105 protein-coding genes, 2 tRNA genes, 2 pseudogenes and 1 riboswitch (1 of these 110 only partly in view) are annotated in these 114102 nt (G+C 71.8%); of the genes and pseudogenes, 74 read left to right on the forward strand and 35 right to left on the reverse strand.

Annotation, left to right across the window (positions count from 1 at the left end):
* A pseudogene (locus tag IQ251_RS08445) lies at nt 1–246 on the reverse strand (hypothetical protein); the annotation flags it as partial.
* Nucleotides 247–688: 442 nt separating this feature from the next.
* Between IQ251_RS08445 and ctaJ the strand changes: the two are divergent.
* Both ctaJ and IQ251_RS08455 read left to right on the forward strand, forming a co-directional pair.
* The gene (gene ctaJ, locus IQ251_RS08450) at nt 689–955 is read left to right on the forward strand and encodes an aa3-type cytochrome oxidase subunit CtaJ (protein WP_193927933.1); all 267 of its coding nucleotides are present in this window, start codon (nt 689–691) and stop codon (nt 953–955) included.
* Nucleotides 942–1409, forward strand: a complete 468-nt coding sequence (locus tag IQ251_RS08455; RefSeq protein ID WP_193927934.1) for a DUF5130 family protein — start codon at nt 942–944, stop codon at nt 1407–1409. Before ctaJ ends, IQ251_RS08455 begins: the two co-directional genes overlap by 14 nt.
* A gap of 80 nt (nt 1410–1489) precedes the next feature.
* On the opposite strand, the gene pepN is transcribed toward IQ251_RS08455, so the two are convergent.
* The gene (gene pepN / locus IQ251_RS08460; protein WP_193927935.1) at nt 1490–4066 is read right to left on the reverse strand and encodes an aminopeptidase N; all 2577 of its coding nucleotides are present in this window, start codon (nt 4064–4066) and stop codon (nt 1490–1492) included.
* 223 nt (nt 4067–4289) lie between these two features.
* Between pepN and IQ251_RS08465 the strand changes: the two genes are divergently transcribed.
* Nucleotides 4290–4904: a mycothiol-dependent nitroreductase Rv2466c family protein gene (locus tag IQ251_RS08465; RefSeq protein WP_193927936.1), complete on the forward strand. Its 615-nt coding sequence runs from the start codon at nt 4290–4292 to the stop codon at nt 4902–4904.
* Nucleotides 4905–5053: 149 nt separating this feature from the next.
* Entirely contained in the window at nt 5054–6463 is a 1410-nt protein-coding gene (locus IQ251_RS08470; protein WP_193927937.1) for an aldehyde dehydrogenase family protein, read from the forward strand.
* 75 nt (nt 6464–6538) lie between these two features.
* On the opposite strand, the gene IQ251_RS08475 is transcribed toward IQ251_RS08470, so the two are convergent.
* Nucleotides 6539–7330, reverse strand: coding sequence for an MBL fold metallo-hydrolase (locus IQ251_RS08475; RefSeq protein WP_193927938.1), 792 nt, complete (start codon nt 7328–7330; stop codon nt 6539–6541).
* A 73-nt stretch (nt 7331–7403) separates the two neighbouring features.
* On the opposite strand from IQ251_RS08475, the gene IQ251_RS08480 reads away from it, so the two are divergent.
* From IQ251_RS08480 to IQ251_RS08490, 3 genes are read left to right on the forward strand one after another with little or no spacing between them, the layout of a single operon-like run.
* Nucleotides 7404–7874, forward strand: coding sequence for a ribose-5-phosphate isomerase (locus IQ251_RS08480; RefSeq protein ID WP_193927939.1), 471 nt, complete (start codon nt 7404–7406; stop codon nt 7872–7874).
* A 4-nt stretch (nt 7875–7878) separates the two neighbouring features.
* Nucleotides 7879–8220 carry a hypothetical protein gene (locus tag IQ251_RS08485; protein ID WP_193927940.1) on the forward strand — a complete coding sequence of 114 codons (342 nt, stop codon included), beginning with the start codon at nt 7879–7881 and terminating at the stop codon, nt 8218–8220.
* A 40-nt stretch (nt 8221–8260) separates the two neighbouring features.
* Entirely contained in the window at nt 8261–9067 is an 807-nt protein-coding gene (locus IQ251_RS08490) for an Fpg/Nei family DNA glycosylase (protein ID WP_193927941.1), read from the forward strand.
* Nucleotides 9068–9083: 16 nt separating this feature from the next.
* On the opposite strand, the gene IQ251_RS08495 is transcribed toward IQ251_RS08490, so the two are convergent.
* From IQ251_RS08495 to IQ251_RS08510, 4 genes are all read right to left on the reverse strand, one after another.
* Complete coding sequence (locus IQ251_RS08495) at nt 9084–9833, reverse strand: hypothetical protein (RefSeq protein ID WP_193927942.1); 750 nt, start codon at nt 9831–9833, stop codon at nt 9084–9086.
* An 87-nt stretch (nt 9834–9920) separates the two neighbouring features.
* Nucleotides 9921–10556, reverse strand: coding sequence for a 2'-5' RNA ligase family protein (locus IQ251_RS08500; protein WP_370591278.1), 636 nt, complete (start codon nt 10554–10556; stop codon nt 9921–9923).
* A 46-nt stretch (nt 10557–10602) separates the two neighbouring features.
* Complete coding sequence (locus IQ251_RS08505) at nt 10603–12042, reverse strand: MDR family MFS transporter (protein WP_193927944.1); 1440 nt, start codon at nt 12040–12042, stop codon at nt 10603–10605.
* Between the two features lie 116 nt (nt 12043–12158).
* Nucleotides 12159–12229 (reverse strand) — tRNA-Gly (locus IQ251_RS08510).
* Between the two features lie 191 nt (nt 12230–12420).
* On the opposite strand from IQ251_RS08510, the gene IQ251_RS08515 reads away from it, so the two are divergent.
* Together IQ251_RS08515 and IQ251_RS19960 are read left to right on the forward strand one after the other, a co-directional pair.
* A tRNA-Pro gene (locus IQ251_RS08515) sits at nt 12421–12494 on the forward strand.
* A gap of 147 nt (nt 12495–12641) precedes the next feature.
* Nucleotides 12642–12773, forward strand: coding sequence for a hypothetical protein (locus IQ251_RS19960; RefSeq protein ID WP_255526570.1), 132 nt, complete (start codon nt 12642–12644; stop codon nt 12771–12773).
* A 13-nt stretch (nt 12774–12786) separates the two neighbouring features.
* Here the strand turns inward: IQ251_RS19960 and IQ251_RS08520 are convergent, their stop codons facing one another.
* A complete protein-coding gene (locus IQ251_RS08520; RefSeq protein ID WP_193927945.1) occupies nt 12787–13677 on the reverse strand; it encodes a ferredoxin family protein in 891 nt (296 codons plus the stop codon).
* Nucleotides 13678–13913: 236 nt separating this feature from the next.
* Between IQ251_RS08520 and tig the strand changes: the two genes are divergently transcribed.
* From tig to clpX, 4 genes are all read left to right on the forward strand, one after another.
* Nucleotides 13914–15377 carry a trigger factor gene (tig, locus tag IQ251_RS08525; protein WP_193927946.1) on the forward strand — a complete coding sequence of 488 codons (1464 nt, stop codon included), beginning with the start codon at nt 13914–13916 and terminating at the stop codon, nt 15375–15377.
* Nucleotides 15378–15683: 306 nt separating this feature from the next.
* Complete coding sequence (locus IQ251_RS08530) at nt 15684–16262, forward strand: ATP-dependent Clp protease proteolytic subunit (RefSeq protein WP_193928105.1); 579 nt, start codon at nt 15684–15686, stop codon at nt 16260–16262.
* Nucleotides 16263–16300: 38 nt separating this feature from the next.
* Nucleotides 16301–16933 carry an ATP-dependent Clp protease proteolytic subunit gene (locus IQ251_RS08535; RefSeq protein ID WP_370591279.1) on the forward strand — a complete coding sequence of 211 codons (633 nt, stop codon included), beginning with the start codon at nt 16301–16303 and terminating at the stop codon, nt 16931–16933.
* 326 nt (nt 16934–17259) lie between these two features.
* Complete coding sequence (gene clpX, locus IQ251_RS08540) at nt 17260–18540, forward strand: ATP-dependent Clp protease ATP-binding subunit ClpX (protein ID WP_193927948.1); 1281 nt, start codon at nt 17260–17262, stop codon at nt 18538–18540.
* A gap of 117 nt (nt 18541–18657) precedes the next feature.
* Here clpX and IQ251_RS08545 read toward each other — a convergent pair whose 3' ends face one another.
* Complete coding sequence (locus IQ251_RS08545; RefSeq protein ID WP_193927949.1) at nt 18658–19539, reverse strand: alpha/beta hydrolase; 882 nt, start codon at nt 19537–19539, stop codon at nt 18658–18660.
* A gap of 125 nt (nt 19540–19664) precedes the next feature.
* On the opposite strand from IQ251_RS08545, the gene IQ251_RS08550 reads away from it, so the two are divergent.
* Nucleotides 19665–20258: an RBBP9/YdeN family alpha/beta hydrolase gene (locus IQ251_RS08550; protein WP_193927950.1), complete on the forward strand. Its 594-nt coding sequence runs from the start codon at nt 19665–19667 to the stop codon at nt 20256–20258.
* 22 nt (nt 20259–20280) lie between these two features.
* Here the strand turns inward: IQ251_RS08550 and IQ251_RS08555 are convergent, their stop codons facing one another.
* Both IQ251_RS08555 and fdhD read right to left on the reverse strand, forming a co-directional pair.
* Nucleotides 20281–21186 (reverse strand): alpha/beta hydrolase, encoded by a 906-nt coding sequence (locus IQ251_RS08555; protein ID WP_193927951.1) that lies wholly within the window; start codon nt 21184–21186, stop codon nt 20281–20283.
* Nucleotides 21187–21308: 122 nt separating this feature from the next.
* Nucleotides 21309–22142, reverse strand: coding sequence for a formate dehydrogenase accessory sulfurtransferase FdhD (gene fdhD / locus IQ251_RS08560; protein WP_193927952.1), 834 nt, complete (start codon nt 22140–22142; stop codon nt 21309–21311).
* A gap of 118 nt (nt 22143–22260) precedes the next feature.
* Between fdhD and IQ251_RS08565 the strand changes: the two genes are divergently transcribed.
* The 4 genes from IQ251_RS08565 (at nt 22261) to IQ251_RS08575 (ending at nt 24648) form a co-directional block, all read left to right on the forward strand.
* Nucleotides 22261–23598 carry an OFA family MFS transporter gene (locus IQ251_RS08565; RefSeq protein ID WP_370591300.1) on the forward strand — a complete coding sequence of 446 codons (1338 nt, stop codon included), beginning with the start codon at nt 22261–22263 and terminating at the stop codon, nt 23596–23598.
* Nucleotides 23595–23702, forward strand: coding sequence for an MFS transporter small subunit (locus tag IQ251_RS20370; protein ID WP_441007485.1), 108 nt, complete (start codon nt 23595–23597; stop codon nt 23700–23702). Before IQ251_RS08565 ends, IQ251_RS20370 begins: the two co-directional genes overlap by 4 nt.
* A 90-nt stretch (nt 23703–23792) precedes the next feature.
* Nucleotides 23793–24008 (forward strand): hypothetical protein, encoded by a 216-nt coding sequence (locus IQ251_RS08570; RefSeq protein ID WP_193927953.1) that lies wholly within the window; start codon nt 23793–23795, stop codon nt 24006–24008.
* Between the two features lie 115 nt (nt 24009–24123).
* Nucleotides 24124–24648: a hypothetical protein gene (locus IQ251_RS08575; RefSeq protein WP_193927954.1), complete on the forward strand. Its 525-nt coding sequence runs from the start codon at nt 24124–24126 to the stop codon at nt 24646–24648.
* Nucleotides 24649–24651: 3 nt separating this feature from the next.
* Here the strand turns inward: IQ251_RS08575 and IQ251_RS08580 are convergent, their stop codons facing one another.
* Nucleotides 24652–26949, reverse strand: a complete 2298-nt coding sequence (locus IQ251_RS08580) for an FdhF/YdeP family oxidoreductase (RefSeq protein WP_193927955.1) — start codon at nt 26947–26949, stop codon at nt 24652–24654.
* Nucleotides 26950–27126: 177 nt separating this feature from the next.
* Between IQ251_RS08580 and IQ251_RS08585 the strand changes: the two genes are divergently transcribed.
* Nucleotides 27127–29778: a valine--tRNA ligase gene (locus IQ251_RS08585; protein WP_193927956.1), complete on the forward strand. Its 2652-nt coding sequence runs from the start codon at nt 27127–27129 to the stop codon at nt 29776–29778.
* A gap of 62 nt (nt 29779–29840) precedes the next feature.
* Here IQ251_RS08585 and IQ251_RS08590 read toward each other — a convergent pair whose 3' ends face one another.
* Nucleotides 29841–30302, reverse strand: a complete 462-nt coding sequence (locus tag IQ251_RS08590; protein WP_193927957.1) for a nuclear transport factor 2 family protein — start codon at nt 30300–30302, stop codon at nt 29841–29843.
* 131 nt (nt 30303–30433) lie between these two features.
* Between IQ251_RS08590 and folC the strand changes: the two genes are divergently transcribed.
* Both folC and IQ251_RS08600 read left to right on the forward strand, forming a co-directional pair.
* Entirely contained in the window at nt 30434–31801 is a 1368-nt protein-coding gene (folC, locus tag IQ251_RS08595) for a bifunctional tetrahydrofolate synthase/dihydrofolate synthase (protein ID WP_193927958.1), read from the forward strand.
* Entirely contained in the window at nt 31798–32256 is a 459-nt protein-coding gene (locus IQ251_RS08600) for a DUF4233 domain-containing protein (protein ID WP_193927959.1), read from the forward strand. Before folC ends, IQ251_RS08600 begins: the two co-directional genes overlap by 4 nt.
* Nucleotides 32257–32263: 7 nt before the next feature.
* Here the strand turns inward: IQ251_RS08600 and IQ251_RS08605 are convergent, their stop codons facing one another.
* Nucleotides 32264–33367, reverse strand: coding sequence for a zinc-binding dehydrogenase (locus tag IQ251_RS08605; RefSeq protein ID WP_193927960.1), 1104 nt, complete (start codon nt 33365–33367; stop codon nt 32264–32266).
* 197 nt (nt 33368–33564) lie between these two features.
* Here IQ251_RS08605 and ndk point away from each other — a divergent pair, with 197 nt between their 5' ends.
* From ndk to IQ251_RS08625, 4 genes are all read left to right on the forward strand, one after another.
* Entirely contained in the window at nt 33565–33975 is a 411-nt protein-coding gene (ndk, locus tag IQ251_RS08610) for a nucleoside-diphosphate kinase (RefSeq protein ID WP_193927961.1), read from the forward strand.
* A gap of 88 nt (nt 33976–34063) precedes the next feature.
* Complete coding sequence (locus tag IQ251_RS08615; RefSeq protein ID WP_193927962.1) at nt 34064–36028, forward strand: TIGR03960 family B12-binding radical SAM protein; 1965 nt, start codon at nt 34064–34066, stop codon at nt 36026–36028.
* Nucleotides 36029–36262: 234 nt separating this feature from the next.
* On the forward strand, nt 36263–37057 hold the full coding sequence (locus IQ251_RS08620) for a TIGR03936 family radical SAM-associated protein (RefSeq protein WP_193927963.1): 795 nt from the start codon (nt 36263–36265) through the stop codon (nt 37055–37057).
* 170 nt (nt 37058–37227) lie between these two features.
* On the forward strand, nt 37228–40419 hold the full coding sequence (locus IQ251_RS08625; RefSeq protein WP_193927964.1) for a translation initiation factor IF-2 N-terminal domain-containing protein: 3192 nt from the start codon (nt 37228–37230) through the stop codon (nt 40417–40419).
* A 143-nt stretch (nt 40420–40562) separates the two neighbouring features.
* Here the strand turns inward: IQ251_RS08625 and IQ251_RS08630 are convergent, their stop codons facing one another.
* Entirely contained in the window at nt 40563–43808 is a 3246-nt protein-coding gene (locus tag IQ251_RS08630) for an arabinosyltransferase domain-containing protein (protein ID WP_370591280.1), read from the reverse strand.
* 417 nt (nt 43809–44225) lie between these two features.
* On the opposite strand from IQ251_RS08630, the gene rplU reads away from it, so the two are divergent.
* From rplU to proB, 4 genes are all read left to right on the forward strand, one after another.
* Nucleotides 44226–44534 (forward strand): 50S ribosomal protein L21, encoded by a 309-nt coding sequence (gene rplU / locus IQ251_RS08635; RefSeq protein ID WP_193927965.1) that lies wholly within the window; start codon nt 44226–44228, stop codon nt 44532–44534.
* 14 nt (nt 44535–44548) lie between these two features.
* Nucleotides 44549–44806, forward strand: coding sequence for a 50S ribosomal protein L27 (gene rpmA, locus IQ251_RS08640; protein WP_193927966.1), 258 nt, complete (start codon nt 44549–44551; stop codon nt 44804–44806).
* 163 nt (nt 44807–44969) lie between these two features.
* Entirely contained in the window at nt 44970–46466 is a 1497-nt protein-coding gene (gene obgE / locus IQ251_RS08645; protein ID WP_193928108.1) for a GTPase ObgE, read from the forward strand.
* A complete protein-coding gene (proB, locus tag IQ251_RS08650) occupies nt 46463–47602 on the forward strand; it encodes a glutamate 5-kinase (protein WP_193927967.1) in 1140 nt (379 codons plus the stop codon). Before obgE ends, proB begins: the two co-directional genes overlap by 4 nt.
* A 10-nt stretch (nt 47603–47612) precedes the next feature.
* Here proB and IQ251_RS08655 read toward each other — a convergent pair whose 3' ends face one another.
* On the reverse strand, nt 47613–49730 hold the full coding sequence (locus IQ251_RS08655) for a RecQ family ATP-dependent DNA helicase (RefSeq protein WP_193927968.1): 2118 nt from the start codon (nt 49728–49730) through the stop codon (nt 47613–47615).
* Between the two features lie 92 nt (nt 49731–49822).
* Here IQ251_RS08655 and IQ251_RS08660 point away from each other — a divergent pair, with 92 nt between their 5' ends.
* The 6 genes from IQ251_RS08660 (at nt 49823) to IQ251_RS08685 (ending at nt 55415) form a co-directional block, all read left to right on the forward strand.
* A complete protein-coding gene (locus IQ251_RS08660; protein WP_370591281.1) occupies nt 49823–51133 on the forward strand; it encodes a glutamate-5-semialdehyde dehydrogenase in 1311 nt (436 codons plus the stop codon).
* 2 nt (nt 51134–51135) lie between these two features.
* Nucleotides 51136–51714 carry a TetR/AcrR family transcriptional regulator gene (locus IQ251_RS08665; protein WP_370591282.1) on the forward strand — a complete coding sequence of 193 codons (579 nt, stop codon included), beginning with the start codon at nt 51136–51138 and terminating at the stop codon, nt 51712–51714.
* A gap of 79 nt (nt 51715–51793) precedes the next feature.
* Nucleotides 51794–52987 (forward strand): cytochrome P450, encoded by a 1194-nt coding sequence (locus IQ251_RS08670; protein WP_193927969.1) that lies wholly within the window; start codon nt 51794–51796, stop codon nt 52985–52987.
* A gap of 29 nt (nt 52988–53016) precedes the next feature.
* Nucleotides 53017–53238 carry a ferredoxin gene (locus IQ251_RS08675; protein ID WP_193927970.1) on the forward strand — a complete coding sequence of 74 codons (222 nt, stop codon included), beginning with the start codon at nt 53017–53019 and terminating at the stop codon, nt 53236–53238.
* A 215-nt stretch (nt 53239–53453) separates the two neighbouring features.
* The gene (nadD, locus tag IQ251_RS08680) at nt 53454–54077 is read left to right on the forward strand and encodes a nicotinate-nucleotide adenylyltransferase (RefSeq protein ID WP_193927971.1); all 624 of its coding nucleotides are present in this window, start codon (nt 53454–53456) and stop codon (nt 54075–54077) included.
* A 513-nt stretch (nt 54078–54590) separates the two neighbouring features.
* Nucleotides 54591–55415 (forward strand): class I SAM-dependent methyltransferase, encoded by an 825-nt coding sequence (locus tag IQ251_RS08685; RefSeq protein ID WP_193927972.1) that lies wholly within the window; start codon nt 54591–54593, stop codon nt 55413–55415.
* A gap of 287 nt (nt 55416–55702) precedes the next feature.
* On the opposite strand, the pseudogene IQ251_RS08690 reads toward IQ251_RS08685, so the two are convergent.
* A pseudogene (locus IQ251_RS08690) lies at nt 55703–56395 on the reverse strand (alpha/beta fold hydrolase); the annotation flags it as partial.
* Between the two features lie 272 nt (nt 56396–56667).
* Between IQ251_RS08690 and rsfS the strand changes: the two are divergent.
* The 5 genes from rsfS to IQ251_RS08715 all read left to right on the forward strand — a co-directional run bounded on the left by rsfS (nt 56668) and on the right by IQ251_RS08715 (nt 61832).
* A complete protein-coding gene (gene rsfS / locus IQ251_RS08695) occupies nt 56668–57069 on the forward strand; it encodes a ribosome silencing factor (RefSeq protein ID WP_193927973.1) in 402 nt (133 codons plus the stop codon).
* On the forward strand, nt 57066–57686 hold the full coding sequence (locus IQ251_RS08700; protein WP_193927974.1) for a histidine phosphatase family protein: 621 nt from the start codon (nt 57066–57068) through the stop codon (nt 57684–57686). Before rsfS ends, IQ251_RS08700 begins: the two co-directional genes overlap by 4 nt.
* A 55-nt stretch (nt 57687–57741) precedes the next feature.
* Nucleotides 57742–58608: a DegV family protein gene (locus tag IQ251_RS08705; protein ID WP_193927975.1), complete on the forward strand. Its 867-nt coding sequence runs from the start codon at nt 57742–57744 to the stop codon at nt 58606–58608.
* A 96-nt stretch (nt 58609–58704) separates the two neighbouring features.
* Complete coding sequence (locus tag IQ251_RS08710) at nt 58705–59496, forward strand: ComEA family DNA-binding protein (RefSeq protein ID WP_193927976.1); 792 nt, start codon at nt 58705–58707, stop codon at nt 59494–59496.
* Entirely contained in the window at nt 59493–61832 is a 2340-nt protein-coding gene (locus IQ251_RS08715) for a DNA internalization-related competence protein ComEC/Rec2 (RefSeq protein ID WP_193927977.1), read from the forward strand. Before IQ251_RS08710 ends, IQ251_RS08715 begins: the two co-directional genes overlap by 4 nt.
* A 135-nt stretch (nt 61833–61967) precedes the next feature.
* Here IQ251_RS08715 and thrC read toward each other — a convergent pair whose 3' ends face one another.
* Nucleotides 61968–63236 carry a threonine synthase gene (gene thrC, locus IQ251_RS08720; RefSeq protein ID WP_193927978.1) on the reverse strand — a complete coding sequence of 423 codons (1269 nt, stop codon included), beginning with the start codon at nt 63234–63236 and terminating at the stop codon, nt 61968–61970.
* A 12-nt stretch (nt 63237–63248) separates the two neighbouring features.
* Nucleotides 63249–63378, reverse strand: a riboswitch (SAM riboswitch).
* An 85-nt stretch (nt 63379–63463) separates the two neighbouring features.
* On the opposite strand from thrC, the gene holA reads away from it, so the two are divergent.
* The gene (gene holA, locus IQ251_RS08725) at nt 63464–64444 is read left to right on the forward strand and encodes a DNA polymerase III subunit delta (protein WP_193927979.1); all 981 of its coding nucleotides are present in this window, start codon (nt 63464–63466) and stop codon (nt 64442–64444) included.
* Between the two features lie 92 nt (nt 64445–64536).
* Here holA and rpsT read toward each other — a convergent pair whose 3' ends face one another.
* Nucleotides 64537–64797 carry a 30S ribosomal protein S20 gene (rpsT, locus tag IQ251_RS08730; protein WP_193927980.1) on the reverse strand — a complete coding sequence of 87 codons (261 nt, stop codon included), beginning with the start codon at nt 64795–64797 and terminating at the stop codon, nt 64537–64539.
* A 285-nt stretch (nt 64798–65082) separates the two neighbouring features.
* Here rpsT and IQ251_RS08735 point away from each other — a divergent pair, with 285 nt between their 5' ends.
* From IQ251_RS08735 to lepA, 4 genes are all read left to right on the forward strand, one after another.
* Complete coding sequence (locus IQ251_RS08735) at nt 65083–65889, forward strand: sulfite exporter TauE/SafE family protein (protein WP_370591283.1); 807 nt, start codon at nt 65083–65085, stop codon at nt 65887–65889.
* Nucleotides 65890–65977: 88 nt separating this feature from the next.
* Entirely contained in the window at nt 65978–66835 is an 858-nt protein-coding gene (locus IQ251_RS08740; RefSeq protein ID WP_193927982.1) for an EamA family transporter, read from the forward strand.
* A gap of 43 nt (nt 66836–66878) precedes the next feature.
* Complete coding sequence (locus IQ251_RS08745) at nt 66879–67259, forward strand: VOC family protein (RefSeq protein WP_193927983.1); 381 nt, start codon at nt 66879–66881, stop codon at nt 67257–67259.
* A 94-nt stretch (nt 67260–67353) separates the two neighbouring features.
* Nucleotides 67354–69207, forward strand: coding sequence for a translation elongation factor 4 (lepA, locus tag IQ251_RS08750; protein WP_370591284.1), 1854 nt, complete (start codon nt 67354–67356; stop codon nt 69205–69207).
* Between the two features lie 43 nt (nt 69208–69250).
* Here lepA and IQ251_RS08755 read toward each other — a convergent pair whose 3' ends face one another.
* Nucleotides 69251–70717: a helix-turn-helix domain-containing protein gene (locus tag IQ251_RS08755; RefSeq protein ID WP_193927985.1), complete on the reverse strand. Its 1467-nt coding sequence runs from the start codon at nt 70715–70717 to the stop codon at nt 69251–69253.
* 119 nt (nt 70718–70836) lie between these two features.
* Between IQ251_RS08755 and aceA the strand changes: the two genes are divergently transcribed.
* From aceA to IQ251_RS08770, 3 genes are all read left to right on the forward strand, one after another.
* Nucleotides 70837–72147: an isocitrate lyase gene (gene aceA / locus IQ251_RS08760; protein WP_193927986.1), complete on the forward strand. Its 1311-nt coding sequence runs from the start codon at nt 70837–70839 to the stop codon at nt 72145–72147.
* A 490-nt stretch (nt 72148–72637) separates the two neighbouring features.
* The gene (locus IQ251_RS08765) at nt 72638–73684 is read left to right on the forward strand and encodes an NAD(P)H-dependent flavin oxidoreductase (protein WP_193927987.1); all 1047 of its coding nucleotides are present in this window, start codon (nt 72638–72640) and stop codon (nt 73682–73684) included.
* 53 nt (nt 73685–73737) lie between these two features.
* Entirely contained in the window at nt 73738–74373 is a 636-nt protein-coding gene (locus tag IQ251_RS08770; RefSeq protein WP_370591285.1) for an MOSC domain-containing protein, read from the forward strand.
* Nucleotides 74374–74426: 53 nt separating this feature from the next.
* Here IQ251_RS08770 and IQ251_RS08775 read toward each other — a convergent pair whose 3' ends face one another.
* Nucleotides 74427–75449 carry a methyltransferase gene (locus IQ251_RS08775; protein WP_228046423.1) on the reverse strand — a complete coding sequence of 341 codons (1023 nt, stop codon included), beginning with the start codon at nt 75447–75449 and terminating at the stop codon, nt 74427–74429.
* 109 nt (nt 75450–75558) lie between these two features.
* Here IQ251_RS08775 and IQ251_RS08780 point away from each other — a divergent pair, with 109 nt between their 5' ends.
* From IQ251_RS08780 to IQ251_RS08815, 8 genes are all read left to right on the forward strand, one after another.
* Nucleotides 75559–75993 carry an NUDIX domain-containing protein gene (locus IQ251_RS08780; protein WP_193927988.1) on the forward strand — a complete coding sequence of 145 codons (435 nt, stop codon included), beginning with the start codon at nt 75559–75561 and terminating at the stop codon, nt 75991–75993.
* Between the two features lie 112 nt (nt 75994–76105).
* Entirely contained in the window at nt 76106–77605 is a 1500-nt protein-coding gene (locus tag IQ251_RS08785) for a CoA-acylating methylmalonate-semialdehyde dehydrogenase (RefSeq protein WP_193927989.1), read from the forward strand.
* Nucleotides 77606–77624: 19 nt separating this feature from the next.
* On the forward strand, nt 77625–78797 hold the full coding sequence (locus tag IQ251_RS08790) for an acyl-CoA dehydrogenase family protein (protein WP_193927990.1): 1173 nt from the start codon (nt 77625–77627) through the stop codon (nt 78795–78797).
* Between the two features lie 40 nt (nt 78798–78837).
* Nucleotides 78838–79887 (forward strand): enoyl-CoA hydratase/isomerase family protein, encoded by a 1050-nt coding sequence (locus tag IQ251_RS08795; protein ID WP_193927991.1) that lies wholly within the window; start codon nt 78838–78840, stop codon nt 79885–79887.
* Nucleotides 79888–79930: 43 nt separating this feature from the next.
* Entirely contained in the window at nt 79931–80821 is an 891-nt protein-coding gene (gene mmsB / locus IQ251_RS08800; RefSeq protein WP_193927992.1) for a 3-hydroxyisobutyrate dehydrogenase, read from the forward strand.
* A gap of 76 nt (nt 80822–80897) precedes the next feature.
* Nucleotides 80898–81131 (forward strand): hypothetical protein, encoded by a 234-nt coding sequence (locus IQ251_RS08805; RefSeq protein WP_193927993.1) that lies wholly within the window; start codon nt 80898–80900, stop codon nt 81129–81131.
* On the forward strand, nt 81128–81466 hold the full coding sequence (locus tag IQ251_RS08810; RefSeq protein ID WP_193927994.1) for a ribonuclease N: 339 nt from the start codon (nt 81128–81130) through the stop codon (nt 81464–81466). Before IQ251_RS08805 ends, IQ251_RS08810 begins: the two co-directional genes overlap by 4 nt.
* 47 nt (nt 81467–81513) lie before the next feature.
* Nucleotides 81514–81885 carry a barstar family protein gene (locus tag IQ251_RS08815; protein ID WP_228046424.1) on the forward strand — a complete coding sequence of 124 codons (372 nt, stop codon included), beginning with the start codon at nt 81514–81516 and terminating at the stop codon, nt 81883–81885.
* A 60-nt stretch (nt 81886–81945) separates the two neighbouring features.
* On the opposite strand, the gene IQ251_RS08820 is transcribed toward IQ251_RS08815, so the two are convergent.
* From IQ251_RS08820 to IQ251_RS20245, 11 genes are all read right to left on the reverse strand, one after another.
* Nucleotides 81946–82728: an enoyl-CoA hydratase-related protein gene (locus IQ251_RS08820; protein ID WP_193927996.1), complete on the reverse strand. Its 783-nt coding sequence runs from the start codon at nt 82726–82728 to the stop codon at nt 81946–81948.
* Nucleotides 82729–82794: 66 nt separating this feature from the next.
* Nucleotides 82795–85164 (reverse strand): ADP-ribosylglycohydrolase family protein, encoded by a 2370-nt coding sequence (locus tag IQ251_RS08825; RefSeq protein ID WP_370591286.1) that lies wholly within the window; start codon nt 85162–85164, stop codon nt 82795–82797.
* A 7-nt stretch (nt 85165–85171) separates the two neighbouring features.
* Entirely contained in the window at nt 85172–89932 is a 4761-nt protein-coding gene (locus IQ251_RS08830) for a type VII secretion system-associated protein (protein WP_193927998.1), read from the reverse strand.
* Nucleotides 89933–90173: 241 nt separating this feature from the next.
* The gene (locus tag IQ251_RS08835) at nt 90174–90407 is read right to left on the reverse strand and encodes a hypothetical protein (protein WP_193927999.1); all 234 of its coding nucleotides are present in this window, start codon (nt 90405–90407) and stop codon (nt 90174–90176) included.
* 210 nt (nt 90408–90617) lie between these two features.
* Nucleotides 90618–91382, reverse strand: a complete 765-nt coding sequence (locus tag IQ251_RS08840; RefSeq protein ID WP_193928000.1) for a sirohydrochlorin chelatase — start codon at nt 91380–91382, stop codon at nt 90618–90620.
* Nucleotides 91379–92737: a sulfate adenylyltransferase subunit 1 gene (locus tag IQ251_RS08845; protein ID WP_193928001.1), complete on the reverse strand. Its 1359-nt coding sequence runs from the start codon at nt 92735–92737 to the stop codon at nt 91379–91381. The genes IQ251_RS08840 and IQ251_RS08845 overlap by 4 nt, the downstream gene beginning before the upstream one ends.
* Before the next feature lie 54 nt (nt 92738–92791).
* Nucleotides 92792–93742 carry a sulfate adenylyltransferase subunit CysD gene (gene cysD / locus IQ251_RS08850; protein ID WP_193928002.1) on the reverse strand — a complete coding sequence of 317 codons (951 nt, stop codon included), beginning with the start codon at nt 93740–93742 and terminating at the stop codon, nt 92792–92794.
* Nucleotides 93743–93830: 88 nt separating this feature from the next.
* Nucleotides 93831–94559 (reverse strand): phosphoadenylyl-sulfate reductase, encoded by a 729-nt coding sequence (locus IQ251_RS08855; protein WP_193928003.1) that lies wholly within the window; start codon nt 94557–94559, stop codon nt 93831–93833.
* On the reverse strand, nt 94556–94723 hold the full coding sequence (locus tag IQ251_RS08860) for a hypothetical protein (RefSeq protein ID WP_193928004.1): 168 nt from the start codon (nt 94721–94723) through the stop codon (nt 94556–94558). Before IQ251_RS08860 ends, IQ251_RS08855 begins: the two co-directional genes overlap by 4 nt.
* A complete protein-coding gene (locus tag IQ251_RS08865; protein WP_193928005.1) occupies nt 94720–96417 on the reverse strand; it encodes a nitrite/sulfite reductase in 1698 nt (565 codons plus the stop codon). Before IQ251_RS08865 ends, IQ251_RS08860 begins: the two co-directional genes overlap by 4 nt.
* Before the next feature lie 120 nt (nt 96418–96537).
* A complete protein-coding gene (locus IQ251_RS20245; protein ID WP_370591287.1) occupies nt 96538–96630 on the reverse strand; it encodes a putative leader peptide in 93 nt (30 codons plus the stop codon).
* Between the two features lie 66 nt (nt 96631–96696).
* On the opposite strand from IQ251_RS20245, the gene hemW reads away from it, so the two are divergent.
* The 10 genes from hemW to era all read left to right on the forward strand — a co-directional run bounded on the left by hemW (nt 96697) and on the right by era (nt 106249).
* On the forward strand, nt 96697–97923 hold the full coding sequence (gene hemW / locus IQ251_RS08870; protein WP_193928006.1) for a radical SAM family heme chaperone HemW: 1227 nt from the start codon (nt 96697–96699) through the stop codon (nt 97921–97923).
* A gap of 135 nt (nt 97924–98058) precedes the next feature.
* Nucleotides 98059–99120, forward strand: coding sequence for a heat-inducible transcriptional repressor HrcA (gene hrcA / locus IQ251_RS08875; RefSeq protein ID WP_193928113.1), 1062 nt, complete (start codon nt 98059–98061; stop codon nt 99118–99120).
* Between the two features lie 57 nt (nt 99121–99177).
* The gene (dnaJ, locus tag IQ251_RS08880; protein ID WP_193928007.1) at nt 99178–100344 is read left to right on the forward strand and encodes a molecular chaperone DnaJ; all 1167 of its coding nucleotides are present in this window, start codon (nt 99178–99180) and stop codon (nt 100342–100344) included.
* Nucleotides 100345–100353: 9 nt separating this feature from the next.
* Nucleotides 100354–101106 carry a 16S rRNA (uracil(1498)-N(3))-methyltransferase gene (locus IQ251_RS08885; RefSeq protein ID WP_193928008.1) on the forward strand — a complete coding sequence of 251 codons (753 nt, stop codon included), beginning with the start codon at nt 100354–100356 and terminating at the stop codon, nt 101104–101106.
* Between the two features lie 329 nt (nt 101107–101435).
* Nucleotides 101436–101801 (forward strand): histidine triad nucleotide-binding protein, encoded by a 366-nt coding sequence (locus IQ251_RS08890; protein WP_193928009.1) that lies wholly within the window; start codon nt 101436–101438, stop codon nt 101799–101801.
* A 266-nt stretch (nt 101802–102067) separates the two neighbouring features.
* Nucleotides 102068–103045: a PhoH family protein gene (locus IQ251_RS08895; RefSeq protein ID WP_370591288.1), complete on the forward strand. Its 978-nt coding sequence runs from the start codon at nt 102068–102070 to the stop codon at nt 103043–103045.
* The gene (gene ybeY / locus IQ251_RS08900) at nt 103042–103596 is read left to right on the forward strand and encodes an rRNA maturation RNase YbeY (protein WP_193928011.1); all 555 of its coding nucleotides are present in this window, start codon (nt 103042–103044) and stop codon (nt 103594–103596) included. The genes IQ251_RS08895 and ybeY overlap by 4 nt, the downstream gene beginning before the upstream one ends.
* Before the next feature lie 13 nt (nt 103597–103609).
* A complete protein-coding gene (locus IQ251_RS08905; protein ID WP_193928012.1) occupies nt 103610–104932 on the forward strand; it encodes a hemolysin family protein in 1323 nt (440 codons plus the stop codon).
* Nucleotides 104925–105287 (forward strand): cytidine deaminase-like protein, encoded by a 363-nt coding sequence (locus IQ251_RS08910; protein WP_193928013.1) that lies wholly within the window; start codon nt 104925–104927, stop codon nt 105285–105287. Before IQ251_RS08905 ends, IQ251_RS08910 begins: the two co-directional genes overlap by 8 nt.
* 53 nt (nt 105288–105340) lie before the next feature.
* Nucleotides 105341–106249: a GTPase Era gene (era, locus tag IQ251_RS08915; RefSeq protein ID WP_193928014.1), complete on the forward strand. Its 909-nt coding sequence runs from the start codon at nt 105341–105343 to the stop codon at nt 106247–106249.
* Nucleotides 106250–106262: 13 nt separating this feature from the next.
* Here era and IQ251_RS08920 read toward each other — a convergent pair whose 3' ends face one another.
* Complete coding sequence (locus IQ251_RS08920; protein ID WP_370591289.1) at nt 106263–106715, reverse strand: DUF4190 domain-containing protein; 453 nt, start codon at nt 106713–106715, stop codon at nt 106263–106265.
* A gap of 211 nt (nt 106716–106926) precedes the next feature.
* Here IQ251_RS08920 and IQ251_RS08925 point away from each other — a divergent pair, with 211 nt between their 5' ends.
* The 3 genes from IQ251_RS08925 (at nt 106927) to IQ251_RS08935 (ending at nt 109300) form a co-directional block, all read left to right on the forward strand.
* Nucleotides 106927–107874: an RDD family protein gene (locus tag IQ251_RS08925; protein ID WP_370591290.1), complete on the forward strand. Its 948-nt coding sequence runs from the start codon at nt 106927–106929 to the stop codon at nt 107872–107874.
* 165 nt (nt 107875–108039) lie between these two features.
* Nucleotides 108040–108867: an RDD family protein gene (locus IQ251_RS08930; RefSeq protein WP_193928015.1), complete on the forward strand. Its 828-nt coding sequence runs from the start codon at nt 108040–108042 to the stop codon at nt 108865–108867.
* A gap of 22 nt (nt 108868–108889) precedes the next feature.
* On the forward strand, nt 108890–109300 hold the full coding sequence (locus IQ251_RS08935) for a DUF2752 domain-containing protein (RefSeq protein WP_370591291.1): 411 nt from the start codon (nt 108890–108892) through the stop codon (nt 109298–109300).
* Between the two features lie 59 nt (nt 109301–109359).
* Here the strand turns inward: IQ251_RS08935 and IQ251_RS08940 are convergent, their stop codons facing one another.
* Complete coding sequence (locus IQ251_RS08940; protein ID WP_193928016.1) at nt 109360–109497, reverse strand: hypothetical protein; 138 nt, start codon at nt 109495–109497, stop codon at nt 109360–109362.
* Nucleotides 109498–109565: 68 nt separating this feature from the next.
* On the opposite strand from IQ251_RS08940, the gene recO reads away from it, so the two are divergent.
* The 5 genes from recO (at nt 109566) to IQ251_RS08965 (ending at nt 113729) form a co-directional block, all read left to right on the forward strand.
* Nucleotides 109566–110408: a DNA repair protein RecO gene (gene recO / locus IQ251_RS08945; protein WP_193928017.1), complete on the forward strand. Its 843-nt coding sequence runs from the start codon at nt 109566–109568 to the stop codon at nt 110406–110408.
* A gap of 36 nt (nt 110409–110444) precedes the next feature.
* Nucleotides 110445–111287 carry an isoprenyl transferase gene (locus IQ251_RS08950; protein WP_193928018.1) on the forward strand — a complete coding sequence of 281 codons (843 nt, stop codon included), beginning with the start codon at nt 110445–110447 and terminating at the stop codon, nt 111285–111287.
* Entirely contained in the window at nt 111287–111715 is a 429-nt protein-coding gene (locus tag IQ251_RS08955; protein WP_193928019.1) for a YbjN domain-containing protein, read from the forward strand. The genes IQ251_RS08950 and IQ251_RS08955 overlap by 1 nt, the downstream gene beginning before the upstream one ends.
* Before the next feature lie 165 nt (nt 111716–111880).
* On the forward strand, nt 111881–112891 hold the full coding sequence (locus tag IQ251_RS08960) for a permease (protein ID WP_193928020.1): 1011 nt from the start codon (nt 111881–111883) through the stop codon (nt 112889–112891).
* Between the two features lie 34 nt (nt 112892–112925).
* Nucleotides 112926–113729, forward strand: coding sequence for a TIGR03943 family putative permease subunit (locus tag IQ251_RS08965; RefSeq protein ID WP_193928021.1), 804 nt, complete (start codon nt 112926–112928; stop codon nt 113727–113729).
* 4 nt (nt 113730–113733) lie between these two features.
* On the opposite strand, the gene IQ251_RS08970 is transcribed toward IQ251_RS08965, so the two are convergent.
* Nucleotides 113734–114102, reverse strand: partial view of a Fur family transcriptional regulator gene (locus IQ251_RS08970; protein ID WP_193928022.1) — the 3' portion only. Its footprint extends 45 nt past the window's final position; 369 of the gene's 414 nt are visible here — the last part of the coding sequence; its start codon lies off the right edge, out of view; it ends in the stop codon at nt 113734–113736.

The raw sequence follows: 114102 nt of genomic DNA on the forward strand, positions 1-114102 counted from the left end.
TTCGTCCCGTCCGCTGATGCGCACTCCGCTGCATCCGCTGATCCGGACACCGGTGTCCCCGCTGATGCGCACCCCGGTGCGGCCGCTGATCCGGACGCCGCGGTGGTTTCCGCTGATGCGCACGCCGGCGCTGCCGCTGATCCGGACTCCGGTGTCCCCGCTGATGCGCACCCCGGTGCGGCCGCTGATCCGGACGCCGCGATGCGCCGCCGCCTCGCTGTGTTCGTTGCGTGTCCACCCAGCCATCGGGCGAGTGAAAAGGCTGGGCTGAGTGGCGGTTTCGGTGCCGAACATGGTGTGCCTCCCGCAGGCGAGAAGATCGTTTGAACGTATGTGATCAAGTACGCAAGACCCATACAGGTGAAAAGCTAGGAGTAGAAATCCCCAGTAACAAGCCGCCAACTCGCCGCGCAGTGCAACCGTCTGGCTGGGCTCCATTCGGCTGCTGCGATTGCTCTGAACGAGTTATCTTGGGTGAGCTGAACCACTACGGTCCGTGTGATCGGACATCCCGGAACAGTGCAGCGCAAGCGCGCATAACGCGTGAGTCGGGCGAGTGGTGGCCGACCGCGGACCGCGGCGCGAACGCCGGTCCGGGCGGACCGCGCCGCCGGGGGTCGCGGCGCCTGCATGCCTGGTCTCGAAGGTCATGGCGCACGAACCGGACGACATCGGATACCGTACGACCGTGACTGTCGTGGAGACTGTGCTCGTCCTGGCGGTGATCCCCGCTGCCATCTACGGCGTGATCACGTTGATCGCGCTCTGGCCGCGGCTCATCCGCCCGCGCTACCGAGCCGGACAGGGGTGGGACTTCGCACCGGTCCTCTGGGTCGCCGACCCGGAAGCCGTGAACACCGCTGCTCCGGTGACCGGATCGGAATCCGGCTCCGAGGCCGCGGCCGACCCGGCCCGGCCCAGCACCGCTCGGGGAGGCGCACGTGGCAACTGGTGAGATCAGCAGGGAGACCGAAGACCCGGGCTCCGGCGAGGCGCTGACCGCGACCGGTCGGCTGTCCGTCGCCCGGCGCATCGAGCCGGACCGCCCCAGGCTGCCGTTCAGCCCGGGGCAATTGGCGCAGCTCGACGAGGCGCTGACCGTGTCCACTCGCAGCACCGGGCTGGAATTCGCCGTATACCTCGGAGATCTGGGCGAGGAGAGCCGGGAGCGCGCCGAGCAGCTGCACGCGGGTCTGGGTGCCCGCGCCGCGGGCGGTGTGCTGATCGCGGTATCGCCGGGTCAGCAGGTCTTCGAGATCATCACGGGCGAGCAGGCGCACCAGCGCATCCCGGACCGCAGCTGCCAGCTCGCGGCGATGAGCATGGTCGCCTCCTTCCGGGAGGGCGAACTGCTGGAGGGCGTGATCAGCGGGCTGCGCATGCTCTCCGATGCGGCGGGCTCGGCGTAGGCGACGCCGCGCGGTCCTGAAAACCACTGCGGGGCACCGACTTCCGGAATCATCCGGATGCCGGTGCCCCGCAGTTCGGGTCAGGAGCGGTCGAACTCCCGCGCCGCCAGGGCGCGCACGATACCGGCCCGGCCCTCGCTGACCAGCCTGCGCAGCGCCGGCGGGTGCTCACCGGCGAGCCACTCGTCGGCCGCTTCGACGGTCGAGGCCGACACGGCCCAGGACGGGAACAGGCCGATGACGGTCGGCTGGGCGCGTTCGCTGGAGCGGCGCTGCCAGACCTCGTCGATCTCGTCGAAGTACCGCTGCACGTACGGGGTCAGCAGCTCCCGCTGGGCCGGGTGCTGGAAGCCGGCGATGATCGCGTCGCTGACCGCGTTCGGCAGCTCGTCGTCGTGCACCGCCCGCTGCCACGCCTTCTCCTTGGATTCCGCCGTCGGCAGCAGCGCCCGGATCCGCTCGGCTCGGCGCCGGCCGGTGGCGGTCTGGTCGGTGGCCAGTTCCGCATCGATCTCTGCTTCGCTGGCGGCACCGTGCGCGACCAGGGACTGCAGCAGGTTCCAGCGCAGATCGGTGTCCACGACCAGGCCGTCCAGCGGTGCGGTGCCGTCCAGCCAGCCGCGCAGCGCGGAGGTCTGCTCCTCGGCCAGCACCGATCCGGCCAGCGAGTTCACGAACGCCAGCTGGTGGTCCGAGCCCGGTTCGGCGGCGCGGGCCAGTTCCAGCAGCCGAGCCGAGAAGCGGCGCCACCCCTCGTCCTGCCAAGACGGGTCCACATAGGACCCGAGCGCGGTCTGCGCCTGCATGAGCACCCGCTGCACCACCCCGATCTCGCTCTCCGCGCCGATGCCCGCGGACGCCGAGGTGCCCAGCACCAGGCTCACGAAATCCCGTGCCTTGAGCTCCGCCTCGCGGGTCATCTCCCACGCGGTCGACCAGCACAGCGCGCGTGGCAGCGAGTCCTCGATGTCGCCGATCCGGTCCACCAGCGTGCGCAGCGACTCCGGGTCGAAGCGCAGCGAGCAGTAGGTGAGGTCGTCGTCGTTGACCAGCACGAGGTCACCGCGGTGCACGCCGACGAGGTCGGGGACGTCGGTCTTCTCCCCGGTGACGTCCAGCTCCACCCGGTGCCTGCGGCGCAGCACGCCGTTCTCGTCGTCGTAGATGCCGATCGCCAGCCGGTGCGTGCGCAGTTCGCCCGCGCCGGGGCGCGCGCCGTTCTGCAGCACGGTGAACGAGGTGAACCGGCCCTCGTCGTCGACGGTGAACCGCGGCCGGATCATGTTCAGCCCGGTCGTCTCCAGCCATTCGGCGCTCCACCAGGACAGGTCCCGGCCGGAGGCGCCTTCCAGTGCCTGCAGCAGGTCCTGCAGCGTGGCGTTGCCCCACGCGTGCCGGTCGAAGTAGGTGCGCAGCCCGGCCAGGAAGTTCTCCAGGCCGACGTAGGCCACCAGCTGCTTGAGCACCGAAGCGCCCTTGGCGTAGGTGATGCCGTCGAAGTTGACCTCCACGGCCTGCAGGTCCGGGATGTCGGCGGCGACCGGGTGCGTGGAGGGGAGCTGGTCCTGGCGGTAGGCCCAGGACTTCTCCACGTTGGCGAACGTGGTCCAGCCGTGCGTGTACTGCGTGGCGCCGACCTGCGCGAGCACGCTGGCCCAGGTCGCGAAGGACTCGTTGAGCCACAGGTCGTTCCACCAGCGCATCGTCACGAGGTCGCCGAACCACATGTGCGCCATCTCGTGCAGCACCGTCTCGCAGCGGCGCTCGTAGAGGTAGGAGGTGACCCGGGAGCGGAAGACGTAATCCTCCAGGAACGTCACGCAGCCCGCGTTCTCCATGGCGCCCGCGTTGAACTCCGGCACGAAGCACTGGTCATACTTGCCGAACGGGTAGTCCACGCCGAACGCCTTCTGGTAGAAGGCGAACCCCTGCTTGGTCTCGGTGAACAGCCGCTCCGCGTCGAGGTGCTCGGCCAGCGAGGCGCGGCAGTACAGGCCCAGCGGGATGTCGTCCTGCCCGTCCTCGCCGATGTAGACGTCGCGCCATTCGGCGTAGGGCCCGGCCACCAGCGCGACGAGGTAGCTGGACAGCGGCCGGGTCGTGGCGAACACGTGCCGCTTGCCGCCGTCGGCGAGCTCGGTGATCTCGGCCGCGGCGTTCGACACCACCTTCCAGCTGCCCGGTGCGGTGACCGTCAGCTGGTAGACGGCTTTCAGGTCCGGCTGGTCGAAGCAGGTGAACATCCGCTTCGCGTCGGCGGTTTCGAACTGGCTGTAGAGGTAGACGCTGCCGTCGACGGGGTCGGTGAACCGGTGCAGCCCCTCGCCGGTGTTCGTGTACTCGCAGTCCGCGTGCACCACGAGTTCGTTGTCCGCGGCCAGATCCGGCAGCCGGATGCCGGTGGACTCGTCGTAGTCGGACACGTCCAGCGCGACCCCGTTGAGCTCGGCGCGGTGCACTCGCGCGGCGACCAGGTCGATCCAGGTGTCCGCCCCGACCCGGTCGCTGCGGAACCGGACGGTCGTGGTGGAACCGAACGTGGCCGCGTCCGGCCCGTCCGCACCCCGGGACAGGTCCAGGTCCACCGAGTAGGACTCGACCTCCAGCAGTGCCGCGCGCTGCTCGGCCTGTTCGCGGGTGAGGTTCGGCGGGGCCACGGATCACCTCGTTGTTCGTCGGGAATGACTTGGGCAGGTGGCCGATTCGGCGCCACCGGCGTGGGCATCCAATCACGCCGCAACTCCGGCCGCGCTGCCCGGCGCACCGCGCGTTGGGCGGACGTGGTCGGGCGGGCGGGAAGACAATCGGCGGCGACGAGGTTAGTACTCGACGTGGGGGCTCGCCGAGTGCCCGATGCGACCGCGCAACACAGGAGAGTTGATGACTGCAGCAGCGCGCCCGAAGGTCGACTTCTACTTCGACCCGGTCTGCCCGTTCGCCTGGCTGTCCTCCCGCTGGATCCTGGAGGTGGCCGAGGTCCGGGACATCGAACTGCACTTCCGGGTCATGAGCCTGGCGGTGCTCAACGAGGGGCGGGAGACGTCCGCGGACTACTCGGACCTGATGAGCAGGGCGTGGCGTCCGGTCCGGGTGGCGATCGCCGCGGCCGAGCAGCACGGCGAGCAGGTGCTGTCCCCGCTGTACACCGCGATGGGGGTGCGGCTGCACGAGCGCCGGATGACGGACTTCGACCAGGTGATCGCCGAATCGCTGGCGGAAGTCGGCCTGCCCGCCTCGCTCGCGGACGCCGCCGGCTCGACCGACCATGACGAGGCGCTCCGTGCCAGCCACCACGAGGGCATGGATCCGGTCGGCCACGAGGTCGGCACCCCGACGCTGCACGTGGACGGGGTGGCGTTCTTCGGGCCGGTGATCACCCGTGTCCCGGAGGGCGAGGACGCCGGGCGGATGTTCGACGGTGCCGTGGCGCTGGCGGGTTTCCCGTACTTCTTCGAGCTCAAGCGCTCGCGCACCGAAGCGCCGCAGTTGGGCTGAGTCGATTCAGCTTCGCGGGGCCGTACGCGGCTGTGACAGGCTCGTGGTGATCTCCGAGCGCGCGGCGTTGTGCGCCCGCGCGCCGATGGTCGACACCGCGCCGGGGCGTCCCGCGCGGTGCTGTTGGAGTGCGTCCGCGAGGAGGGTTCATGACGGCGAGCACCGGCCACGTGATCGGAGGTGCGCGCGCCGACGGTGGTGGGGCGCGCATCGAGGTGGTCAACCCGGCCACCGAAGCGGTGATCGGTTCCGTGCCCGCGGGCACGTCCGCGGACGCCGATGCCGCGGTCACCGCGGCCCGGGAGGCATTCGCGGACTGGGCCGCCACCCCGCTGGCCGAGCGGGTCGCCTGCATCCGGCGGATCTCGGACGGACTGGCCGCGCGGCGCGAGGAGATCGCCACCACGGTCACCGCGGAGATGGGCTCACCGATCAAGTTCGCGACCCAGGTGCACGCGAGCGTGCCGGTGGCCACCTCGGCCGGTTTCGCGGACGTGCTCGACGGCGGGTTCGCCTGGACCGAGGAGGTCGGCAACTCGCTGGTGGTGCGCGAGCCGATCGGGGTGGTCGCTGCGATCACGCCGTGGAACTACCCGCTGCACCAGGTGGTGGCCAAGGTGGTCCCGGCGCTGGCGGCAGGCTGCACCGTCGTGCTCAAGCCGAGCGAGATCGCGCCGCTGACCTCGGAGATCTTCGCCGAGGTCGTCGCGGAGGCGGGCGTTCCGGCCGGCGTGTTCAACATGGTGCACGGAACCGGACCGGAGGTCGGTGAGGCGCTGGCGGCGCACCCCGGGGTGGACATGGTGTCGTTCACCGGGTCGACCCGGGCGGGTCGCCGGGTTTCCGAGGTCGCCTCGGGCACGGTCAAGCGGGTGGCGCTGGAGCTGGGCGGCAAGTCGGCGACGGTGGTGCTCGATGACGCGGACCTGGAGAAGGCCGTCAAGCTCGGTGTGGCCGGCTGCTTCCCGAACGGCGGGCAGAGCTGCAACGCGCTGAGCCGGATGCTTGTCCCGGAGTCGCAGCACGACCGGGTCGTGGAGCTGGCCGCCGCCGCGGTCGGCAAGTACGCGCCGGGCGACCCGACCGATGAGGGGACGCGGATCGGCCCGATGGTCTCCGCCGCGCAGCGCGACCGGGTGGTGGACTACATCCGCACCGGCATCGACGAAGGCGCGCGGGCTGTCGTGGGCGGTCCGGACGCGCCGGTCGACAAGGGCTACTACGTGCAGCCGACGCTGTTCGACCAGGTCACCCCGGACATGACGATCGCCCGCGAGGAGATCTTCGGGCCGGTGCTGTCCATCCTGACCTACCGGGACGAGGAGGAGGCCGTGCGGTTGGCCAACGACACCGAGTACGGCCTGGCCGGCGCGGTGTTCGGTTCCGAGGAGCGGGCGCTGTCGGTGGCCAAGCAGCTGCGCGCCGGGCAGGTCGACGTCAACGGTGGCCGGTTCAACCCGAACGCGCCGTTCGGCGGCTACAAGCAGTCCGGCAACGGCCGCGAGTTCGGCAGGTTCGGCATCGAGGAGTTCCTCGAAGTCAAGTCCATCCAGCGATGACGCCGATCGGCTGCGGCGCCGGAACCGGGTGCCGCAGCCGGTGTCCGCTGTGGACGGAAGTGTCCACAGTGCCCGTCACGGTCGAGCCAGGGCGGCGCGGGTGGTCTCCGGTGGGAACGGGGAGTGCGGTACGGCCCGCTCGGTGGTCGTCTCCCCGCGGCGAACCCGGCGGTGCAGCTCGGCCAGCACCGCCAGTTCGTCGCGCTGGCGGGCGAGGTCCGCCGGGCCCGCGGGATCGCCGTGCCCGGGTACCACGACCCGCGGGCGCAGGTCGAGCAGCCGGCCGAGGCTGGCCGGCCAGCGCGCGGGATCCGCGTGCTCGAAGTCCGGTGGTGCGCCCTGCTCGAACAGGTCACCGGCGAACAGCACGCCCGCGTCCGGCACGTGCACGGCGAGGTCGTGCCCGGTGTGCCCCGGGCCCGGGTGCAGCAGGTGCACCGCGCGCCCGCCCAGATCGAGCTCCGCGCTCCCGGCCACCAGCCGATCCGGCATGATCAGCGGGGTCCCGGCCAGCGCTCGGGCGGTGTCCGGCGCACCCGAGGCGTCGTAGTGTCGCACCCACTCCGCGCGCTGCTGCTCGGCGGTCCGGTCCAGGAACTCCGGGCACCGCTCGTGCGCCCACACCGGAACCGGACCGAACGCGGCGGTGCCGAAGCAGTGGTCGAAGTGTCCGTGCGTGACGACGACCACGCAGGGCAGTCCGGTGATCCCGCGCACTGCGGTGTGCAGGTCCCGGCCCTGCGCCAGGTCGCCCCGGGTGTCCACGACGAGCGCGGCGCGCGAGCCCAGCACCAGACCCGTGGTCAGGTCCAGTTCCGCGTGTCGCCGGGCGTGCACACCGGCGCCGAGTTCCAGCAGGTCCGTCATCGGCCGATCGTCCCGCCCGTACCGGTCGACCAGGGTGCGCGGGGCGCCGGAACGGTTTGGCACACTGCCTCGCGTGCGCGTCTATCTAGGTTCCGACCATGCAGGCTTCGAACTGAAGAACCACCTCGTGAAGTGGCTGGCCGAGCGCGGCCACGAGGTCACCGACGTCGGCCCGGCCGTCTACGACGCCGAGGACGACTACCCGCCGTTCTGCGTGGAGGCGGCCCGCCGGGTCGTCGCCGACGAGGGCAGCCTCGGCCTGGTGATCGGTGGTTCCGGCAACGGCGAGCAGATCGCCGCGAACAAGGTGCCCGGTGCTCGCGCCGCCCTGGCGTGGAGCGTGCAGACCGCCGAGCTCGCCCGGCAGCACAACAACGCGCTGCTGGCCGGCATCGGCGCCCGGATGCACACCACCGAGGAGTCCGAGCGGATCGTCGAGGCGTTCCTGGGCACCGAGTTCGAGGGCGGCCGCCACCAGCGCCGCATCGACCTGCTCACCGAGTACGAGAACACCGGCACGCCGCCGGCGTTGCCCGAGGACTGAGTCCGTGCGCTCGGCACACCCGGCCAACGCGTTGCTCACACCGCTCATCGCGTTCGGGGCGACCGGGGCCGGGGTGCTGGCGCTGTTCTTCGCCCAGCGCGCCCTGGCCCCGTCGCTGGTGGGCGGGGAGTGGGCGATCTGCCGCACGCCCGATTGCCTGCTGGGCGTCGGGTTGTGGCTGGTCGCGGGCGGTTTCGCCCTGCTCTGCGCCTCGGTGATCGCCGGGGCGCTGGCTGGGTTCCGGGTGCGCGAGCGGGCAGCGTCGGTGCGCCGCGGGCTCATCGTGGCGGCCTGCTGCCTGGTCGTCTACCTCGCCGGGTCCGCGGTGTTCTGGATCCTCGTGTGACCGGGCACGTCCCGGCCTGAACACGAATCCGAGGACCGAGATGCCCGAAGGCCACACCCTGCACCGCTTGGCGCGGCTGCACCAGGATCGCTTCGCCGGTCACCGCGTGCGGGTGCTGAGCCCGCAGGGCCGGTTCGCCGCGAGTGCGTCCGCTGTGGACGGTTCCGTGCTGGAACGGGCCGAGGCGCACGGCAAGCACCTGTTCCACTTCTACGGGCCCGAGCGGGCCGTGCACGTCCACCTGGGCCTGTACGGCGCGTTCACCGAGGCCGAACTGCCGGTCACCGAACCCCGCGGCCAGGTCCGGATGCGGGTGGTCGGGCCGACCCACTGGACCGATCTGCGCGGGCCCACCGCGTGCGAACTGCTCGACGGCGGCGAGATCGAGGCGGTCCGGGCGCGGCTCGGCCCCGACCCGCTGCGGGCCGACGCCGATCCGGACGCGGCGTGGCAACGCCTCTCGCGGTCGCGCACCAGTGTCGCCGCGCTGCTGATGGATCAGAAGGTGCTGGCCGGGGTCGGCAACGTGTACCGCGCGGAAGTGCTGTTCCGGCACGGGCTGGACCCGCGCACTCCCGGTCGGGAGCTACCCAGGGCGACGTGGGAATCCGCCTGGCACGACCTGGTGGCGCTGATGGAGCACGGCGTGCGGTACGGGCGGATCGACACGGTTCGGCCCGAGCACGAGCCGGAGGCCACCGGCCGGGCTCCGCGCCAGGACCGGCACGGCGGCGAGGTCTACGTCTACCGGCGCGCCGGGATGCCGTGCCTGGTCTGCGGTGCGGTGGTGCGCACGGTCGACCTCGCGGGCCGCAACCTCTACTGGTGCCCCGGCTGCCAGGGCTGACCGCGGAACGCGGGTTCTAGAACCCGAGGTCGAAGTCGAAGTCGAAATCCCCGCCGTCGCCGGCATCCCCGCCGTCGCCCGGGTCGCCACCGTCGCCGCCCGGATCACCGCCGCCGGCGTCACCGCCCGCGGGGTCGCCGCCCGCGGCCGCCGCCGGCACTCCGGTCATCCCGCCCAGCAGGGCGCTGGTCAGCATGAACGTGCCGACGCCCCAGGCCCCGGCGACCAGCGCGGGCTTCCACCAGGGCTGGCTGTACCAGCCTTCCGGGACGGGGCGTCCGGCGACCTGGCCGCCCGGGTAGTAGTGCGGAGTGGCCTCCGAGGGCTCGGGCGAGGCCACCTGCCGCTCACCCTCGACCTCGACCTCGCGGTGCTCGGTGACCTTGCCCGCCCGGCTGCGGCCGTTGACGTCGGGCAGGTCCGGGCCCGGGTCCATGTCCATCGCGAGCCGGGCGGCGCGGGCGTAGTAGAGGCCTTCCAGCGCCGAATCGGTCGTGAGCTTGGCCTTCTCCGCGGTATCGGCCTGCTCCAGCTGGGAGACCGCGGCGGTGTGCCGCTCGGCGGCGTCGGCGAGCGCCTGCTTGGCCGCCTCGTTCGTGCCCACCAGGTTCAGCACTTGACCACCCAGCCGCTCGACCCAGCGCCGGGCGTCGGCCTTGGCGTCCTCCAGCTGCTTCGCGCGGTGGGCGGCCTCGGTGCGGCGCGACCACCAGACCGCGACCACGATCACCGCTGCCGCGATCGCGATGACGATCAGCGCGGTCATGCCGTCCTCCCGTCGCCGTCGGGCGTCCGGGCGGTTCTCGCCCGATCCGTGCTCCCGACGGTACCTGCCCGCACGGGCGGCAGCGGATCATCCGCCGAGCGGTACCTCCGCGATCGTCTCCCACTCCGAGCAGGAGTGATCCCGGTTGAGCCGCACCAGCGACAGCGAGTCGACCTTGGCGGTGATCGGCTCCACGACGGTGCCGTTGAGCGTGGCGATGGCGAAGATGGCCGGGCCCTCGGTCGTCGAGTGCGCGAGGGACACGTGCTGGTCGACGTCCTCCGGTTCCGGCGGCAGCGACGCCTCACCGGTGATCTCCGCCGTGGCGCCGCGCACCGCGGTGCGCAGCTCCCGGACGTTCGTCTGCGGCTCCGCGGGCAGCGCGAGCGATTCCGGCAGCACCACCGCGTGGTGGAAGGCCAGGGTCAGCGGGGGAGTGCTGCTGAGGCGTTCGCGCGCCGCGGCCAGCAGCGGATCGATGCGGTCCTCGTCGACCTCGTCGGTGAATCCGACCTCCTGGAGCAGGACGTGCATCCACTCCAGCGGGACGAGATCGAAACCGGGGAGGTCGCGGAGGGCGTACTGGTACTCGTTGACCAGGTTGCGCAGTCCGGGCTGGGTGGCCAGCGGCAGCAGCCACGCGTAGCTCGTACGCCCGGCGTACCACCCCGGGCGCCAGCGGGCGTGGTTGCGGACCTGATCGGCGTGCGGCGTGTCGGTCACCCCACACATACTGCACCGGCTTCGGCGCGATTGGGGCGAGGTTGAGCTATCTCACGGTTCCCGCGTGGACAGGTTCACCCGGCGGCGCGTGCTCCTCGGCCGGGTCCGCGCGCATCGTCGGCGCGGCGTCGGAGTCGCGCACCCGCAGCGAAATCGCGAATCCGAGCAGGGCGAATCCGAGCGGAGCCAGCAGTGCCGCGCCGTAGGCGGCCCCGGAATCCACAGTGGAGGAATCCGGGAACGCGGCGAGCACGGTGGCCACGACAGCCGTGCCCAACGCGGTGCCGACCTGGCGCCCCGCGTTGAACATCGAGCTGGCCTGGCCGAGCTGCGCCGGTCCGATCCGGGCGAACGTCGCGGTCTGCACCGGGGTGGTGAGCAGTCCCATCGCCACGCCTTGCCCGACCAGCAGGCAGACGAGGAGCCACACCGGACTTCCCGCCGTGCTCAGCCGGAAACCGAGCACGAGGACCGCTTGCAGCCCGAAACCGGCCAGCAGCAGGCGTTTCGGGCCGATCCGCGGGTACAGCGCGCCGACCACCTGGGTCACCAGCAGCATGCTCAGCGCCTGCGGCATGAGCACGAGGCCGGCCGCCGACGGTGGCATCGCGCGCACGTCCTGCAGGTACAGCGGGACGAGGAACACCACGCCGAACAACGTGCCCATCTGGCACATCAGCACCGCGTTGCCGGCCGCGAACATCCGCTCGCCGAGCAGCCGCACGTCCAGCACCGGCGCGCGCACGGCCAGCTCGCGGCGCACCAGGGCGGCCAGCAGCACCGCCGACACCGCCAGCGAGGCGGTGACTTGCACGTCCGACCAGCCGAGGTGGGCGACGCGGTCCAGTCCGAACAGCAGGGTCGCCAGCCCGCCTCCGGCGAGCAGGAACCCCGGCAGGTCGAACCTACCCGGCTCCGACCGCGGCTCCTCGCGCAGGAACAGCACGGTGCACAGCAGGGCCAGCGCTCCCACCGGCACGTTGATGAAGAAGATCCACCGCCAGCTGGCGTGCTCGACGAGCACCCCGCCCAGCACCGGTCCGAGCGCGGGCGCGACGGTGGTGGGGATGGCCAGCACGGCGCCGGCCTTCGCGCGCTCGTGCGTCGGGAACGCGCGGAAGAGCATCGCCTGCCCGACCGGCACGAGCATCCCGCCGCCGACGCCCTGCAGCACGCGTGCGGCGATGAGCACCCACATCTCGGTGGCCGCCCCGCACAACACCGAGGCGAGGGTGAACACGACGACGGCCGTCTGGAAGGTGCGCTTGCTGCCGAAGCGGTCGGCGATCCAGCCGGCCGACGGGATGAACACCGCCAGGCTGACCACGTACCCGGTCAGCACCCATTGCAGCGTCGCCTCGCCGACGTCGAACTCCCGGCCGAGGGTGGCCAGCGCGACGTTGAGGATCGTGACGTCCAGGATCTGCATGATCAGGCCGAGCACGAAGGTGATTCCGACTAGCCACTTGTATTCGATGCGGCGCACTTGACCTCCGCTCGGTGCCGGGAAGCGGTCGACGTGCCGCGCCGTGGTGGTGGCGATCGGGCGGGAACATGAGCAGGCCCGCGCCCCCGGGACGGGAGCACGGGCCTGCCGTGCGGAGCGGGCGACGGGAATCGAACCCGCGTAGCCAGTTTGGAAGACTGGGGCTCTACCATTGAGCTACGCCCGCGTGCTTGATCGAACCGATCGCCCCGGACCCTACCGGAGAGCTCCCGCAGCGGGGGAATCCCCCGTGTCGCGGGCCACCCGGCGGCGTTCGCCCGGCCGACGGCGTTCGGTTGACCTTGCGTGCCCCACCCTAACCGGTCGCGATAGGCTCATCGCCACGCACCCGGACGCCCGGGTGCTGCGCACGTCGGACGGGGTGTGGCGCAGTTTGGTAGCGCACTCGCTTTGGGTGCGAGGGGTCGTGGGTTCAAATCCCGCCACCCCGACGTCGCGACCGGTCGCTCGCCCGCGCGGGCGAGCGACCGGTGTCCCGCCGCACACCCGCGCCGGTGCCCGCTAACGCGCGGAGCGCACCGACCGATTCCTCCCCTGTGCAACCTGCGAACAGTGGCCGCCGGAACCGCGTTCCCGCGGTGGCGGTGTGCGCGGCCCTCGGTGCGATCGCCGCGTCCCTGATCGGGGTCTCGTTCTGGCTGCCCGGCCCGGAGGACGGGAGCGCCGGGACCGGCGAGGACATCGTCACCGCGGTGACCCCGACCCGGTGAGTCCGGCGGGTGATCACGCGGTGACGGCGGTGACCGACACCGCCTCCGGTAGCGCGGGATCCTTGCCGCAGCTGTTCGGCCGGGGCGGTTCGAGCCGGTGTTCGCGGACCGAGACCCGCCAGCGGCGGCCGTCGGTGTGCTCGACGGTGAACCGCTCGGGCCCGGTCGCGCGCACCCGCAGCGCGTCGATGCCCCGCTCGCCGGTGCGTTCGCGCACTGCGAGCTCGGCGGCCTGCCCGCCCGCCGGCCAGCTGGAGCGGCCCCGGCACCCGGTGAGCTCCACCGTCCGGTCAGCGGCCCCGTCCAACGCCCGGATCGCGGTGTCCGCGTCGAGCCGCCCGTAGGCGTAACCGCTGGGCAGCAGCACACCAGCCGGGGCGAACCGGTGCCCGCCGGTGTGCGTGCTCTCCCACACCCGGTCGTCGTCGCCGAGCTCGTCGAGCAGCGGGCGGGCCAGGAGTGCGCAGCAGCGGTCCCGGCGGCCGTTCGTGCAGACCAGCAGCCGCGGGTCTGCGTCCGCGTACCCCCACCCGTCGTGCTCGCCCGCTGCGATGCGGGAGAAGTCCAGGTCCAGCAGCTCGCCCGGCTTGCGGGTGCTGCTGCGGCGCAGCCAGCCGGCGCCGGGACCGGTGTGCGCCAGCAGCACCTCGCGGGGTGCCGCCGGCTCCGTGTCCGCGTGCCTCCCGGGCCGGCGGATGAGCTGCACGCGCACGCCCGTGCCCTCGGTGCGCCGGGTGAGCTCGCGCCCCAGCTCGGGGTCCAGGTGGCTGTCGGTGAGTCCCTCGCGCCCCCACGGCCCCGGCTGCTCCAGGCACAGCCACGCCGCGGCGGGCGCCGCGGTCCCGGGTAGCGGCTCGGCCAGCTGGGCGGACAGCGCGGAGCAGGTGGGTGCGGTGGCGTGCATACCGCCACTCAAGCACGCCCGGCGGGGGCAGTGCCGTGGCCGGGAGTGCCGGGTGCGCAGAACGGGTACGACGAGGTCGGTGCCCGTCCGGGAGGTCCGGCACCGGCAACCCCGGCCCACCTGCTCGGGGTGGAAGCAATAGACTCAGAGGTCAGCCCGGCACATCGGCGACGTGGCCGCGTGCCGCGCCCGCCAGGCACCGCCGGGAGTCAAGCACGTTCGCACTAGGAGACCACGTGAAGAGCACCGTCGAGCACCTGAGCCCGACGCGCGTCCGGATCAACGTCGAGGTGCCGTTCGACGAGCTCAAGCCGAACTTCGACCGCGCGTACAAAGCACTCGCCCAGCAGGTCCGCATCCCGGGCTTCCGCCCCGGCAAGGTCCCGGCTCGGGTGCTGGAGAGCCGCATCGGTCGGGAACCCGTGCTCAACGAGGTCGTCAACGAAGCGGTCCCGGCGAAGTACATGGAGGCGGTCAACGGCACCGAGGTGCGTACCCTCAGCCGCCCCGACATCGAGGTGACCAAGATCGAGGACGGGGACGAGATCGCGTTCACCGCCGAGGTCGACGTCCGCCCCGAGATCACCGTTCCCGCGTTCGACGACCTGTCGGTGAGCGTGGACGACGTCGAGGTCACCGAGGAGGAGGTGACCGAGCAGCTCGACAACCTGCGGGCCCGGTTCGGCACCCTCACCGGTGTCGAGCGCCCGGCCCAGGACGGCGACTTCGTCAGCATCGACCTGTCGGCCACGGTCGACGGCGAAGAGGTCGAGGAGGCCAAGACCAGCGGTCTGTCTTACGAGATCGGCTCCGGGCAGCTCATCGACGGCATCGACGACGCGCTGACCGGCGCGAGCGAGGGCGAGACCAAGAACTTCACCACGGAGCTGGTGGCCGGTGAGCACGCCGGCCGCGAGGCCGAGGTGACGGTCACGCTGAACTCCGTCAAGGAGCGCCAGCTGCCGGAGGTGGACGACGAGTTCGCCGAGATGGCCAGCGAGTTCGACACGGCTGACGAGCTCGTCGCGGACCTGCGCGAGCGGCTCGGCAAGGTCAAGAAGATGCAGCAGGGCGTGGAAGCCCGGGACAAGATCCTGGACGCGCTGCTGGAGACCACCGAGGTCCCGCTGCCGGAGAAGGTCGTCGAGTCCGAGATCGAGGTCCGCGAGCACGACGCGGTGCACTCGTTCGACCACGACGAGCAGCAGTTCCAGCAGCACCTGCAGAGCCAGGGCCAGACCCGCGAGGAGTTCGACGCCGAGACCCGCCAGGAGGCGGAGAAGGCCGTCCGCGTCCAGCTGGTGCTGGACACCATCGCGGACGCCAACGACATCTCGGTGTCGGACAACGAGCTCACCGAGCGGATCATTTACCAGGCGCAGCAGTACGGCATGAGCCCGGACCAGTTCGTCCAGCAGGCCCAGCAGTCCGGCCAGCTCGGCGCGCTGTACGCGGACGTGCGGCGCAGCAAGGCGCTGTTCTCGGTCGTGCGGCAGGCCACGGTGACCGATGCGCAGGGCAACGCGCTCGACCTCGATGAGCTGTTCGGCCCCGAGGAGTCCGACGAGGGCGGGCAGCCGGAGACGGTCGAATCCGAGGTCGTGGAGGTCGCCGACTCGGACGCCGCCGATTCGGACGCCGCGGGCTCGGACGCTGCGGACGCCGACGCCACGAAGCCGGGGGCGACCAAATCGGAGTGATCCCCGCGCGGTGACATAGTGATGCGCATGCTCTGAGCGAACGTGGGCGGTACTGGGAAGCTGGTGCCGCCCACGTTCGTTAGGGTCGGTTGTAGCGGATCACCCGACAGGCGAGCAGGAGCCCAAGCGGGAAAGCAGAGCACCGGCGGGAGTCACCGCGCCTGGCGGACGTCCCAGCGAGTCCACAGTGGAAGTGGTTCGCCGCCGGTGAAAGTGACCCCAGTGGAAAAGGCCCATTGCGGGGGAAGGCAGGGAGACGTGACGCAGCACCTGACTGTTCCGGCGTCCGACGCGCAGTCGCCGTCCATGCGGACGGAGGCGGGCGGGCTCTCGCTCAACGACTCGGTTTACGAGCGGCTGCTGCGAGAGCGCATCATCGTCCTCGGCTCCCAGGTCGAGGACTCGATGTCCAACCAGATCTGCTCGCAGCTGCTGCTGCTGGCGGCGGAGGACCCGGACCGGGACATTTCGCTCTACATCAATTCACCGGGCGGCTCGGTGACGGCCGGTATGGCCATCTACGACACGATGCAGCTGGTGAAGCCGGACGTCGCGACGGTCGCGATGGGCATGGCCGCGTCCATGGGGCAGTTCCTGCTGTCCGCGGGCGCCAAGGGCAAGCGGTTCGCGCTGCCGCACGCGCGGATCATGATGCACCAGCCCTCCGCGGGCCTCGGCGGTACGGCCTCCGACATCGAGATCCAGGCCAAGATGTTCTCCAAGCACAAGCAGGAGATGGCCGAGCTGATCGCCGAGCAGACCGGGCAGACCGTCGAGAAGATCATCTCCGATTCGGACCGCGACCGCTGGTTCGCCCCGAGCGAGGCGCTGGAATACGGGTTCATCGACCACATCGCCTCCGCCGCGAACCTGCCGCGCGCATGACCGCCACGTCCGGACCAAGCCAAGAGGAGACACCCGCCGTGAGCTCGTTCCAGCCTCCGCAGTCCCGGTACGTGCTGCCCTCGTTCGTCGAGCGCACCGCGTACGGCGTCAAGGAGTCCAATCCGTACAACAAGCTGTTCGAGGAGCGCATCGTGTTCCTCGGCGTCCAGGTCGACGACGCGTCGGCCAACGACGTCATGGCGCAGTTGCTGTTCCTGGAGTCCGACGACCCGGACCGCGAGATCCAGATGTACATCAACTCGCCCGGTGGTTCGTTCACCGCGCTGATGGCCATCTACGACACCATCCAGTACGTCCGCCCGGACGTGCGCACCATCTGCCTGGGCCAGGCCGCCTCGGCCGCTGCGGTGCTGTTGGCCGCGGGCAGCAAGGGCAAGCGCATGGCGCTGCCGAACTCCCGGGTGCTCATCCACCAGCCCGCGGTCGAGGGGATCTACGGCCAGGTCTCCGACCTGGAGATCCAGGCCGCCGAGGTCCAGCGGATGCGCGATCTGCTGGAGTCGACGCTGGCCACGCACACCAACCGCACCAAGGAGCAGGTGCGCGAGGACATCGACCGGGACAAGATCCTCACCGCCGAACAGGCCGCCGAGTACGGCATCATCGACGAGGTGCTGCCGTACCGGAAGCTGTCGGCGCAGCAGTCCTGACACCCCGCGCCGCGCACCGCCGACCGCGGTCCGCCCCCTCCGCCGGGATGGGATGGGCCCGCGACACGACGCCGGCGGTCGCGGAAAGCAGGTGAACGGGCTGGCTCGGACGGGCTAGGGTTGGAGCTCGGCCGGGCGGCGGCCAACGCCCGCCACGCCCGGCCGGGTGCTTCCGGCAGATCGGGCGCAACGCTGGTCACACTGCGCTCGACGGGTGGCGGGAACTGCGAGCCTCCCCGAACGCGGGGAATGGCAGGTACCGTCGACGAGGACGAACGGTCAGGCGCACTGCCGGATGGTGTGCCGGAGGGGACGGGTCAGCGGGCATGGCACGTATCGGTGACGGCGGCGACCTGCTGAAGTGCTCCTTCTGCGGGAAGAGCCAGAAGCAGGTCAAGAAACTCATCGCCGGCCCCGGCGTGTACATCTGCGATGAGTGCATCGGTCTCTGCAACGAGATCATCGAGGAGGAACTCGCCGAAGCGGGCGACGTCAAACTCGACGAGCTGCCCAAACCGGCCGAGATCCACGAGTTCCTCGATCAGTACGTCATCGGGCAGAGCCCGGCCAAGCGCAACCTGTCAGTGGCGGTCTACAACCACTACAAGCGCATCCAGGCCGGTGAGCAGCGGGAGAGCCGCACCGAAGAAGCCGTGGAGCTGGCCAAGTCCAACATCCTCATGCTCGGCCCGACCGGCTGCGGTAAGACCTACCTCGCGCAGACGCTGGCCAAGATGCTCAACGTCCCGTTCGCGATCGCCGACGCCACGGCACTCACCGAGGCCGGCTACGTCGGTGAGGACGTCGAGAACATCCTGCTCAAGCTGATCCAGGCGGCCGACTACGACGTCAAGCGCGCCGAGACCGGCATCATCTACATCGACGAGGTCGACAAGATCGCGCGCAAGAGCGAGAACCCGTCGATCACCCGGGACGTCTCCGGTGAGGGCGTGCAGCAGGCGCTGCTGAAGATCCTGGAGGGCACCACCGCGAGCGTGCCGCCGCAGGGCGGGCGCAAGCACCCGCACCAGGAGTTCATCCAGATCGACACGACGAACGTGCTGTTCATCGTGGCCGGCGCCTTCGCCGGTCTGGAGCAGATCGTCGAGGAGCGGGTCGGCAAGCACAGCGTCGGTTTCGGCGCCGATCTGCGGTCGAAGAGCGACGCCGACACCGCCGACCACTTCGCCGACGTGATGCCCGAGGACCTCATCAAGTACGGGCTGATCCCGGAGTTCATCGGCCGGCTGCCCACCGTGGCGAGCGTGACGAACCTGGACAAGGACTCGCTCGTCAGCATCCTCACCGAGCCGCGCAACGCGCTGGTCAAGCAGTACAAGCGGCTGTTCGAGCTGGACAACGTCGAGCTGGAGTTCACCAAGACCGCGCTGGAGGGCATCGCCGACCAGGCGATCCTGCGCGGCACGGGTGCTCGCGGCCTGCGCGCGATCCTGGAAGAGGTCCTGCTGCCGGTCATGTACGACATCCCGAGCCGCGAGGACGTGGCCAAGGTCGTGATCACCGAGCAGACCGTCCGGGAGAACGTCAACCCCACCATCGTGGCGCGGCAGGCGGCCCGTCGGGAACGCAGGGACAAGTCGGCCTGACCCGGTTGAGCAGGTGCCCGGGACGGGCCCGCGGCGCGGGTTGATCGGTGGAGTGGCGGTCCCCCTGGAAGGAGCACCTGTCCCGTCTCCCGGTCACGTGAGCTCTGCTCCAGCCGGTCAACGGCGCAGGTGTCCGCCGATGAAGTCGACCACGTCCGGCAGGATGCGCCGCCAGTAGCCGGCGTTGTGCCCGCCCGGTTCGAACGAGGCCAGTTCGGCCTTCGCGAGCTGGGCGATGATCCGCGAGTTCTCGTAGAAGCGGTCGGCGGTCCCGCACCAGACACCGAGCGTGCGGCCGACTCGCCGGTCCGGGTGCTGCAGCGGATCGTTCGCGGCCCAGATCTCCTTCGCCGGAGCGGCGTGCTGCCGGTTGAGGCTCTCCCAGTGCGCGAACAGCGCGGGCGACATCGCGGCGGTCGCCGCTAGCGGCGCTCCGGTCTCCATTCGCTCGTGCGCGTAACCGAGTGCCCCGAACCCGCCCATGGACATGCCCAGGACGGCGGTGGGCAACGCCAGCCCCAGTTCGTCGAGCCAGCCGGGGAGTTCATCGCGCAGCATGGCCTGCGGGTCGGCGCCGTCTCCGGCGTCGTACCAGAAGTGCTGCCCGCCGTCCGGTGCCACCACCGCGAACGGTCCGGTCGCGCGCCGGATCGCGGCGTCGGTGACGAATTGGGGGAGCCCGAGATCGGCCAGTCCGCGGGCTGAGGAGCGCAGCGGGTGCAGCGCCAGGCACACCGGCAGCGCGTCCGGCCGGACATCGGGAGGTGCCGTCACCATCAGGTCCACTTCGGCCCCGCGGGCGGTGCTGTAGCGGCGGTGGAAGTCCAGGGTCCCCGGTCGCACATCCGGAACGGTGCCGTCATCGCCGGTCAGGCCCAGCGCGGAGCGCAGACCGGAGCCGCCGGGCAGCACGTCGAGCAGTGCTCCCGCGCCGCCGAGCAACCCCAGTCCGGCGAGCGAACCGGCGCCGGCGAGCATGCCGCGTCGCGAAACCCGCATGTCCGAATTGAACCACCGGATGTGGGCCCGTGCCGGGGAATCGACCTCCGTCGCATGCGGACCGGACGTTGTTGGACGATCATTGCCGGTGAGTACAACTGCGGCGGGACGGGGAGGACCGCGTCATGACCGAGATGCACGTCCTGCTGGTGCACGGTACGGCGGGCCCGTGGCACTGGCAGCGCTGGTTGGACAACCAGCTGCGTGAGCTCGGGCTGGTTGTCGACGTGGTCCAGCTGCCGTCCCGGCCGCGGCTGCACGACTGGTTGCCGGTGCTGCGCGAGCGGATGTCCCTGGTCCCGGATGGGATGGAGTTCGTCGTCGCCGCGCACGCGGACGGGGCCGGGCTGTGGCTGCACCACGCGGCGACCGCGGAGGAGCGCTGGCCGCGCGCCGACCGCGTGCTGCTCGTCTCGCCGCCTGCGCCGTGTGCGATCGGCACCGCAGCGGTGCGCCGCGTGGCCGGGCTCACCCGGCTGGTGGCCGGCACCGGCGATCCGGAGCTGGCGATGCACGAGGTGCGCGGCATGGCCGATGCCCTGCACGTCGAGGTGGACAGCATCCTGGACGGGGCCCGGCTGGACACGGAAGCCGGTTACGGGCCCTGGCCTGCGGCGCTGCGCTGGGTGCTGTACGGCTCGGTGCCGCTGACCGACCGGTTCGACGACATCCCGCGCCCCGCCGCCACCGGGGCGGCCGGCCGGTTGCGGTCGGTGTGAGCCGGCCCGCGCGGGCCGGGATTCAGCGCGCGGCTGCGGCTTCCGGCTCGGCCGAGTCCGCCAGCTCATCGCCGACGAAGTTGACGAGTTCGGGCAGCGCCTTGCGGTAGTACCTGCTGTTGTGCCCGCCGGGCGTGGTCGAGGCCACCTTCGGGTCCGCGCGGCGGATGAACTCGCGGGTGCCGTCGATGAACCGGTCGTTCGTGCCGCACCACACGCCGAGCGGCACGTCGCCGAGTTCGTCGACGTGCCGCAGCGGGTCCATCGCCGCCCACTCCTGCGCGTTGGCGAAGGCCCGCCGCTTGCGCATCCGACCCCAGTCGGTGATCAGCGCGGGGGAGACGACGGCGGTGGCCGTGGGCGGGTGCCCGTCGGCGATGCGCTGGCGGGTGTACAGCAGGGCGCCGAACCCGCCCATCGAGATGCCCGCGGCCGCGGCCGGCTCGCCGTGCGGACCGCCGAGACCGCGTTCCACCAGCCAGCTCGGTACCTCGTCCAGCAGCATCTGCATCGGGTCGTCGCCGCCGCGGTCGTGCCAGTAGCTGTTGCCGCCGCCGTCGACCGCGAGGAACACGTAGGGCGGAATCCGGCCGCGGTGCACCGAGTTGGTCAGCCAGGACGGCAGCGCGCCGACGGACTTGCGGGCGTCCCCGAACCTGCCGTGCAGCATCAAGCACACTGGAAGATGCTGTGGCGCAACACCTTCCGGATACATCGTGACGAGATCCACGTCGCGGCGGCGGGCTTGCGAATACACCTGCTCGACCGAGACGTTCGTGCGGTTGGCCAGCGGCTCGACCTTCTCCAGCGGCAGCGACGCGGCGTCGCCGCTGAGCCCGAGGCCCAGCGCCGCAGCGCCCGCCACCCCAGCGCTGAGGACGCTGCGTCGGCTCAGGAAACGACTCTCGCCCGAGTCGCCGTGACGCATGCGTCCTCCAGCTTCCCAGGTCTGCTACTCACCGGCGGCGGTTGGCGATGTGCCCACTACGGAGCGCGACGCCGCACATGCTGCCAAGGTACCGGCGCTGGGACCAACGCGAATCGCCGTGCTCAAGTGATGTCGTTCACGATGCGGTCCGCCCGGGTGTAGATGTTCATCGACTCGCCCCGCAGGAAGCCGACCAGCGTCATGCCCTGCTCCTCGGCCAGATCGGCGGCCAGCGACGAGGGGGCCGAGACCGCGCACAGCGCGGGCACCCCGGCCATCGCCGCCTTCTGCACCAGCTCGAAGGATGCCCGGCCGGACACCATGAGCACACATCCCGATAGTGGGATTCGCCGGTCCAGCAGCGCCCAGCCCAGCACCTTGTCCACCGCGTTGTGCCGACCGACGTCCTCGCGCACCACCAGCGCGCGGCCGGTGTCGTCGAACAGGCCGGCTGCGTGCAGCCCGCCGGTGGAGTCGAACACGCGTTGCGCGTCGCGCAGCAGGTCGGGCAGTCGCGCGACCGTTCCGGCGGTGAGCTGAACCGGGTCGTTCTCCGGCGGGTGATCGGTGCGCAGGCGCACCGAGTCCAACGCGGCCTTGCCGCACACCCCGCACGACGACGTGGTGTAGAAGTTGCGCTCCACCGAGGTGTCCGGCGGGGCGACGCCCGGCGCCAACATGACGTCGAGCACGTTGTAGGTGTTGCGCCCGTCGGGGCCCGGGCTGTCGCAGTAGCGGGCCGTGGCCACCTGGTCGCGGTCGGCGACGACGCCTTCGGTGAGCAGGAATCCGTGCGCCAGCTCGACATCGTGGCCCGGTGTGCGCATGGTGACCGACAGCGCGCGGCCGTTGACCCGGATCTCCATCGGTTCCTCGGCCGCCAGCGAATCCGGGCGGGTGCGGGAACCGGCGGCGGCGATCCGGACGACCGGGCGCCGCACCGTCACGCGTCCCATCAACGGCCTCCTCCCCGTCGCGGTTCCGGTTCCGGCGGGATGGAAATCGGCTCTCGTGCCGCCGGGTAGGTACACAGTATGCTCAGCCGACCTTTGGAACCCACCCTTGGAGGGTGCAGTGGTGTCGGGCCTGCTCACTCCGGCGCGGACGGTGGCGCCGCCGGACTGGAACCGGTGGCTGGTGCCTCCCGCGGCGCTGGCGGTGCACCTGTCGATCGGCCAGGTTTACGCGTGGAGCGTGTTCAAACCGGCCCTGGAGGACGCGCTGGGGCTGTCCGGAACGCTCAGCGCCCTGCCGTTCCAGCTGGCGATCGTCATGCTCGGACTCTCCGCGGCCACCGGTGGCACGGTCGTCGAACGGCGCGGTCCGCGCTGGGCGATGGCGGTGTCCACCAGCTGCTTCTCCGCGGGATTCCTGGTATCGGCGCTGGGAGTAGCGCTCGGACAGTACTGGCTGGTCGTGCTCGGGTACGGCGTCATCGGTGGTGTCGGGCTCGGGATCGGTTACATCTCACCGGTTTCCACGCTGATCAAGTGGTTCCCGGACCGCCCGGGCATGGCGGCGGGTATCGCGATCATGGGTTTCGGCGGCGGTGCGCTGATCGCCTCGCCGTGGTCGGAGCAGATGCTCACCTCGTTCGGCTCGGACAACTCCGGTATCGCGCTGTCCTTCCTGGTGCACGGCGTGGTGTACGCGGTGTTCATGTCGCTGGGCGTGCTGCTGATCCGGGTGCCCCCGGCCGACTGGCGGCCGCCGGGTGCGGCGCCGGAGGCCACCGGTGCGCAGCAGGGGATCCGGGTCTCGGCCCGCACTGCGCTGCGCACGCCGCAGTTCTGGCTGCTGTGGATCGTGCTGTGCTGCAACGTGACCGCGGGTATCGGCATCCTGGAGAAGGCCGCGCCGATGATCGTGGACTTCTTCGCCGGAACCGCGACGCCGGTGGCGGCGAGTTCGGCGGCCGGGTTCGTCGCGCTGCTGTCGCTGACCAACATGCTCGGCCGGTTCGTGTGGTCGTCGGTCTCGGACGTGGTGGGGCGCAAGAACATCTACCGGCTCTACCTGGGCGGCGGGATCCTGCTGTACCTGGGCATCCTGCTGGTCGGGGACTCCGGGATCCTGCTGTTCGCGGTGTGCGCGACGCTGATCCTGTCCTTCTACGGCGCGGGGTTCTCCACCATCCCGGCGTACCTCAAGGACCTGTTCGGCAGTTTCCAGGTCGGTGCCATCCACGGGCGGCTGCTCACCGCCTGGTCGGTGGCCGGGGTCGCCGGCCCGCTGATCGTGAACGCCTTCGCCGATGCCGGCACGGCCGCGGGCGAGACCGGGCCCGCGCTGTACGCGACCTCGCTGTCGGTGATGATCGGGTTGCTGGCGGTCGGTTTCGTCGCCAATGAGCTGGTGCGCCCGGTGCATTCCCGGCACCACGAACCGCTGGACGCAGGAGGTGCCCGGTGAACCGGACCGCGCTACTGGTGTTCGCCTGGGTGTGGGTGGGCGTGCCGTTCGCCTACGGCGTGTACGAACTCGCCCTCAAGGTCACCCAGCTCTTCCAGTCCTGAGTGGACGCCGGTCCCGGTGTGCGTCGGGACCGCAAACATCGCCAGGAGGCAGACTTCCGTGGACCCGTATCGATTCCTGGAGGGTCCCGGGTGGGCGATCTGGCCTCCACTGTGGACGAGAAGCTCGGCAAGGGGTTCACCGACGGGCAGAACGTGGTCCGCAGCGCCTTCTCCGCTGACCTCGGGCATCTCGCCCCCGGGCCGGGCGACGCGATTCCCGCGGTGAAGGAAGGTTTGCAGGAGACGAACAAGGCGTTCGTCCAGGACGACGAGCAGAAGCCGTTCGACGAACAGGACCGCTCATGAGCCGCGGAACCGGCGCACCGGACGGGCTCGGGCCCGGCTACACCGCGCGGGCCCGTCGTGCGCGGCTGCGGCGACCCGGCCGGAACGTCCTGGTTCGTCGTGGGGCGGGAGTGCCATGGCCGGTGACGAGGTGCGCATCCCTGCGGAATCCGCGGCGGTCGCGGGCAACCTGCCCGCGGCCTGCGCGGCGCACGGCCGGCCCGCGGTGCGGTCGGCGGACTTCGCGGTGCAGTCCCGCGCGCAGGTGCAGGGGAGCCGGGTGTTGAACGCCAACGTGCTCGGCATGGCCGCGCGGGCGGGTGAGCGCGCCCGGCAGGTGCAGGTCACCCGGGTGCGCGGCTGGCCGCTGTGCCGCAGCTGCGCAAGGCGGCGATCAGCGCTGCTCGGGCTCGCGCTGCTGCTGCTGGGCGGCGGGCTGGTCTCGATCGCCGTGGCGCTGCTGATCCGGGTGAGCACCGGCGAGCAGTCCGCGGTGCTGGGTGTGCCGCTGCTCGGCGGGTTCGCCGCCGTCCTCGCCGCGGTGCTCCCGTTCAGCTGGGGGTCGCTGCCGCGGATCAGCCGGGCGCGGACCTCCGCCGACGGCCGGTTCGTGCTCGTCGCGGATCCGCACCCGGCCTTCGCCGCGCAGGTCCGATCCTGAGGGTCAGGCCGGTTCGAAGCGCACCTGAATCGCCTTGGACACCGGGGTGTTCGACTTCTCGGCGACCGAGTCCAGCGCCACCAGCGGGTTGGCCTCCGGGTAGTAGGCCGCGGCGCAGCCGCGCGCTGTCGGGAACGCCACCAGGCGGAACCGCTTGGCCCGGCGCTCCTGCAGGTCCCCCTCGGCCGTCGTCCACTCCGAGACGACGTCCACCGGATCGCCGTCGGTGAACCCGAGCGCGCTGATGTCCTCGGCGTTGACCAGCACCACGCGCCGCGCGTCCTCGATGCCGCGGTAGCGGTCGGAGAGCCCGTAGATCGTGGTGTTGTACTGGTCGTGGCTGCGCAGCGTCTGCAGCAGCAGCCTGCCTTCCGGGACCCGCAGTGGTTCGGCGCTGTTCACGGTGAAGTTCGCCTTGCCGGTGGCGGTGGGGAAGGTGCGGCTGTCCCGCGGCGGGTGCGGCAGCACGAACCCGTCCGGCTCGCGCACGCGGGCGTTGTAGTCCGCGCAGCCGGGAACCACGTGGGCGATGTGCTCGCGGATCGCGTCGTAGTCGCGCTCGAAGGACGCCCAGCGGACCGGGTGCTCGTCGCCGAGCAGCTCGCGGCCCAGCCGGGACACGATCGCCACCTCGGAGATCAGCTCGTCCGAGGCGGGGGCCAGCCTGCCGCGCGAGGCGTGCACCACCGACATCGAGTCCTCGACGGTCACGAACTGCTCGCCGCTGTCCTGCACATCGCGCTCGGTGCGCCCCAGCGTGGGCAGGATCAGCGCGGTGCGCCCCGGGACCACGTGCGAGCGGTTGAGCTTGGTGGACACCTGCACCGTGAGCTCGCAGTCCTGCAACGCCTGCGCGGTCGCCTCGGTGTCCGGAGTGGCGGAGACGAAATTGCCGCCCATGCCGAGGAAAACTCGAACACCGCCGGACCGCATCGCGCGGATCGCGTCCACTGTGTCCAGACCGTGCTCGCGGGGAGCGGAGATGCCGAACTCCGCATCCAGCGCGGCCAGGAACGACTCCGGCATCTTCTCCCAGACGCCCATCGTGCGGTCGCCCTGCACGTTGGAGTGGCCGCGCACCGGGCACACACCGGCACCCGGTTTGCCGATCATCCCGCGCAGCAGCAGCGTGTTCACGACCTCGCGGATCGTGGCGACACCGTGCTTGTGCTGGGTCAGCCCCATCGCCCAGCAGGCCACGGTGCGCTCCGAACCGGCCAGCATCTCGGCGATGCGCTCGATCTGCGCCCGCTCCAGGCCGGTCTGCTCGGTGACCTCGTCCCAGTCGATCTCGCCCAGCGAGGCGGTGAACTCGTCGTAGCCGTGGCAGTACTCGTCGATGAACTCGCGGTCCAGCGCGCCGGACCGGTGCAGCAGCGCGTTCAGCGCGCGGAACAGCGCCAGGTCACCGCCGATGCGGATCTGCGCGAACTCGTCGGCCAGCTCGGTGCCATTGCCGACCACACCACGTGCGTTCTGCGGGTTCTTGAACCGCATCAGCCCGGTCTCCGGCAGCGGGTTGACCGCGATGATCTTCCCGCCGCGCTGCTTGACCTTCTCCAGCGAGGACAGCATCCGCGGGTGGTTGGTCCCCGGGTTCTGCCCGACGACCAGCACGAGATCGGCGTGCTCCACATCGGACAGCGACACCGATCCCTTGCCGATGCCGATCGTCTCGGTCAGCGCGGAACCGGACGACTCGTGGCACATGTTCGAGCAGTCCGGCAGGTTGTTGGTGCCGTAGCTGCGCACCAGCAGCTGGTACAGGAACGCGGCTTCGTTGCTGGTGCGCCCGGAGGTGTAGAAGGCGGCCTCGTCCGCCGACTCCAGCGCGCGCAGTTGTTCGGCGATCACCCGGAACGCCTCGGCCCACTCCACCGGCCGGTAGTGCGCATCGCCCTCCCGCTTGATCACCGGGTGGGTGAGCCTGCCCTGCTGGCCCAGCCAGTAGTCGGTGCGGTCGGCGAGCTCGGCGACGCTGTGCCGGGCGAAGAACTCCGGGTCCACCCGGCGGGTGGTGGCTTCCTCGGCCACCGCCTTCGCACCGTTCTCGCAGAACTCGGCCATCTTGCGCTTGTCGCCGTCGGCCTCTTGCGGGTCGGGCCACGCGCAGCCCGGGCAGTCGAAGCCGGACCGCTGGTTGAGCAGCGGCAGCGTCCGGATCGTGCGGGACGTGCCCATCTGCTCCCAGCTGCGCTGCAGCGAGACCAGCACGCCCTTGACGCCGGCCGCGGCCCGACCGGGCTCGCCGACCCGCAGCTGGTCCTCGTCGATGTCGGATTCCGGGGCTTTGCGCGACATGTGCTGCATCATGCCCCGGCGGAGCCGCCGCTGACCAGCCGCCGGGACAGTGCCACATGCCGCGCGGGCCGATCGGCACGTGGCGTGCCCGACCGATCGCGCCCCGTCCGGGGCCCGCGCGGGGTGCGGCGAAGTCCCCGCTCAACCGGCCGCGGCGGCACTCGTAGAATCCGGTGCGTGACACAGACCCATGCCGCTCAGCACCGTGAACTCCCGTCGACCTGGAACCCGGCCGACGTAGAGGCCGAGCTGTACCAGCGCTGGGTGGACGCCGGGTACTTCACCGCCGACGCCAACAGCGGCAAGCCGCCGTTCTCGATCGTCATCCCGCCGCCGAACGTCACCGGCAGCCTGCACATCGGCCACGCCTACGAGCACACGCTGATGGACCTGCTCACCCGCCGCCGCCGGATGCAGGGCTACGAGGCGCTGTGGCTGCCGGGCATGGACCACGCCAGCATCGCGGTGCAGGCGTTGGTGGAGAACCAGTTGCGCGACGAGGGCGTGGCCGACCACCGCGAGCTGGGCCGCGAGCAGTTCCTGGCCCGCGCCTGGGAGTGGAAGAACACGCACGGCGGCGCGATCCTGGACCAGATGCGCCGCCTCGGCGACGGCGTCGACTGGACCCGCGAGCGGTTCACCATGGACGACGGCCTGTCCCGCGCGGTGCAGACGATCTTCAAGCAGCTCTACGACGACGGGCTGATCTACCGGGCGGAACGCCTGGTCAACTGGTCGCCGCAGATGCGCTCGGCGATCTCGGACATCGAGGTCGAGCACCGCGAGGTCGACGGCGAGCTGGTCACCATGCGCTACGGCAGCGGGGACGGCTCCATCGTGGTGGCCACCACCCGGGTCGAGACGATGCTCGGTGATACCGCGATCGCGGTGCACCCGGACGACGAGCGCTACCGGCACCTGGTCGGCACCTCGGTCGAACTGCCGCTGACCGGCCGGTCGATCCCGGTCGTGGCCGACGAGCACGTGGATCCGGAGTTCGGCAGCGGTGCGGTCAAGGTCACCCCGGCGCACGACCCGAACGACTTCGAGATCGGCAAGCGGCACGACCTGCCGATGCTCACCGTCATGGACGAGCAGGGCCGCATCGACGGCACCCGGACCCGGTTCGACGGCATGGACCGCTTCGAGGCTCGGGCCGCGGTGCGCGAGGCGCTGCGCGAGGAGGGGCGCATCCTGGAGGAGAAGCGCCCCTACCGGCACAGCGTCGGGCACAGCTCGCGGTCCAAGGAGCCGATCGAACCGCGGCTGTCGCTGCAGTGGTTCGTCAAGGTGGGGCCGCTGGCGCAGGCCGCGGGCGACGCGGTGCGCGACGGCCGGGTGCAGGTCCACCCGCCGGAGATGGACAAGCGCTATTTCGACTGGGTCGACAACCTGCACGACTGGGCCATCTCGCGGCAGCTGTGGTGGGGCCACCGGATCCCGATCTGGTACGGCCCGAACGGCGAGGTCGTGTGCCTGGGGCCGGACGACGAGCCGCCGACCGGGGAGGGCTGGCGGCAGGACGAGGACGTCCTGGACACCTGGTTCTCCTCCGCGCTGTGGCCGTTCTCCACGATGGGCTGGCCGGACGAGACCGCCGATCTGAGCAAGTTCTACCCGACCAGCGTGCTGGTGACCGGCTACGACATCCTCTTCTTCTGGGTCGCCCGGATGATGATGTTCGGGCTGTACGCCATGCGCGACCGCGCTCCGGAGGACGCGGTCCCGTTCCGGACCATCGCGCTGCACGGCATGGTCCGCGACGGGTTCGGCAAGAAGATGTCCAAGTCCGCGGGCAACACGGTCGACCCGCTGGAGTGGATGGACAACTACGGCACGGATGCGCTTCGCTTCACGCTGGCGCGCGGGGCCAACCCGGGCACCGACGCGCCGATCAGCGAGGAGTGGGTGGCCGGTTCGCGCAGCTTCTGCACGAAGCTGTTCAACGCCACCAAGTTCGCGCTGATGAACGGTGCGCGGGTGCCGGAGGTGCTGCCCGCGCGGGCGGAGCTCACCGACGCCGACCGGTGGATCCTGGACCGCGCCGACCGGCTGGTGACCGAGGTCGACGAGCTGCTGGAGGACTTCCAGTTCGCCAAGGCGACCGAGGCGCTCTACCACTTCACCTGGGACGAGTTCTGCGACTGGTACGTGGAGCTGTCCAAGGTGCAGCTCGACGAGGGCGGCGAAGGGGCCGAGCGCACCCGGGAGGTCCTCGGCCACGTGCTGGACGTGCTGCTGCGCCTGCTGCACCCGATCGTCCCGTTCATCACCGAGACGCTGTGGACGGCGTTGACCGGCCGCGAATCGGTCGTCATCGCCGACTGGCCGGTCCCGTCCGGTGCGCAGCCGGACGAGGCCGCCGCCGACCGGATCGCCGCAGTGCGCAAGCTGGTCACCGAGATCCGCCGGTTCCGCTCCGACCAGGGACTCAAGCCCGGTCAGCGGGTCGCTGCCCGGCTCGACGGGCTGGATGGGCCGGGGCTGACCGGCCACCTGGGTGCGGTCCGCTCGCTGGCCAAGCTCAACGCGCCAGGCGAGGAGTTCACCTCCTCGGCGTCCCTGGAGGTCGGGCTGACCGGCGGCACCGCCACCGTCGGCCTGGACCTGTCCGGCGCGGTCGACGTGGCCGCGGAGCGCAAGCGGTTGGAGAAGGACCTGGCCGCGGCGCGCAAGGAGTTGGACGGCACGGAGAAGAAGCTGAACAACCCCTCGTTCACCGACAAGGCCCCGGCCGAGGTCGTGGACAAGATCAAGGCCCGGCGGGAGACCGCGCACAGCGACATCGCCCGGATCGAATCCCGCCTGGCAGCACTGCCGTCGGCCTGATCGCGGCCCGGGGTGCCCGTCCGGATGCGGGCGGGCACCCCGGGCGCGGATCGCCGGCCGGGTCAGCGGTTCGGGGCCTGCCGGAACGAGAAGCTCTCCACCGCCCAGCGGTCCTGCGTGCGCTTGAGCTCGATGCGGTCGGTCAACCCGATCCCGCTGAGCAGGTCGTCCTCGGCGCCGGGCGAGGACAGCACGACCTCGGCGCGCGGGCCGTTGTCCGAGAGCACGACGCGATCCACCTGCACGGCCTCGAATTCGCGCATCTCCCCGTCGCTCATGTCCCCGGCGATGCCGGCCAGGGCCACCGTGCAGTCGCCCTCGCCGCTGTCCACGGCTCGGTCCTGGCGCGCAGCGTTCGTGAGCAACTTGCACGCGGTGTCGCCGTCCTCGGCGCGCACCGCCTCCAGGAAGGATGCCGCGGCGTCCCGGGCCCCTTCCTCGCCTTCGGCCGCGCCGGGCGTGGTGCAGGCCGCCGCTGCCAGCAGTACCGCAGGTAGCACGGTGATCACGGCGAGCTGACGCATGATCGTTCCCCACCTCTCGCAAGATCGCTGCGCGTGCTCGGCATTCTGCCGCGGGACGGCCTCGTCCGGTTCCGCTGCTCGGGCCACGTAAACTGTGACCAGCAAGTCCGTCGGGGCGAAGAGGTGAGCACGTGTCCGCGATCGATCCGGGTGAGCTGCGCGAACTCCGCGCGGTGGAGGCCGAGCTCAACGAGCGGTGGCCGGAGACCAAGATCGAGCCCTCGCTTGACCGGATCAAGGCGCTGACCGAACTGCTCGCCGATCCGCAGCGCAGTTACCCCGTCGTGCACATCGCGGGGACCAACGGCAAGTCGTCCACCTCGCGGATGACCGACGCCCTGTTCACCCGGCTCGGCCTGCGCACCGGGCGCTACACCAGCCCGCACCTGCAGCTGGCCACCGAGCGGATCAGCATCGACGGCGCGCCGATCAGCCCGCACGGCTACGTCGAGGCGTTCCGCGACGTGGCCCCGTACGTGCGGCTGGTGGATGAGCGCAGCGATGTGCCGATGAGCAAGTTCGAAGTGCTCACCGGGATGGCGTTCGCCGCGTTCGCCGACGCCCCGGTCGAGGTGGCGGTGCTGGAGGTCGGTCTCGGCGGGAGCTGGGACGCCACCAACGTCGCCGACGGCGCCGTCTCGGTGGTCTGCCCGGTGGCGCTGGACCACGCCGAGTACCTGGGCGAGGACCTGGCCACGATCGCCGGCGAGAAGGCGGGCGTCATCAAGCCCGGCTCCATCGCCGTGGTCGCCGGGCAGCAGCCCGAGGCCGAGCAGGTGATCATGAACCGAGTCGCCGAGGTGGACGCGACGGTGGCCCGCGAAGGGCACGAGTTCGGCGTGCTGTCCCGCACGGTGGCCGTGGGCGGGCAGATGCTGAAGCTGCAGGGCCTGGGCGGTGTCTACGACGAGGTCTTCCTGCCCGCGCACGGCGAGCACCAGGCGCGCAACGCGGCGGTGGCGCTGGCGGCGGTCGAGGCGTTCTTCGGCGCCGGGGCCGACCGCCAGCTGGATGCGGAAGCGGTGCGCGAGGGGTTCGCCTCGGTGCTCACCCCCGGGCGGCTGGAGCGGGTCCGCGCCGCACCGGCGGTGCTGGTGGACGCCGCGCACAACCCGCACGGGGCGCGGGCGTTGGCCGAGGCGGTCAACTCCGAGTTCTCCTTCCGCAAGCTGGTCGGCGTGGTCGCCGTGCTCGGCGAGAAGGACGCGCGCGGCATCCTCGGCGCACTCGAACCGGTCGCGGAGGAAGTGGTGGTGACGACCAACTCGTCGCCGCGCGCGATGGATCCCGACGAACTGGCCGGGATCGCCAAGGACATCTTCGGCGCCGACCGCATCGTCGTGGAACCGCGGCTGGACAACGCGGTGGAGACCGCGATCCAGCTGGCCGAGGAGACCTCGGATCCGGCCGAGTCCGTCTCCGGCGGCGGGGTCGTGATCACCGGCTCCGTGGTGACCGCGGGCGAGGGGCGCGCCCTGTTCGGCAAGGAGCCCGCATGACCGCACCGGGCGGCGAACTCCCCTCCGACGAGCAGGGGCTCCCGCAAGCCCCGGACGGGGTGCGCGATCCGTGGAAGGGCCTGCGCGGCGTGATGGCCGGGACCCTGGTCATGGAGTTCATCGTGTTCCTGCTCGCGCTGCCGGTCGTCTGGCAGCTCGGCGGGGGCGTGAGCAGCGCCGGGTTCGCGCTGGTGATCGCGCTGTCCGTGCTGATGCTGGTCGCCGCGTTCGTCCAGCGCCGCCCGTGGGGGCTGTGGTTCGCCCTGGCGTTGCAGGCGGGCGTGGTGCTGTGCTGGCTGGTGCATCCCGGCATCGGGATCATGGGCATCGTCTTCGCGCTGATCTGGGTCTACATCCTGCGCCTGCGCCGGGACGTGGCCGCGCGGATGCGCGGGGGCCAGCTGTACGACCAGCTCGGCCACCCGCCCGGATATCCGCCGGAGCGCACCACCTGAGCTCGGGTCACCCGGGCATGTCCACGACCGCGCGGCCGATGGTCTCGCCCGCGCGCAGCGCGTCGTAAGCGTCCTGCACCTGCGCGAACGGGTAACGGCGGGTGATCGCGTCCTGCGGCCGCAGCAGGCCTCGCCCGACCAGGTCCAGCAGCACCGGCATGTCCCGCCGCGGTTTCGCGCCGTAGGAACCGGTGATCTGCAGCTTGCGCCGCGCGATGGTGGCCAGGTCGAACTCCGCGCTCGTGCCGCGCGGGGCGATGCCCACGACCACGACGCGCCCGCCCTCGACGACCGAGTCCCGGGCGATCCCGAAGGTCGGCACCGAGCCCAGCGCCTCGAACGCGACGTCCACCCCGCGCCCGCCGGTGATCTCGCGGACCGCCTCGGCCGCGTCGGTCTCGGCGGAATTGATCACGTGCGTGGCCCCGAGCCCGCGGGCGGCGTCGAGCTTGTCCTGCTCGATGTCCACCGCGATGATCGTCGCGGCGCCGAACAGCGCGGCGAGCTGGATCAGCGCCGACCCCACCCCGCCCGCGGCCACGACGGCCACGGTGTCGCCGACCTGCACCTGGCCCGCGTGGCGCAGCGCTCCGTAGGCGGTCATGGTCGAGCAGCCGACCGAGGCCACATCGGCCAGTTCGACGCCGTCCGGCACGCGGTAGACCGAGGTGGCGGGTGTGACGCAGCGCTGTGCGAGCCCGCCCATCGAGTACATCCAGACCGGCTCGCCGTTCGGGCGGAACAGCCGGGTCTCGTCGTCGTAGAGGCGTCCGCGGCCGCGGTTGTAGGTGAAGAACTCCTGGCAGATCTCCTCGTTGCCGCGGGTGCACTGCGCGCACCGCCCGCAGGGCATGATGAAGCTGGTGACCACGCGGTCCCCGGGCGCGATCCCGGTCACGCCCGCACCGACCTCGCCGACCACCCCGGCGACCTCGTGCCCCAGCACGGCCGGTGCGGGGAACGGGAGTTCGCCCTTGAGCACGTGCAAATCCGTGTGGCAGGCGCCGCAGGAGTGCACCTCGATGGCGACCTCGCCGGCGCGGGGCTGCGGATCGGCCAGCTCCTCGATCCGCATCGGTTCGTTCGGGGCGGTGTGCAAGGCGGCACGCATCCGGGCCTCCGGTTCAGACCGTCCAGTCGGTATGACGCGAAGCTATCGCGCAGCTCAGCACCGCACCAGGGCCCTCACCCGGCCCGAACCGTGCACGGGCCCGCGCTCGCCGCGCTCACCTGCACCGATACCCTGACGGGCAAATCCGGCGCGGCCGTTGACGGGTGCCGCGCTCAGGCGACGAAGGAGACAACACCGTGAGTGAGCGCACCCTGGTCCTGGTCAAGCCCGACGGCGTCGAGCGGGGCCTGGTCGGCGAGGTCCTGTCCCGCATCGAGCGCAAGGGCCTGAAGCTGGCCGCGCTGGAGCTGAAGAACGTCGACGACGAGCTCGCCGGCCAGCACTACGCCGAGCACGCCGACAAGCCGTTCTTCGGTTCGCTGGTCGAGTTCATCACCTCCGGCTCCGTGGTGGCCGCGATCGTCGAGGGGGAGAACGCGGTGGCCGCGTTCCGCCAGATCGCCGGCGGTACGCACCCGGTCGAGAAGGCCGCCCCGGGCAGCATCCGCGGGGACTACGGCCTGGAGGTCCAGTACAACCTGGTGCACGGGTCGGACTCGGCGGAATCGGCCGAGCGCGAGATCAAGCTCTGGTTCCCGGACCGCTGAGCCCGGTCCCACCGGGACCGTATGCCTGATCGATTCCGGTGGGCGGGTCGGCAGGAGACCTGCCGACCCGAGCCCTACCCTTGAGGACGTGCGTGTGGAGTCCGTTTTCGACCGGTTGGAACCGCTGCTGCCGCAGGTCTCCAAACCCGTGCAATACGTGGGCGGCGAGCAGAACGCGACGATCAAGGCCTGGGAGTCGGCCGCCGTCCGGTGGTGCCTGATGTACCCGGACGCCTACGAGGTCGGGCTGCCCAACCAGGGTGTGCAGATCCTCTACGAGGTGCTCAACGAGCAGCCGGACGTGCTGGCCGAGCGCACCTACGCGGTGTGGCCGGACCTCGAAGAGCTCATGCGCGAGCACGGCGTCCCGCAGTTCACCGTGGACGACCACCGGCCGGTGGGCGCCTTCGACGTGCTGGGCGTGAGCTTCGCGACCGAGCTCGGCTACACCAACCTGCTCACCGCGCTGGACCTGGCCGGGATACCGCTGCACGCGGTCGACCGCACGGACGAGCACCCCGTGGTGCTCGGCGGCGGGCACGCGGCGTTCAACCCGGAGCCGGTCGCCGACTTCCTGGACGCGGTGGTGCTCGGCGACGGCGAGGAGGCCGTCCTGGAGGCCACCGCCGTGCTGCGCGCGTGGAAGCAGGAGGGGTGCCCGGGCGGGCGCACCGAACTGCTGCTGCGGCTCGCCGAGGGTGGCGGGGTGTACGTCCCGCAGTTCTACGACGTGCGCTACCGCCCGGACGGCGGCATCGACGAGGTCGTGCCGAACCGGTCGCGCGTGCCGCACCGCGTGTTCAAGCGCACGACGATGGAGCTGGACGACTGGCCCTACCCGAAGCAGCCGCTCGTTCCGCTGGCGGAGAGCGTGCACGAGCGGATGAGCGTGGAGATCTTCCGCGGCTGTACTCGGGGCTGCCGGTTCTGCCAGGCCGGGATGATCACCCGCCCGGTGCGCGAGCGGTCCGCGCAGGGCATCGGGGACATGGTGCAGCAGGGGCTGGAGTCCACCGGCTTCGAGGAGGTCGGGCTGCTGTCGCTGAGCTCGGCCGACCACTCGGAGATCGGCGACATCACCAAGGGGCTGGCCGACCGCTACGAGGGCACCAACACCGGGCTGTCCCTGCCGTCCACCCGGGTGGACGCGTTCAACATCGACCTGGCCAACGAGCTGTCCCGCAACGGCCGCCGGTCCGGGCTGACCTTCGCCCCGGAGGGCGGTAGCGAGCGGATCCGCCGGGTGATCAACAAGATGGTCTCCGAGGAAGACTTGATCCGCACGGTCTCGGCCGCGTTCGCCAACGGCTGGCGCCAGGTCAAGCTCTACTTCATGTGCGGACTGCCGACCGAGGAGGACGACGACGTCCTGCAGATCGCCGAGATGGCCAAGCGGGTCATCCGCACCGGCCGGGAAGCCTCCGGCCGCAAGGACATCCGGTGCACGATCTCCATCGGCGGGTTCGTCCCGAAACCGCACACCCCGTTCCAGTGGGCGGCGCAGACCGACCCGGCGACGGTGGACGAGCGGCTGCGCAAGCTGCGCCAGGAGATCAACTCGGACCGCAGGATCGGGCGCAACATCGGCGTGCGCTACCACGACGGCAAGCCGTCCATGATCGAGGGGTTCCTGTCCCGCGGCGATCGGCGGCTCGGTCCGGTGATCGAGCGGGTGTGGCGCGAGGGCGGCCGGTTCGACGGCTGGAACGAGCACTTCTCCTACGACCGCTGGGTCTCCTGCGCGGCCGCGGAGCTGGCGCCGTTCGGCGTGGATCTGGATTGGTTCACCACCCGCGAACGGGAGCAGGACGAGGTCCTGCCGTGGGACCACCTGGATTCCGGGCTGGACAAGCAGTGGCTGTGGGACGACTGGCAGGACGCCCTGCAGGCCCGCGAGCAGGACGACTGCCGCTGGACGCCCTGCTTCGACTGCGGTGTGTGCCCGACGATGGGTACCGACATCGAGGTGGGGCCGACGGACCGCAAGCTGTTGCCGATCAGTCCGGTGGCCACGGGTTCTCCGGTGCGCAACCCCGCTTTCGAGCAGGGCTGAGGCGCATCGCGGGCGGACGCGCCCGGCTCGCACGACCCACGCCGCAGAGGGACGGAACGGCGGTGTGGTCTCGACCGGCGCGGTACCGTCCGAATCGGCGACACGAGAGTGTTGCCACATCGCCGTTGTGCAAGCAAGCATCGTCAGGGGGGACCGGCAGGCGGTCCGGATGGCGATCATTGTCGGGAGGGCATCCTGAGTCGGCACGATCAACCGAACCCCTCGGCACCGCCGGTGCAGAAGGTGCGGCTGCGCTACGCCAAGCACGGCAAGCTGCGGTTCACCTCGCATCGCGACGTCGCCCGCGCGTTCGAGCGGGCGCTGCGGCGGGCCGGGGTACCCATGGCGCATTCCCAGGGGTTCAGCCCACATCCCAAGGTTTCCTGGGCGGGAGCGGTACCCACGGGCGTGGCCAGCGAGTCCGAGTACGTCGAGGTGCAGCTCACCGAGGAGGTCTCCGCGGAGCTGCTCACGTCCGAGATCAACGCGGTGCTGCCCGCGGGGATGGAGATACGCGATGCGGTTGTGGCCGGACCGGGGGCGTTGGCCGACCGCCTGCAGGCGAGCCGTTGGCGCACCGACCTGCCCGGGGTCGGTGCGGCCGAGCTGCGCGCCGCCGTCGACCGGCTGATGGCCGAGGAATCGGTCCTGGTGGAGCGCACGACCAAGGACGGCAGACGGGCCATCGACGCCCGGGCGGCACTCGTCAGTGCCGAGGTGTTCGAGAGCGACCATCCGGTTGCGGACAGTGACCGGAACGTCTCGCCGACCGCCCGAGTGGACGATTGGCCGACGGCGCGCGGACCGTATGGGATACTTGTAACGGTCGTACGGCAGACAACACCCGTCGTGCGGCCCGACGACGTACTGAGCGCCCTGCGCGCCGTCGCCGGTCTGGCACCGACGGCCGCCGCGAGCGCGACCCGGCTGGAGCAGGGCCCGCTTGGCGACGGGGGAGGCATAGCCGACCCGTTGGCCCAGGACTCATGCGCTGACCGGTCTCCGGCGGGAGAGCCCGCGGCACGGTGACAGGCGGCGCAGGCGTCGTCGACCTCGCCGCGTGCGTTCCCGGCTGGAGAGCTCGGGGTGGGGGGGACCACAAGAATTGCCGCCGTCCGCGGACGGCGGAGGTGAAAAGGAACGCACATGCCTCTGTGCGGCCGCGTCCGGTGGGACGCGCCCGGGGGCGGAGGAGCTGGATGTTGAACATGGACACACCCGCTGGGAACGCCAGCGGGCAATCAGCCACATCTGACCAGGGGCGGGACACGATCGAACTGCCCGCCAAGCTGCGGGTGCACGCGTTGGCCAAAATGCTCGGCTCCAGCAGCCGAGAGGTCATCAAGGCCCTGGACGCGCTCGGTGAAGCCGTGCGCAGCGCGCAGTCGAACATAACCCGCGATGTCGCGGTGCGCGTGGTGCAGGAGATGCATCCGGAGCTGCTCGCGGACGACGGCGAGGACGACGCGAGCGGGCAGGGTGCGAGCGCCGACGACCGGTCGAGCGGGCAGACCGCCCCGGCCGAGACCGAACAGCCACCGGACGAGCCGTCCGCGGCCGCCGACCAGCATTCCGAGGTGCAGGCGCCGGCCTTCACCGCGCCGGAGGCGATGTTCCTCGCTCCGGAACCGGTCCGGTCGCAGGGACGGCCGGCTGAGGCCGAATCCACCGTGACCGAGCAGGCCGAGCCGGAGTCGCAGCCCGCCGAGCGCGACGCCGGTGCGGACACCGGGACGCAGTCCGAGCAGGACAGCGTCGCTGAGGACGAGGAGACCGGCGAGGAAACCGGGGACGACGAGTCCGACCAGGGCGGTCGTCGCCGGCGTCGCCGCGGCCGCCGGGGCCGGGGCCGCGGCCGGGGTGCGGACGGCGAGCCGGGCGAGAACGACGAGGCCGACCAGGCCGAGGGCGGTGCCGAGACCGCTGCGACCGAGGAGGCGCAGCAGGAGAGCTCGGGTGAGCAGCCCGCGGGCGAGGAAACCGACTCCGGTGCCGAGCCCAGCCGCCGCCGTCGCCGCCGTCGCCGCCGCAAGGGCGGTGGGGACGACGACTCCGCGCCGTCCTCCGGCCGCGAGGACGACCCGCCGAACACTGTGGTGCACGTCCGCGAGTCGGCCCCCGAGGGCCGCCAGGACAGCAGCAGCGACGACGAGGTGCGCTCGGTCAAGGGTTCGACCCGGCTGGAGGCCAAGCGCCAGCGGCGCAGGGACGGCCGCGAAGCCGGACGGCGGCGGACGCCCGTGCTGTCCGAGTCGGAGTTCCTGGCCCGCCGGGAGTCGGTGGACCGCCGCATGGTCGTGCGGCAGAGCGGCGAGCAGACGCAGATCGCCGTGCTGGAGGACAACGTCCTCGTCGAGAACTTCGTGACCTCGTCCGGGAGCGGCTCGCTGGTCGGCAACGTCTACCTGGGCCGGGTGCAGAACGTGCTGCCCAGCATGGAGGCGGCCTTCGTCGACATCGGCCGCGGGCGCAACGCGGTGCTCTACGCCGGGGAGGTCGACTGGAGCGCAGCCGGTCTGGCGGGCAAGTCCCGCCGGATCGAGCAGGCCCTGCAGACCGGGGACAGCGTGCTGGTGCAGGTCACCAAGGACCCGGTGGGGCACAAGGGTGCCCGGCTGACCACGCAGATCAGCCTGCCCGGCCGTTTCCTGGTGTACGTGCCCGGCGGCAGCGCCACCGGGATCAGCCGCAAACTGCCGGACAACGAGCGCAAGCGGCTCAAGGACATCCTCAAGCGCATCGTGCCGGACAACTCCGGCGTGATCATCCGCACGGCTTCCGAGGGCACCAGCGAGGAGGCGCTGGACCGCGATGTCCAGCGGCTGCAGGCCCAGTGGGAGGTCATCAAGGAGAAGTCCGAGACGTCGAAGAAGCAGGCTCCGCAGCTGCTGTACGAAGAGCCGGACCTGCTGATCAAGGTCGTCCGCGACCTGTTCACCGAGGACTTCTCCGCGATGACGGTGCAGGGCGAGCAGGCCTGGGAGACGATCGAGGCGTACGTGCAGCACGTGGCTCCGGATCTCATGGAGCGGCTGCACAAGCACTCGGGCAAGAACGACGTGTTCACCGAGCAGCGGATCAACGAGCAGATCTCCAAGGCCCTGGACCGCAAGGTCTGGCTCCCGTCCGGCGGTTACCTGGTCATCGACCGCACCGAGGCGATGACCGTGATCGACGTGAACACCGGGAAGTTCACCGGGTCCGGCGGGAACCTGGAGGAGACCGTCACCCGGAACAACCTGGAGGCCGCGGAGGAGATCGTGCGCCAGCTCAGGCTGCGCGACGTCGGCGGCATCATCGTCATCGACTTCATCGACATGGTCCTGGAGTCGAACCGGGACCTGGTGCTGCGCCGGCTCACCGAGTGCCTGGGCCGGGACCGCACCCGGCACCAGGTCGCCGAGGTGACCTCGCTCGGCCTGGTGCAGATGACCCGCAAGCGGGTCGGCACCGGACTGCTGGAGGCCTACAGCAGCACCTGCGAACACTGCCGCGGACGCGGTCTGCTGGTGTCCACCGACCCGGTGGTGCACGGGCACAACCACGGCGGTGGCAACGGTGGCGGCAACGGCGGGTCCCGGCGCAACCGCCGCGGCAAGCAGCAGGACTCCGGGGACACCGAGCAGCGCGCCGACAAGCAGCAGGATTCCGGCAAGGGCGACTCCGGCAAGGGTGACGGCAAGCCGGGCAAGGGCGACAAGCAGGAGCGCAAGCAGGACTCCGGCGAGCAGGCCAAGGCCGACTCGGGCAAGCCCCAGGACTCGGGCAAGCCCCAGGACTCGGGCAAGCCCCAGGACTCGGGCAAGCCCCAGGACTCGGGCAAGGGCCAGGAGTCGGGCAAGTCGCAGGACTCGGGCAAGGATTCCGGCAAGCAGGAGGCCAAGGAGTCCGGCGGCAAGGGCAAGGGCGACAAGCGCAAGGGCGGCAAGCATGCCGAACCCAAGAGCGGGTCCAAGCCGGACGCCGAGGCTCCCGCCGAGCGGACCGAGCCGGCACCCGCGTCCGCCCCGGTTGCGCCCGCCGCGGAGTCCCCGGCCGCGGGAGCTGTCTCCACCGGAGCTCCGGCCGCGGAGACCGGGGCGTCGTCCCGGGCCGAGGCGCCGCGCGATGGTGCGGACAGCGCTGACGACGGTGGCAGCGCTGCCCGCGGTCGGCGCAAGGTCAGCAGGCCCGCAGGTAGCGCCGGGTCGACGGTGAAGCCGATGGTGGTCGCCAAGTCCGATGAGGACCGGACCGCCCAGGACAAGGCGACCGACGAGAAGGCCCGGGAGAGCACCGAACCCGCGGCTCCGGCGCCCGCGGTGACCGCGGTGCGGCGTTCCCGGCGCGCGGCGTCCCGCCCGGCAGGTGCGCCGCCGGAGAACGCCGCGGGGGAGAGCTCCGCGGACTGAGGCGGCGACCCGCCACCGAACCGAAACGACAGCGGCCGCCCCGTTCCCGCGGGGCGGCCGCTGCGTTGTGCGTCGTCGTTCGGATCGAGGCGGTACCGGTGACCGGGTGGTCCGCACCGGTGCCGGCGCGGACCACCCGCGGCTCAGTTCCCGCCGTCGTCCGCGGTGGCCTGGTCCTGGAAGCCCGGGATGTCCGTGCGGTCGTCGGACGTGGGCACGTCTCCCGGCAGCTGCAGCGACTTGGCCAGCGCACCGGGACTCCACGTGCCCCAGTGCGTCTCGGTGCGCAGCTCCAGCGCGGCCTCCGCGGGCAACGCATCCGGCTCGTACGGGTCGACCCGGTACAGCGAGCCCCAGTCGGTCTCGGTGTCCCCGCGCAGGTACGTCGGCAGTTCCTGCACGCTGGCGGCCACGGTCATCCAGCCGAACGGACCGCCGGCGTCCGGGGACGACCAGCCCATCCCGATGTCCCGGACCTCGGCGCCCGCCGCCACGCGGAACTTCGGCATCTCGGCGATCCCGTCGTACAGCCCGGAGATCCGCAGGCACGGGTGCACCAGGGCCGCTGGCCACTCGACGAACGTCGGATCGTCGCCCACGACCGCGGTCATCTGCTCCAGCTGCGGCACGCGCGGGGCGCTGACCGCCAACCAGCCGCCGGTGCTCACCGCGTGGTCGACGGCGACCACGCGCATCATGGTGGCGCCCTCGGCCTGTTCGCCCAGCATCTCCCGGTGATCCCGCCAGCGCGGTGCGCCGGGCTGGACGATCCCGCTGCGCCCGGTCACCTCGAAGCCGTTCTCGGTCTCCCGGCCGAATTCGTAGGTCACCGAGTTCGCTCCGGACTCCACTCCCGCGATGCTGAGCACCACGGGAAGCTCGCCGTCCACCGCCTGCTGCGGCAGCTCGTACCACGGCGTGCGGAGCTCGCCGGTGCCCGAACCGGAATCGTCGTAGGAGCCCCAGACCGGTGCTTCCGGGCCGCCGAACCGGTGCGGCGGCTGCCAGTCCGGTTCCTCCGGATCGGCCGGGTTCTCCTGCGGCACACCGGGTTCGCGGAAGCCGTCCTGCTTCTCGCGCAGGTACTCGTCGGCGGTCTCGGAGTCGGCGAGCCGTTCCGGCGGCACCTTCAGCGCGGGATCCGCGGTCGGCGCGGCGGTACCGGGTTGCTGCGCGGCGGGCCGCAGGATCCCGGCCTTGGGATCGGTCTCCACCGAGATGTAGTCGGACAGCCCACAGCTGGATCCGGTCAGCTGCTTGATGTTGTCCGTGCCCAGCGAGTACGTGTCCGGGCGCTCCTGGATCACCTTGCCGAACGCGGCCAGCTCGCCGAGCACCATCAGCGCGCACAGCACGGACAGCGGGGCGGTGCCCAGGCGCAGCGCCCGGCTCTGCCGTTCCCGCCCGCTCCAGCTCTCGTCGACGACCTTCGGGTTGTTCTCGTCGATGCGCAGGTGCTCGACCAGCGCGACGATCCCGGCGACCGCGGCCACCAGCAGGAACAGCGTGCTGAAGTTGTATCCCTGGAACGACGGCGGTTTGTCGAACCACGGCACGCCCCAGCCGGACACGTACCACCAGGCGTTCGGGCCGGTGGCGGCGAAAGCGAGGATCACCATCAACCCGGCCACGAACGCCGCCCGGTTGCGCCGCGAGCGCAGCACGGTCGTCGTGGTGGCCAGCGCGGTCAGCGCCGCGAGCGCTCCGCCGAAGGCGGCGAAGATGCCGAAGTGGTGCGTGTGCTTGGTGGGCGTGACCGCGAGCACCGCGAAGCCCATCGCCGTGATCGCCAACAGCCTGCGGCTGGGACCCAGCGCCGCCCCGCGGATGCGGCTGCGGCGCAGCAGAACCACCGCGCAGGTCACCAGGCACAGCATGACCAGCAGCACCGGGAAGCGGCGGGTCAGCGAACCGTCGGGGGTGGGGCTGAACAGCAGGTCGTAGCGGCTCAGTTCCTCGTACCAGCGCCCGTGCGGGCCGAACTCGGTCTTGAGGTCCATGGAGTCCATCACCGACTGCCAGGTCTGGTCGGCGAACACCACGACGAGGATCACGAAGCCGGACGCGGCCAGCGGCGCGAGCACCGGCAGCCAGCCGAACTCCCGGGCGCGCTTGCGCACCAGCCGGTAGAGCGGCTTGATCGCGGCGATGAACGGTGCGACCGCCACAAGCCCGTGCGGGTTCACCCCGACCGAGAACGCCGCGGCGACCAGGCCCAGCGCGGCGGGCATCAGCCTGCTGGTCGCCACCGCGCGCTCCACGGCGCACAGCGCCAGCAGCGAGCACAGCACCACGACCGGTTCGGCGCGCAGCCCGTTGTTGTACGGCAGCCAGAACGCCAGGAACACCCCGGCCGCGGCCCAGCCGGCCGCGTTGCTGCGCCGGACCCGCTGGCCGAGTCGCGGCATGACCTCGCGGCTGATCAGCAGCCAGCTCACGATGCCCATGAGCAGGGCGGGCAGCCGGACCCAAGGAGTTGCGGTGGATATCTGCACCCACAGCGCGTAGAGCTCGTAGAACCAGCCGAACGGCGATTCCGGATTGGCGAACCACCGGTAGTAGTTGCTGACGTACCCGGCGCTCTCCCGCGACCGGATCATGTTCAGCACGTATCCGTCGTCCGAGGTCATGGCGCCGATGAGCCACCAGGCGCCGAGCGTGGCGTAGACCGCGCCGTCGCGCAGCGTCGGCTTCCACCACTTGCGCGGGACCAACCGCACCGACTGGCGCCGGGCCAGCACGTCCAGCCGCCGCAGGCAGACGATCGATCCGGCGAAGGCCGCCACCGCGCCGAGCATCACCGCGATCTTCAGCGGTGTGGCGTAGCTGGCGAACCGGTTGTCCACGCGGGCTTCGAACGAGACGCCGCTGATGTCATCGGCGGCGGCGTCCAGTTCGGAGAAGATGCCGGTCAGCTGCGGGCGCTGGTCGCCGCGCATCTCGACCCACTCGGTGCCGTCGATGGTGGCGGTGGTGCCCTCGGCGTCCGCGCGCAGCGCGATCGAGCAGTCACCGGGCGGTAGCGCCTCGGTGGCCACCTGCTGGCCCTGGGACAGCAGCACCGCCTGCCCGCCGTCGACCTGCAGGCCCAGCCCGGTCAGGCTGCCGTAGTCCGAGGACGGGGGATTGGTGCTCAGCAGCGTCGCCGGCCCGTCGGTGCGCGCGTCCAGGCTGCGCGCCGCCGAGCACGGCGTCTCGGACTCCAGCCACAGCGGCGAGTACGAGACCAGGGGGGCCGAGACGGATCGGGTGCCCTGCTCCGTCGGCCACTTCAGCGTGCCCACGTCGTGGTTGACCGGGAGGAAGGGGACGAGCAGCGCCAGCACGGCGCCGACGAGTCCGAATATCGTGGCGAGCAGCCGAAGTTTCTTGGCCGACTGAGTGTGCACGGGTGGAAACCATACGGGCGTTGATCGTCCTGCCCGGGCGCACCCCTGCGTGCGTTCTCGAACGCGGGTTCGGCCGTGCCGCGGGTCTTGTCCGCCCTGCGCTGCCCGCACCCGATCCGGCGGAGGGCGTAGGCTGGGAGAGTCGGTCGCCCGTGCTCGGCGGGCATCCGCGAACCCCGCCCGGTCGAAGTCGCGGGGGCGGTCTGTATGATGGTTGAGAACTTCTCGCCGCCGGACGTGCGGAGAGGCTAAACGCCTGTTGAGGCCCCGATGGCCTGCGCTGATCGGCTGTCGAGACAGGAATCCACCGAGACGCTGCACCAGCGGCGTGGTAGGAATCCCCGGCCGAGGTCGGGGTGGACGTCCGCCGCAAACCTGGTGAAGTAGCGAAACCGAGCAGCAGGAGACTTCCGACTCATGTACGCGATCGTCAAGACCGGCGGCAAGCAGTACAAGGTGGCTGTCGGGGACGTCGTCGAGGTCGAGAAGCTCGATGGCGAGCTGGGCTCCGAGGTCACTTTTCCGGCGCTTCTGGTCGTCGACGGCTCCGATGTCACCGCCGACGCCGACGCGCTCTCCAAGGTGGCGGTGACCGGCAAGCTGGTCGAGCAGACCAAGGGCCCCAAGATCCGCATCCACAAGTTCAAGAACAAGACCGGCTACCACAAGCGGCAGGGACACCGGCAGAAGCTGACCCGGGTCGAGGTCACCGGCATCAACAAGTGAGGACTTGAGCAGCCATGTCAACCAAGAAGGGCGCATCGAACTCCCGCAACGGCCGCGATTCGAACCCGAAGTACCTCGGGGTGAAGCGCTTCGGTGGCGAGGTCGTCAACGCCGGTGAGATCCTGATCCGCCAGCGTGGCACCAAGTTCCACCCCGGGGCGAACGTCGGCCGCGGCAAGGACGACACGTTGTTCGCGCTGTCCACGGGCACGGTCCTGTTCGGTCGCTACCGCGGCCGCAAGGCGATCAGCGTGGAGCCGGCCGAGAGCTGACCCGCTCTCGGCAACGAGTACCTCCCGACGAGGGGCGGGTCCGGTTCGTCCGGCCCGCCCCTCGTCGTTTTTTCGTCGCGCATCCGGTGCGCCGCGGTTCGCCGAACCGCGACCCACGTCCGACCGCGGCCCCGTGCAAGAGCAGTCCGATCATCCTGGAGGCATCGTGTCCCGGTTCGTTGACCGCGTGACGATCAACGTCGCGGCGGGTTCCGGCGGCAACGGCTGCGCGTCGGTGCATCGGGAGAAGTTCAAGCCGCTCGGCGGGCCGGACGGCGGCAACGGCGGCCGGGGCGGGGACGTCCGCCTGGTCGTCGATCCCGGGGTGCACACCCTGCTGGACTTCCACTACCGGCCGAACCTGCGCGCCCAGAACGGCAAGTTCGGGCGGGGCAGCATGCGCAACGGCGCGGTCGGCGACGACCTCGTGCTGCCCGTGCCGGACGGGACGGTGGTGCTCGACCGGGACGGCGAGGTGGTGGCCGATCTGGTGGGTACCGGCACGACGTTCGTGGCCGCGGAGGGCGGTCGCGGTGGTCTCGGCAACGCGGCGCTGGCCTCCCGCGCGCGCAAGGCGCCCGGTTTCGCGCTGTTCGGCGAGCCCGGCGACGAGCTCGAACTGGTGCTGGAGCTCAAGTCGGTCGCCGACGTGGGCCTGGTGGGCTTTCCCTCTGCGGGCAAGTCGTCGCTGATCTCGGTGCTGTCCGCGGCCCGCCCGAAGATCGCCGACTACCCGTTCACCACGCTGGTGCCGAACCTGGGCGTGGTCACCGCGGGCGAGACCGTGTTCACGGTCGCCGACGTGCCGGGGCTGATCCCGGGCGCCAGCCAGGGCCGCGGTCTCGGGCTGGAGTTCTTGCGGCACGTCGAGCGCTGTGCGGTGCTGGTGCACGTCGTCGACTGCGCCACGCTGGAACCGGGCCGGGACCCGATGTCCGATGTCGACGCGCTGGAGGCCGAGCTGGCCGAGTACGCGCCCGCCCTGCAGGCCGAGGACGGTGCGGACCTGGCCTCCCGCCCGCGCATCGTCGTGCTCAACAAGGTGGACGTGCCCGAGGCCCGCGAGCTGGCCGACCTGGTCCGGCCGGACTTCGCCGAGCGGGGCTGGCCGGTGTTCGAGATCTCCACCGCCTCGCGGGACGGGCTGGCCGAACTCGGTTTCGCGATGGCCGCCGAGGTGGAGCGCTACCGGGAGCAGCTGCCGCCGTCGCAGCCGGCGCGCGTGGTGGTGCGACCGACCGCCGTCGACGACCGGGCCGACTTCACCGTGGAGACCGATGCGGAGGACCCGGAGGCGTTCGTGGTGCGCGGGCGCAAGCCGGAGCGCTGGGTGCGGCAGACCGACTTCGACAACGACGAGGCCATCGGCTTCCTGGCCGACCGGCTGGCCAAGATCGGGGTGGAGGAGGAGTTGGCCGCGCGCGGCGCCGAGCCGGGCAGCCAGGTCACCATCGGCGGCGTGACCTTCGACTGGGAGCCGTCCACCCCCGCCGGGATCGCCGCCATGCACGGCAACCGCGGCACGGATGAGCGCATGGACCGCAACGACCGGGTCCGCGCTGATGAGCGCAAGGCGGCCAAGAAGGCCCGCCGGACCTCGCTGAACGAGCACGGCGAGTACGTGGGCGGGGACGACGAGCCCGATGAGGAGGACCGGTGACCGCCGAGCTCTCGCCCGCCCGGCAGGCGGTGGCGGCGGCGCAGCGGATCGTGGTCAAGGTCGGTTCCTCCTCGTTGACCACGGCGCACGACGGTTTGGATACCGAGCGGTTGTCCGCGCTGGTGGACGCGGTGGCCGGGCGGGTCGCCGCGGGCGGCCAGGTCGTGCTGGTCTCCTCCGGTGCCATCGCTGCGGGACTCGCCCCGCTCGGGCTGCGGCGCAAGCCCAAGGACCTGGCCACCAAGCAGGCGGCGGCCAGTGTCGGGCAAGAGGCGCTGGCCCGCGCTTACGCGGAGTCCTTCACCCGGTACGGGCTGGTGGCCGCCCAAGTGCTGCTGACCGCGGATGACGTGGTGCGGCGGGTGCACTACCGCAACGCGCAGCGCACGTTGAACCGGCTGCTCGGGCTGGGCGCGGTCCCGGTGGTCAACGAGAACGACACGGTGGCCACCACCGAGATCCGGTTCGGGGACAACGACCGCCTCGCGGCGCTGGTCGCGCATCTCGTGGGTGCGGACGCCCTGGTTCTGCTGTCCGATGTGGACGCGCTGTACGACGGGGATCCGCGCGGTGGCGGTGCTTCCGCGATCACCGAGGTGAACGGCCCCGCCGATATGGCCGGGGTGGACGCCGGGAGCACCGGCTCGTCCGGGGTCGGCACCGGCGGGATGGCGTCCAAGGTCGGGGCCGCGCGGCTCGCCTGTTCGTCCGGGATCCCGGTGCTGCTGACCTCCTCCCGGTTGGCCGACTCGGCGCTGGGTGCCGCGGATGTCGGCACGGCGTTCGCCGCCACCGGATCGCGGATGTCGGCACGCCGCTTCTGGTTGGCGCACGCCGCGGGCGCGACCGGCCGGCTGTGGCTGGACGACGGGGCCGTGGCCGCGGTGGTGGACGGCCGGCGTTCGCTGCTGCCCGCGGGAGTGACCGCGGTGGAGGGCTCGTTCGACGGCGGCGACGTCGTGGAACTCGTCGACCCGGCCGGTGTGCTGGTGGCGCGTGGCGTGGTCGCCTACGACGCCGCCGAGCTGCCCGACCTGGTCGGCCGGTCCACGCACGACCTGCCGCCCGAGCAGCGGCGCGAGGTGGTGCACGCCGACGACCTGGTGGCGATGCGCAGGCCCGTCCGTACCGCCTGATCGGCCGGGATCACCCGGTCGTGGCCAGCGCGAACGGCAACACCGCCGGTGCTCCGGCTCGGCGCAGGGAGCGGCCCACCACCGCCGAGGTCCATCCGGTGTCGCTGAGGTCGTCCACCAGCAGGACCGGTCCGCCCACCTCGGGCAGCCGTGCGGACAGCTCCTCCGGGACCCGGAGCCGGTTCCACAGCGCGGCTACCCGCTGAGCGCTGTTGCTCGGCCGCGGCGGGGCCGCGTGCGGGTCCGGGACGACCTCGCCGAGCAGCGGCAGCCTGCCCACCGCGGCGATGCGTTCCGCGATGCTGCGTACCAGGACCGGGCGGGTGCGCGAACCGATCGCCACGACGCCGACCGGGCGCTGCGACCAGTCCCACGCCGCCAGCACCTGCACGCAGGCCTGGAACAGGTCCTCGGGCAGCGGCTGGTCGGCGGCCGCCGGGCCGAGCAGGTCGCGCAACCGGTTCCCGCGGCCGATGTCGGTGAGCCGCCCGACCGCGCGCCCCGGTTCGGTGAGCTCGTCGGCGGAGAGCCTGCCGGACACCTCGACGCCGAGCTCGGACATCCCGGACGGCCACATCTTCCGCGGCGCCAGTTCCACCCCGGGCCGGTCCAGCCGGTCCCGCGCCTGCTGCACCGCCTGTTCGTCGACCTGCGCCGAGTACCCGGACCCGGTGCAGTTGTCGCACCGCCCGCACGGCGCGGCCTCGGGGTCGTCCAGCCGCTTGCGCAGGAACTCCAGCCGGCAGTCGTCGGTGTCCTGGTACTGCAGCATCGCGGCTTGCTCGGCTTCGCGTTCGGCGGCGATGCGCTCGTAGCGCTGCCCGTCGTAGTGCCACGGCTCGCCGGTGGCCTCCCAGCCGCCCTTGACCCGGCGCACCGCACCGTCCACGTCGAGCACCTTGAGCACCATCTCCAGCCGGTTGCGGCCGAGCTCGACGTGCGGCTCCAGCGCCGCGGTGGACAGCGTCCCCCGGCTCTCCAGCGCCGCGAGCACCGCGCGCACGGTCCGCTCCGGCGGGAATGCCAGCGATGCGAAGTAGCTCCAGATGTCCCGGTCCTCCGGTCCGGGCAGCAGCAGCACCTCGGCCCGCCGCACACCGCGCCCGGCACGCCCGATCTGCTGGTAGTACGAGATCGGGGAGGACGGTGCGCCCAGGTGCACCACGAACCCGAGGTCGGGCTTGTCGAAGCCCATCCCTAGCGCGGATGTCGCCACCAGCGCCTTGACGCGGTTGCCGAGCAGGTCCGCTTCGGCCTGCCTGCGCTCCTCGGCCTCGGTGCGCCCGGTGTAGGCGGCGACCTGGAACCCGCGGTCGCGCAGGAACGCGGTGACCTCCTCGGCCGCGGCGACGGTCAGCGCGTAGACGATCCCGGATCCGGGCAGCTCGTCGAGGTGCTCGGCCAGCCAGGCCAACCGGGCCTGGGCCGTGGGCAGCTGCAGCACCCCGAGGCGCAGGCTCTCCCGATCCAGGCTGCCGCGCAGCACCAGGGTCTCCTCCGGCGCGGCCTCCCCGCCGACGCCGAGCTGCTCGGAGACGTCCTGCACCACGCGGTCGTTGGCGGTGGCGGTGGTGGCCAGAACCGGAACCCCGTCCGGGAGTTCGGCCAGCAGCGTGCGCAGCCTGCGGTAGTCGGGCCGGAAGTCGTGGCCCCAGTCGGAGATGCAGTGCGCCTCGTCGACCACCAGCAGGCCGGTCTCGGCGGTGAGCTGCGGCAGCACGGTGTCCCGGAAGTCCGGGTTGTTCAGCCGTTCCGGGCTGACCAGCAGCACGTCCACCTCGCCGCTGGCCACCTGCTCCTCGATGTCGGCCCACTCCTGCTGGTTGGCCGAATTGATGCTCGCCGCGTGCACACCGGCCGCCGCGGCGGCCTCGACCTGGTTGCGCATCAGCGCCAGCAGCGGGGACACGATCACCGTCGGCCCTTCGCCCAGCTCGCGCAACAGCGCGGTGGCCACGAAGTACACCGCGGACTTGCCCCAGCCGGTGCGCTGCACGACCAGGGCGCGGCGCCGGTCGAGCACCAGCGCCCGGATCGCCTGCCACTGGTCCTCGCGCAGTTCGGCGTCCGGCCCGGCCAGCGCGCGCAGCCGCTCGTCGGCGAGTTCCCGCAAGACCTGTTCGTCCACGCCCCGATTCCTACCGGGCCACCGCTCGGGGCCGGTCACCGGGACCCGAACCTGACCGCCGGGGTGTCGCGGTGGCGACTACTCTGGGGGACGTGACCACTACCGCAGCTTCTACCGATCCTGCCCGGCTGACCGGCGACGACCTGCGCGACCAGGTCCGGGACGCGGCCCGCCGCTCCCGCCGCGCTGCCGCGGGCCCGGCGCAGGCCACGCGCGCGGACAAGGACGCGCTGCTGCACGCCATGGCCGACGAGCTCGTGTCCCGCAGCGCGGAGGTCCTGGCGGCCAACGAGCGCGACGTCGCCGCGGCGCGTGAGGCCGGAACGCCCGAAGCACTCGTCGACCGGCTGCGGTTGGACGCCGACCGGATCGCCGGGATGGCCGGCGGGCTGCGCACGGTGGCCGGGCTGCCGGATCCGGTGGGCGAGGTCGTGCGGGGCGACGTGCTGGCCAACGGGCTGCAGCTGCAGCAGGTCCGGGTGCCGCTGGGCGTCGTGGGCATCGTCTACGAGGGGCGCCCGAACGTGACCGCGGACGCGGCCGGTCTGGCGGTGAAAGCGGGCAACGCGGTGCTGCTGCGCGGTTCCTCCTCGGCCGAGCGCTCGAACACCGCGCTGGTGGCGGTGCTGTCCGAGGTGGCGGTCGCGCACGGTTTCGCCGCGGACACCATCCAGCTGCTGCCCTGCCACGACCGGGCCACCGTGCAGCACCTGATCACCGCGCGCGGGCTGGTGGACATCGTGATTCCGCGCGGTGGTGCCGGGCTGATCTCCGCGGTGGTCGAGCAGGCGACCGTGCCGACGATCGAGACCGGAGTCGGCAACTGCCACGTCTACGTCGACGCGAGCGCGGACGTGGACACCGCGCTGCGCATCCTGCTCAACTCCAAGACCCGCCGGCCGAGCGTGTGCAACTCCGCGGAGACGGTGCTGGTGCACCGGGACATCGCCGCCGAGTTCCTGCCGCGCGCGCTCGCGGAACTCGCCTCGGCGGGCGTGACCGTGCACGGCGACGAGTCGGTGCAGGCCGTCGGGGGCTCAAACGTGGTACCCGCGGTGGACGAGGACTGGGACGCCGAGTACCTCTCGCTGGACATCGCCGCCCGGGTGGTGGAGTCGCTGCCCGCTGCGATCGAGCACATCCGTGAGCACGGTTCCGGGCACACCGAGGCGATCGTGACCACCGATGTCCGGTCGTCGCGGCGGTTCGCGGCGCAGGTGGATGCGGCGGCGGTCGCGGTGAACGCCTCGACTGCCTTCACCGACGGCGCCGAGTTCGGCATGGGCGCCGAGATCGGCATTTCCACGCAGAAGCTGCACGCCCGCGGGCCGATGGGACTGCCCGAGCTGACCTCGACGAAGTGGCTGACCTTCGGCGACGGGCACGTGCGCCCGGGGAGCTGATCGTGTCCGGGCCGCGCCGCAGGAACGACTCCGCGGCTACCCGGCAGGCGCTGCTGCGCGCGGCCGCGGATCTGTTCGCGGAGAAGGGGTTCACCGCGACGACCGTCCGCGACGTGGCCGGCCGGGCCGGGGTGAACCAGGCGTTGGTGTTCCGCTACTTCGGGTCCAAGCAGGAGCTGTTCGCCGCGGTGCTCGGTTCGGACGCCGAGCTGGCGGCCAGCGAACCGGTCGACGAGCTGCCCCGGCGCGTGCTGGACGCGCTGGTGGGCGAGGAGCCCGACGCCGAACACCACCGGCTGCTGGCGATGCTGCGCTCCTGCGGCGATGCGGACGCGGCGCAGTTGTTGCGCACCGAGGTGGGGGAACGCTACACCGCGCGGCTGGCGGAGCTGTCCGCCGAACCGGATGCGCGGTTGCGCGCCGATCTGGTGCTGGCCTGGTTTCTCGGCCTCGGCCTGCTGCGCTCGGTGCTGGGCGCGGAGTCGCTGGTGCGCGCGGATCCGGAGGTGCTGGAACGGCACGTGCTGCGCGCGGTGTCCGCCTTGCTGGAGCGGGTTGAGCCGCCGGACGACGAAACCTGATCGGCGGGCGCGTTCCGGTCCTCCGCTGCGTAGTCTGGGTATGTAAGCAAGCGCTTACAACAGACGTACGGGAGTTCGGATGAGCACCACGCGAGCGAGGACCTATCCGTTCAACGCGGGCGAGGGGCTGGACCTCGATCCGCTGTACGCGCAGTTGCGCGCGGAGGAGCCGCTGTCCCGGGTGCAGCTGCCGCACGGCGAGCCGGCCTGGCTGGCCACGCGGTACGAGGACGCCCGGACCGTGCTCGGCGATCCGCGGTTCAGCCGGGCGGCGGTCGTGCACCACGACGAGCCGCGCACGCGGCCCAAGCAGCGCAACGACGGTCTGCTCGCCATGGATCCGCCCGATCACACCCGGTTGCGGCGGCTGGTGGCCAAGGCGTTCACCGCCCGCCGTGTCGAGCGGCTGCGCCCGCGCACCCAGGAGATCGCCGACGGCCTGGTGTCCCGGATGCGCGCGGCGGGGCCGCCCGCCGACCTGGTGGAGGACTTCGCGCTGCCGCTGCCCATCACCGTCATCTGCGAGCTGCTCGGGGTGCCGTTCGCCGATCGCGACGACTTCCGCACCTGGTCGGATGCCTTCGTGTCCACCACGCTGCTGACCGCGGCGCAGGTCGAGGACCACATGGAGCGGATGTTCGACTACATCGCCGGTCTGATCCAGCAGCGCCGCGCCGAACCCGCCGACGACCTGATCAGCGGTCTCGTCGAAGCCCGCGACCAGCAGGATCGGCTCACCGAGCGGGAAATGGTCGTGCTGGCCTCCGGGATCCTCGTCGCCGGGCACGAGACGACCGCCTCGCAGATCCCGAACTTCGTGCACGTCTTGCTGGACAACCCGGAGCAGTGCGCCGCGCTGCGCGCCGACCCCGCGCTGATCCCGGCGGCCGTCGAGGAGCTGATGCGGTTCGTGCCGCTGGGGGCGGGCGCCGGTCAGGCCCGCTACGCCGCGGAGGACGTGCAGCTGGGTGGCGTCACCGTCCGCGCCGGGGAAGCCGTGCTGGTCAGCACCGGTTCCGCCAACCGGGACGAGCAAGCGTTCCCCGAGCCCGAGCGGTTCGACGTGCACCGCGAGGGGCCGTCGCACCTGGGCTTCGGGCACGGCCCGCACCACTGCCTCGGTGCGCAACTGGCCCGGATGGAGCTGCAGGTCGCGTTGGCGACCCTGCTGGACCAGCTGCCCGGGATGCGGGTGGGCGGTCCTGTCGAATGGAAGTCCGGCCTAGCGGTACGAAGCCCGCGGCGGATGCCCCTCACGTGGCAGGCTGCGTGATCTCGCTCATATCCGAAAGGGGTTTCCGCATGAGTTGGCTGATCGAGGTGGACGGGCAGACCTGCATCGGCTCCGGCATCTGCGCCGGAACGGCTCCGGACGACTTCGAGCTGGTCGACGGGGTCTCGCACGCCAAACGCACCGAAGTCGAGCAGTCGGAGGTCGTCGTGGACGCCGCCGAGTCCTGCCCGGTGGAGGCGATCCTGGTCAAAGATGCCGACAACGGGGAGATCGTCGCCCCGGAAGCGTGACGCACAGCACTCCCGAATCGCGTCATGCGGGTCCGGACGGCCCGTCCCACCGGTGTGCGCGCCCGCGGGGCCGCACAGCGACCGGTGGGCGGGCCCCCAGCCGCCACCGGTCGTGCACGGTCGCGGGGCCGGTCGCCAGGGGGAGTGCCGGCCGGCTCCGCGCACCGGGCCCCGCGGCGCGAGCGGAGGCCGCCCCGCTGGTTAGGCTCTGCACCATGTCTGGTCGACGCCGGATCGGTGTCATGGGTGGCACCTTCGATCCCATTCACCACGGCCACCTGGTGGCAGCCAGCGAAGTGCAGGCCCAATTCGGGCTGGAGCAAGTGGTTTTCGTGCCGACCGGGCAACCCTGGCAGAAGAGCCACGAAGTGGTCAGCCCGGCGGAAGACCGCTACCTGATGACCGTGGTGGCCACCGCATCGAACCCGCGGTTCCTGGTCAGCCGCGTCGACATCGACCGCAGCGGGCTGACCTACACCATCGATACGCTCGGCGATCTCGGTGCGCAGTTCCCCGACGCCGAGCTGTACTTCATCACCGGCGCCGACGCGGTGGAGCAGATCCTGTCCTGGCACCGCGTCGAAGAGCTCTTCGGCATGGCGCACTTCATCGGCGTCACCCGGCCCGGCTACTCGCTGGACAGCGCGCACCTGCCGGACGGGGCTGTGTCGGTGGTGGAGATCCCGGCGATGGCGATCTCCTCCACCGGATGCCGCGACCGGGTCCGCGCGGGACTGCCGGTCTGGTACCTCGTCCCGGACGGCATCGTCCAGTACATCACCAAGCGCGGCCTGTACCGGGACGAAGACGCCGCACCAACGGCGGAGTGGGGCCCGTGACCATCCGATGCCGCTCGGGCCGGCCGTAGTGGCCGCGGCAGCCTGCCGGTCGAGGGGCGCTGAGGCCGAAAGAGGCCTCGCCACGTGCATCGTGCTGCACGGCAAGGCCTCTTCGGGCTCTCGCCTCGCCCGAAATCGCTGATCGCGTCCGCGCTGCTCTGCACGATCTCCGCAGCCGCGTTCGGGGACGCGGAGATCGCTCCGGTCACGCTGTCGGAGCTGTTGATGGCGCCCCGTCGTCAAGATCTCCACCGCTCGGTGCGGCGGCAGCGGCGATTCCAGCACGGCCGAGCAGCGCGGCCGAACGGCCGGGAGCGTACTCCGTTCGGGCAGTCATCGTAGAGGACAGACCGAACGATCGGCGACCATGCCTGTGTTCCCGGATGTGCGTCGCAAGCGTTCAGCGGCCGCGGAATCAACTGCCACGCGAATACCGAAAGTCGGTTCAACGTGGGCCATTCGACGTCTGCCGGATGTCGATGTTCCGGGATCGGAGCGAGCGGGGGCGGAGATATGGCCGGCGAGTACGTGTTCGGCGAGGCGACCGATGATGATGTGCGGTTGCGCGCGCAATCCGCGGTGCTCGATCCGCTCACCGCGAGGTTGTTCGACCAGGCTGGGCTCGCACCGGGGATGCGGGTGCTCGACATCGGCAGCGGGGCGGGCAACGTCGCTCTGCTCGCGGCTGAGGCCGTGGGGCCGCGCGGCGGCGTCGTCGGTATCGACCGCGATCCCCACGTGCTGGAACGTGCTCGGCGGTTGGCGGCCGGTGCGCCCAACGTCGAGTTCCGCACTGGTGATCTGCGCAGCACCGACGGCCTCGACGTCCTGGACGGGGAGTTCGACGCGGTGGTGGGGCGTCTCGTGCTCGCGCACACTCCTGATCCGGTCGCTGCACTGGGTGCGGTGACGCAATGGGTTCGTCCCGGCGGGCTGGTGTGCATGCACGAAGGCGATCTGGCTCACGAGTGGACGAGTCACGCGACGCCGCTGTGGGAGCAGGTGCGCGGGTGGCTCCTGGAGGCATGTGCCGCGGCCGACGTCGACGCGCGGATGGGGCCGGTGCTGTACGCCACGTTTCGCTCGGCCGGCCTGCCTGAACCCGACCTCGTGCTGGAAGCGCCCGTCGGGGGCGGTGCCAGGACACCGACCTTCGGCTGGTCGAATTCCGTTCGCGCGCTGCTGCCGGTGCTGGAGAGACTCGGTATCACCTCAGCCGAGGAGGCCGAGGTCGAGACGCTCACCGAGCGGCTCGATGCCGAGATCGTCGCGCGGAACGGAACGGTCCTGGGCCCGTTGATGTACGGAGCTTGGTGCACCACGCCCCGAGCCGGGTGAGCTGTCCGCCATGGCCGCGAAGGCTCATCGACGAAAGCGCCGGAGTGGCGCGGTGAACGCCCCCGGCCCGCTAGCCGGTCGGGTCCGTGCTGAATTGGCCGTGGAAGCCGTAGGGGATGTGGTGCGGGAGTTCGTCGACGTGAATGGTTCGTTGAGAACGATTCGGAAGGGAGCAGCCCCGCGCCGCGCTCGGTGCGGACGCTCCGCGCGGCATGGTCCTATCCCTGGGTATCGGGCTGGAACGGCACTTCCTCGACGTCTGGCGCGCCGCGGCGGAGAAGTAGCCACTAGCGGGCGGATTTCGCGCGCTGCGCGTCGGCGTCCTGCCAGAACTCCCGCAGCGCGTGGTTGACCAGCTCGGGTTCTTGCACCTGCGGGTAGAAGCCGGGCACGGTCAGCAGCTCGCCGCCGACGCGATCTGCGACGACCCGGGCGGTGATGGTGAGCGGTTCCCCCGCCAGCCTGCGGTACTCCTCGGGAGCCCCCGCCCAGTCGCCGATGATGACCAGCGTCGGCCACGGCGCGGCGGCGATCGGCCGGAGATCGACCGGCGCGTCCCAGCACGGGCGTTCGCCCATCGACGTGCGGGCCGTGCGGAGGCGCTCCGGGGTCGCCGGCGGAGTGGGCATGCCGACGCCGTCCGTCGCGAGGCGCAGGTACTCCTCCGCCGTCATCTCGGCAGGCAGTTCCGCGGTCGCGGCCCGGTTCCGGACGAGGAGGTCGGCGATGACCGGGTGCTCCTCGGCGACGCGCATCGAACCCGGCTGGATCAGGGTCAGCGACCGGACGAGATCGGGGCGCTGCGCCGCGGCCAGCATCGCGGCGACACCGCCGTAGGAGTGGCCGACCAGGTGGGCGCCGTCGCCGAGGACCGAGACGATGTCGCGCGCGTCGACCTCGTAGTCCGTGCGGTACGGGCCCGCGAGGTCGGGACTGCCGCCGTGGCCGCGGCGGTCGACGAGCACGATCCGGCGGTCGGCGGCGAGGGGGTTTGCCGGCCGAAGCCGTAAGCGTCGTCACGTCCCCAGGTCAGCACGCCGTGCACGAACACCGCGGGCGGCTCGGCGGCACCCGGCTGCGCCAGGACGCTGATGTCGACGTCGATCATGGCGTTCATGCAAGCAGACGGGAATGACCTGCCCAGCATCGGCGGTGGTCCGGGCGCAGCTGAACCGCTCGACGTCGATCGGGATCGGGCTGGCTATCCTCGATGCAGCGGGTGCTCCGGTCGTCGGGGCCCGAGAGGAGTGTTGTGGCAGCCACCGAGAACGCGCGGGAACTGGCGCTCGTGGCGGCGCAGGCCGCCGCGGACAAGAAGGCCACCGATGTGGTCGTGCTCGACGTGTCCGAGCAACTGGTCATCACCGATTGCTTCCTGATCGCCTCCGCCCCCAACGAGCGGCAGGTCGAGTCGATCGTGGAGGCAATCGAGGAGAAGATGCGCGCCGCCGGGACCAAGCCGGTCCGCCGCGAGGGCGCCCGCGAAGGGCGCTGGGTCCTGCTGGACTTCGTCGACGTGGTGGTGCACGTCCAGCACGAGGACGAGCGCGCCTTCTACCAGCTGGAACGGCTCTGGAAGGACTGCCCGCAGGTGGAGTTCCGGGATTCCGCGGAGCCGGCCGGCGGTGCGACCGGCGCGGACGCCGAGGAATGACGCTGCACCGGGTGGTGCTCTGGCGGCACGGGGAGACGGATTACAACGCGGCCGGGCGGATCCAGGGGCACCTGGACAGCGAGCTGAGCGGTGCGGGCCGGGCGCAGGCGGCGCGTGCCGCCCCCGCGGTCGCGCAGCTCGGGCCGGAGCTGGCGGTCAGCTCCGATCTGCAGCGCGCCCAGGTCACGGCCGCGTCGTTCTCCGAGGTCAGCGGGGTGCAGCCCCGCCTGGATAAGCGACTGCGCGAAACTCACCTCGGCGAGTGGCAGGGGCTCACCGGCGCCGAGGTCGAGGACGGCTGGCCCGGTGCCATGTCCGAGTGGCGCGCCGACCCCGCGTGGGCGCCGCCGGGTGGTGAGTCCCGGCTGGAGGTCGCCGAGCGCGCGTTCGAGGTCGTGCAGGAGCTCGACCAGGCGCACGGTGAGTCGGCCTTGCTGTGCGCGCACGGCGGGCTCATCATCGCGCTGACCGCGCGGATGCTGGACCTGCCGCTGCATCTCTGGCCGTCGCTGGGCCGGGTGGGCAACTGCCACTGGGTGGTGCTGTCCCGGCGGCCCGGTGGCGTGGACGCGTGGCGGCTGGATCGCTACAACGCCTCGGTCGCCGACGAGGGCTGAACCGCGCGCGGGCCGAGTCCCTCGGACGGGTGGGGCGGGGCCGTATGGTTGCAGCGTGCCCACAGCAGTCGTCACCGATTCGACCGCCTACCTCCCGCCCGGCCGGGCCCGGGATCACGGGGTGCGCACCGCGCCGCTGCACGTCAGCGTCGACGGTGCCGGCCCGATCGATGAATGGGACTTCGGGCCGGACGACCTGCATGCCGCCTTCGCCCGCAAGCACCGGGTGACCACGTCCGGAGCCACACCGGAGGAGCTGGCCGAGGTCTACCGGTCCGCATTGGACGAGGCGGACGAGGTCGTCGCCGTGCACCTCTCCCGGCAGCTGTCCGGAACGTGGGACGCCGCGCGGGTCGCGGCGCGCACCGTCGATCCCGGGCGCATCCGGGTGGTGGATTCCCGCTCGGCGGCCATGGGACTGGGTTTCGCGGTGCTGGCCGCCGCGGACAGCGCGCGCGGGGGTGCGGATGCGGACGAGGTGGCTCGGGTCGCCGCCGATACCGCGCAGGCCGCGACCACCCGGTTCTCCGTGCAGACGCTGGAGCACCTGCGGCGCGGTGGGCGGATCGGTACTGCGGCGGCGGTGCTCGGCACGGCGCTGGCGATCAAACCGCTGCTGCACGTGCACGACGGGCGGATCGAGGCGTTGGAGAAGGTCCGCACCACCAGCAGGGCGGTGTCCCGGTTGGTGGAACTCACCGTCGCCGAGGCCGGTTCCGGCTCTGCGGTCGCGGTGCACCACTCGGGCGCACCGGACCGGGCCGAGGAGCTCGCCGCTCGGATTCGCGCCGAAGCCGGGGCGGAGCTGGACTGCGTGGTCTCTGAAGTGGGCGCGGTCATCGGTGCGCACATCGGTCCGGGTGCGGTCGGGGCGGTCGTGCTGCCCGGTGGGTGGCGCAGCGCGGATCGAGCCGGGAACTGAACCGGCGGCGTCGTGTTGTCCACATAGGTCCGAATGGTCCACAACTTGCGAACGTGACCCTGTCGGAACCGGTTCCGCGATCCTATCGTCGATTCCATGTTGGACATCGGAGGATTTCGCAGCACGGGAGAGGTTTCGGCGAACGCGGCGGATCGATCGCCCCGCAACCGGTTGCGCGACCTGCACCGGGACGCCGGTTCGGACACCGCCGAACAGCGCTGCGAACCGGGATACACCGCACCGGACCGGGAACCGGAACCACCATCGGCGGTGCGCCGGTTCGCGCTGCGCTGGCTGCCCGCTTCGCTCGTCGAGTCCCGTGTGGACCCCGGCCGCCCCGGTGTCCTCGCGGTGGCGGTGGTCGCGATGCTCGCCCTCGCGGGTTTCGGGGTGTTCGCCTGGACCAGCCGGCCGGTCGCCGAACCCGCCCCGCCCCCGCCGCCGGTGTCCCCACCACCGCACGCCGAACCTCCACCGCCGGAAAAGGTGGTGGTCAGCGTCGTAGGCCGGGTGCGCGAGCCCGGTCTGGTGACGGTTCGACCCGGTGAGCGGGTCGCCGATGCGCTCGTCGCCGCGGGTGGCCCGCTCCCGGAGACCGACATCACCGCGCTCAACCTCGCGCGCCGACTGGCCGATGGTGAACAGCTGCACGTCGGGATCCCGCCACCACCGCAGTCCGAACAGTCCCGCGAGGACGGCAAGGTGGATCTCAACTCCGCCGACGCAGAGGAGCTCCAGGAGCTGCCCGGAGTGGGCGAGTCGACGGCGCAGCAGATCGTGCGGTGGCGCACCGATCACGACGGCTTCGCCTCGGTCGGGCAGCTGCGCGAAGTGGACGGGATCGGCGAATCGCGGTTCTCCGAACTGCGTGACCTCGTGCGGTCATGACCGACCTGCGGCTGGTGCCCGCCGCACTGGCGGTGTGGGGAGTGACCCTGGCCGGACTGCATTCCGGACCGCTGGGCACGGCGCTCTGCGGTGCCGCAGCGCTGCTAGCGGCAGGCATCCTCCGTCGGCGGTGGGGGACCGGTCCCGCTGCCCGTGCGGGTGTGGTCGTACTCCTGCTGATCGGTACGGCATGCACGGGCCTGGCCGTGCGGGGGCACGCCGTGCAGCAACATCCGCTGCGCGCCGCTGCCGAGCGGGGCGCGGAGGTGACCGCGCGGGTCGAGCTGACCACTCGGCCGCGTCCACTGGACGGGGCGTCCTACGGTGCCCGCCCGGCCGCCCAGCGCGCGGTCGCGCAGGGAAACGTGCAGTCGGCGGACATCGACGGGCGGGTCAGCAAGGCCGACGGCCGAGTGGTGCTGCTGGTCCCTACAGCGGGGTGGGCGGACCTCATCGCCGGCCAGCAGGTCGTGGTCACTGCCAAGGCCGCGCCCGCCGAGGCAGGTGAGCTGACCATCGCGGTGCTGCAGACGTTCGAGCCCCCGGCGGAGCCGACGCAGCCACCGGGCTGGCAGCGCACGGCGGAAGACCTGCGCGAAGGGCTGCGCCGGGCATCGGCGGACGTGCTGTCTCCCGGTGCGGCGGGGCTGCTGCCCGGTCTCGTCGTGGGGGACACGCGCAATCTGCCGCAGGAGGTGGAACAGGACTTCACCGATGCCGGAATGACCCATCTCACCGCGGTTTCCGGAGCCAACCTGGCGATCGTGTGCGGAGCGGTCTACGCGCTGCTGTACGTGCTGGGTGCGCCTCCGGTGCTGCGGGCCCTCGGTTCCGCGGCTGCACTCGCCGGGTTCGTGGTGCTCGCCGGTCCGGAGCCCAGCGTGTTGCGCGCGGCGGTGATGGGGGCCGTCACGCTGCTCGCGGTGGTGCTCGGCAGGCAGCGCAGTGCGCTCCCGGCACTGGCCGCCGCGGTGATCGGTCTGCTGCTGGTGTTACCGGAAATGGCCACCACGGCGGGCTTCGCGCTGTCGGTCGCGGCGACCGCGGGATTGGTCGTCGTAGCACCGGTCTGGGCGCACGCGCTGCGCGAGCGGGGCGTGCCCGCCGGTGTCGCCGAGGCCGTCGCGGTGTCGGCGGCGGCGCAGGTCGTCACGGCCCCGCTGGTCGCGGGGATGTTCGGGGAGGTCAGCGTGGTCGCCGTCCTCGCCAACCTGCTGGCCGGCCCGTTGGTCGCCCCGGCGACCGTGCTGGGCGTGTTGAGCACGGTCACCGCGCCGCTGGCCGACTGGCTCGCCCGGCTCTGCGCGCGGCTGGCCGGTCCCGAGCTGGAATGGGTGCTGCTGGTGGCCGACCGGGCGGCGCGCGTCCCCGGTGCGGTGGTCGACTGGCCGAGCGGGGGAGTGGGCGGACTGCTGCTGGCCGCGATCACCGCCGTCGCACTGGTGGTGCTGCGCAGCAAGCGGAACCGGTTGCTGGTGCTGGTGGCGGTCGTGGTCGGCGTGCTCGTGCTGGTTCCGGTGCGCACGGCGCTGCCTGGTTGGCCGGGTCGGGACTGGAGCATGATCGCCTGCGACGTCGGGCAAGGCGACGGTCTGGTACTCGCTACCGGGCGCGCGGACGAGGCCATCGTGGTGGATACCGGTCCGGATCCGTCCCGGCAGGCCGAGTGCCTCCGTGGGCTGGGTGTGCGGCGGATCCCGCTCGTGGTGCTCACCCACCTGCACGCCGACCACGTCAGCGGGCTCGGCGCGGTGCTCGCCCGGCACCCGGTCGGTGCGGTGGCCGTCGGGCCGCTGCGCGAACCGGCGTGGGCGATGGACGAGGTCGTCCGGCAGACCCGCGAACGCGGCGTTCCGGTCATCCCGCTGCAGGAAGGGCAGCGAGCCGACTGGCCCCGGCTACGGCTGGACGTGCTGGCACCGGCCGGGGACGCGGCGGAACTCGGGCCGGAGGACGCCAACGACGCCTCCGTGGTGCTGCGGGCACGCACCCCGGCCGGGCGCGTGCTGCTCACCGGTGACGTGGAAATCCCGGCCCAGCAGCGGTTGCTGGCCTCCGGCGCGGATCTGCGTGCGGACGTGCTCAAGATCCCGCACCACGGATCCCGGTACAGCTCCCCTGAGTTCCTGCGCGCGGTCGCCCCGCGCGTGGCGGTCGCCAGCGTCGGCGCGGACAACGACTACGGGCATCCGAGCCCGTTGGTGCTCGATGCGCTGCGCGGCACCGGTACCCGCGTGCTGCGCACCGACCAGGACGGGCACATCGCCGTGCTACCCGGTACGCACGGCGTGCAGGTGGCTGCGCGCGGGGACCCGCTACGTGCTGACGAGGAGTGAGGTGCGCATCCGCTGCGACAGCGAGAACCCCGCCACAACAACGAATTTCGCGGTAGTCGGGTGCCGCGCCCTCGCGGGCTCGACCGTCGGGCGCCCGCCCTGCCCGGGCGTGGGCAGGGCGGTTCCGCTGCGGGCTCAGGCCTGGCGCAGCGCCTCGTCGACGGCCTCGACCGAGGGCGACACCGTGGCCTTCGGGCCGATCCCGTCCTGGACCGCATCCAGGGTCTTGAGTCCGTCGCCGGTGATCAGCAGCACGGTCTCGGCGTCCGGGTCGATCTTGCCCGCTTCGATGAGCTTCTTAGCGGTGGCGACGGTCACGCCGCCCGCGGTCTCGGCGAAGATGCCCTCGGTCCGGGCCAGCAGTTTGATGCCCTCGCGCACCTCGTCGTCGGTGACGTCCTCGATCGACCCACCCGTCTGCCGGACGGTGTCGAGCACGTAGGGCCCGTCGGCCGGGGCGCCGATGGCCAGCGAGCGGGCGATCGTGTCCGGCCGCACCGGTTGCACCACGTCCTGGCCTTCCTTGTAGGCCGTGGCCACCGGGGAGCAGCCGGTCGCCTGCGCGCCGAAGATCTTGGTCGGGCTCGGCTCGACGAGGCCGACCTCGCCCAGCTCGTTGAAGCCCTTGTGCACCTTGGTCAGCTGCGATCCGGAGGCGATCGGGACCACGATCTGTTCCGGCAGTCGCCACCCGAGCTGCTCGGCGACCTCGAAGGCCAGCGTCTTGGAGCCCTCGGAGTAGTACGGCCGCACGTTGACGTTGACGAACGCCCAGTCCTCGTGCTCCCCGGCGAGCTCGGTGGCCAGCCGGTTCACGTCGTCGTAGTTGCCGTCGACGGCCAGCAGCGAGGTGTCGTACACCGCGCTCATCAGGATCTTGGCCTTCTCCAGCGTCTTGGGCACCAGCACGACCGAATCCCAGCCGGCCCGCGCGGCCGCCGCCGCCACCGCGTTGGCGAGGTTGCCGGTGGACGGGCAGGCCAGCACCTTGAAGCCGAACTCGCGGGCGGCGGCCAACGCCACGGCCACCACGCGGTCCTTGAACGAGTGCGTCGGGTTGCCCGTGTCGTCCTTGACCCAGATCCGCTTGACGCCCAGCGCCTTGGCCAGGTTGTCCGCGCGGATCAGCCTGGTACAGCCGGGATCGGTACTGGCGTGCTGCTCCACATCGGACGGGACCGGCAGGAGCTGCTTGTAGCGCCAGATGGAGCGCGGGCCGGCTTCGATGTCCGCGCGCCGCACCGTCCCGAAGTCGTAGGCCACTTCCAGCGGGGAGAAGTCCTCCAGCGACACGAACTCGGGTGCCAGCGGCTGGCGGTGCTTCTCTTCTTTGGACACCAGCTCGGCGGCGGGGCCCAGGTCGAGGGCCTTGCCGGTGGTCCGGGTTCGGGCGGCAGCTGTCATCGCGAGGTCCTTTCCTCATCTATCCCGCGGACGGGTCGGAATTGGCACCTTTTTCGTCGGCGGCCTCGCGGTAGAACACGATTCGCCGACAACGGTTGCCGGGGCTTCAACGGGCCGTTCCCTCTGCCCCTCTGGATGAGCTATTCGGTTGTGCCAGCAACGTTAATGGACGGGGACCGCTCCTGGCCAGTGCCGTCCCCCCGCCGCAACCGTGGGACGATGCCGGTATGAGCGCCTCAGCAGCCTCCGCGGATCCGCTGCAACTGGTCGTCGGTGACGAGGAACTGCTGGTCGAGCGGGCGGTGCGCTCCGCAGCCGCACGAGCGCGCGAGTCGGCGCCCGAAGCCGAGCTGCGCAGGGTGAAGGTGAGTGAACTCACCGGTCCCGAACTGGACGAACTGCTCAGCCCGTCGCTGTTCGCGGAAGACCGCGTGATCGCGCTGGAAGCTGCGCAGGAAGCGGGCAAGGAGATCACCGAAGCCCTGCTCACGCACGCGCGGCAACCGGCCGACGGGCTGGTGCTGATCGTCGTGCACTCCGGCGGTGGACGCTCCAAGCACGCCAAGGAACTGCCCGCGGCGCTGCGCAAACTCGGCGCTGCCGTCACCGAGTGCACGAAGATCAGCAAACCCGCCGAACGCGAGGCGTTCGTCGCCGATGAGGCCCGCCGGGCCGGGGGCAGGATCGACGCGGCCGCGGTGTCCGCGCTGATCGAAACAGTGGGTACCGACCTGCGTGAACTGTCCTCCTCGGTCACCCAGCTGGTGGCCGACACCGGCGGCAGGGTCGACGAGGACGCGGTGCGCCAGTACCACCGGGGGCGAGCCGAGGTCACCGGCTTCACCGTGGCGGAGAAGGCCGTCACCGGGGACGCGGCCGCGGCGTACGAAGCGCTGCGCTGGGCCCTGCAACTGGGTGTGCCGCACGTGCTGATCGCCGATGCGCTCGCCGACGCGGTGCGCACCATCGGCCGGGTCGCCTCGGCCGGGCGCGGGGACCCGTTCCGCCTGGCCGGGGACCTGGGGATGCCGCCGTGGAAGGTCAAGAAGGCGCAGGCGCAGGCCCGGGGCTGGAGCAGCACGTCAGTCGCCGCCGCGCTGCAGGTCGTCGCCCGGGTCAACGGCGAGGTCAAGGGGCAGGCCGCGGACGCCGACTACGCGCTGGAGCGCACCGTGCGCGAGCTCGCCGCCCTGCGCAACGGGCGCTGACCGGCCGCTGACGCGAAAAGGGCACCCCGAACGTCCTCCGGGGTGCCCTCATCAGATCCGGGTGCGCAGCGGTGCTGCGCCGATCCGGTCGCTCAGAGCGAGTTGGCGCGCTTGGCCATCGCCGACTTCTTGTTGGCGGCCTGGTTCTTGTGGAGCACGCCCTTGCTGGCGGCCTTGTCCAGCGCGCGGCCCGCGGCCTGCTGCAGCTCGACGGCCTTGTCCTTGTCACCGGCGGCAGCGGCCTCGCGGAACTTGCGGATGGCGGTCTTGACCGACGACTTCGCGGCCTTGTTGCGCTGCCGGTTCTGCTCGTTGGTCTTGATCCGCTTGACCTTGGACTTGATGTTGGCCACTGTGCGCCTCTTCCTCGTCTCGCGCTGTCGATTCGTGCCGCGCTTCAACGGCGCTGCGCTGGGCAGCCTTCCTCCACTGCGGAATGCCGCACGGCACGAAATCCAGAGTAACAGCGCCGACCTGCGGAGACGTCGACGGGAGGGCACGCGCTGCTGCGCGGCCCGGGAACGGCGGTCCCCAGCCTAGGGGGTCGGTTCCGCCGCGACCAACCTCCGCGGAGGGTGATCACGACCATGTTCGGCATCCGCCCTGCGCGCGGGTCCGCTGGCCTAGAGTCGCCGTCCGTGTTCACCGAGCTGAACTGGCCGGGCTTCGCCGATCTCACGCTCGCCGCCCTGCTGTTCCTGTGCGCGGCGGCCTTCCTGGCCGGGGCCGTCGACGCGATGGTCGGTGGTGGCGGCCTGATCCAACTGCCCGCGATCCTGCTGGTGGCACCTGGTGGAGCGGCCATCCATTCCCTGGCCACCAGCAAGGTGGCCTCGATCGCCGGCACCGGCGCGGCGGCCTGGACCTACGCTCGCAAGACGCCGATCGATTGGCGCGCAGCGATTCCCATGGCCGCGGTGGCCCTGCTCGGTTCGCTCGGCGGGGCCGTTTTCGCCGACGCGCTGCCGTCCGGGGTGCTCAACGCCGTGGTGCTGGCCGCACTGGTGGTCGTCGGCGTCTACACCTGGCGCAGGCCCGACCTGGGTTCCGTCGACGCCCCGCGGTTCGCGCGATCCGCGCAGCTGCTGGCGATGCTGGCCGGTGGGGCGGTCATCGGGTTCTGGGACGGCATCGCCGGGCCGGGAACGGGCTCGTTCCTGGTGTTCCTGCTGGTGGGCCTGGTCGGGTACGCGTTCCTGCACGCCTCCGCCGCGGCCAAGGTGGTGAACGTGGCCACGAACATCGGTGCGCTGGTCTTCTTCGTGCCGGCGGGCAAGGTGCTGTGGGGACTGGGGATCGCGCTCGCGATCAGCAACGCGGCCGGCAGCGTGCTCGGCGCGGTCGTGGCCGCCCGGCGCGGATCCGGTTTCGTGCGCCGGGTGTTCCTCACCGTGCTGGTCGGACTCCTGGTCAGCCTCGGCTGGAAGGTCGCCGCAGCGGGCTGATTCCGGCGCTCGCGTGCGTCCTTTCCGGACCGGGTCGCGGTCGGTAATGTCCCCGCGACGTTCGAGCGGACCACCTGGGAGGTCGGTGATGGGCGCGCTCGGTCTGGTTCTCGTGGTGGCGGCGGCCTTCGCGCATGCCGGCTGGAACTTCTTCGCCAAGCGCGCCGGTTCCGCCGGGGCCGGATTCGTCTGGCTCACCGCGGCCGCCTCCGCGGTGCTGTACCTGCCGGTGATGCTGGTCTCCCTGCTGGTGTTCCCGCTCCCGGACTGGCGGCCCTGGCTGCTGGTAGCGCTCGTCAGCGCCGTGCTGCACCTGGGCTACTACCTGACGCTGCAGCGCGGCTACGCCGTCGGCGACATGTCGGTGGTCTACCCGCTGGCGCGCGGAACCGGGCCGCTGCTGGCGATGTTCATCGCCGTGCTCGTGCTCGGCGAACGACCGGGCCCGCTGGGTCTCGCCGGTGGGGCGGTGGTCGTGCTCGGGGTGTTCGTGATCGGTTTCGCCGACGGCGTGCCCCGGTTCGGTGCCGGAGGTGCCGCGTTCGGTCTGCTGTGCGGTTCGCTCATCGCGCTGTACACGGTGTGGGACGCGCATGCGGTGACCGCGCTCGCGATCGCCCCGCTGCTGTTCGACTGGAGCAACAACCTCGGACGATCGCTGCTGCTGGCCCCGTACGCGGCGGTGCGGCGCGGGCGCATCGCCGAGACCTGGACCACTTACCGCCGAGAAGTGCTCGCCGTGGCGGTCCTGTCCCCGCTGGCCTACATCCTCGTGCTGTTCGCGATGCGCCTCGCCCCGGTGAGCCTGGTCGCGCCCGGCCGCGAGCTGAGCATCGTGCTGGCCGGTCTGCTCGCGTGGCGGGTGCTGGGCGAGGCGCAACCCGTTCGCCGGCTGACCGGAGCGGCGATCGTCCTGCTCGGGGTGGTGCTGCTGGGGCTGGCGTGAGCGCGCCGCGGCGGCAGGTGCGCCCGGCGGGTAGAACAGGGGCATGGACGTGCTCAGCAGCAGGTTGATCCTGCACCCGCGGGACCGGGAACGCGCTGTCGGCTTCTACCGCGACGTGCTGGGGCTGGCGGTCTCCCGCGAATTCCCCGGCGGCACGGTGTTCTTCGCGGGACAGGGCTTCCTGGAGGTCTCCGGGTCGGCCCAGGACGGTCCCAGTCCGGACCAGGTGCTGTGGCTGCAGGTCCGTGATCTGCGCGGGGAGTTCGAGCGGCTGCGCGAGCGCGGTGTGCCGGTGCTTGCCGAGCCCGAACGCAAGCCTTGGGGGCTGGACGAGGGCTGGATCGCCGATCCGGACGGCATGCGCATCGTGCTGGTCGAGATCCCGGCCGACCACCCGATCCGCGTGGACCAGCGCGAGCCCTGAGCGCCGGCACCGGAGTTGGCCGCCGGATGTTCGGCCTGTCGTGGGACGATGGGTTCCACGTCCCGCACCAGTCGAGATCCGCGAGGAACACCCCGTGAGCAGTTTCGCCGAGACCACCTTCACGTCCCCGGAGCGCATCCGGAACTTCTGCATCATCGCGCACATCGACCACGGCAAGTCGACGCTGGCCGACCGGATGCTGCAGCTCACCGGCGTGTTGGAGGAGCGCGCGTACCGGGCCCAGTACCTCGACCGGATGGACATCGAGCGGGAGCGGGGCATCACGATCAAGGCGCAGAACGTGCGCATGCCCTGGGCAGCGGACGGTGTCGATCACGTGCTGCACATGATCGACACCCCTGGCCACGTCGACTTCAGCTACGAGGTCAGCCGCTCGCTGGCCGCGTGCGAGGGCGCGATCCTGCTGGTCGACGCCGCGCAGGGCATCGAGGCGCAGACGCTGGCCAACCTGTACCTGGCCATGGAGCACGAGCTGCAGATCGTGCCGGTGCTCAACAAGATCGACCTGCCCGCGGCGGAACCGGAGAAGTACGCGGAAGAACTGGCGCACATCATCGGCTGCGAACCCGAGGACGTGCTGCAGGTTTCGGCGAAGACGGGCCAGGGCGTGGAGGCGGTGCTCGACGCGGTGGTCCAGCAGGTCCCCGGCCCCGAGGGCACGGCCGACTCGCCCGCGCGAGCGATGATCTTCGATTCGATCTACGACACCTACCGCGGTGTGGTCACCTACATCAGGGTCGTGGACGGCAAGATCACCCCGCGCGAGCGGATCCGGATGATGTCCACCGGCGCCACGCACGAGCTGCTCGAAGTGGGCATCATCTCCCCGGAGCCCAAGCCCACCGCCGGTCTGGGCGTGGGCGAGGTCGGCTACCTGATCACCGGTGTGAAGGACGTCCGCCAGTCCAAGGTCGGTGACACCGTCACCGCCGAGAAGAAGGGCGCCGCCGAGCCGCTCCCGGGCTACCGGGAGCCCAAACCGATGGTCTACTCCGGGCTGTACCCGATGGACGGCAGCGATTACCCGCTGCTGCGCGACGCGCTGGACAAGCTGCTGCTCAACGACGCGGCGCTGACCTACGAGCCGGAGACGTCCGGGGCGCTGGGCTTCGGGTTCCGCTGCGGCTTCCTGGGCCTGCTGCACCTGGAGATCACCCGCGCCCGGCTGGAGCGCGAGTACGGGCTGAACCTCATCTCCACCGCGCCCAACGTCGTCTACCAGGTGTTCCTGGAGGACGGCACCGAGGTCGAGGTCACCAACCCCTCGGACTGGCCGGAGGGCAAGATCGGCGAGGTACACGAGCCGGTGGCCAAGTGCACGGTGATCGTGCCGTCCGAATTCGTCGGTACGGTCATGGACCTGTGCCAGAGCCGCCGCGGCGAGATGTCCGGGATGGACTACCTGTCGGAGAGTCGCGTCGAACTGCGCTACACGCTGCCGCTGGGCGAGATCGTCTTCGACTTCTTCGACCAGCTCAAGTCGCGCACCCGCGGTTACGCCTCGATGGACTACGAGGAGTCCGGGACACAGGCCTCGAACCTGGTGAAGGTGGACATCCTGCTGCAGGGCGAGGCGGTGGACGCGTTCAGCGCGATCGTGCACCGCGACGGGGCGTACGGCTACGGCACCAAGATGGCCACCAAGCTGCGCGAACTGATCCCGCGCCAGCAGTTCGAGGTGCCGATCCAGGCGGCGATCGGGTCCCGCATCATCGCCCGCGAGACGATCCGCGCCATCCGCAAGGACGTGCTGTCCAAGTGCTACGGCGGCGACATCAGCCGCAAGCGCAAGCTGCTGGAGAAGCAGAAGGAAGGCAAGAAGCGGATGAAGACCATCGGCCGCGTCGAGGTCCCGCAGGAGGCGTTCGTCGCTGCGCTGTCCACCGACGAGGGCAGCCAGGAGGACAAGCCCAAGGGCAAGAAGTGAGCCGGGCACCGGGCGCGCCGCCGCGGACCGCCCGGTGCCGTGCTCAGTCCTGGTGGGCTTCCACGAAGGTGTAGACGTCGGCCTCGTCGACGCCGGGGAAGGTGTCGGCGGGCAGCGCGGCCAGCACGTGCGAGTGCGCCCGCGCGGACGGCCACACCATGCCTTCCCACCGGTTGGCGAGTTCGGCCGGCGGGCGCTGGCAGCACTCGCCGTTCGGGCAGCCCGACTTGGCGTGGTTGGTGGTGTCCCGGCCCCGGAACCAGCGGGATTCCGCGTAGGGCACGCCGAGCGTGATGGCGAAGTCCCGCCCGCGGCTGGGGTCGACGTGCGCGACGCACCAGTGGGTGGCGCCGGGCTTGTCGGTGTACTGGTAGTGCGTCGAGTAGCGGTCCGGCGCGCCGAACACCTGCCTGCCCGCCCAGTAGCGGCACATCCGCTGGCCCTCGATGGCGCCGGTGGGGTCGGTGGGGAAGACCAGGCCGTCGTTCTCGTACGCCTTGTGGATGATGCCGGTCTCGTCGTTGCGCACGAAGTGGCACACCAGGTCCAGGTAGCGGGTGGCCAGGTTGGTGAACCGGTGCGCGGCCATCTCGTAGGACACCGAGAACACGTCGCGCAGGTCCTCCACGGCCAGGTCGCGTTCCTGCTTGGCCTCCTGCAGGAACGGCACCGCCGCGCGTTCGGGCACCAGCACCGCCGCGGCGAAGTAGTTGGCCTCGACGCGTTGGCGCAGGAAGTCGGCGAAGTCCCGGGGTTGGCGGTGGCCCAGGGTCAGGTGCCCGAGCGTCTGCAGCAGGACCGCCCGCGGCGTGTGCATGCCCAGCGATTCGCGGCGCAGGAAGATGCGGTTGTTCTTCAGGTCGGTCACCGAGCGCACCGAGCGCGGTAGGTCGGTGACGAACCGCAGGCCGTAGCCCAGGTGGCCGGCGATCGACTGGATGACCCCTTCGGACAGCGCACCGCCCTGGTAGCCGACGTGCCCGAGGATGTCGGAGGCGGCCTTCTCGATCTCCGCGAAGTAGTTGCCGTGTTCGCGCATCATGGCGCGGAGCTCGGCGTTGGCCTTGCGGGCCTCTTCCGGGGTGGCGACCTGCTTGGTCTCCCGGCGCTTGAGCTCCTCGTAGAGCCCGAGCACGTGCTCCAGCGCTTCGGTGGGCACCCGCTTGCCGACCTTGAGCGGTGCCAGTCCGAGCTGCTGGTAGAGCGGGTCGAGCTGGGCCTTCTCCACCGCGATCTCCAGCTCGGCCCGGCGGTTCGGGGGCTTCTTGGACAGCAGTTCGTCCACCGAGCTGCCCAGCGCGTCGGCCAGCGACCGCAGCAGGGACAACTTCGGCTCCCGGTGACCGTTCTCCAGCAGGGACAGCTGCGACGGTGCCCTGCCCACCCGTTCGCCCAGCTCCACCAGGGTGAGCCCGGCGGCCCGGCGCAAGTGGCGCAGCCGCTGACCGAAGACCAGAAGGTCGTGTTCCGTAGAAAAATTGCGGTCTTCTTCGCTGACCAACTCCGTCATGGCGTTGATGCTAGCAGAAAAACTCGGAAAATTACCACGGAATTCCTGTCGTCTTTTGCTGGTGCAGCGCCAAGACTGGGTTCCAGCAGGCCGCCACGCGATCCCGAAAGGTGAACACGATGAGCATCCGCGAGCAGGCGAAGAAGGCCGCCGAGGAACTCCAGCGCGACTGGGACACCAACCCCCGCTGGAAGGGCGTCGAGCGCACGCACTCCGCCGAGGACGTCGTGCGGCTGCGCGGTTCGGTCCAGGAGGAGAACACGCTGGCCCGCCAGGGCGCCGAGAAGCTGTGGAAGCTGCTCAACGAGAGCGACTACATCAACTCGCTGGGCGCGCTGACCGGTAACCAGGCCGTGCAGCAGGTCCGCGCCGGGCTCAAGGCCATTTACCTGTCCGGCTGGCAGGTTGCCGCCGACGCCAACCTGGCCGGCGAGACCTACCCGGACCAGAGCCTGTACCCGGCCAACTCGGTGCCGTCGGTCGTGCGCCGGATCAACAACGCCCTCAAGCGTGCCGACCAGATCACCTGGTCCGAGGCGCTGGACCCGGAGACCGAGGAGACCTCGACCGAGCCGGTCGACTGGCTGGCTCCGATCGTCGCCGACGCCGAGGCCGGCTTCGGTGGCGTGCTCAACGCCTACGAGCTCATGCGCGGCATGATCAACGCCGGTGCCGCCGGTGTGCACTGGGAGGACCAGCTGGCCTCCGAGAAGAAGTGCGGCCACCTCGGTGGCAAGGTGCTGATCCCCACCAGCCAGCACGTCAAGACGCTCAACGCCGCCCGGCTGGCCGCGGACGTCGCCGGGGTGCCCTCGCTGGTCGTGGCCCGCACCGACGCGCAGGCCGCAACCCTGCTGACCAGCGACGTCGACGAGCGCGACCAGCAGTACCTGACCGGTGAGCGCACCGCGGAGGGCTTCTTCAAGGTGCGCAACGGCATCGAGCCCTGCATCACCCGCGCCCTGGCCTACGCCCCGCACGCCGACCTCATCTGGATGGAGACCTCCACCCCGGACCTGGAGGTGGCGCGCAAGTTCGCCGAGGCGGTCAAGGCCCAGTACCCGGACCAGATGCTGGCCTACAACTGCTCGCCGTCGTTCAACTGGCGCAAGAACCTGGACGACGCCACCATCGCCAAGTTCCAGCGCGAGCTCGGCCACATGGGCTACAAGTTCCAGTTCATCACGCTGGCCGGCTTCCACGCGCTGAACTACAGCATGTTCGACCTGGCCAAGGGCTACGCCAACGACGGCATGGTCTCCTACGTCGACCTGCAGGACCGCGAGTTCGCCGCCGAGGCCGACGGCTACACGGCGACCCGCCACCAGCGCGAGGCCGGCACGGGCTACTTCGACCTGATCAGCACCGCGGTGAGCCCGGACTCTTCCACCACCGCGCTGAGCGGCTCCACCGAGTCCGCCCAGTTCTGATCCGGTCGGCCGGCCCCGCGCAGGCTGCCGCCGACAACTGAAGACCGTGACCGGTCCGCACCGGTCACCCGAGACGCACCAGCGGCCCTGTGGCGGGGTGTCGGAAGATCGCGATGGTGCGGATGGGCGGGAACCCAGGCGTCGGGTTCCCGCCCATTTCTCGTGTTCGCCCCCTCGACCGGGTGGTCAGGACCCCCGAATCAGGTGAGCGGCTGTATCTGTGCGGGCCGTTCGCCCCTCTTTCCCACAGGACGAGGCAGTGGCGAAGGAGGACGCATGGCGGTGCGGCGATCGGAACGGCGGAGGCGCGGAGCGGGGGCGGCCGCCGCGCGGGGCCTGCGGTCCGCGGGGATTCTCCTGGCAGGTGGTGCGCTGGGGCTCGGCAGCGTCGTCGGCGGCGCACCGCTGCGGTTCGCGGGCCCGCGCCCGCAGATGTGGCGTTGGCGATGTAGCGGTGTGCGCGGGGCGGTTCCGGCAGTACCGTCGCGACATGATCCTGGAACGAGACGTTCCGGTGCTGGCCGCGCCGATGGCCGGGGGCATCTCCACGCCGGAGCTCGTGGCCGCGGTGGGGTCCGCCGGTGGATTCGGGTTCTTGGCCGCCGGCTACGCGACCAAATCCGCTGTGGCCGAGCAGGTGTTGGAGACGCGCAAGCACACCGAGGACTTCGGCGTGAACCTGTTCGTGCCCGGTCCGCGGTCCGGCGCGGATCTCGGTCCGTACCGGGAGCGGATCGCCGCGCAGGCCGCGCGGTTCGGTGCCCGTGCGGGCGAACCGGTGTGGAACGACGACGAGTACGCGGCCAAGGTGGACCTGGTGGTCGCCGAGCGCGTCCCGGTGGTCTCGTTCACCTTCGGCTGCCCCGACGAGTCCACTGTGGATCGGTTGCACGACGTGGACACCGAGGTGGTCGTCACGGTGACCACGCCGGAGGAGGCCCAGCAGGCGGCCCGCGCCGGTGCGGACATGCTCTGCGTGCAGGGCGCCGAAGCAGGCGGGCACCGCGGTTGCTTCACCGACGACGCGGTCTCCGCGGGTGGTGGTCCGCTGTACGGGTTGCTGCCGGCGTTGCGGGCGGTGCGTGCCGAGGTGGACCTGCCGCTGATCGCCGCGGGAGGTTTGGTGCGCGGCGAGGACGTGGCCGGAGTGCTGTCGGCGGGCGCGGTGGCCGCGCAGCTGGGCACCGCGTTCCTCGTCTGCGACGAAGCGGGTACCGGGCCGGCCCAGCGCGCCGAGATCGCGGCAGGGGAGCGGGAAACCGTGCTCACCCGGTCGTTCACCGGTCGTCCGGCGCGGGGATTGCGCAACCGGTTCATCGACGAGAACGAGGCGTTCGCCCCGGCCGCCTATCCCGAGATCAACCAACTGACCAAACCGCTGCGCGCTGCGGCGAGCGCAGAGGGGGATCCCGAGGCGCTGTCCCTGTGGGCCGGACAGGCTTACCGGCAGGCGCGCGCCATGCCCGCCGCGGATCTCGTGCGCCGCCTTCGCGATGAGGCGCGCGATGCCATGGCCCAAGCGCGGACGCGGTTGTGAACCCACCGGACCACGTGGCGGGAACCCGGGGCGCTGCGGGCACCGTCGCTTCGGTGAACGTGGCGCAGGTGCGCACCGGCGGGTGGACCGGCCGGGTCGGGCGCACCGGGATCGACAAGCGCCCGGTGTCGTCGCCGGTGGTCTTCGGCCCGACCGGGGTCGGCGGGGACGCCGTCTGCGACACCCGGCACCACGGCGCCTGGTACCAGGCGGCGTACGCGTTCGACCTCGATGAGCTGGAGCACTGGTCCCAGCGGCTGGACACGCGCTTGGTGCCGGGCAACGCGGGGGAGAACCTCACGTTGCACGGGTTCGACAGCAGCTCGGCCGTGCTGGGTCAGCGGTTGCGCATCGGCGGTGCGGTGCTGCGGGTCACCGGCCCGCGCACGCCCTGCTCGGTGTTCGCCGGGTTCTGGGACGAGCCGCGGCTGGTCCGCAGCTTCACCGAGCGCGGCCGGACCGGCGCCTATTTCGCCGTCGAGGAAGCAGGCGAGGTCGCGGCCGGCGACGTGGTCCAGGTGCTGAGCACCCCGGAGCACGGCGTGCGGGTGCACGAGGTGTTCGCGGTGAACATGCACGGGCGGGCCGACCTCGCCGAGCACGTGCGCGGCGGGCTCGGTTCCCTCCCGGAGGCGTGGCGGGACCAGACGACCCGCTCGCTGCGTCGGTACGGGATCGCGGTGACCTGACCGGCAGCGGCGCGGAACAGCCTCCGGGTACCGGGTGCGGCCTGGACGATCGGTTATCGCGGCGGGTCGTCCGCGGGGGTGCGGCGGCACTCGATGATCGCGTAGCCGTTGTCCAGCGGCGTGACGTCCTCGACGGTGAGCCAGGCGCGTTCGGCGAGGTGCTGCATGCCGTCGAGGCCACGCATCCTGCCGCCGACGTAGACCATCATCCGCAGGTCGAGCTCGGTGAACGTCTGCATCAGCTCGGAATCGGCCAGGAACTCCACGATGAGCACCCGGCCGTGCGCCCCGGCGGCGGGTGCGCAGTTGCGCAGGATCTGCACCGCGTCCGCATCGTCCCAGTCGCCGAGCACGTCGCAGAGCACGACCGCGTCCGCGGTGATGGTCAGCGGTTCGAAGAAGTTCGCCACGACCACATCGGTGCGCTCGGCGACCCCCTGCTCGGCGAAGTACTCGGTGGCGTGCTGCGCGGGACCGCGCAGGTCCAGCAGCACACCCGACGTGCCCGGGTTGGCCTTGAGGATCTCGGCCAGGAGCACCCCTTTGCCGCCGCCCACGTCGGCGATCCGGACGTACGCCGACCAGGGGTGCGCGATCGCGACAGCGGGGGCGATGCCCTGTGCCTTGGTCTCCATCAGCGAGTCGAAGGAATCGGACAGTTGCGGACTGCTGCCCAGGTCTTCCCAGAACGACCGGCCGAACGCGGCCGGGTAGGCGCGGTGGTGCCCGCGCACCTGCTCGACGAGTTCCACGAAGGCCAGGTCCGCTCGGCCCACCGCGCCGTCCAGGTCCAGCCACGGCTGCAACCCGCCCGGTGCGTCACGGCGCAGCGCGTCCGAGCCCTCGTTCGGGCCGAACACATCGCGCTCGGGTTCGGTGAAGATGCCCCGCTGGACCAGGAACCGCAGCACCCGGGCGAGCGCATCGGCCTCGGCGCCGCACCGCCCGGCGATATCGGCCGCCGCGACCGGGCCGTCGCGCACCACGTCGGCCACGCCGAGGGTCGCGACCGTGCGGATGGTCAGCGGGGTGGCCAGGTCCGCCATCGCCCAGATGTCCGGTGGCTCGTCGGCCATGTCGAGCAGGGTACGGGCGCCCGCGCGCGGACGCGGGGCGGCGCGCGTCGCGCACCGGTGCACGGGTGGGGCGCGGCGGTACGGTGGCGGCGACCGGGGGAGGGCGCGGATGACCGATGCCGCAGAGCTGGACCGCCAGGACTTGGCCGATGGTGTCGACCAGCAGGTGGTGGCGGCCGTGGTCGATGTGTGCGGGCGGGTGCTGCTGCTGCGCCGCCCGCCGGACGACGCCCGGGGCGGGGAGTGGGAGTTCCCCGGCGGGAAGGTCGATCCCGGCGAGGACCTGATGACCGCGCTGCGCCGCGAAGTGTTGGAGGAGACCGGGCAGACGATCAGCGCGGTCGGCGGCTACCTGGGTTCGTTCGACTACATGACCGCCGCGGGCAGGCACAACCGGCAGCACACCTGGTCGGTCACCGTCGTCGCGGACGCGCCGGTGGTGCTCACCGAGCACGACGCGCACAGCTGGGTCGCGGACAGCACCGCCCGCCCGCTCGGTCCGGAACTGCAGGTCCAGCTCGAACAGCACTACAAGCAGCGCTGATATGTGAGCGACATCACCCTGTTGTAGGCTGCCGGTGCGAGGCAAAGATTGGAACACCGAACATTTGGGGTCCGATTAATTCCGGCGCTGCGGCGGGAAGGTGCGGTGCGTGATGACCAACGAGCTGGAGCACTTCATCGCGGGCGAGCGGGTCGCCGGCCGATCCGGGAACTCCGGTGATGTGTTCGACCCGAACACCGGTGCGGTGCAGGCTCGCGTTCCGCTGGCGTCCGCGGCCGAGGTCGCCGCGGCGGTCGACGACGCCGCTGCCGCGCAACCGGACTGGGCTGCGCGCAACCCGCAGCAGCGCGCCCGGGTGCTGATGCGCTTCGTGCAGCTCATCGAACGCGAGATGGACGACCTGGCCCGGCTGCTGTCGGCCGAGCACGGCAAGACGATCCCCGACGCCAAGGGCGACATCCAACGCGGTCTGGAGGTCGTCGAGTTCGCCACCGGCATCCCGCACCTGCTCAAGGGCGAGTACAGCGACAGCGTCGGTACCGGCATCGACACCTACTCGCTGCGCCAGCCGCTGGGCGTGATCGCCGGGATCACCCCGTTCAACTTCCCCGCCATGATCCCGCTGTGGCAGCTGGCCCCGGCGATCGCGTGCGGCAACTCGTTCGTGCTCAAGCCGTCCGAACGCGACCCCTCGGTGCCGCTGCGCCTGGCCGAGCTGCTCATCGAAGCCGGCTTGCCGCCCGGCGTGTGCAACGTCGTCAACGGCGACCGGGTCGCGGTGGACGCACTGCTGACCGACGACCGGGTGCAGGCGGTGGGTTTCGTCGGATCTTCGGACATCGCCGAGCACATCTACTCCACGGCCGCCGCGCACGGCAAGCGCGCGCAGTGCTTCGGCGGCGCCAAGAACCACCTCATCGTGATGCCCGACGCCGACCTGGACCAGGCTGCCGATGCGCTCATCGGCGCCGGTTACGGCTCGGCCGGGGAGCGCTGCATGGCCGTGTCGGTAGCGGTCCCGGTGGGCGAGACCACCGCCGACGCGCTCATCGAGAAGCTCGCCGAACGCGCGGGAAAGCTCAAGGTGGGCACCAGTTCCGATCCGGACGCCGACTTCGGCCCGCTGATCACCGCGCAGGCCCGGGACCGGGTGCGCGAGCTGATCGGTTCCGGGGTGCGGGAAGGCGCCGACCTCGTGGTGGACGGCCGCGACTTCGCGCTGCCCGGCAACGAGGACGGGTTCTTCCTCGGCGCCACGCTGTTCGACCGGGTCAGCACCGACATGCGCATCTACCGCGAGGAGATCTTCGGGCCGGTGCTGGCGGTGGTCCGCGCCGCCGATTACGCGGAGGCCGTGCGCCTGCCCAGTGAGAACGAGTTCGGCAACGGGGTCGCCATCTTCACCCGGGACGGCGACACCGCCCGCGAGTTCGTGTCCCGCGTGGACACCGGCATGGTCGGCGTGAACGTGCCGATCCCGGTGCCCATCGCGTACCACACCTTCGGCGGCTGGAAGCGGTCCGGATTCGGCGACCTCAACCAGCACGGCCCGGACTCGATCCGGTTCTGCACCAAGACGAAGACCGTCACCTCCCGCTGGCCGTCCGGGGTCAAGGAAGGCGCCAGCTTCACCATCCCGACGATGCGCTGACCGCCGAAGGGAGGCAGCCGTGTCCCTCGCAGCCCCGGCCGAACCGGCCTCGCCGTTCGACCTCACCGATGACCAGCGTGCGATCCAGGCCGCCGCGCGGGAGTTCGCCGGCGAGCAGCTCGCCCCGCACGCGCTCGACTGGGACCGGGACGAGCACTTCCCGGTCGACGTGGTGCGCGCCGCCGCCGCGGTGGGCATGGGCGGGGTGTACATCGACGAGCAGCACGGCGGCAGCGGACTGGGCAGGTTCGAGGCCGCACTCGTCTTCGAGGAGCTGGCGGCCGGGGATCCGGCCGTGGCCGCCTACATCTCGATCCACAACATGTGCGCCGGGATGGTCGACCGGTTCGGCACCGAGGCGCAGCGCGCCCGCTGGCTGCCCGAGCTGTGCAGCATGCAGCGGCTGGCCAGCTACTGCCTCACCGAACCCGGCGCCGGGTCCGATGCCGCCGCGCTGACCACCCGGGCCGTCCGGGACGGGGACGACTACCTGCTCACCGGGGTCAAGCAGTTCATCTCCGGCAGCGGCGCCGCCGACCTGTACGTGGTCATGGCCCGCACCGGCGAGGACGGTCCCGCCGGCATCTCCGCGTTCCTCGTCGAAGGCGGGGCCGACGGGCTGTCCTTCGGGCCTGCCGAACGCAAGATGGGCTGGCACGCCCAGCCCACCCGGCAGGTCGTTCTCGACGGGGTCCGAGTACCGGGCGACCGGCTGCTCGGCGAGGAGGGCAGCGGGTTCCGGATCGCGATGGCCGGTCTGGACGGCGGTCGGATCAACATCGGCGCCTGCTCGCTCGGCGGGGCGCGTGCCGCGCTGGACCAGAGCCTCGGCTACGTCAAGGAGCGCAGCGCCTTCGGCTCGGCCATCGCCGAATTCCAGGCCATCCGGTTCAAACTCGCCGACATGGCCACCGAACTCGAAGCGGCCCGGCTGCTGCTGTGGCGGGCCGCCGCGGCGCTGGACGTGCGGGATCCGCAGGCCACGCGGCTGTGCGCGATGGCCAAGCGGCTGGCCACCGACACGGGGTTCCGGGTCGCCGACGAAGCCCTTCAGATCCACGGCGGATACGGATACCTTGCCGAGTACGGCTTGGAGAAGATCGTCCGCGACCTGCGGGTGCATCAAATCCTCGAAGGAACCAACGAGATCATGCGCCTGATCATCTCCCGGGGTCTACTCGACGCCCGGTAGGCCGCCGGTGATCGGGGCGCGGAACACAGGAGTCACAGGCATGGCAGAGCCCGAGATCACGCTCCGCGAACAGGGAGCGCTCGGCCGCATCACGCTCAACCGCCCGAAGGCGATCAACTCGCTGACGCTGGACATGGTCCGCGACATGCACGCCGCGCTGCGCGCATGGCGCGCGGACGACCGGATCCGCGCGGTGCTCATCGACGGTGCGGGAGAACGCGGGCTGTGCGCGGGCGGGGACGTGCGCTCGCTGCACGATGCGGTCAAGGCCGGTGACGAGGCCGCCGCGGAGACCTTCTGGGCCGAGGAGTACCAGCTCAACGCCGCGCTCGGGGCCTACCCGAAGCCGGTGATCGGGCTGATGGACGGCATCTGCATGGGCGGTGGGGTCGGCGTCAGCGCGCACGGCTCGCACCGCGTGGTCACCGAGCGCTCCAAGGTCGGCATGCCCGAGGTGGGCATCGGATTCGTGCCCGATGTCGGCGGCACCTTCCTGCTGGCCCGCGCACCCGGCGAGCTCGGCACGCACCTCGCGCTGACCGGCGCCCCGGTGACCGGGGCCGACGCCGTGCTGTGCGGGCTGGCCGACCAGCACGTGCCGAGCGCCTCGCTGCCCGAGCTCATCGACGCGCTCGGCTCCGAGCAGCTCGCCACCGACGGGGTGGACGCGGTGCTGGCCAAGTTCGCCGAACCCGTGCCGGACGCGCCGCTGGCCGTGCAGCGCGGGTGGATCGACGCCGCCTACGCCGCTGCGGACGTCCCCGGGATCCTGCAGCGGCTGCGCGACCGTCCCGAACCGGAGGCGCAGGCGGCCGCGGACACCATCGCGCAGAAGTCCCCGACGTCGCTCAAGGTCGCGCTGCGCGCGGTGCGCACCGCGCCGGACACGCTGCCGGCGGCGCTGCAGCAGGAGTACCGAGTGGCCACGGCGTGCGTGCGCATCGGCGACTTCGTGGAAGGCGTGCGGGCCACGCTGGTGGACAAGGATCATGCCCCGAGGTGGGACCCGGCCACCCTCGACGAGGTCGACGAGCAGCGCGTCGAGCAGTTCTTCCGGCCCCTCCTCGGGGAACCGGACATCACCGGCTGAGCGGGGTCCGGCCCGGCCGTCCGACGGAGGAAGGGAAACGACAATGGCTGTCATCGGATTCATCGGGCTCGGCCACATGGGCGGGCCCATGGCGCGGAACCTGGTCGAGGCCGGGCACGAGGTGCGCGGGTTCGACCTGGCGCCGGGAGCGCTGGAGGCGGCTGCGGCGGCCGGCGTGCGCACGGTGCCCTCGGTCGCCGAGGCCGTCGGCGGTGCCGAGGCGGTGCTGACCATGCTGCCCAGCGGCGAACACGTGCTCGACTGCTACCCGGACGTGTTCGCCGCCGCGGCTCCCGGCACCCTGCTCGTCGACTCGTCCACCGTCGACGTCGCGCACGCGCGCAAGGCGCACGAGCTGGCCGGTGACGCCGGGTTCGGCATGCTCGACGCGCCGGTCTCCGGCGGTACCGCCGGAGCCGAGGCCGGGACGCTGACCTTCATGGTCGGTGGGGCCGAGCAGGACTACCTCCGGGCGACCGGCCTGCTGGAACCGATGGCGCGCAAGACGATCCACTGCGGCGGCCCGGGCAACGGTCAGGTCACCAAGATGTGCAACAACCTCGTGCTCGGCGCGTCCATGATCGCGGTGAGCGAGGCGTTCGTGCTCGGCGAGCGGCTCGGCCTCTCGCACGAGGCGCTCTACGACGTGGCATCGGTGTCCACCGGGCAGTGCTGGGCGCTGACCACCAACTGCCCGGTGCCCGGTCTGGTGGAGACCAGCCGCGCCGAACACGACTACGAACCGGGGTTCGCGGCCGCGCTCATGCTCAAGGACCTGAAGCTGGCCGCCTCGGCGGCCGAGCACAGCGGCACGGACACCGCGGTCGGCCACCTCGCCACCGAGCTGTACCAGCGGTTCAACGACGAGGGCGGCGGACACCTCGATTTCGGCGCGATCATCGAGTCGGTGCGGGGGCGTTCCGGGCAGGTTTGACCGGCCACCCCGCCGGGGGATGGCGAAGCCCGGGGTGGCGTGAGAGCGCGCGGAGCCGGGCGTACTCTGGCGCCTTGTGTTGGAGTGGCTGGTCGCGTGGTGGGACGGTGTCGAGCTTTGGCTCGTGCAACTCCCCTATCCGCTACAGGTGACCCTGGTGTTGGCGGTGTTGCTGCCGCTGGCCTGGGGGCTGGCCCGGCTGATCGACCGGGGCGTCGATCGGCTCGGCGCGAAGCTGACCCGGGTCAGCGACGCCGAACCGCCGGTGGGTCGGCGCGACGCCGACCGGGGCCGGGAGGAACCGGCGTGAGCTCGCGCAGGCGCATCTCGGTTGCGTTGGTGGGGTTGATCGCCCTGGTCGTCGTCGGGTGGTTCGTGCGCGAACACTCCGGGGACACCGCTACCGGGACGCTGCCGCAGGTCCCGGGCGTGGCCGAACACGTCTCCTCAGTACGGGCGCCGGATGACGGCGTCCGGGCGGGCGAACCGCCGGCCGAACGCGGTGACAACCGCCACGAACACTTCGCCCCGGGGCTCCGATCAGCGGATGGTGGGCTTCACCGGCTGGTCACCGGGGAATCATCCGAGGTTTACTACACCAGCGATCAAGACGAATCATCTGTGGTTGTCGACGCCGCGAGTTGAGTGCGATGTTTGCGACGAAATGGGCCAGCAAGGTGCGGAAGGAGCCGATGGTGAGCGAGGTCGAGCGGACGTCCGCTGACATCACCGCGGGCCAGGCCGCACGGGAAGCCGAACAGCGCGGGGCCAGCGTGCACGTGCTGGACGGTGCCGAACTGACGAACAAGCGTACGACGCTGGACGGTATCGCTGCCGTGCTCGACTTCCCCGAGTGGACGGGCCGGAACCTGGATGCCCTCTACGACTGCCTGACGGACCTGTCCTGGCTGCCGGAAGGCGAGCACGTGCTGGTCTGGTCCGGGGCGCAGACCCTGGCCGAGCACGATCCGAAGGCGTTCCAGCGCATCAAGGCCGTGCTGCAGGACGCCGAACGGAACAGCATGTGCGGGCGGGCCTTCACCGCGGTCGTACCCGCGGGCTGAACCGCCGCAACGACGAGGGCGCCCAGCTCCGAGCAGGAGAGGGCGCCCTTTCGCGTGCGCTCAGGCCTTCGGCGCGGCCCCGGGCACCCAGGCGGGCTTGCGCTTCTCGGCGAAGGCCCGCATGCCCTCCTGGCCCTCCGCACCGGCGAAGTGCTCGGCGGAGAGCTCCAGCATGTGTTCGAACGCCGGGCCCATCCCGTCCGGCCGCGGGCTGGTGAGCATCTCCTTGGTGGCCGCCAGCGCGTTCGGCCCGCCCATGGCCAGCATGTCCGTGTACCGGGCTACTTCGGTGCTCAGCACGTCGGCGGGCACCGCCGAGTTGATCAGGCCGATCTCCGCGGCCCGGCGCGCGTCGAAGGTCTCGCCGGTCAGGAACAGCTCGTGCGCCGGGCGGGACTGCAGCCGGGGCAGCACCGTCACCGAGATGACCGCGGGCACCACGCCGATGCGCACCTCGGAGAAGGCGAACGTCGCCGAATCCACCGCCACCGCGATGTCGCAGGCCGCGGCGATCCCGACCCCGCCTGCCCGCGCGGGACCGCCCAGCTGGGCCACCACCGGCTTCGGGCAGGTCCAGATCTGCTCCAGGATCGCCGGGAACTCCTGGACGCCCTGCTCCTCGGAGTCCGCCGAGCGGGATTCCTTGAGGTCCATGCCCGAGCAGAACACCGGGCCGGTGTGCGCCAGGACGATCACGCGGACCGCGTCGTCGGCGATCGAGGTGCTGAGGTGCTCGGGCAGTTCGCGGCGCAGCTGGGTGGACAGCGCGTTGCGGTTGTGCGGCGAATCCAGCGTGATCGTCGCGACGCCGTCGGCCACGGTCAGGTGTACGAGTTCGTCCATGGTCGGCACGTTATCGCCTGCCCGGCCGCGCAGGGGGTCCGGTGAGCGACATCGCACTCCGCCGGATCACGTGGCCGGGTAGCGGTCCGCCCAGTCCGGCGGGCGTGGGCCGAACTCCAGCACCGCGTCCTGCGCGAGGGATTCGATCACCTCGTGCAGCTCCAGCTCCGCGGTCCACTGTTCGGCGATGCGCGGCGCCCCCAGCCAGGCGCCGGACAGACCGCCCGCAACGGCGCCGGTGGTACCGCTGTTGCCCGAGTGGTTCACCGCCAGCCGCACCGCGGTGTCGAAGTCGCCGTCGGCCGCCAGCGCCGCGTACAGGCCGATGGCCAGCGCGTCCACCGCGGTCCATCCGCTGCCCAGCGCTCGCTCCAGGGCGGGCGGATCCACCGGTCCCGTGCCGGCCAACCGGACGGCCGCATCGATCCGCCGGGAGACCTCCTGGTGCTCGGCGTGCCCGGACAGCTCGTCGAGCACCGCCTGGACCGCAGCGGGCAGCGGATCCCCGTGCATCGTGCGGGACACCAGCAGCGCGAGCGCCCCCGCGCTGTACCAGGCCGAGCGGTGGCCGTGCGTGAGCGCCGCGGTGCGCATGCCGAGCCGGAACACCTCGCCGGGCTCAGCGCTCCACAGCGCGGCGGGTACCGAGCGCACGACTGCGCTGCTGCCGCGGGAATCGGACACCGGGTGCTCCGGATCACCCATCGGCTGCTGGCCCTTGGCGAAGGCGATGAGCGTGCGCATCATCGTGCGGCCGGGGTTCCGGGTCTGGAACAGGGCCCGCTGCTGCACCAGCCAGCCGTCCGGGTGCGGCGTGCCGGTGTGGAACTCGCCGGCCGCGCGCGGCCAGCTCAGGTGCTGGGTGTGTAGCCAGCGCTGGTAGGCGTGCTGGACGTGCCGCGCCGGATCCTGCAGCCCGGTGGTGCGGCGGGCGACGTTGGCGCGGATCGTGCCCTCCAGCGAGAACAGCAGCAGCTGGCTGTCGCTGCCCAACCGCCCCGAGGGGTGCCCGGCCCGGACGTAGGAGCGCAGGCCGTCGTCGCCGTGCCGCGCGTGGATCTCGTCCCAGTTCTCCGCCGACACCGGCATGCCCAGCGCCTCGCCGACCGCGCAGCCCAGCACCGCTCCGAGGAAGCGTTCCCGCGCCGAGGCCAGCCGGGGCACCGCACCAAGCCCGGTGCGGTAGTCGGGGGCGGCCGCGGCCGTCGGTTCGGCGGTCTCGGTCAGCGGGTAGCGGCGCTCCCAGTCCGGCGATTCATCCGGTTCCGGGCCGAATTCGGTGACCGCGTCGGTGGCCAGCCGTTCGACGGTGCTGCGCACCGGCAACCGGTCCAGCCAGGACCGCGGGATCCCGGCGGCGCCGTGCCGCGCACCCAGCAGCTGCCCGCACACCAGCGCCGCAGACGCCGTGTCCCCGCCGTGGTCGGCGGCCGCGCGCACGGCGGCGGCGAAGTCATCCGGGCTGCTGGCCGCCGCACGCACCGCCACGGTCAGCGCGTCCAGCCCGCTGCGACCCGGCCGGGCGGCGTCGAATTCCGCGCGGGCCGGTCGGCTCCCGGCCGGGCTGAGCCGACCGTGGCGCAGGGCGCGCTCCAGCGGTGCGCGGCCCGCCTGCCAGCCGGTGATGGCGTGCCGCACCGCGGTGTCCAGGTCGTGCCCGCGCAGCAGGTGCAGCACCGCGACCGCCAGCGCCCCGGCCGGGTTGTGCCCGTCCGGGTGGCCGTGCGTGATCGCGGCCAGATCCCCGCCGAGCGCGAACACCGTTCCGGGATCGGCCGACCACAGCGCGGCCAGCGGTCCCAGGCCGACCGCCGCGGCGGATCCGGTCCGGTTGATCGGCTGCCTGCGGGTGCCGGGCGGCTGCCCGCCGCCGATGCGCGCCATCGCGGTCAGCAGCGCCGGATCGTCGCTGCTGCGCGAGCGCAGGTCCTGCTGCGCGACGAGCCAACCGTTCGGCCGCTGCCCGTCCGCGCCGCAGTCGGCCCAGGCGACCCCGCGGGTGTGCAGCCAGCGGCGCAGCCCGCCGACCGCACCGGACACCGGGTCGCCCTCGCCGGTGGAGCGGGCCGCGGTGTGCGCCCGGACGAGTCCTTCCAGGACGAACAGGGCCGCGGTGCTGCGCTGGCCGAGTTGCCCGCCCAACGCGTGCGATTCGGCGGCCGCGCCGCCGAGCAGCATCCCCAGCAGGCGTGCCGGTGCGCGGGCCGGGACGCCGTCCCGGTCGGCCAGCCCGGTCGCCGGTACCGGCGCGGACGGATCGGCCAGCAGCAGGTGCCGCAGGTCGTCCGCCCACAGCGGACGTCGGGATGGCTGCTCCTGCCAGCCCCGCCAGGTGGCCAGCAGCTGCTGCTCGACCGGATCGCCGGTGCCGCGGCGGGTGCGCCGCCAGGCGTTCAGCAGTGCGCGTTCCGTCTCGTCCAGCCGAAGTTCGTCCACAGTGGCCTTATCCCAGGTAGCGCTGCGCCCACTCGGGTGCGGATTCGTGCGGTGCGATCTCGCTGCCGATCCGGCCCGCATCGGCGACCAGGCCCTCCAGCAGCGGGCCCAGTTCGAGGCACTCGGCCCAGTCCTGCGGGATCGCTCCGGTGCCGCGCGCGGTGCCCAGCAGCGCCCCGCACAGCGCGGCCGTGGCGGCCGAGTTGCCGCTGTGCGTGGCGGCCAGGACCACCGCGTCCCGGAACGAGTTCGGGTGCGACAGCGCTGCGGCGACCGCGATCCCCAGCGCCTGCGGGGCCCGCCAGCCGTCGCCGAGCTCCTCCAGGTCCTCCGGGGCGGCCGGACCGCCCGCACCGGCCTCCAGCGCGGCGCGCAAGCACCGGGCCGTGGTTCCGGCGCCCTCCAACTGGTCCAGCTCGGCCAACACCGCGTGCACCGCCTCGACCAGCGTGCGGCCGTCGTGCAGCGCGGCGACCATCCCGGCGACGGCGCCCGCGGGCAGGTAGCCGTCCGGATGGCCGTGCGTGAGCACGCCCAGCTCGACGCCGGCCTCCAGCGCCGTGGCCGTGCTGTCCGCGTGCAGGCCGACCACCGCGCTGCGCACCGCCGCCTCCGGGGAATCCGCCGCGTTCGGCGGGTCGGCCGGAGTGGGTGCGGCGCCGCCCTGCCACCGGGCGGTCGCGGAAACCGTTGCACTGTCCGGGAAGCGCTGCACCTGCAGTACCTGCTCGGCGGCGAGTTCACCCGCGGGCAGCACCGGCTGCAGCGGTGCGCCCTGGGTCAGCAGCCAGTGCTGCAGGGTCGCCTGCACCAGGCCCTGCCGGTGCACCGGGATCCCGCGCGCCGCCGACCGGGCCTGCGCGCGCAGCAGCCCGTCCAGCACGAACACCGATTGCTGCGCGGCGGCGGTCGCCGCACCGCGCCGGCCGAGCAGCTCGTCGGGCTCGGTCAGGCCGTCCGGGTGCTGCTGCCGGATCTCGGCCAGGCCGGTGAACACCCAGGGCGCCCCCAGCGCATCCCCGGCCGCGGTGCCCAGCGCGCAGCCCGCGAGGCGCTCCTGCGAGCTCAGCTGCACCTGCTGCTCGGCCGCGAGCTCGGCCGGCTCCTCGGCCGGCTCGACGGCCTCGCCCACCAGCTGCGCGGCCCGCTCCGCGCCGAACGCCTCCACGAGCAGGTTGCGCAGCCCGTGGGTCAGCTCGGGGCTGCCCTCCTCGTTGTCCCGGAAGCGCCGCCACGCGGTGAGCAGCTGCAGCTCCTCATCGGACAGCCCTTCGTCCTGCGCCGCATCGGGTGCGGCTGACGGTGGCTCGCTCTCGGGTGCGGGATGCGGTTCGACGCCGTCCTCCTCGATCGGGGAGCCGTCCGCGGCCGCGGGCTGGGGCTCATCGGGAACGTCCGCGGGTGCGGGAGGTTCCGGGTCGCCGACGGGGTAGCGCTCCAGCCACTCGGCGTCGTCCGGCGGTTCGGGCCCGAACTCGCGGACCGCGTCCAGCGCGAGCTGCTCGATCACCTCGTGCAGCTCCAGTCCGGCGCGCCAGTCGGCCGGGATGGCGGCCGAGGTGTGCGCGGCACCCATGATGTTGCCGCAGATCGCCGCCGAGGAGTCGCTGTCCCCGGAGTGGTTCGCGGCCAGCAGCACCGCGTCGGCGAACGACTCCGGGTGGGTCAGCGCCGCGCACACCGCGATCGCCAGCGCCTGCTCGCCGTACCCGCCGACGCCGAGCCGCTCCTGGATCTGCTCCGGGGTCGGCGTCCCCGCCGTGGCCAGGTCGATCGCCTGGCGCAGCGCGGTGCTGGTCTCCTCGTGACCGTCCCATTCGGACAGTTCGGTCAGCGCCCGATCCACGGCTTCCGGCAGCGACCGGTCCGCCAGCAGCTGGTGCACCAGGACGGCCAGCGCGCCGGCGGGCAGGTAGCCGCTCGGGTGGCCGTGCGTGAGCACCGCGGTCAGCGCTCCGACCTGGAACACCTCCGCGCAGTCTCCGCTCCACAGCCCGGCCGGGGCCGCGCGCATCACCCCGCCGCACCCCTTCGACTCGTTGAGCCGGTTGCTGAACGAGGCGCGCGGGGTGCCCGCGGCGTAACCGTGCAGCGCCTGGATGCACGTGGTGCCCGGGGCGCGGCGGACGAACAGGCCCTTCTGCCGGATCAGCCAGCCGTCCGGTTGCGCCCCGGCCAGCGGCCCGCCCGAATCGCGCCAGTCGAAACCCTGGGTGTGCAGCCAGCGCTGGTACGCCTGCTGCACCTGGGCGCCGGGTTCGTTCTCCCCGTGCAGCCTGCGCCGGATGTTCGCACGGATCAGGCCGTCCAGGGTGAACAGCGTCATCTGCGTCTCGTCGCTGATCGACCCGGGGTGCGGGCCGGTCGGGCCGGTGACCCCGTCCGGGCCGTGCTCGGCGCGGATCTGTTCCAGCGAGGCGTCCTCGACCGGGTAGCCGAGCGCGTCGCCGACCGCGCCGCCGAGCAGCAGACCCAGCACCCTGCGCTGCACCGGATCGTCCGGATCGCGCAGCGCGGCGGCGTTCTCCTGTCCGACGAGTTCCGCGGCACCCGCGGCGTCCAGGTCGGCGGCGGCGGGCAGTTCCACCGACTCGGCACCCGCCAGCGGATCGCCGTCGGACTCCTCGGAACCCGTCTGCGGGGCGGTGAACTGCGTTCCGGTCGAGAAGTCCTGCGGGTCGGCGGCCCCGATGTCCTGCGGCGCCTGCGGGACGGCCGCGGCCACCGGTTGCGCGGCGTCGTCCTCGTCAACCGGATCGTCCGGTTCCACCAGCGGCAACGTGCTGGTGAAGTCCAGGCCCGCGGCGGCTCCCGCGACGGGATAGCGCGCGCGCCACCGCGCGGTGGCGGGCGGTTCCGGCCCGAACTCGCGCAACCCGTCGGCGGCGAGCTCGCGGAGCAGCGCGTGCTGCTTGAGGTCGCGCAACCACAGGCCGGGCACCGAGGACGCGCCGTGCTGCGCGCCGACCAGGTTGCCGCACAGCGCGCCGGTCGAGTCGCTGTTGCCGGAGTGGTTCACCGCGAGCATCACGGCGGGCGCGATGCCGTCGGTGCTCAGCGCCGCGCACACCGCCACGGCCAGCGCCTCGTGCCCGGACCAACCGCCGCCGAGCTCGTCCTTGAGCTGCTCTGGCGTCGGGCGGCCGCGCGATGCCAGGTCGACGGCCGCCTGCAGTGCCGCATCGGTCTCCTCGTGCCCGGCGAACGCGGTGAGCAGTTCGCGGGCGCGTTTGACCGCGTCGGGCAGCTCCTCGCCGCGCAGCAGCCGGTGCACCAGGAACGCGTGCACGCCCGCCGGGAGGTAGCCCGCGGGGTGCGCGCAGGTCAGCGCCGCGGTCGCCGCGGCCAGTTCGAAGACCTCGCGCGGGTCCTCGGACCACAGCGCCACCGGCGCGGCGCGCACCACCCCGCTGCAGTCCTGCGCCTCGTTGATCGGGCGGTCGAAGGTCCCGGGAACGCCCACCGAAGCGAACTCGCGCAACGCGCTGATGCACGCGGCGGAGGGTGAGCGCACCGCGAACAGCTCGGAGCGGCCGATCAGCCACCCGGTCGGTTCCGGTTCGTGCTCGGCGAACGGCCCGGCCACCCGCGACCACGCGTAGCCTTGGGTGTGCAGCCAGCGCTGGTAGGCCAGCTGGACCGCAGCGAGCGGGCCGCCGTGCCCGTCCCGTTCCGCGCCGTGCCCCCGGATCAGCCCTTCCAGCGTGAAGGCGGCCAGCTGCGTGTCGTCGGTGAACTCGCCCGGGTGCTCACCGGAGCGGTCGTACTCGGTCACGCCCGCGCTGCCGAACCGGCTGCGGATCTGGTCGACGGGGTAGAACTCCACCGGAGCGCCCAGCGCGTCGCCGACGGCCCCGGCCAGCACCGACCCCAGGAACCGCTGGCCGAAGTCGGTGTCCAGGACGTCGCCATCGGCGTCCTCGTCCGCGGGCGCATGCGGTTCCGCGGGGGTTTCGGCCGGTTCCGCGGGGGTTCCCGTCGGGTCCGCGGGGGCTTCCGCGGGTGCCTCGCCGCTGGCCGGGCGCGCATCGATGCTGACCGCGGGCGGGGCGAACGTCTTGGTGTCCCCGCCGGTTTCCGGTTCCGGGGCCGCGGGCGTGGGCTCCACCGCCACCGGGGCCTTGGGCGGTTCGACCCGGGGCTGCTGCGGGACCGCGGGCGCGGCGGCCGGTGCGGCGCCGAGGGCCTTCGGTGCCGCAGCCGCGGCGGCTCGGACCAGGTCCTCGCCGGGCAGGCGCACCTTGATCTGGCTGGTCGGGTTGACCTGGATGTCCACGCCCTGCAGGCCCAGCCCGGCGAGCTTGCGCCCGGTGAGCCGCTGCCAGCTGGACCAGTTGGGCGGCAGGAACGAGTCCGACGTGAATACCTGCAGCTGCCTGCGCCCGGATTCGTGCTCGCCGGTGATCAGGGCGCCGTTCGACGGCTGCGCGTGCAGGATCAGCTCAGCGTCGAGCATCGCGCCCAGCAGCGTGTGGCCCTGCGCGTAGCCGGTGGTGGTGAGCTGCAGCGCGCGTTCCACGTCGTTGGTGGGCGCGGGTAACCGCAGCGCCACCGGTGAGGGCCGGTAGTTCGGGTTGGGTGAGAAGTCGTCGGTGACGGCGCCCTTCTCGTCCACCCGGTAGCCGCCGATGAAGCCCCACGGCGGGACTTCGGCGTTCGGGTCGGTGAAGATGGGGTCGACCACGTACAGCCAGGAGTTGGGCTGCTTCGTGGCCTGTTCCCGCATCGCGGGGGTCACGACGGGTCTGCTCGACTGCTGCGTGTTCATCTCGCGCTGTCCCCGACTCCTCATCCGGCCTCGCATTGCTCGCCCCCCACCAGCGGTCCCAGGCAGTAGCGGGCTGGACGTCCGGCATGTGCCCGTCCAACGGGAACGGCCGGTTCCCAGCCCGCCGCTGATCTCACTGTCTCATGAGCGTCCGGAGCCGAGTTCGGCGATCGCGCCAACGGGTGGGCGACGCCGCGCAGCGCGGAGCCGTTTTGTGCCGGATGTCCGATCGTGCGGCGGTTTACGGCTGCGGGGAGTTGATCGCCGCGGTCATCAGGCAGGGCATGCACGGGATCCCGGCCGGGTGGTCGAGGGCTTCGGCCATGCCCGGCGTGATGCGGTACCCGCAGTAGGCGCGCAGCTCCGCCGGGCGCTCGCCGTCGAGCGGGACCGGGAAGAAGTGGCAGGACCTGTCCTGCTCGGTCCGGGCGTACTCGGCGTGCACCCGGACGATCAGGTGCGGTCGAGAGGTCATCGGACTCCACGTGCCTGCGCCGGTGCGGGATCGGCTGCGCGCCGGTGGTCGCGGGCGCACCCCGGGGCATCCGCCGACATGATGCACATCCCCCGGGTTCGGCGGAAGCGGTTGGCGCATTCCCGAAGCGGCCGGATGGCGCGCACGGGGCCGGACGGCTGATCGACCGCGTGTCGGCCGGGCGCCGTTTTCGTGCTCAGTTCCCCGGCATCACTGGGCGCGGGAGTACTGCACCGGGTGGTCCGCGGCGGCGAGTGCTTCCGCGTGCCGCTGCAGCACCAGGTCGGCCACGCCGGGGTCGGCGCCCATCGGCTCGGCGATGACCGAACCGGGCGCGTGTTCGCGGGTCAGCCGGGTGATGCGGTCGGGGAGCAGACCCGGTGCCAGGAACCAGGACGCCACGGCGAACCTCCGCGCCCCGCGCTCGCGCAACCGCTGCACCGCGGCCGGCACGTCCGGGTCCGCGGCGGCGGCGAACGAGGCGAGCGCACCCGTCCACGACGTGCGCTGCTGCCAGTCCTGCGCCACATCGCGCACCAGCTGGTTCGCTCCCGCGTCCGAGGAGCCCGCCCCGGCCAGCAGCACGCCGAGATCCGGATCGTCATCGGCGGCACCGGCCTCGGCCAGCCTGCGCCGGGCGGCGGACTCCAGCCTGCGGTTCGGGCCGAGCACGTCCGAGACGTGCACCCGCAGCCGCGGATAGCGCTGCTGGGCCTCGGCCACTGCGGCGGGCACGTCCACCCGGGCGTGGAACGCGCGGCCCAGCAGCAGCGGTACGACCACCACATCGGTGTGCCCGGACCCGTGCACGGCGCTGATGACGTCGCCGACCCGCGGCGCGGACAGGTCCAGGAAGGCCACCCGGACGTCCAGGTCCGGCCGCAGGTCCCGCAGCACCCCGGCCAGTTCCTGGATGGTCGCCGCCGAGCGCGGATCACGGCTCCCGTGCGCCACGGCGACCAGCGGTGCCGTCATCCCCGATCCGCTCCGGCGAACGAGGCCAGCGGGTCGCCGACCAGGCCCGCGGCCAGCGTGGTGCCGTCGGACTGGTCGATCACCAGGAACGAGCCGGTGCGCTTGCTGTCCGCGTAGTCGTCGACCGGCAGCGGCTCGGCGGTCTGCAGTCGGACCCGGCCGATCTCGTTGAGCTCCAGCTGTTCCGGTGTGTCCACTTCGGACAGGTGCTGCTCGTCGAAGCGGGCGGACAGCTCGGTGACGAACGCCTGCACGGTGCGGGTGCCGTGCTTGACCAGCACGCGGGCCCCGCTGCGCAGCGGCTTCTCCGCCAGCCAGCACACCGTCGCGTCCAGCTCGTCGCTGATCCGGGGCGGGTTGTCCGCCGCGGCGATGAGATCACCGCGGGAGACGTCCACGTCGTCGTCGAGCAGCACGGTGACCGAACGTCCGGCCGCCGCCCGCGGGCGCTGCCCGTCCGGGGTGTCCACCGCGGACACCCGAGTGCGCGCGCCGGACGGGAGGACGACGACCTCGTCGCCCTCGGCGACCACACCGGCCGAGACCTGGCCCGCGTACCCGCGGTAGTCCGGGTGCTCGGCGGTGCGCGGTCGGATCACGTACTGCACCGGCATCCGGAACGGCGCGTCGTGCGGATCCGTGGTCACCGGCACCGTCTCCAGGTGCTCCAGCAGCGCCGGCCCGTCGTACCACGGGGTGTTGCCCGAGCGCTCCACCACGTTGTCGCCCAGCAGCGCGGACACCGGGATGGTGACCACGTCCTCGGCCGCGTAGCCCAGCGCGGCGGCGTGCCGGTTGAACTCCGCGGCGATCCCGGTGAACACCGACTCGTCGAAGTCCACCATGTCGATCTTGTTCACCGCCAGCACCAGCCGCGGCACGCCCAGCAGCGCCAGCACCGCGGCGTGCCTGCGGGTCTGCTCGATCACGCCCTTGCGCGCGTCCACCAGCAGCACCGCCAGCTGCGCGGTCGAGGCACCGGTCACCGTGTTCCGGGTGTACTGCACGTGCCCCGGGGTGTCGGCCAGCACGAACGTGCGCTTCGGCGTGGCGAAGTACCGGTAGGCCACGTCGATAGTGATGCCCTGCTCGCGCTCGGCGCGTAGGCCGTCGACCAGCAGCGACAGGTCCGGGGTGTCCAGCCCGCGGTCGGCGCTGGCGCGGTGCACCGCGTCGAGCTGATCGGCCAGCACCGACTTGGTGTCGTGCAGCAGCCTGCCGACCAGGGTGCTCTTGCCGTCATCGACGGATCCGGCGGTGGCCAGCCGCAGCAGGTCGGTGTTGACCGGCAGGGTCACCTCGGTTCCGCTGTCCGGCGCCGTGCGGGTGGTCGTCGCCGTGGTGGTCTCGGTCATCTCAGCAACTCATTCCTGGTGGTGCGGCTTCGAAGTGCGGGGTGGCGGCGGTGCTCAGAAGTAGCCCTCCCGCTTGCGGTCCTCCATCGCCGCCTCCGAGATGCGATCGTCGGCGCGGGTGGCGCCGCGCTCGGTCAGCCTGCTGGCGGCGACCTCGGCGATCACGTCGTCCACGGTGTACGCCTCGGAATCCACCGCACCGGTGCACGAACCGTCGCCGACGGTGCGGTAGCGGACCGTGCGGGTGCTGACCTCCTCGCCGTCCCGGGGGCCGCCCCACGGGCCGGACGTCAGCCACATCCCGTCGCGCTGGAACACGTCGCGGCGGTGCGCGTAGTACATCTCCGGCAGCTCGATCTTCTCCCGCTGGATGTAGCGCCACACGTCGAGCTCGGTCCAGTTGGACAGCGGGAACACCCGGACGTGCTCGCCCGGCCGGTGCTTGCCGTTGTAGAGGTTCCACAGCTCGGGGCGCTGCCGTCGCGGGTCCCACTGGCCGAACGCGTTGCGCAGGCTGAAGATCCGCTCCTTGGCCCGGGCGCGCTCCTCGTCGCGGCGCCCGCCGCCGAACACCGCGTCGAACTTGTTGTCCGCGATCGCGTCCAGCAGCGGGGTGGTCTGCAGCGGGTTGCGCGTGCCGTCCGGGCGCTCGGCGAGCCTGCCGTCGTCGATGTAGTCCTGCACCGAGGACACCACCAGGCGCAGGTCGTGCTGCGCCACCAGGTCGTCGCGGAAGGACAGCACCTCGGGGAAGTTGTGCCCGGTGTCCACGTGCAGCAGCGCGAACGGGACCGGCGCCGGCCGGAACGCCTTCAGCGCCAGGTGCACCAGCACGGTGGAGTCCTTGCCGCCGGAGAACAGGATCACCGGGCGCTCGAACTCGCCCGCCACCTCGCGGAAGACGTGGATGGCCTCGGATTCCAGCGCGTCCAGGTTGTTGACCTGCGGCGGCGCCTCGTCGGACTGATCGCTGGGCAGTTCGATGCCGGGATCGGTCGTGGTCATGTCCCCTCCGTGTTCTGCGTCCGGGCCAACCCCGGGGCCGGGCCCGGGCGGCGGTGTCGCCCGGACGAGTCCTGCGTGCTGGTGGTGTTCAGCCGTGCAGTCCGCACTCGGTCTTCGACGTGCCCGCCCAGCGTCCGCTGCGTGGATCCGCGCCGGGCGCGGGCTTGTGCGTGCACGGCTGGCACCCGATTGACGGGTATCCCGCGGGCACCAGCGGATTCACCAGCACCCCGTGCTCGGCGATGTAGTTGTCCATGTCCTCGTCCGACCACGCCGCCAGCGGGTTGATCTTGACGAGGCCGTTGCGGTCGTCCCAGGTCAGCACCGGGGTATTCGCCCTGGTCGGGGCTTCCACCCGGCGCACCCCGGTCACCCACGCCTCGTAGCGCGCGAGCGTGTTGCGCAGCGGCAGCACCTTGCGCAGGAAGCAGCACCGGTTCGGGTCCCGGTCGTGCAGCTGCGGTCCTTCGGCGGCGTCCTGCTCGGCCACCGTCTGCTCGGGCAGCGCGTTGACCACGTTGATGTCGTAGATCTGCGCCGCGGCGTCGCGGGTGCCGATGGTCTCCGCGAAGTGGTATCCGGTCTCCAGGAACAGGATGTCCACACCGGGCTGGGCGCGGGCCGCCAGGTCGACGAGCACCGCGTCCTGCATGTTCGAGGCCACGATCAGCTCGTCGCCGAAGTTCTCGGCCGCCCACTGCAGGATGTCCTGCGCGCTGGCCTCGGCCAGTCGGGGAGCGGCGTCCTCGATCAGCGCCCGCAGCTGGTCGTCGCCGCGGCGGGTGCCGATGTCCGTGGTGGTGGAGTCAGCGGTCATGCCTCTTCGTCTCCTCCGTCCAAGGCGAGTCCGACGAGCTTGACAGCGAAGACCCGCCGGCAGGCGCTGCAACGCCAGGAACCGGCGGGTTCGGCCTCCGGGACGAGCTCCTCGTCGCCGCAGTAGGGGCAGTAGAACGGGACCGCCCTGCCGTCCGAACTCACTTGATGTCGTCCTCCTCGGCGCGATTGACCCACTGGGCGAACCGCTCACCGTCCGCGCGCTGCTCCAGGTAGGTGCGCACCAGGCGCTCGACGTAGTCGCCGAGCTGCGCGGAGGTGACCTTGTGCCCGCGGATCTTGCGTCCGAACCCGGCGTCCGGGCCCAGTCCGCCGCCCAGGTGCACCTGGAAGCCCTCCACCTGGTTGCCGTCGGCGTCCGGAACCATCTGGCCCTTCAGCCCGATATCGGCGACCTGGGTGCGGGCGCAGGCGTTCGGGCAGCCGTTCAGGTTGATGGTGACCGGGTTCGGCACATCGCGCTGGATGTCGTCCAGGCGCTTCTCCAGGTCCTCGACCAGCTCGATCGCGCGCTGCTTGGTCTCCACGATGGCCAGCTTGCAGAACTCGATGCCGGTGCAGGCCATGACGCTGCGCCGCCACGGCGACGGGTCGGCCTGCAGCCCGATCCCGCTCAGCTCGGCGACCAGCCCGTCCACTTCGGACTCCGGCACGTCCAGGACCAGCAGGTTCTGCTCGACGGTGGTGCGCATCCGCGTCGACCCGACCCGCTCGGCCGCCTTGGCCGCATCGACCAGGATCGACCCGCTGACCCGGCCGGCCGGCGACTTGGCGCCCACGTAGAAGTTGCCGTCCTGCTGCGGGTGCACGCCGATGTGGTCGCGCGGCCCCTCCGGAGTGGGCGGTGCCGGACCGTCGGTGAGCTTGCGGCCCAGGTACTCGTCCTCCAACACCTGCCGGAACTTCTCGACACCCCAGTCGCCGATGAGGAACTTGATCCGCGCCCGGTGCCGCAACCTGCGGTAGCCGTAGTCCCGGAAGATCTGCACCACGCCGTGCCAGACCTCGGCGGCCTCCTCCTGCGGGATCCAGGCACCCAGCCGCACGGCCAGCTTCGGGTTGGTGGACAGCCCGCCGCCGACCCACAGGTCGAAACCGGGCCCGTGCTCCGGATGCTGCACCCCGACCAGCGAGATGTCGTTGATCTCCGGAACGGTGTCCCAGCGCGGCGAACCGCTGATCGCGGTCTTGAACTTGCGCGGCAGGTTGGACAGCGACTGATCGCCGATGAACCGCTCGGTGATCTCCCGGATCGCCGGGGTGGCGTCGATGATCTCGTCCGCGGCGATACCGGCGACCGGCGAACCCAGCACCACGCGGGGGCAGTCGCCGCACGCCTCGGTGGTGTAGAGGCCGACGGATTCGAGCTTCTCCCAGATGTCGGGCATGTCCTCGACCCGCACCCAGTGCAGCTGCACGTTCTGCCGGTCGGTGATGTCGGCCGTGTCCCGAGCGTAGGTCTGCGCGATCTCGCCGATGGCGCGCAGCTGCTCGGTGGTCAGCGCACCGCCGTCGATCCGGATGCGCAGCATGAAGTACGCGTCGTCGAGCTCTTCCGGCTCGATGGTGCCGGTGCGTGCGCCGGGGATGCCGGGCGCGCGCTGGGTGTAGAGTCCCATCCAGCGGAACCGGCTGCGCAGGTCGGTCGGGTCGATCGAGTCGAAACCGCCGTGCGCGTAGATGTTCTCGATGCGCTGGCGGACGTTGAGCGGATTGTCGTCCTTCTTGGCCCGCTCGTTGCCGTTGAGCGGTTCGCGGTAGCCGAGTGCCCACTGCCCCTCGCCGCGGGTCTTGCGCTTGCGGGCGGGGCGCTGCGGGGCATCCGTCGGGGGGACCATGTCCGACCTCCGAGGGCTTGGGCGCGGTGACGCCGCGTGCAGGACCTGTCACCTGTGACGGTTCTCACGAATCGGCGTGCCCGGCGCCGACTTGTCAGTGCAGGAACGTGGCGGCGGGGGTCAACCGGAGTGGCGGCACAGCGCGCTGGAGACCCGCCGCAGGTCGATGTAGCGGCGGCCCACCAGCAGCAGGCTTCTCCCGGTCACACCCATGGCGGCAACCTTGCCACGCGCCCACCGGGCGGTCCACCACCATCCGCATGGTGGGACAGTGGAGATGTGCCTAGCCAACTGCCCGTCGGAGAAGCGGCGCCGAGCGACGGATCGCTGCCCGCGGACGCGCTGCGCGGCGTCGGCGAGCGGCCGTTCGGCGTGTACGTGCACGTGCCGTTCTGCGCGACGCGCTGCGGGTACTGCGACTTCAACACCTACACCGCCGATGAGCTCGGCTCCTCGACCGGTTTCGACGGCTGGCTGGACGGGTTGCGCGCCGAGCTGGACCTCGGGGCGCGAGTGCTCGGCGCCGGCGACCGGGTCCCGCGCGCGGACACCGTGTTCGTCGGCGGCGGCACGCCGTCCCTGCTCGGCGCCGAGCGGCTGGGCGCCGTGCTGGACGCGGTGCGCGGATCGTTCGGCCTGCATCCGCGGGCGGAGGTGACCACGGAGTCCAATCCGGAGTCGACCTCCCCGGAGTTCTTCGCCGGCATCCGCGCGGCGGGCTTCGACCGCGTCTCGCTCGGCATGCAGTCCGCCGCCGAGCACGTGCTGCAGGTGCTGCAGCGCAGGCACACCCCGGGGCGCGCGGTGCAGGCGGTCGCCGAGGCGCACGCGGCCGGCTTCCAGCACGTCAACCTGGACCTCATCTACGGCACTCCCGGGGAGACCGACGATGACCTGCGCCGCTCGCTGGACACCGTGCTCGACGCGGGTGTGGACCACGTCTCGGCCTACTCGCTGATCGTCGAGGACGGCACCGCGATGGCGCGCAAGGTGCGCCGCGGCGAGCTGCCGGTGCCCGACGAAGACGTGCTCGCCGACCGCTACGAGATCCTGGACGCGACCCTGCGCGCGGCGGGCCTGGACTGGTACGAGGTGTCCAACTGGGCGCGCGGCCCGGAAGCGGCCTGCGCGCACAACCTCGGCTACTGGCAGGGCGGCGACTGGTGGGGTGCCGGCCCCGGCGCGCACAGCCACGTCGGCGGTGTGCGCTGGTGGAACGTCAAGCATCCCGCGCGCTACGCGGCGGTGCTGGCCGGCGGGGAGTCGCCCGCGGCCGGGCGGGAGCTGCTCAGCGCCGAGGACCAGCGGGTGGAGCGGGTCATGCTGGAGCTGCGGGTTCGCGACGGGGTGGCGGTGCAGGCCCTGGACGAACGCGGGGCCGCGGCCGCGGCGCAGGCCGCCGCCGACGGGCTGCTGCGCGAGCCGGAGCTGGCGGCCGGCCGCTGCGTGCTCACCGACCGCGGGCGGCTGCTGGCCGACGGGGTGGTGCAGCGCCTGCTCGGCTGAGCGCCGTGTCCTGCGGCACTCGGATCCGCCGCCGATACACCGTAAACTCGGAGGGTGGCCGGGACCCCGGAAGCCCGACGGGCGCCGGGAACCCTGCTGAACGGGACCCCTGCCGAGAGCGGGGACCCGGCGGACATGGTGACGCGCGGCGGGAACGATGCGGAGGTGGCGCGGGTGAACGCGGACGAACGGCGCTTCGAGGTGCTGCGCGCGATCATCGCCGACTTCGTCTCCAGCCAGGAGCCGGTCGGTTCCAAGGCGCTCGTCGAGCGGCACGACCTCAACGTGTCCAGCGCCACCGTGCGCAACGACATGGCTGCGCTGGAGGAGGAAGGGCTGATCGTCCAGCCGCACACCAGCGCCGGGCGCATTCCCACCGACAAGGGGTACCGCACGTTCGTGGACCGGTTGCACGACGTGAAGCCGCTGACCGCCGCCGAGCGGCGGGCGATCCACAGCTTCCTGGACGGTGCGGTCGATCTGGACGACGTGCTGCGGCGCAGTGTGCGGCTGCTGGCCCAGCTGACCCAGCAGGTCGCCGTCGTGCAGTACCCGGCGCTGAGCCGGTCCACGGTGCGGCACGTGGAAGTGATCACCATCACCCCGGCGCGGCTGATGCTGGTGCTCATCACCAACACCGGTCGCGTGGACCAGCGGATGGTCGACCTCGGCGATGTGATCACCGATGACGACGTCGCCCGGCTGCGCAACGTGCTGAATTCGGCGATGGCCGAGAAGCGGCTGGCCGACGCCTCCGCCGCCGTCGCCGACCTGCCCGACCAGGCACCGCCGGAGCTGCGCGACCCGCTGGTGCGCATGTGCAGCGTGCTCATCGAGTCGCTCGTGGAGCAGCCCGAGGAGCGCATGGTGTTGGGCGGCACCCCCAACCTCACCCGCAACGTCGCGGACTTCCCCAATTCGCTGCGCCAAGTGCTGGAGGCGTTGGAGGAGCAGGTCGTCGTGCTGAAACTGCTGGCGGCCGCCCGCGATTCCGGGACCGTGCGGGTCAGCATCGGCGCGGAGAACGAAGCGCTGGAGATGCAGACGACCTCGGTGATTTCCACCGGATACGGTTCGGATGGCATGGTGCTGGGGGGCCTCGGCGTCGTGGGGCCCACCCGGATGGACTATCCGGGCTCGATGGCTGCGGTGCGGGCCGTTGCGGCGTACGTGGGGGAAATCCTGATCGGCCGGTGAGCAGCACCGGCGCGGACCGGCATCAATTCGCGACCGAGCAGAGGAAGTACGGAAAAGGTGGCCAGGGACTACTACGCGACCCTCGGGGTGGACCGGGATGCGACACCCGAGCAGATCAAGCGGGCCTACCGCAAGCTCGCTCGCGAACTGCACCCGGACGTCAACCCCGACGACGACGCGCAGCAGCGGTTCTCCGATGTGACGACGGCCTACGAGGTCTTGTCCGACCCGAAGAAGAAGCAGGTCGTCGACCTGGGCGGTGACCCGCTGGACAACGGCGGCGGCGCCGGCGGTGGCGGCGGGGATCCGTTCGCCGGGTTCGGCGGTCTCGGCGACATCATGGACGCCTTCTTCGGCGGCGGCGGGGCTTCCGGTGGGCGCGGTCCGCGCAGCCGGGTGCAGCCCGGCTCGGATGCCCTGCTGCGCTTGGAACTCTCGCTGGAGGATTGCGCGGCCGGCGTGAACCGGGACATCACCGTGGACACCGCGGTGCTGTGCGATTCGTGCGACGGCGGCGGCTCCCGGGCGGGCAGCGCGCCCTCCACCTGCGACACCTGCGGTGGCCGCGGGGAGGTGCAGTCGGTGCAGCGCTCGTTCCTGGGCCAGGTGATGACGTCCCGGCCGTGCCCGGTCTGCCGCGGGTTCGGCGAGGTCATCACCGATCCCTGCCAGCAGTGCAGCGGCGACGGTCGGGTGCGCGCCCGGCGCACGATCACCGTGAAGATCCCCGCGGGCGTGGGCGACGGCATGCGCGTGCGGCTGGCCGGCGAGGGCGAGGTCGGTGCGGGCGGTGGTCCGCCCGGCGACCTGTTCGTCGAGGTCGAGGAGAAGCCGCACGAGCGGTTCACCCGCGACGGAGCCGACCTGCACTGCACCGTCGAGGTGCCGATGACGGCGGCAGCCCTGGGCACGGTGCTCACCTTGCGCACGCTGGACGGCACCGACGAGGAACTGCGCGTCGAGCCGGGCACGCAGCCCGGCACCGAACAGGTGCTCAGCGGGCGCGGACTGCCCAAGCTGCGGTCCAACGGCCGGGTCAGCGGGCACGGCGACCTGCACATCCACCTGGACGTGGTGGTTCCGGGCAAGCTGGACGACCAGCAGATGGAACTGCTCCGGCAGCTGGCTGACCTGCGCGGCGAGCAGCAGCCGGAGCCCACGGTCACCAACGGCAACGGCCGCCAGGGCTTGTTCTCCCGGTTCAAGTCGTTCGGCCACCGCTGAGGCGACGCCGTGGCCGATTCGTCCGCGCCGGTGTTCGCGGTCGCCGAGTTGCCCGCGTCCGGCGAGTTCCTGCTCGACGGTCCGGAAGGCAAGCACGCGGCGGCCGTGCGCAGGTTGCGCGCGGGCGAGCAGCTGGTGCTCACCGACGGCCGCGGGGGCCAGGCCCGCTGCGAGGTGGCCGAAGCGCACAAGGACTCGCTGCGGCTGTCGGTGCTGCAGGTCTGGCACGTTCCGCAGCCGGACCTGCGGGTCCGGCTGGCGCAGGCCCTGGTGAAGGGCGATCGGGGCGAGCTCGCGGTGGAGCTGGCCACCGAGGCCGGCGTGGATGCGGTGCTGCCCTGGCGCGCCGCGCGCAGCATCGCCAAGTGGGACGACGGTCCGCGCGGAGCCAAGGCGCTGGCCCGCTGGCGCAGCACTGCGGAGCAGGCGGCCAAGCAGGCCCGCCGGGCGTGGGTGCCGGAGGTGGCCGACCCGGTGAGCACCGGGCGGCTCGCCGAGCTGGCGGGCGGCGCCGATGCGGCGCTGGTGCTGCACGAGTCGGCGGCCGAACCGCTCACCGCGATCGACCTCCCGCAGCGGGGCGAGTTGCTGCTGGTCGTCGGACCGGAGGGCGGGGTCTCCCCCGACGAGCTCGCGGCGCTGGCCGAGGCGGGCGTCCGCCCGGTGCGCTTGGGGCCCACGGTGCTGCGCGCGTCGACGGCCGGTGCTGTGGCGCTGGGTGCGTTGGGCGCGCTGACCGAGCGGTGGACGCCACCGGCCTGACCGGCCCGCGGTATCGCCGCGACCACGGTCCGGTAACGCGGAGTGAAGAAGATCATTTTCTTCTGGCGAACTCGTAGCGCGAACGGATGAATAGCGATACGCTCTGTCGCGAAGATCGAGCGGATCGCGATCCGCTCCGGTGCTCCCGTGCACCTGAGCGCCGGCCCCCGGCACTCGCCGGACAACCTCCCCCCTTTGGTCCGGCGAGAGCTGCGCCGCAGCGGGCCCACCCCCCAGGTCCGGTTGCGGCGCAGCGCTGCGGGAGTCGGTCCGGCACCGATCGCGGTGCGCGGGTTCGTGCCGCGCCGCCGGGCCGATAGCCTGCCGCCATGAGTGAGAGCCAGTCCCTGTTCCAGCGCATGGTCGCGCGCGAGATCCCCGCCGACATCGTGCGGGAGGACGAGCGGCTGATCGCCGTGCGCGACATCCATCCGCAGGCGCCCACGCACGTGCTCGTGATCCCCAAGGAGCCCTACCGCAACGCCGCCGAGCTCGCCGCGGCCGATCCGCAGCTGCTGGCCGATGTGGTCGCCGCGGCGCACGGGATCGCCGAGGAGGAGGGCATCGCCGAGTCCGGGTACCGGCTGCTGTTCAACACCAACCAGGACGCGGGGCAGACCATCTTCCACGTGCACCTGCACCTGCTGGGCGGGGAGTCGCTGGGCGGGCTCACCGGCGGGCCGATCAAGGGCTGACCCCGGGTCGGCGACCGACCCCTTCGAGTGACGGATCGCACGGCCGAGCCGCTGCGCAGCAGCCCGCTGCGGGGCGGTGAGGCGGATTCGCCGATTGCCGCGTGCTCTACCATCGGTGGCACGCAGGACCGAACGAACGACCCGCGCGAAAGCGCAGAAGGCAGGCGGCAACACACGTGGCCGGATTTGCAGCGGGCGGCGCGGCCGCCCCCTCCGGAGAGCCTCCCGAGACCACCTCCGCCCAGCGGTCCGCCGCGGAGTCGAAGGTGACCGTGCCCGACGATGCGGTGCTCGCGCTGCTCGGATCGGGGGACGAGAACCTCCGGGTCGTGGAAGACCTCCTCACCGCCGACGTACACGTCCGGGGCAACCAGGTGACGTTGACCGGCGACCCGGCCGATGTGGCCTTCGGCGAGCGCGTGTTCGCCGAGCTGATCACCCTGGTCGGCAAGGGATCGCAGATCACCCCGGACTCGGTGCGGCGCAGCGTGGGCATGCTCTCGGCGGACCACAACGAATCGCCCGCCGACGTGCTCAGCCTCGACGTGCTGTCCCGGCGCGGGCGCACGATCCGCCCGAAGACGCTGAACCAGAAGCACTACGTCGACGCCATCGACCGGAACACCGTCGTGTTCGGCATCGGTCCCGCCGGTACCGGCAAGACGTACTTGGCGATGGCCAAGGCGGTGCAGGCCCTGCAGACCAAGCAGGTCAACCGGATCATCCTCACCCGGCCCGCGGTCGAGGCCGGTGAGCGGCTCGGCTTCCTGCCGGGGTCGCTGTACGAGAAGATCGACCCGTACCTGCGGCCGCTCTACGACGCGCTGCACGACATGATCGACCCGGAGTCGGTGCCCAGGCTGACCCAGGCCGGGACGATCGAGATCGCCCCGCTGGCCTACATGCGCGGGCGGACGCTCAACGACGCGTTCATCATCCTGGACGAGGCGCAGAACACCACGCCCGAGCAGATGAAGATGTTCCTGACCCGGCTCGGGTTCGGCTCCAAGATCGTGGTCACCGGCGACGTCACCCAGGTCGACCTGCCCGGCGGGCAGCGCAGCGGGCTCAAGGTGGTCCGGGAGATCCTGGAGGATGTGCGCGACGTGCACTTCAGCAACCTGGACAGCCACGACGTGGTGCGGCACCGCCTCGTCACCGACATCGTCAACGCGTACGACCGCTGGCACGCGGAGCAGGAAGCGGACCAGCAGCACCACGGCCAGCGGCGGGGACCGGCATGAGCATCGAGATCGCGAACGAATCCGGAGTGTCCGTGCCCGAGGCGTCGATCGTCTCGGCCGCCCGCTTCGCACTGGACAAGATGAGCGTCAGCCAGCTCGCCGAGCTCTCGGTGGTGCTCGTGGAGCTGGACGCGATGTCCGACCTGCACGAGCGGTGGATGGACCTGTCGGGCCCCACCGACGTCATGGCCTTCCCCATGGACGAGTACGACTCCACCCGGCGACCGGACGCCGCCGGTGCCGGACCCGCGCTGCTCGGCGACATCGTGCTGTGCCCGGCGTTCGCCAAGGACCAGGCGGAGAAGGCCGGGCACGAGCTGCTGGACGAGTTGCACCTGCTGACCGTGCACGGCGTGCTGCACCTGCTCGGCTACGACCACGCCGAACCCGAGGAAGAGCGGGAGATGTTCTCGCTGCAGAAGCGCATCCTCGGCGAATTCCAGCAGGCGCAGGCCGAAGCCGAGCAGGCCGCGGCCCAGCGCAGCGCGGACTCCCGCCTGCTGGGCGCCGCGGGCCTGGACGAGCCGGGTCCCGCGAGCAGCAGCGACTGAAGGAGGCGCAGAGGTGTCCGGCTCCGCCGTGCTCCTGGTGTGGGTGGTGCTCCTGGTGTTGGCCGCCGGCGTCTTCGCCGCGTCCGAATCGGCGATCACCGTGGCGTCCCGCGCCCGGGTCGACGAACTCGCGCGCGAGGGCAGGGGCGGCGCCCGGCAGCTGGGCCTGGTGCTCAGCGACCGGCCCCGGCACGTGAACCTGCTGCTGCTGTTGCGGCTGGCCTGCGAACTCGGCGCCACCGTGCTGGTGACGCTGCTCGCGCTGCGGTTGGCCGACTCGGACCTGTGGGCCGTGGTGATCGCCGGCGTGGTGATGCTGCTGGCTTCCTACGTGCTGGTCGGCGTCGGCCCGCGCACCATCGGCCGGCAGCACCCGTACGGCGTGGGGCTCGCGGTGGCCGCGCCGGTGCGCGCGCTGGCCCGGGTGCTCAATCCGCTGACCAGGCTGCTCATCCTGCTCGGCAACATGATCACGCCCGGCAGGGGATTCCGGGAGGGACCGTTCTCCACCGAGGTCGAGGTGCGCGAACTGGTCGACATGGCCGGGGAGCACGGGGTGGTCGCCGCCGGTGAGCGGGAGATGATCCACTCGGTGTTCGAACTGGGCGACACGCTGGCCCGCGAGGTGATGGTGCCGCGCACCGAGATCATCTGGATCGAGCGGGACAAGTCCTGCCGTCAGGCGCTGGCGCTGTGCCTGCGCTCGGGCTTTTCCCGGATCCCGGTGATCGGCGAGAGCATCGACGACATCGTGGGCATCGTGAACGTCAAGGACCTCACTCGCCCCGTGCTCGATGGCGAGGACCGGTCCGGTCCCGAGGTGGCGGAGCTGATGCGCTCGGCGAGCTTCGTCCCGGACACCAAGCGGGTGGACGAGCTGCTGCGCGAGATGCAGCTGTCCCGCAGCCACCTGGCGATCGCGGTCGACGAGTACGGCGGCACCGCCGGCCTGCTGACCATCGAGGACATCATCGAGGAGATCGTCGGCGAGATCACCGACGAGTCCGACCGCGAGGAGCACCGCCCGGTGGAGGAGCTCGACGACGGCACCGTGCGGGTCAGCTCGCGGCTACCGGTCGAGGACCTCGGCGAGGTGTTCGGGGTCGAGCTGGACGATTCCGATGTGGAGACCGTGGGCGGGCTGCTCGCCCAGCGCCTCGGCCGGGTGCCGCTGCCCGGGGCCGAAGCGGAGATCGCCGGTCTTCGGCTGCGCGCCGAGGGCGGCAAGGACCACCGGGGACGCATCCGCATCAACGCGCTGCTCGTCCGCCGGGCCGAACCGGACAACGCACCGCTGCTCGGTGCCGACCAGGAGGGAAGTGGCGCACGTGGCTGAGCTGGTGGAGGCGGCCGCCCCGCAGGAGCTGTCCGCCGAGGACGCCAAGATCGTCACGCTCGCGCGTTCCGGCCGCGCCCGCACCGGTGCCGCCGAGGGCGCGGCAGTGCGGGACACCGACGGTCGCACCTACGCCGCGTGCACGGTCGCGCTGCCGTCGTTGCAGCTCACCGCGCTGCAGGCCGCGGTGGCGGCCGCGGTGGCCAGCGGTGCGGAAGGGTTGGAAGCGGCCGCCGTGGTCACCGACGCCGACCGGCTGGACGCGGTCTCGGTCAGCGCGGTGCACGAGCTGTCCGCGGCCGCCCCGGTGCTGCGCGCGGACGGTTCCGGCCAGGTCGCGGGCGTGCTGCGCTGAGCTGCAGCGCGGCCGGGTGCGAGGTCGTGGCCCGGACCGGTCACAATGGTGGGGTGAGCAGTTCCGAAGCAGCCCATCGATCCGGTTTCGCCTGTTTCGTCGGCCGCCCCAACGCGGGGAAGTCGACCCTGATGAACGGCCTGATCGGCTCGAAAGTGGCGATCACCTCCGACAAGCCGCAGACCACGCGGCACGCGATCCGCGGCATCGTGGACCGCACCGACGCCCAGCTGATCATCGTGGACACGCCCGGCCTGCACCGGCCGCGCACCCTCCTCGGCCAGCGGCTCAACGACCTCGTGCACGAGACCTGGTCCGAAGTGGACGTGATCGGGTTCTGCGTGCCCGCCGACCAGAAGATCGGGCCGGGCGACCGCTACATCGCCGAGCAGCTGGCCAAGGTCGCCAAGCGCACCCCGGTGATCGGGATCGTGACCAAGACCGACGTGGTCGGCAAGCAGCGGGTGGCCGAGCAGCTGCTGGCGATGCAGGAACTCATGGAGTTCACCGAGATCATCCCGGTGTCGGCGGTGGAGCAGTTCCAGGTCGACGAACTGGCCGGGGTGCTGTCCGCGCAGTTGCCGGAGGGGCCGCAGCTCTACCCGGGCGGTGAGCTCACCGACGAACCGGAGAGCACGCTCATCGCCGAGCTGATCCGCGAGGCGGCGCTGGAGGGCGTGCGCGACGAGTTGCCGCACTCGCTGGCGGTGACCATCGAGGAGATGGCCCCGCGCGAGGGCAAGGAAGACCTCGTCGACATCTACGCCGTGCTGCACGTGGAGCGGCAGAGCCAGAAGGCCATTGTGATCGGCCGCGGCGGGGAGCGGCTGCGCGAGGTCGGTTCGCAGGCCCGCGAGCACATCCAGAAGCTGCTGGGCAGCAAGATCTACCTGGACCTGCACGTGAAGGTCAGCAAGGACTGGCAGCAGGACCCGAAGCAGTTGCGCCGCCTGGGTTTCTGAGGCGACCCGCGGGTCAGCCCTGCGCCGCGCCGATCAGCGGCACCGCCAGGCCCAGGAACAGGATGCCGAGCACCAGCACCAGCAGCCCCACGACGAAGTAGCCGATGACCATCCCGGCGGTGGCCATCCCCGTTCCGTGCGCACCGGTGACCCGGATCTGCCGCCTGGCGGCGTGCCCGAAGATGACGCCGAGCAGTCCCAGCAGGTAACCGATCCAGACGCACATCAGCGGGATCGCCACCAGCGACACCACCATCGAAGCGACCGCCAAGCCGTTGGTGGGCTGCACCGGGGTGGCCACGGCCGGCACGTACCCGGGCGGCGCGGGGTAACCGGGGTGCTGGGGGTGACTGTGCTGCGGGGGAAGTCCGGGTTGCGGTGGGGGCATGCCGGGGTGCGGGGGCATGGGCTGCTGCGGCATCCCGCGCGGGTGCGAGTGCGGGTCGTTCTCGTGCTGGGGGTTCACCTGCTGGCTCCGGGATGTGATTCGGATTTCCGGGGTGATCGTCGCAGGGTCGACCCGGGTGCCGGGCTCCTTTTCGGTGGATCCGGCGGCCGGAAGCCGTCGGCAATGGTGGATTTCGCGAAACCGGCCCACGCCGCGAGAAGGTTCCGGTACGGTGCGGCCGACCAGCGTGTGCCCATCGCCCGGTCCCCGCGACGTTAGGAAGTACCTCGTGAGCTACCCGTACGGCGGCGGCCCGCCTTCCGGACCGCAGCCCCAACAGCCCGGAATGCCGCAGCAGCCCGGCGGAATGCCCGCGCAGCCGGGGATGGGGCCGCAGCCGGGAATGCTCCCGCAGCCCCAGCCGCCGATGCAGCAGCCGGGCATGCCGCCGCAGGGGCAGTACCCGCAGCAGCCGGGGGGCATGCCGCCGCAGATGCACCGGCACCCGGCCGGCCCGTACGCGGAGTGGAGCCAGCGCGCGTTGGGTTACCTCATCGACGCCGGGCCGGCGGCTGTCGGGTATCTGCTGGCGCTGCTCCTGATGATCACCGTCCTCCCGGGAGCGCAGGGGATGATCCTCCTGGTCGTCGTCGGTGTTGCAGCGGTCGCGTACATGCTCTGGACCTGCGCGTACCTGCGTGGGACCACCGGGCAGTCGCTCGGCCAGCGGGTCATCGGCATCCGGACGGTCGCCGAGGCGACCGGGCAGCCGCTGGGCTTCGGCACCGCCTTCCTGCGCCATCTCTGCCACCTCGTCGACGTCATCATCTGCGGGCTGCCGATCGGCTTCCTGTCGCCGCTGTGGGACGAGAAGAACCAAACCTGGGCGGACAAGATCATGAGCTCGGTCGTGCTGCAGGGCGCACCCGCTCCGCAGGCCGGGTTCGGCGGCCCGCAGCAGGGGTTCCAGCAGCCCGGGTTCCAGCAGCCGGGTTCCCCGCAACAGCAGGGATTCCCGCAGCAGCCCGGATTCCCGCAGTCGGGTGGGTTCCCGCAGTCGGGTGGGTTCCCGCAGCAGCAGCCGGGTTACGGCCAGCCCCCGCAGTCGGGTGGGTTCCCGCAGCAGCCCCAGCCGCCGCAGCAACCCGGATACCCGCCGCAGCAGCAGGGATACCCGCAGTCGGGCGGTTTTCCGCCGCAGCAACCCGGTTACGGTCAGCCGCCGCAGCAGTGGTGACCGGTCGGGGAGCGGCGCCGCGGGGCTCGGGCCGGGCGTAGGTCACATCGGGAGTTGGTTTTGCCGGAAACCGCCACGTGCGCGGGCATGTCTGACGTACGTTCCGGCCCGGCCCCGACGCCGGGCGGAGCGGCGTCCGCATCCCGATGACGAAGGACTTCTGACGTGACCAATCCCTACGGCCCGCCTTCCGGGCCGCAGCCCCAGCAGCCCTACGGCCAGCCGCAGCAGCCGTACGGCCCGCCATCGGGCCCGCAGCCCCAGCAGCCCTACCCGGGGTATCCGCAGGCCGGGCAGCAGCAGTACCCGGGCGGGCAGCATCCTGCGGGGCAGCTCGCGGAATGGGGCACGCGCGCTCTGGGCTACCTCATCGATGCCGGGATCATGGTGGGGATGATCGTCGTGCTCCAGCTGATCGGCGGCGCGGCGTTCGGTGCGGTCGTCGCGTCGACGCAGGACAGCCCGACCGTTCCGGCCATCGCCTGGGTCGTGGGCGGCATCTGGCTGGTCCTCTACATCGCGGTCCTGGTCTTCAACTTCTGGAACTTGGCGTACCGGCGGGGCACCACCGGGCAGACCCTGGGCCAGAAGTACCTGAAGATCAAGACGGTCGGCGAGGCCACCGGACAGCCGATCGGCTTCGGCTACGCGTTCCTGCGGCAGTTGGCGCACATCGTGGAGACGATCATCTGCGGCCTGCCGATCGGCTGGCTCTCCCCGACGTGGGACGAGAAGCGGCAGACCTGGGCGGACAAGATCATGAACACCGTCGTGGTGCACGGCGAGGCCGCGGGCGCGGGCCCGCGGGGCCCGGCTCCCGGCGCGCCGGGCATGCCGCCGCAGCCCGGTTTTCCGCAGTCCGGCGGGTTCCCCCAGCAGCCCGGCTACCCGCAGTCCGGCGGGTTCCCCCAGCAGCCCGGAAATCCGCAGCAGCCGGGGTACGGCCAGCCGCCGCAGCAGCCCGGGTACGGCCAACCGCCGCAGCAGTGGTGAGCACGGTCGGCGACCGGTGCGGGTGGGCGTGATCGGCGGGCGGCGCTTCCCGGTGCGCACCGCGGGGCTGGTGGTCGCGGCCGCGGCCACCGGCTTGCTGCTCGCCTCCGGTGTCGTGCCGCTGCCCTGCCCGTTCCGGCTCGCCACCGGTCTGGACTGCCCGTTCTGCGGCGGCAGCCGGATGTTGGGCGCGCTGCTGACCGGGGACCTGCCCGCGGCGCTCGGGTTCAACGCCGTCGCGCTGCTGCTGGTGCTGCCGGTGGTGTGCGCGGTGCTGGTGGCCATGGCGCGGTACGAACGCGGCCGAGCGCGCGGTTGGTGGCCCGCGGGGCGGTCCGGCCGGGTGCTGGGTTTCGCGCTGCTGGCCGCGGTCGTGGCGTGGGGCGTGGTCCGCAACCTGCCGTTCGGGCCGTTCCCCGCGCTGCGCGCCTGACGGGTTCGCAGCCTGGGCGCACCGGCTCAGAACAGGCCGTGCTCCAGGCCGGCGAGCAGTCACACGACCGGTGTCGCGAAGGCGACCACGGCGAACTCGTCGACCCGCGTCGGCGGCGGCCCCTCGCGCAGTCGTTGCTCGTCCGGCTGCGCCGGGTAGTGCGGCTGCCCCCGCGGCGGTGGTGTCGGATGCGTCATGCGGTTCCTTCCTGCGGATTCGTGCGGGGGCGCCGGAGTGCAACCCCCGCGAGTGCGAACATGGGCGGGTGAGCCTCTACCGGGACACCGCGGTCGTGCTGCGGGTGCAGAAGCTCGGCGAGGCGGATCGGATCATCACGCTGCTGACCCGGCGGCACGGCAAGATCCGCGGTGTGGCCAAGGGCGTGCGCCGCACCACATCGCGGTTCGGTGCGCGGGTCGAGCCGTTCTGCCACGTCGACGTGCAGCTGCACACCGGCCGCACGCTGGACGTGATCACCCAGGTGCAGACCCTGGACGCCTTCGGCGTGCACATCGTGGACGACTACCAGCGCTACACGGCGTCCTGCGCCGTGCTGGAGACCGTCGACCGGCTCGCCGCCGAAGAGGAGGAGCCGGTCCTGCGGCTGTACCTGCTGGCGGTCGGTGCGCTGCGCGCGCTGGCCGGGCGGGAGCGGGACTCCTCGCTGGTCCTGGACGCCTTCCTGCTACGCGCGATGGCCTTCGCCGGCTGGGCGCCCGCGCTGGACGAGTGCGCGCGCTGCGGCAGCACGGGTCCGCACGCGGCGTTCAGCATCGCCGCTGGAGGTGCGGTGTGCCCGTCCTGCCGGCCCACCGGTTCGGTGCGGCCCGGTCCGCGGACCCTGCCGCTGATGGGTGCGCTGCTGCACGGTGACTGGACCGGTGCTGAGACGGCGGGCACACCGGTGCGCCGGGAAGCCAGCGGGCTCATCGCCGCGCACCTGCAGTGGTACATGGAACGCCAGTTGCGCTCGTTGCCGCTGGTCGAGCGGGTGGTGCCCGCGGTCGTCCGGGAGCGCGCCGCGGAGCTGCCCGCCGCGCTGGAGCAGACCGATGCGCCCGATGCGGACCACCAGTGCCCGGAGGGTGTGCCCGGGCGGGGACAATGAACCCCCGACGCTCGGCACTGCGAAGGAGAACCCAGTATGTTGCGACGCCGCGGACGGGGCAAGGAAGACCCCAGCGTGCGCGCGCCCGAACCGCACGCGGACGGGGCCACACCGCCTGTGATCCCGCAGGAGTTCGTCCCGAACCACGTGGCCATCGTGATGGACGGCAACGGGCGCTGGGCGAACGAGCGCGGCTTGCCCCGGGTGGAGGGACACAAGCGCGGCGAGGCCGTCGTGCTGGAACTCGCGCGGGGCGCCATCGAGATCGGCGTGAAGTGGCTGTCGTTGTACGCGTTCTCCACGGAGAACTGGAAGCGCAGCCCGGAAGAGGTCCGGTTCCTCATGGGGTTCAACCGGGACGTCATCCGCCGCCGCATAGACGAGCTCGACGAGCTCGGGGTGCGCGTGCGCTGGGCCGGCCGCAAGCCCAAGCTGTGGCGCAGCGTCGTCAACGAGCTGCAGTCCGCCGAGGAGCGCACCCGCGGCAACGATGTCATGAACCTCAGCATGTGCGTCAACTACGGCGGGCGGGCCGAAATCGGTGATGCGGCCCGGGAAATCGCCCGACTCGCCGCCGCGGGCAAGATCAACCCGGACCGGGTGGACGAGCGCACCGTGGCCAAGCACCTGTACCAGCCGGAGATGCCGGACGTGGACCTGTTCATCCGGCCGTCGGGGGAGCAGCGGACCTCGAACTTCATGCTCTGGCAGTCCGCGTACGCCGAGTTCGTCTTCCAGGACACCCTGTTCCCGGACGTCGACCGGCGGCACCTCTGGCGGGCGTGCGAGTCCTACGCCCGCCGGGACCGGCGGTTCGGCGGGGCCGTCGACCGAGCAGCCGACGACGACAGCTCCGACGGCGCCCAGGAGGGCATCTGATGACGCAAGAAGCGGCAACTACCGCGCGGTTGATGACCGCGACCAAGGAAGCGCTGGAGACGTACCACGACGTCCAGGTCGACGACGATGGTGCGCTGACCTTCAAGCACGGCGAGGTGCCGTGCGCGGTGCAGGCGATGCAGCTGGCCGAGGGGCTGACCGTGCTGAGCCTGACCTGCGTGGTCGCTTGGGACGTGCCGGGCAGCGAGGAGCTGCTGCAGTCGGTGGCCGAGCGCGCGGGGCAGGGTCTGTTCGGCACGCTCGGCGTGGTGCGCACCGAGCGCGGGATGGACGTGACCCTGCGCTACGCCTTCCCCGCGGAGGGGATGGATCCCGCCCCGCTGGGCACGCTGCTGATGCTGGTCGTGGCGACGGCCTCGCAGCTGCGCACCGAGCTGCTCGACGAACCGGCCGTACCGGGCGACTGACCGCGAGCTCCCCGGGCCGGGGGATCCGCCGGTGTGTCCGACGGATTCCGCTGCGCGCCAGGATGGCCTTGTGCGCTGGTGATTCGCTGCCAGACCGGGTTCCGGTGCGCCGTCCGCGGCCGGCGGTCCCGCCCGGTACCGCCGCCGGGCTGGCACGATGCTGCGGTGACCGAGATCGCCGAACCGGCCCGCGTCCGCCGGCCCGGTAGCCGACGCATCACCTCGCTGGAAGTGCTGTGCGCGGTGCTGGTGGCCGCGGTGCTGTTCCAGGCGCCGCTGAGTGGCCTGCTGGATGCGCCCGCGTTGCGCACCGGGTCCACCGTGTTCCTCGCGGTCTGCGTGCAGGCCCTGCCGTTCCTCGTGCTCGGCGTGCTGGTCAGCGCGCTGATCGTGGCTTTCGTGCCGCCGGCGGCGCTGCGCCGGGTGCTGCCCGCGCGCACCGCCGCCGCGGTTCCGGTGGCCGGTGCCGCCGGGGTGGCGCTGCCGGGCTGTGAGTGCGCCTCGGTGCCCGTCGCGCGCCGCCTGATGCAGCGGGGCGTGCCGCAGGCGGCGGCGCTGGCGTTCCTGCTGGCTGCGCCCGCGGTGAACCCGATCGTCCTGGTGTCCACCGCCGTCGCCTTTCCCGGTGAGCCGCGGATGGTGGCTGCCCGGTTCGCCGGCTCCCTGCTGACCGCTTGCGCGATGGGATGGCTGTGGGCGCGGCTGGGCAAGGCCGAGTGGCTGGCCGAGCGCACGCTGCGCCGGGCACCGGCCCGCGCGGGTGCGAGCCGGTTCGCCGTGTTCACCGAAACCGCGCGGCACGACCTGGTCGAGGCGGGCGGGTTCCTGGTGCTGGGCGGGCTGACCTCGGCGGTGTTCAACGTGCTGGTGCCCGCGTCCTGGATGGAGTCGTTGGCCGGGCAGCTGCTGCTCGGCGTGCTGGTGCTGGCCGTGCTGGCCGTGGTGCTGGCGCTGTGCAGCGAGGCCGATGCGTTCGTGGTCGCGGCGATGCCCGGGCTCCCGCTGCTGCCGAAGCTGGTGTTCCTGGTGGTCGGTCCGGCCGTGGACCTGAAGCTGATCGCGCTGCAGTCCGGCACGTTCGGCCGGCGGTTCGCCGCCCGGTTCGCCCCGGCGACGTTCGTGGTCGCCATCGGCTGCGCGGTGCTGGTCGGCGCGCCGCTGCTGGGAGGCCGCTGATGCTCAGGAGGCCGTTGATGCGGGGGAGGTGCTGATGCGGCGCGAGACGCAGAACCTGCTGTTGCTGCTGCTGGGCGGCGCGCTGCTGAAACTGGCGCTGGCCGGGGACCACGTGCGCTACGTGAAGGACGCCCAACTGCCCTGGCTGCTCGGCGCGGGCGGGGTGATGATGCTTCTCGCGCTGCTGGCCATCGCGCGGGACGTGCGGGCGGGACCGACCGCCGACGCCGCAGGCCGGGACGGCGAAACCCAGCACGCCGCAGCCCCGGACGCTGCAGCCCCGGACGCCGCGGTCGATGAGGCCTGCGGGACCGGTGTCCCCGGGCACGCGGAAGGCTCGCGAAGCACGTGGATGCTGCTGCTCCCGGTGTTCGCGATCTTCCTGATCGCCCCGCCCGCGCTGGGATCCGATTCGGTGCGCCGGGAGCAGGCGGTGGCCCCGCCCGCTCCCGAGGAATCCCGGTTCCCGCCGCTGCCGTCGGGAGAGGCCCCCGAGCTGAGCATGTCCGAGTACGTGACCCGCGCCGTGTGGGGCGGCGATGCCGAGTTGGCCCAGCGCCCGGTCCGGCTGCGCGGGTTCGTGGTGCACCCGGTGCCGGGGGAGACCCAGCTCGCGCGGATGCGGATCAGCTGCTGCGCCGCGGACGCGACCGCGGTGCGGGTGGACCTGACCGGTCCGGGCGCGCGGCGGATCGCCGAGGCACCCGCGGACGCGTGGTTCGAGGTGACCGGGACGGCCCGGCCGGGTTCGGCGCAGGAGTCCGCCGGGCACGTGCCCGAGGTGCGGGTCTCCGCGGCGCACCCGGTGCCGGAGCCGGCCGAGACCTACGAGTACTGACCGATCAGGCGCAGTCCGGGCAGATCCCGATGATCTCCACCGTGTGGCTGACCTCGGTGAACCCGTGCTCGCGGCCGATGCGCTCCGCCCATTCCTCCACCGGTGGGTCGGCCACTTCGACGGTGCGGCCGCAGTGCCGGCACACCAGGTGGTGGTGATGATGGCTGGAGCAGCGGCGGTACACGGACTCGCCGGACGGATTGCGCAGCACGTCGACCTCGCCCGCGTCGGCCAGGCTCTGCAACGTCCGGTAGACGGTGGTCAGGCCGATGCCCTCGCCGCGGTTGCGGAGCTGTTCGTGCAGCTCCTGGGCCGAGCGGAAGTCGTCGACCTCGTCGAGCAGGTTGGACACGGCTGCTCGCTGCTTGGTGGC

The sequence above is a fragment of the Saccharopolyspora montiporae genome, from assembly GCF_015209505.1.
Lineage (GTDB): Bacteria > Actinomycetota > Actinomycetes > Mycobacteriales > Pseudonocardiaceae > Saccharopolyspora > Saccharopolyspora montiporae.

What these genes read in the sequence shown, in the direction of transcription:
- IQ251_RS08465 (WP_193927936.1), top strand. Translation starts at nt 4,290, where the DNA reads ATGACTGCAGCAGCGCGCCCGAAGGTCGACTTCTACTTCGACCCGGTC.
- IQ251_RS08470 (WP_193927937.1), top strand. Translation starts at nt 5,054, where the DNA reads ATGACGGCGAGCACCGGCCACGTGATCGGAGGTGCGCGCGCCGACGGT.
- IQ251_RS08475 (WP_193927938.1), bottom strand. Translation starts at nt 7,330, where the DNA reads ATGACGGACCTGCTGGAACTCGGCGCCGGTGTGCACGCCCGGCGACAC.
- IQ251_RS08490 (WP_193927941.1), top strand. Translation starts at nt 8,261, where the DNA reads ATGCCCGAAGGCCACACCCTGCACCGCTTGGCGCGGCTGCACCAGGAT.
- IQ251_RS08495 (WP_193927942.1), bottom strand. Translation starts at nt 9,833, where the DNA reads ATGACCGCGCTGATCGTCATCGCGATCGCGGCAGCGGTGATCGTGGTC.
- IQ251_RS08520 (WP_193927945.1), bottom strand. Translation starts at nt 13,677, where the DNA reads ATGCACGCCACCGCACCCACCTGCTCCGCGCTGTCCGCCCAGCTGGCC.
- IQ251_RS08530 (WP_193928105.1), top strand. Translation starts at nt 15,684, where the DNA reads ATGCGGACGGAGGCGGGCGGGCTCTCGCTCAACGACTCGGTTTACGAG.
- clpX (WP_193927948.1), top strand. Translation starts at nt 17,260, where the DNA reads ATGGCACGTATCGGTGACGGCGGCGACCTGCTGAAGTGCTCCTTCTGC.
- IQ251_RS08545 (WP_193927949.1), bottom strand. Translation starts at nt 19,539, where the DNA reads ATGCGGGTTTCGCGACGCGGCATGCTCGCCGGCGCCGGTTCGCTCGCC.
- IQ251_RS08550 (WP_193927950.1), top strand. Translation starts at nt 19,665, where the DNA reads ATGACCGAGATGCACGTCCTGCTGGTGCACGGTACGGCGGGCCCGTGG.
- IQ251_RS08555 (WP_193927951.1), bottom strand. Translation starts at nt 21,186, where the DNA reads ATGCGTCACGGCGACTCGGGCGAGAGTCGTTTCCTGAGCCGACGCAGC.
- fdhD (WP_193927952.1), bottom strand. Translation starts at nt 22,142, where the DNA reads ATGGGACGCGTGACGGTGCGGCGCCCGGTCGTCCGGATCGCCGCCGCC.
- IQ251_RS08575 (WP_193927954.1), top strand. Translation starts at nt 24,124, where the DNA reads ATGGCCGGTGACGAGGTGCGCATCCCTGCGGAATCCGCGGCGGTCGCG.
- IQ251_RS08580 (WP_193927955.1), bottom strand. Translation starts at nt 26,949, where the DNA reads ATGTCGCGCAAAGCCCCGGAATCCGACATCGACGAGGACCAGCTGCGG.
- IQ251_RS08590 (WP_193927957.1), bottom strand. Translation starts at nt 30,302, where the DNA reads ATGCGTCAGCTCGCCGTGATCACCGTGCTACCTGCGGTACTGCTGGCA.
- IQ251_RS08600 (WP_193927959.1), top strand. Translation starts at nt 31,798, where the DNA reads ATGACCGCACCGGGCGGCGAACTCCCCTCCGACGAGCAGGGGCTCCCG.
- IQ251_RS08605 (WP_193927960.1), bottom strand. Translation starts at nt 33,367, where the DNA reads ATGCGTGCCGCCTTGCACACCGCCCCGAACGAACCGATGCGGATCGAG.
- IQ251_RS08625 (WP_193927964.1), top strand. Translation starts at nt 37,228, where the DNA reads ATGTTGAACATGGACACACCCGCTGGGAACGCCAGCGGGCAATCAGCC.
- rplU (WP_193927965.1), top strand. Translation starts at nt 44,226, where the DNA reads ATGTACGCGATCGTCAAGACCGGCGGCAAGCAGTACAAGGTGGCTGTC.
- rpmA (WP_193927966.1), top strand. Translation starts at nt 44,549, where the DNA reads ATGTCAACCAAGAAGGGCGCATCGAACTCCCGCAACGGCCGCGATTCG.
- IQ251_RS08670 (WP_193927969.1), top strand. Translation starts at nt 51,794, where the DNA reads ATGAGCACCACGCGAGCGAGGACCTATCCGTTCAACGCGGGCGAGGGG.
- IQ251_RS08675 (WP_193927970.1), top strand. Translation starts at nt 53,017, where the DNA reads ATGAGTTGGCTGATCGAGGTGGACGGGCAGACCTGCATCGGCTCCGGC.
- nadD (WP_193927971.1), top strand. Translation starts at nt 53,454, where the DNA reads ATGTCTGGTCGACGCCGGATCGGTGTCATGGGTGGCACCTTCGATCCC.
- IQ251_RS08685 (WP_193927972.1), top strand. Translation starts at nt 54,591, where the DNA reads ATGGCCGGCGAGTACGTGTTCGGCGAGGCGACCGATGATGATGTGCGG.
- IQ251_RS08700 (WP_193927974.1), top strand. Translation starts at nt 57,066, where the DNA reads ATGACGCTGCACCGGGTGGTGCTCTGGCGGCACGGGGAGACGGATTAC.
- IQ251_RS08710 (WP_193927976.1), top strand. Translation starts at nt 58,705, where the DNA reads ATGTTGGACATCGGAGGATTTCGCAGCACGGGAGAGGTTTCGGCGAAC.
- IQ251_RS08715 (WP_193927977.1), top strand. Translation starts at nt 59,493, where the DNA reads ATGACCGACCTGCGGCTGGTGCCCGCCGCACTGGCGGTGTGGGGAGTG.
- thrC (WP_193927978.1), bottom strand. Translation starts at nt 63,236, where the DNA reads ATGACAGCTGCCGCCCGAACCCGGACCACCGGCAAGGCCCTCGACCTG.
- holA (WP_193927979.1), top strand. Translation starts at nt 63,464, where the DNA reads ATGAGCGCCTCAGCAGCCTCCGCGGATCCGCTGCAACTGGTCGTCGGT.
- IQ251_RS08740 (WP_193927982.1), top strand. Translation starts at nt 65,978, where the DNA reads ATGGGCGCGCTCGGTCTGGTTCTCGTGGTGGCGGCGGCCTTCGCGCAT.
- IQ251_RS08745 (WP_193927983.1), top strand. Translation starts at nt 66,879, where the DNA reads ATGGACGTGCTCAGCAGCAGGTTGATCCTGCACCCGCGGGACCGGGAA.
- IQ251_RS08755 (WP_193927985.1), bottom strand. Translation starts at nt 70,717, where the DNA reads ATGACGGAGTTGGTCAGCGAAGAAGACCGCAATTTTTCTACGGAACAC.
- aceA (WP_193927986.1), top strand. Translation starts at nt 70,837, where the DNA reads ATGAGCATCCGCGAGCAGGCGAAGAAGGCCGCCGAGGAACTCCAGCGC.
- IQ251_RS08765 (WP_193927987.1), top strand. Translation starts at nt 72,638, where the DNA reads ATGATCCTGGAACGAGACGTTCCGGTGCTGGCCGCGCCGATGGCCGGG.
- IQ251_RS08775 (WP_228046423.1), bottom strand. Translation starts at nt 75,449, where the DNA reads ATGGCCGACGAGCCACCGGACATCTGGGCGATGGCGGACCTGGCCACC.
- IQ251_RS08780 (WP_193927988.1), top strand. Translation starts at nt 75,559, where the DNA reads ATGACCGATGCCGCAGAGCTGGACCGCCAGGACTTGGCCGATGGTGTC.
- IQ251_RS08785 (WP_193927989.1), top strand. Translation starts at nt 76,106, where the DNA reads ATGACCAACGAGCTGGAGCACTTCATCGCGGGCGAGCGGGTCGCCGGC.
- IQ251_RS08795 (WP_193927991.1), top strand. Translation starts at nt 78,838, where the DNA reads ATGGCAGAGCCCGAGATCACGCTCCGCGAACAGGGAGCGCTCGGCCGC.
- mmsB (WP_193927992.1), top strand. Translation starts at nt 79,931, where the DNA reads ATGGCTGTCATCGGATTCATCGGGCTCGGCCACATGGGCGGGCCCATG.
- IQ251_RS08815 (WP_228046424.1), top strand. Translation starts at nt 81,514, where the DNA reads ATGGTGAGCGAGGTCGAGCGGACGTCCGCTGACATCACCGCGGGCCAG.
- IQ251_RS08820 (WP_193927996.1), bottom strand. Translation starts at nt 82,728, where the DNA reads ATGGACGAACTCGTACACCTGACCGTGGCCGACGGCGTCGCGACGATC.
- IQ251_RS08830 (WP_193927998.1), bottom strand. Translation starts at nt 89,932, where the DNA reads ATGAACACGCAGCAGTCGAGCAGACCCGTCGTGACCCCCGCGATGCGG.
- IQ251_RS08835 (WP_193927999.1), bottom strand. Translation starts at nt 90,407, where the DNA reads ATGACCTCTCGACCGCACCTGATCGTCCGGGTGCACGCCGAGTACGCC.
- IQ251_RS08840 (WP_193928000.1), bottom strand. Translation starts at nt 91,382, where the DNA reads ATGACGGCACCGCTGGTCGCCGTGGCGCACGGGAGCCGTGATCCGCGC.
- IQ251_RS08845 (WP_193928001.1), bottom strand. Translation starts at nt 92,737, where the DNA reads ATGACCGAGACCACCACGGCGACGACCACCCGCACGGCGCCGGACAGC.
- cysD (WP_193928002.1), bottom strand. Translation starts at nt 93,742, where the DNA reads ATGACCACGACCGATCCCGGCATCGAACTGCCCAGCGATCAGTCCGAC.
- IQ251_RS08855 (WP_193928003.1), bottom strand. Translation starts at nt 94,559, where the DNA reads ATGACCGCTGACTCCACCACCACGGACATCGGCACCCGCCGCGGCGAC.
- IQ251_RS08865 (WP_193928005.1), bottom strand. Translation starts at nt 96,417, where the DNA reads ATGGTCCCCCCGACGGATGCCCCGCAGCGCCCCGCCCGCAAGCGCAAG.
- IQ251_RS20245 (WP_370591287.1), bottom strand. Translation starts at nt 96,630, where the DNA reads ATGGGTGTGACCGGGAGAAGCCTGCTGCTGGTGGGCCGCCGCTACATC.
- hrcA (WP_193928113.1), top strand. Translation starts at nt 98,059, where the DNA reads ATGGTGACGCGCGGCGGGAACGATGCGGAGGTGGCGCGGGTGAACGCG.
- IQ251_RS08890 (WP_193928009.1), top strand. Translation starts at nt 101,436, where the DNA reads ATGAGTGAGAGCCAGTCCCTGTTCCAGCGCATGGTCGCGCGCGAGATC.
- ybeY (WP_193928011.1), top strand. Translation starts at nt 103,042, where the DNA reads ATGAGCATCGAGATCGCGAACGAATCCGGAGTGTCCGTGCCCGAGGCG.
- IQ251_RS08940 (WP_193928016.1), bottom strand. Translation starts at nt 109,497, where the DNA reads ATGACGCATCCGACACCACCGCCGCGGGGGCAGCCGCACTACCCGGCG.
- IQ251_RS08950 (WP_193928018.1), top strand. Translation starts at nt 110,445, where the DNA reads ATGTTGCGACGCCGCGGACGGGGCAAGGAAGACCCCAGCGTGCGCGCG.
- IQ251_RS08955 (WP_193928019.1), top strand. Translation starts at nt 111,287, where the DNA reads ATGACGCAAGAAGCGGCAACTACCGCGCGGTTGATGACCGCGACCAAG.
- IQ251_RS08965 (WP_193928021.1), top strand. Translation starts at nt 112,926, where the DNA reads ATGCGGCGCGAGACGCAGAACCTGCTGTTGCTGCTGCTGGGCGGCGCG.